General features: G+C 53.3%; 106 protein-coding genes and 2 rRNA genes (1 of these 108 cut by a window edge). 82 read left to right on the top strand and 26 right to left on the bottom strand.

All coding sequences use genetic code 11. The annotated features are described in order from the left end of the window. The 6 genes from ABNS49_RS07315 to kduI all read left to right on the top strand — a co-directional run. Positions 1–299 carry the final stretch of a M28 family peptidase gene (locus ABNS49_RS07315; protein ID WP_168353565.1) on the top strand. It extends 442 nt beyond the left edge of the window, so the window shows 299 of its 741 coding nt (coding positions 443–741); the start codon falls outside the window, past its left edge; its stop codon occupies positions 297–299. 120 nt (positions 300–419) lie between these two features. Further along, positions 420–1,778 (top strand): hypothetical protein, encoded by a 1,359-nt coding sequence (locus ABNS49_RS07310; RefSeq protein WP_288342731.1) that lies wholly within the window; start codon positions 420–422, stop codon positions 1,776–1,778. A gap of 257 nt (positions 1,779–2,035) precedes the next feature. Next, the gene (locus ABNS49_RS07305; RefSeq protein WP_168353566.1) at positions 2,036–3,064 is read left to right on the top strand and encodes a LacI family DNA-binding transcriptional regulator; all 1,029 of its coding nucleotides are present in this window, start codon (positions 2,036–2,038) and stop codon (positions 3,062–3,064) included. A gap of 32 nt (positions 3,065–3,096) precedes the next feature. Continuing rightward, positions 3,097–3,906, top strand: a complete 810-nt coding sequence (locus tag ABNS49_RS07300; RefSeq protein WP_135980055.1) for a gluconate 5-dehydrogenase — start codon at positions 3,097–3,099, stop codon at positions 3,904–3,906. A 10-nt stretch (positions 3,907–3,916) separates the two neighbouring features. Then, positions 3,917–4,582 (top strand): RpiB/LacA/LacB family sugar-phosphate isomerase, encoded by a 666-nt coding sequence (locus ABNS49_RS07295; protein WP_135980056.1) that lies wholly within the window; start codon positions 3,917–3,919, stop codon positions 4,580–4,582. Continuing rightward, a complete protein-coding gene (kduI, locus tag ABNS49_RS07290; protein WP_135980057.1) occupies positions 4,573–5,439 on the top strand; it encodes a 5-dehydro-4-deoxy-D-glucuronate isomerase in 867 nt (288 codons plus the stop codon). The genes ABNS49_RS07295 and kduI overlap by 10 nt, the downstream gene beginning before the upstream one ends. A 69-nt stretch (positions 5,440–5,508) precedes the next feature. On the opposite strand, the gene ABNS49_RS07285 is transcribed toward kduI, so the two are convergent. Next, positions 5,509–6,738, bottom strand: coding sequence for a peptidoglycan bridge formation glycyltransferase FemA/FemB family protein (locus ABNS49_RS07285; RefSeq protein WP_135980058.1), 1,230 nt, complete (start codon positions 6,736–6,738; stop codon positions 5,509–5,511). Positions 6,739–6,791: 53 nt separating this feature from the next. Between ABNS49_RS07285 and ABNS49_RS07280 the strand changes: the two genes are divergently transcribed. Continuing rightward, the gene (locus tag ABNS49_RS07280) at positions 6,792–7,073 is read left to right on the top strand and encodes a hypothetical protein (protein WP_135980059.1); all 282 of its coding nucleotides are present in this window, start codon (positions 6,792–6,794) and stop codon (positions 7,071–7,073) included. Positions 7,074–7,083: 10 nt separating this feature from the next. Here the strand turns inward: ABNS49_RS07280 and ABNS49_RS07275 are convergent, their stop codons facing one another. After that, entirely contained in the window at positions 7,084–7,809 is a 726-nt protein-coding gene (locus ABNS49_RS07275) for an SDR family NAD(P)-dependent oxidoreductase (protein ID WP_135980060.1), read from the bottom strand. An 89-nt stretch (positions 7,810–7,898) separates the two neighbouring features. Between ABNS49_RS07275 and ABNS49_RS07270 the strand changes: the two genes are divergently transcribed. The 5 genes from ABNS49_RS07270 (at position 7,899) to ABNS49_RS07250 (ending at position 13,459) form a co-directional block, all read left to right on the top strand. Continuing rightward, entirely contained in the window at positions 7,899–10,217 is a 2,319-nt protein-coding gene (locus tag ABNS49_RS07270; RefSeq protein WP_135980061.1) for a glycoside hydrolase family 3 C-terminal domain-containing protein, read from the top strand. Between the two features lie 14 nt (positions 10,218–10,231). Next, positions 10,232–11,050 carry a glutamate 5-kinase gene (proB, locus tag ABNS49_RS07265; RefSeq protein ID WP_135980062.1) on the top strand — a complete coding sequence of 273 codons (819 nt, stop codon included), beginning with the start codon at positions 10,232–10,234 and terminating at the stop codon, positions 11,048–11,050. Further along, positions 11,047–12,297 (top strand): glutamate-5-semialdehyde dehydrogenase, encoded by a 1,251-nt coding sequence (locus ABNS49_RS07260; RefSeq protein ID WP_135980063.1) that lies wholly within the window; start codon positions 11,047–11,049, stop codon positions 12,295–12,297. Before proB ends, ABNS49_RS07260 begins: the two co-directional genes overlap by 4 nt. Positions 12,298–12,385: 88 nt before the next feature. Continuing rightward, the gene (locus tag ABNS49_RS07255; protein WP_135980064.1) at positions 12,386–12,688 is read left to right on the top strand and encodes a hypothetical protein; all 303 of its coding nucleotides are present in this window, start codon (positions 12,386–12,388) and stop codon (positions 12,686–12,688) included. A gap of 153 nt (positions 12,689–12,841) precedes the next feature. Beyond that, positions 12,842–13,459, top strand: coding sequence for a cytidylate kinase-like family protein (locus tag ABNS49_RS07250; protein ID WP_289183300.1), 618 nt, complete (start codon positions 12,842–12,844; stop codon positions 13,457–13,459). Between the two features lie 18 nt (positions 13,460–13,477). Here the strand turns inward: ABNS49_RS07250 and rho are convergent, their stop codons facing one another. The 5 genes from rho to deoD form a co-directional block, all read right to left on the bottom strand. Beyond that, on the bottom strand, positions 13,478–14,890 hold the full coding sequence (gene rho, locus ABNS49_RS07245) for a transcription termination factor Rho (protein WP_277820793.1): 1,413 nt from the start codon (positions 14,888–14,890) through the stop codon (positions 13,478–13,480). A gap of 83 nt (positions 14,891–14,973) precedes the next feature. Continuing rightward, complete coding sequence (locus ABNS49_RS07240) at positions 14,974–16,308, bottom strand: NCS2 family permease (protein WP_135980066.1); 1,335 nt, start codon at positions 16,306–16,308, stop codon at positions 14,974–14,976. A 59-nt stretch (positions 16,309–16,367) separates the two neighbouring features. Beyond that, positions 16,368–19,526 carry a UvrD-helicase domain-containing protein gene (locus ABNS49_RS07235; RefSeq protein WP_348688137.1) on the bottom strand — a complete coding sequence of 1,053 codons (3,159 nt, stop codon included), beginning with the start codon at positions 19,524–19,526 and terminating at the stop codon, positions 16,368–16,370. Further along, positions 19,523–21,985: a PD-(D/E)XK nuclease family protein gene (locus ABNS49_RS07230; protein ID WP_135980068.1), complete on the bottom strand. Its 2,463-nt coding sequence runs from the start codon at positions 21,983–21,985 to the stop codon at positions 19,523–19,525. The genes ABNS49_RS07235 and ABNS49_RS07230 overlap by 4 nt, the downstream gene beginning before the upstream one ends. Positions 21,986–22,091: 106 nt before the next feature. Beyond that, positions 22,092–22,805: a purine-nucleoside phosphorylase gene (deoD, locus tag ABNS49_RS07225; RefSeq protein ID WP_135980069.1), complete on the bottom strand. Its 714-nt coding sequence runs from the start codon at positions 22,803–22,805 to the stop codon at positions 22,092–22,094. Between the two features lie 108 nt (positions 22,806–22,913). On the opposite strand from deoD, the gene ABNS49_RS07220 reads away from it, so the two are divergent. Genes ABNS49_RS07220 through ABNS49_RS07190 form a run of 7 tightly spaced genes read left to right on the top strand, consistent with a single transcriptional unit; the run spans position 22,914 to position 28,219 of the window. Next, positions 22,914–23,783 carry a YitT family protein gene (locus ABNS49_RS07220; RefSeq protein WP_135980070.1) on the top strand — a complete coding sequence of 290 codons (870 nt, stop codon included), beginning with the start codon at positions 22,914–22,916 and terminating at the stop codon, positions 23,781–23,783. Further along, positions 23,780–24,313 carry a ribonuclease M5 gene (gene rnmV, locus ABNS49_RS07215; RefSeq protein WP_135980071.1) on the top strand — a complete coding sequence of 178 codons (534 nt, stop codon included), beginning with the start codon at positions 23,780–23,782 and terminating at the stop codon, positions 24,311–24,313. The genes ABNS49_RS07220 and rnmV overlap by 4 nt, the downstream gene beginning before the upstream one ends. Further along, positions 24,310–25,191 (top strand): 16S rRNA (adenine(1518)-N(6)/adenine(1519)-N(6))-dimethyltransferase RsmA, encoded by an 882-nt coding sequence (gene rsmA, locus ABNS49_RS07210; protein ID WP_135980072.1) that lies wholly within the window; start codon positions 24,310–24,312, stop codon positions 25,189–25,191. The genes rnmV and rsmA overlap by 4 nt, the downstream gene beginning before the upstream one ends. Continuing rightward, positions 25,151–25,981 (top strand): 4-(cytidine 5'-diphospho)-2-C-methyl-D-erythritol kinase, encoded by an 831-nt coding sequence (gene ispE / locus ABNS49_RS07205; RefSeq protein WP_168353567.1) that lies wholly within the window; start codon positions 25,151–25,153, stop codon positions 25,979–25,981. The genes rsmA and ispE overlap by 41 nt, the downstream gene beginning before the upstream one ends. Before the next feature lie 12 nt (positions 25,982–25,993). Beyond that, on the top strand, positions 25,994–26,203 hold the full coding sequence (locus ABNS49_RS07200) for a DUF1146 family protein (RefSeq protein WP_135980074.1): 210 nt from the start codon (positions 25,994–25,996) through the stop codon (positions 26,201–26,203). A gap of 1 nt (position 26,204) precedes the next feature. Further along, positions 26,205–27,134 carry a rod shape-determining protein gene (locus ABNS49_RS07195; RefSeq protein ID WP_135980075.1) on the top strand — a complete coding sequence of 310 codons (930 nt, stop codon included), beginning with the start codon at positions 26,205–26,207 and terminating at the stop codon, positions 27,132–27,134. Then, positions 27,134–28,219 carry an MraY family glycosyltransferase gene (locus ABNS49_RS07190; RefSeq protein WP_135980076.1) on the top strand — a complete coding sequence of 362 codons (1,086 nt, stop codon included), beginning with the start codon at positions 27,134–27,136 and terminating at the stop codon, positions 28,217–28,219. Before ABNS49_RS07195 ends, ABNS49_RS07190 begins: the two co-directional genes overlap by 1 nt. Before the next feature lie 48 nt (positions 28,220–28,267). Here the strand turns inward: ABNS49_RS07190 and ABNS49_RS07185 are convergent, their stop codons facing one another. Further along, a complete protein-coding gene (locus ABNS49_RS07185; protein ID WP_168353568.1) occupies positions 28,268–29,299 on the bottom strand; it encodes an Rpn family recombination-promoting nuclease/putative transposase in 1,032 nt (343 codons plus the stop codon). A gap of 468 nt (positions 29,300–29,767) precedes the next feature. On the opposite strand from ABNS49_RS07185, the gene lepB reads away from it, so the two are divergent. The 9 genes from lepB to ABNS49_RS07140 all read left to right on the top strand — a co-directional run bounded on the left by lepB (position 29,768) and on the right by ABNS49_RS07140 (position 40,865). Further along, positions 29,768–30,364: a signal peptidase I gene (gene lepB / locus ABNS49_RS07180; RefSeq protein ID WP_277820794.1), complete on the top strand. Its 597-nt coding sequence runs from the start codon at positions 29,768–29,770 to the stop codon at positions 30,362–30,364. A 19-nt stretch (positions 30,365–30,383) separates the two neighbouring features. Beyond that, positions 30,384–34,208: a hypothetical protein gene (locus ABNS49_RS07175; protein WP_348688132.1), complete on the top strand. Its 3,825-nt coding sequence runs from the start codon at positions 30,384–30,386 to the stop codon at positions 34,206–34,208. 11 nt (positions 34,209–34,219) lie between these two features. Further along, positions 34,220–35,887, top strand: coding sequence for an isopeptide-forming domain-containing fimbrial protein (locus tag ABNS49_RS07170; protein ID WP_135980080.1), 1,668 nt, complete (start codon positions 34,220–34,222; stop codon positions 35,885–35,887). 96 nt (positions 35,888–35,983) lie between these two features. Then, a complete protein-coding gene (locus ABNS49_RS07165; RefSeq protein WP_135980081.1) occupies positions 35,984–36,811 on the top strand; it encodes a class C sortase in 828 nt (275 codons plus the stop codon). A gap of 21 nt (positions 36,812–36,832) precedes the next feature. Further along, entirely contained in the window at positions 36,833–37,885 is a 1,053-nt protein-coding gene (locus tag ABNS49_RS07160) for a hypothetical protein (RefSeq protein WP_289113892.1), read from the top strand. Position 37,886: 1 nt separating this feature from the next. Then, positions 37,887–38,381 (top strand): hypothetical protein, encoded by a 495-nt coding sequence (locus tag ABNS49_RS07155; protein WP_135980083.1) that lies wholly within the window; start codon positions 37,887–37,889, stop codon positions 38,379–38,381. A gap of 3 nt (positions 38,382–38,384) precedes the next feature. Then, a complete protein-coding gene (locus ABNS49_RS07150; protein WP_290155157.1) occupies positions 38,385–39,146 on the top strand; it encodes a hypothetical protein in 762 nt (253 codons plus the stop codon). A gap of 14 nt (positions 39,147–39,160) precedes the next feature. Continuing rightward, positions 39,161–39,940 carry a hypothetical protein gene (locus ABNS49_RS07145; protein ID WP_135980085.1) on the top strand — a complete coding sequence of 260 codons (780 nt, stop codon included), beginning with the start codon at positions 39,161–39,163 and terminating at the stop codon, positions 39,938–39,940. Then, entirely contained in the window at positions 39,933–40,865 is a 933-nt protein-coding gene (locus ABNS49_RS07140; protein ID WP_135980086.1) for a MucBP domain-containing protein, read from the top strand. Before ABNS49_RS07145 ends, ABNS49_RS07140 begins: the two co-directional genes overlap by 8 nt. 9 nt (positions 40,866–40,874) lie before the next feature. Here the strand turns inward: ABNS49_RS07140 and ABNS49_RS07135 are convergent, their stop codons facing one another. Together ABNS49_RS07135 and ABNS49_RS07130 are read right to left on the bottom strand one after the other, a co-directional pair. Then, positions 40,875–41,330, bottom strand: coding sequence for a MarR family transcriptional regulator (locus ABNS49_RS07135; protein ID WP_277820795.1), 456 nt, complete (start codon positions 41,328–41,330; stop codon positions 40,875–40,877). Between the two features lie 93 nt (positions 41,331–41,423). Then, positions 41,424–42,416, bottom strand: a complete 993-nt coding sequence (locus ABNS49_RS07130; protein ID WP_135980087.1) for a LacI family DNA-binding transcriptional regulator — start codon at positions 42,414–42,416, stop codon at positions 41,424–41,426. Between the two features lie 266 nt (positions 42,417–42,682). On the opposite strand from ABNS49_RS07130, the gene uxaC reads away from it, so the two are divergent. Both uxaC and eda read left to right on the top strand, forming a co-directional pair. Next, positions 42,683–44,098 (top strand): glucuronate isomerase, encoded by a 1,416-nt coding sequence (gene uxaC, locus ABNS49_RS07125; RefSeq protein WP_135980088.1) that lies wholly within the window; start codon positions 42,683–42,685, stop codon positions 44,096–44,098. Beyond that, positions 44,095–44,727 (top strand): bifunctional 4-hydroxy-2-oxoglutarate aldolase/2-dehydro-3-deoxy-phosphogluconate aldolase, encoded by a 633-nt coding sequence (eda, locus tag ABNS49_RS07120; protein ID WP_288341436.1) that lies wholly within the window; start codon positions 44,095–44,097, stop codon positions 44,725–44,727. Before uxaC ends, eda begins: the two co-directional genes overlap by 4 nt. A 19-nt stretch (positions 44,728–44,746) precedes the next feature. Here eda and ABNS49_RS07115 read toward each other — a convergent pair whose 3' ends face one another. Then, on the bottom strand, positions 44,747–45,367 hold the full coding sequence (locus ABNS49_RS07115) for a flavin reductase (protein WP_135980090.1): 621 nt from the start codon (positions 45,365–45,367) through the stop codon (positions 44,747–44,749). A 447-nt stretch (positions 45,368–45,814) separates the two neighbouring features. Here ABNS49_RS07115 and ABNS49_RS07110 point away from each other — a divergent pair, with 447 nt between their 5' ends. The 7 genes from ABNS49_RS07110 to trpA are packed head-to-tail and all read left to right on the top strand — an operon-like array spanning position 45,815 to position 52,150. After that, positions 45,815–47,263 (top strand): chorismate-binding protein, encoded by a 1,449-nt coding sequence (locus tag ABNS49_RS07110; RefSeq protein ID WP_288341433.1) that lies wholly within the window; start codon positions 45,815–45,817, stop codon positions 47,261–47,263. Next, a complete protein-coding gene (locus tag ABNS49_RS07105; RefSeq protein WP_348688129.1) occupies positions 47,247–47,807 on the top strand; it encodes an aminodeoxychorismate/anthranilate synthase component II in 561 nt (186 codons plus the stop codon). Before ABNS49_RS07110 ends, ABNS49_RS07105 begins: the two co-directional genes overlap by 17 nt. Further along, the gene (gene trpD, locus ABNS49_RS07100) at positions 47,804–48,814 is read left to right on the top strand and encodes an anthranilate phosphoribosyltransferase (RefSeq protein ID WP_135980093.1); all 1,011 of its coding nucleotides are present in this window, start codon (positions 47,804–47,806) and stop codon (positions 48,812–48,814) included. Before ABNS49_RS07105 ends, trpD begins: the two co-directional genes overlap by 4 nt. Then, a complete protein-coding gene (gene trpC, locus ABNS49_RS07095; RefSeq protein ID WP_135980094.1) occupies positions 48,807–49,595 on the top strand; it encodes an indole-3-glycerol phosphate synthase TrpC in 789 nt (262 codons plus the stop codon). Before trpD ends, trpC begins: the two co-directional genes overlap by 8 nt. After that, entirely contained in the window at positions 49,586–50,188 is a 603-nt protein-coding gene (locus ABNS49_RS07090; RefSeq protein WP_289197064.1) for a phosphoribosylanthranilate isomerase, read from the top strand. Before trpC ends, ABNS49_RS07090 begins: the two co-directional genes overlap by 10 nt. Then, complete coding sequence (gene trpB / locus ABNS49_RS07085; protein ID WP_135980096.1) at positions 50,185–51,369, top strand: tryptophan synthase subunit beta; 1,185 nt, start codon at positions 50,185–50,187, stop codon at positions 51,367–51,369. The genes ABNS49_RS07090 and trpB overlap by 4 nt, the downstream gene beginning before the upstream one ends. Continuing rightward, complete coding sequence (trpA, locus tag ABNS49_RS07080) at positions 51,362–52,150, top strand: tryptophan synthase subunit alpha (protein ID WP_135980097.1); 789 nt, start codon at positions 51,362–51,364, stop codon at positions 52,148–52,150. Before trpB ends, trpA begins: the two co-directional genes overlap by 8 nt. Here trpA and ABNS49_RS07075 read toward each other — a convergent pair. Then, a complete protein-coding gene (locus ABNS49_RS07075) occupies positions 52,084–52,611 on the bottom strand; it encodes a TetR/AcrR family transcriptional regulator (protein WP_135980098.1) in 528 nt (175 codons plus the stop codon). The two genes, trpA and ABNS49_RS07075, sit on opposite strands and share 67 nt — an antisense overlap. Before the next feature lie 85 nt (positions 52,612–52,696). Here ABNS49_RS07075 and ABNS49_RS07070 point away from each other — a divergent pair, with 85 nt between their 5' ends. Further along, entirely contained in the window at positions 52,697–53,200 is a 504-nt protein-coding gene (locus ABNS49_RS07070) for a flavodoxin domain-containing protein (RefSeq protein WP_168353570.1), read from the top strand. A gap of 24 nt (positions 53,201–53,224) precedes the next feature. Here ABNS49_RS07070 and ABNS49_RS07065 read toward each other — a convergent pair whose 3' ends face one another. Genes ABNS49_RS07065 through ABNS49_RS07045 form a run of 5 tightly spaced genes read right to left on the bottom strand, consistent with a single transcriptional unit; the run spans position 53,225 to position 58,017 of the window. Next, positions 53,225–53,923 (bottom strand): L-ribulose-5-phosphate 4-epimerase, encoded by a 699-nt coding sequence (locus tag ABNS49_RS07065; RefSeq protein WP_135980131.1) that lies wholly within the window; start codon positions 53,921–53,923, stop codon positions 53,225–53,227. Next, complete coding sequence (locus ABNS49_RS07060; protein WP_135980100.1) at positions 53,916–55,406, bottom strand: PTS transporter subunit IIC; 1,491 nt, start codon at positions 55,404–55,406, stop codon at positions 53,916–53,918. The genes ABNS49_RS07065 and ABNS49_RS07060 overlap by 8 nt, the downstream gene beginning before the upstream one ends. Then, on the bottom strand, positions 55,394–55,858 hold the full coding sequence (locus ABNS49_RS07055) for a PTS sugar transporter subunit IIA (RefSeq protein WP_135980101.1): 465 nt from the start codon (positions 55,856–55,858) through the stop codon (positions 55,394–55,396). Before ABNS49_RS07055 ends, ABNS49_RS07060 begins: the two co-directional genes overlap by 13 nt. Positions 55,859–55,861: 3 nt before the next feature. After that, positions 55,862–56,149 carry a PTS sugar transporter subunit IIB gene (locus tag ABNS49_RS07050; RefSeq protein ID WP_016318293.1) on the bottom strand — a complete coding sequence of 96 codons (288 nt, stop codon included), beginning with the start codon at positions 56,147–56,149 and terminating at the stop codon, positions 55,862–55,864. After that, entirely contained in the window at positions 56,146–58,017 is a 1,872-nt protein-coding gene (locus ABNS49_RS07045) for a BglG family transcription antiterminator (protein ID WP_168353571.1), read from the bottom strand. The genes ABNS49_RS07050 and ABNS49_RS07045 overlap by 4 nt, the downstream gene beginning before the upstream one ends. 178 nt (positions 58,018–58,195) lie before the next feature. On the opposite strand from ABNS49_RS07045, the gene ABNS49_RS07040 reads away from it, so the two are divergent. The 3 genes from ABNS49_RS07040 to ABNS49_RS07030 all read left to right on the top strand — a co-directional run bounded on the left by ABNS49_RS07040 (position 58,196) and on the right by ABNS49_RS07030 (position 60,865). Beyond that, positions 58,196–58,954 (top strand): DeoR/GlpR family DNA-binding transcription regulator, encoded by a 759-nt coding sequence (locus tag ABNS49_RS07040; RefSeq protein WP_135980103.1) that lies wholly within the window; start codon positions 58,196–58,198, stop codon positions 58,952–58,954. 113 nt (positions 58,955–59,067) lie between these two features. Then, positions 59,068–59,889: a transketolase gene (locus ABNS49_RS07035; protein WP_277820800.1), complete on the top strand. Its 822-nt coding sequence runs from the start codon at positions 59,068–59,070 to the stop codon at positions 59,887–59,889. A gap of 1 nt (position 59,890) precedes the next feature. Beyond that, complete coding sequence (locus ABNS49_RS07030) at positions 59,891–60,865, top strand: transketolase C-terminal domain-containing protein (RefSeq protein WP_135980105.1); 975 nt, start codon at positions 59,891–59,893, stop codon at positions 60,863–60,865. 619 nt (positions 60,866–61,484) lie between these two features. Here the strand turns inward: ABNS49_RS07030 and ftsH are convergent. After that, entirely contained in the window at positions 61,485–63,374 is a 1,890-nt protein-coding gene (ftsH, locus tag ABNS49_RS07025) for an ATP-dependent zinc metalloprotease FtsH (protein ID WP_135980106.1), read from the bottom strand. 277 nt (positions 63,375–63,651) lie between these two features. On the opposite strand from ftsH, the gene ABNS49_RS07020 reads away from it, so the two are divergent. The 5 genes from ABNS49_RS07020 (at position 63,652) to rrf (ABNS49_RS07000) (ending at position 70,247) form a co-directional block, all read left to right on the top strand. Next, complete coding sequence (locus ABNS49_RS07020) at positions 63,652–64,395, top strand: alpha/beta hydrolase-fold protein (RefSeq protein ID WP_135980107.1); 744 nt, start codon at positions 63,652–63,654, stop codon at positions 64,393–64,395. 39 nt (positions 64,396–64,434) lie between these two features. Then, entirely contained in the window at positions 64,435–66,192 is a 1,758-nt protein-coding gene (gene ilvD / locus ABNS49_RS07015) for a dihydroxy-acid dehydratase (protein ID WP_135980108.1), read from the top strand. A gap of 95 nt (positions 66,193–66,287) precedes the next feature. Continuing rightward, positions 66,288–66,401, top strand: a 5S ribosomal RNA gene (rrf, locus tag ABNS49_RS07010). A 482-nt stretch (positions 66,402–66,883) separates the two neighbouring features. Beyond that, positions 66,884–69,946 (top strand): right-handed parallel beta-helix repeat-containing protein, encoded by a 3,063-nt coding sequence (locus ABNS49_RS07005; protein WP_348688122.1) that lies wholly within the window; start codon positions 66,884–66,886, stop codon positions 69,944–69,946. Between the two features lie 187 nt (positions 69,947–70,133). Continuing rightward, a 5S ribosomal RNA gene (gene rrf, locus ABNS49_RS07000) occupies positions 70,134–70,247 on the top strand. A gap of 51 nt (positions 70,248–70,298) precedes the next feature. Here rrf (ABNS49_RS07000) and ABNS49_RS06995 read toward each other — a convergent pair. Continuing rightward, complete coding sequence (locus ABNS49_RS06995; protein ID WP_289108471.1) at positions 70,299–70,445, bottom strand: hypothetical protein; 147 nt, start codon at positions 70,443–70,445, stop codon at positions 70,299–70,301. Positions 70,446–71,035: 590 nt separating this feature from the next. Between ABNS49_RS06995 and ABNS49_RS06990 the strand changes: the two genes are divergently transcribed. Beyond that, on the top strand, positions 71,036–71,833 hold the full coding sequence (locus ABNS49_RS06990) for a hypothetical protein (RefSeq protein ID WP_289108470.1): 798 nt from the start codon (positions 71,036–71,038) through the stop codon (positions 71,831–71,833). 335 nt (positions 71,834–72,168) lie between these two features. On the opposite strand, the gene ABNS49_RS06985 is transcribed toward ABNS49_RS06990, so the two are convergent. Then, positions 72,169–73,059 carry a YitT family protein gene (locus tag ABNS49_RS06985; RefSeq protein WP_277820797.1) on the bottom strand — a complete coding sequence of 297 codons (891 nt, stop codon included), beginning with the start codon at positions 73,057–73,059 and terminating at the stop codon, positions 72,169–72,171. A 123-nt stretch (positions 73,060–73,182) separates the two neighbouring features. Here ABNS49_RS06985 and ABNS49_RS06980 point away from each other — a divergent pair, with 123 nt between their 5' ends. From ABNS49_RS06980 to yhfZ, 17 genes are all read left to right on the top strand, one after another. Next, positions 73,183–75,105 carry a PRD domain-containing protein gene (locus tag ABNS49_RS06980; RefSeq protein ID WP_135980112.1) on the top strand — a complete coding sequence of 641 codons (1,923 nt, stop codon included), beginning with the start codon at positions 73,183–73,185 and terminating at the stop codon, positions 75,103–75,105. Then, positions 75,102–75,713: an RDD family protein gene (locus ABNS49_RS06975; protein WP_135980113.1), complete on the top strand. Its 612-nt coding sequence runs from the start codon at positions 75,102–75,104 to the stop codon at positions 75,711–75,713. Before ABNS49_RS06980 ends, ABNS49_RS06975 begins: the two co-directional genes overlap by 4 nt. A gap of 23 nt (positions 75,714–75,736) precedes the next feature. Then, a complete protein-coding gene (locus tag ABNS49_RS06970) occupies positions 75,737–76,063 on the top strand; it encodes a PTS lactose/cellobiose transporter subunit IIA (protein WP_135980114.1) in 327 nt (108 codons plus the stop codon). 73 nt (positions 76,064–76,136) lie between these two features. Continuing rightward, positions 76,137–76,463, top strand: coding sequence for a PTS sugar transporter subunit IIB (locus ABNS49_RS06965; protein WP_135980115.1), 327 nt, complete (start codon positions 76,137–76,139; stop codon positions 76,461–76,463). Positions 76,464–76,497: 34 nt separating this feature from the next. Then, positions 76,498–77,901 carry a PTS sugar transporter subunit IIC gene (locus tag ABNS49_RS06960; RefSeq protein WP_135980116.1) on the top strand — a complete coding sequence of 468 codons (1,404 nt, stop codon included), beginning with the start codon at positions 76,498–76,500 and terminating at the stop codon, positions 77,899–77,901. Between the two features lie 37 nt (positions 77,902–77,938). Continuing rightward, positions 77,939–78,454 carry a GrdB-related putative oxidoreductase gene (locus ABNS49_RS06955; RefSeq protein WP_135980117.1) on the top strand — a complete coding sequence of 172 codons (516 nt, stop codon included), beginning with the start codon at positions 77,939–77,941 and terminating at the stop codon, positions 78,452–78,454. Between the two features lie 45 nt (positions 78,455–78,499). Then, entirely contained in the window at positions 78,500–79,459 is a 960-nt protein-coding gene (locus ABNS49_RS06950; RefSeq protein WP_135980118.1) for a N(4)-(beta-N-acetylglucosaminyl)-L-asparaginase, read from the top strand. A gap of 19 nt (positions 79,460–79,478) precedes the next feature. Further along, the gene (locus tag ABNS49_RS06945; RefSeq protein ID WP_135980133.1) at positions 79,479–80,531 is read left to right on the top strand and encodes a Sapep family Mn(2+)-dependent dipeptidase; all 1,053 of its coding nucleotides are present in this window, start codon (positions 79,479–79,481) and stop codon (positions 80,529–80,531) included. Beyond that, the gene (locus tag ABNS49_RS06940; protein ID WP_135980119.1) at positions 80,528–81,283 is read left to right on the top strand and encodes a copper homeostasis protein CutC; all 756 of its coding nucleotides are present in this window, start codon (positions 80,528–80,530) and stop codon (positions 81,281–81,283) included. Before ABNS49_RS06945 ends, ABNS49_RS06940 begins: the two co-directional genes overlap by 4 nt. Before the next feature lie 577 nt (positions 81,284–81,860). Then, complete coding sequence (locus ABNS49_RS06935) at positions 81,861–82,559, top strand: polyphosphate polymerase domain-containing protein (protein ID WP_135980120.1); 699 nt, start codon at positions 81,861–81,863, stop codon at positions 82,557–82,559. A gap of 16 nt (positions 82,560–82,575) precedes the next feature. Beyond that, the gene (locus ABNS49_RS06930; protein ID WP_348688117.1) at positions 82,576–83,253 is read left to right on the top strand and encodes a DUF4956 domain-containing protein; all 678 of its coding nucleotides are present in this window, start codon (positions 82,576–82,578) and stop codon (positions 83,251–83,253) included. Positions 83,254–83,256: 3 nt separating this feature from the next. Beyond that, positions 83,257–84,759, top strand: a complete 1,503-nt coding sequence (locus tag ABNS49_RS06925; protein WP_135980122.1) for a CotH kinase family protein — start codon at positions 83,257–83,259, stop codon at positions 84,757–84,759. Positions 84,760–84,762: 3 nt separating this feature from the next. After that, positions 84,763–86,847 (top strand): hypothetical protein, encoded by a 2,085-nt coding sequence (locus ABNS49_RS06920; protein ID WP_135980123.1) that lies wholly within the window; start codon positions 84,763–84,765, stop codon positions 86,845–86,847. A gap of 1 nt (position 86,848) precedes the next feature. After that, positions 86,849–87,853 (top strand): hypothetical protein, encoded by a 1,005-nt coding sequence (locus ABNS49_RS06915; protein ID WP_135980124.1) that lies wholly within the window; start codon positions 86,849–86,851, stop codon positions 87,851–87,853. Then, entirely contained in the window at positions 87,853–89,256 is a 1,404-nt protein-coding gene (locus ABNS49_RS06910) for a glycosyltransferase (RefSeq protein ID WP_135980125.1), read from the top strand. The genes ABNS49_RS06915 and ABNS49_RS06910 overlap by 1 nt, the downstream gene beginning before the upstream one ends. A gap of 1 nt (position 89,257) precedes the next feature. After that, positions 89,258–90,094 carry a hypothetical protein gene (locus tag ABNS49_RS06905; protein WP_135980126.1) on the top strand — a complete coding sequence of 279 codons (837 nt, stop codon included), beginning with the start codon at positions 89,258–89,260 and terminating at the stop codon, positions 90,092–90,094. 104 nt (positions 90,095–90,198) lie between these two features. Next, positions 90,199–91,122: a GntR family transcriptional regulator YhfZ gene (gene yhfZ, locus ABNS49_RS06900; protein WP_135980127.1), complete on the top strand. Its 924-nt coding sequence runs from the start codon at positions 90,199–90,201 to the stop codon at positions 91,120–91,122. Positions 91,123–91,174: 52 nt separating this feature from the next. Here yhfZ and ABNS49_RS06895 read toward each other — a convergent pair whose 3' ends face one another. Both ABNS49_RS06895 and ABNS49_RS06890 read right to left on the bottom strand, forming a co-directional pair. Further along, entirely contained in the window at positions 91,175–91,444 is a 270-nt protein-coding gene (locus tag ABNS49_RS06895; RefSeq protein ID WP_289116221.1) for a hypothetical protein, read from the bottom strand. A gap of 70 nt (positions 91,445–91,514) precedes the next feature. Continuing rightward, on the bottom strand, positions 91,515–92,357 hold the full coding sequence (locus tag ABNS49_RS06890) for a hypothetical protein (RefSeq protein WP_289116529.1): 843 nt from the start codon (positions 92,355–92,357) through the stop codon (positions 91,515–91,517). A 350-nt stretch (positions 92,358–92,707) separates the two neighbouring features. On the opposite strand from ABNS49_RS06890, the gene ABNS49_RS06885 reads away from it, so the two are divergent. The 15 genes from ABNS49_RS06885 to ABNS49_RS06815 all read left to right on the top strand — a co-directional run bounded on the left by ABNS49_RS06885 (position 92,708) and on the right by ABNS49_RS06815 (position 106,712). Continuing rightward, positions 92,708–93,055, top strand: coding sequence for a hypothetical protein (locus tag ABNS49_RS06885; RefSeq protein ID WP_135981158.1), 348 nt, complete (start codon positions 92,708–92,710; stop codon positions 93,053–93,055). Positions 93,056–93,064: 9 nt separating this feature from the next. Beyond that, positions 93,065–94,387, top strand: a complete 1,323-nt coding sequence (locus ABNS49_RS06880; RefSeq protein WP_348688113.1) for a YhfT family protein — start codon at positions 93,065–93,067, stop codon at positions 94,385–94,387. Between the two features lie 41 nt (positions 94,388–94,428). Next, positions 94,429–94,788 (top strand): DUF2620 domain-containing protein, encoded by a 360-nt coding sequence (locus ABNS49_RS06875; RefSeq protein WP_135981160.1) that lies wholly within the window; start codon positions 94,429–94,431, stop codon positions 94,786–94,788. Continuing rightward, entirely contained in the window at positions 94,785–95,828 is a 1,044-nt protein-coding gene (locus ABNS49_RS06870; RefSeq protein WP_135981161.1) for an amidase family protein, read from the top strand. Before ABNS49_RS06875 ends, ABNS49_RS06870 begins: the two co-directional genes overlap by 4 nt. Beyond that, a complete protein-coding gene (locus ABNS49_RS06865; protein WP_135981162.1) occupies positions 95,816–96,682 on the top strand; it encodes a phosphotriesterase-related protein in 867 nt (288 codons plus the stop codon). Before ABNS49_RS06870 ends, ABNS49_RS06865 begins: the two co-directional genes overlap by 13 nt. Beyond that, positions 96,679–97,776, top strand: coding sequence for an aminotransferase class V-fold PLP-dependent enzyme (locus ABNS49_RS06860; protein ID WP_135981163.1), 1,098 nt, complete (start codon positions 96,679–96,681; stop codon positions 97,774–97,776). The genes ABNS49_RS06865 and ABNS49_RS06860 overlap by 4 nt, the downstream gene beginning before the upstream one ends. Next, a complete protein-coding gene (locus ABNS49_RS06855; RefSeq protein WP_135981164.1) occupies positions 97,767–98,942 on the top strand; it encodes a YhfX family PLP-dependent enzyme in 1,176 nt (391 codons plus the stop codon). The genes ABNS49_RS06860 and ABNS49_RS06855 overlap by 10 nt, the downstream gene beginning before the upstream one ends. Then, positions 98,924–100,129: a phosphopentomutase gene (locus tag ABNS49_RS06850; RefSeq protein ID WP_135981165.1), complete on the top strand. Its 1,206-nt coding sequence runs from the start codon at positions 98,924–98,926 to the stop codon at positions 100,127–100,129. Before ABNS49_RS06855 ends, ABNS49_RS06850 begins: the two co-directional genes overlap by 19 nt. Continuing rightward, entirely contained in the window at positions 100,126–100,860 is a 735-nt protein-coding gene (locus ABNS49_RS06845) for a threonine/serine exporter family protein (protein ID WP_135981166.1), read from the top strand. The genes ABNS49_RS06850 and ABNS49_RS06845 overlap by 4 nt, the downstream gene beginning before the upstream one ends. After that, a complete protein-coding gene (locus tag ABNS49_RS06840) occupies positions 100,857–101,297 on the top strand; it encodes a threonine/serine exporter family protein (RefSeq protein ID WP_135981167.1) in 441 nt (146 codons plus the stop codon). The genes ABNS49_RS06845 and ABNS49_RS06840 overlap by 4 nt, the downstream gene beginning before the upstream one ends. After that, on the top strand, positions 101,264–101,638 hold the full coding sequence (locus tag ABNS49_RS06835) for a hypothetical protein (protein WP_290092268.1): 375 nt from the start codon (positions 101,264–101,266) through the stop codon (positions 101,636–101,638). Before ABNS49_RS06840 ends, ABNS49_RS06835 begins: the two co-directional genes overlap by 34 nt. Positions 101,639–101,914: 276 nt before the next feature. Continuing rightward, positions 101,915–102,628, top strand: coding sequence for a deoxyribose-phosphate aldolase (deoC, locus tag ABNS49_RS06830; RefSeq protein ID WP_135981169.1), 714 nt, complete (start codon positions 101,915–101,917; stop codon positions 102,626–102,628). Positions 102,629–102,714: 86 nt separating this feature from the next. After that, positions 102,715–103,494, top strand: coding sequence for a DeoR/GlpR family DNA-binding transcription regulator (locus ABNS49_RS06825; RefSeq protein ID WP_168353657.1), 780 nt, complete (start codon positions 102,715–102,717; stop codon positions 103,492–103,494). Positions 103,495–103,507: 13 nt separating this feature from the next. Continuing rightward, on the top strand, positions 103,508–105,922 hold the full coding sequence (locus tag ABNS49_RS06820; RefSeq protein ID WP_135981171.1) for a formate C-acetyltransferase/glycerol dehydratase family glycyl radical enzyme: 2,415 nt from the start codon (positions 103,508–103,510) through the stop codon (positions 105,920–105,922). A 46-nt stretch (positions 105,923–105,968) separates the two neighbouring features. After that, entirely contained in the window at positions 105,969–106,712 is a 744-nt protein-coding gene (locus ABNS49_RS06815) for an N-acetylmuramoyl-L-alanine amidase (RefSeq protein ID WP_168353658.1), read from the top strand. Between the two features lie 63 nt (positions 106,713–106,775). Here the strand turns inward: ABNS49_RS06815 and ABNS49_RS06810 are convergent, their stop codons facing one another. Then, positions 106,776–107,039, bottom strand: coding sequence for a DUF2500 family protein (locus tag ABNS49_RS06810; RefSeq protein ID WP_135981173.1), 264 nt, complete (start codon positions 107,037–107,039; stop codon positions 106,776–106,778). Positions 107,040–107,203: 164 nt separating this feature from the next. Between ABNS49_RS06810 and ABNS49_RS06805 the strand changes: the two genes are divergently transcribed. Next, on the top strand, positions 107,204–108,001 hold the full coding sequence (locus ABNS49_RS06805) for a hypothetical protein (protein WP_135981174.1): 798 nt from the start codon (positions 107,204–107,206) through the stop codon (positions 107,999–108,001). Between the two features lie 158 nt (positions 108,002–108,159). Here ABNS49_RS06805 and ABNS49_RS06800 read toward each other — a convergent pair whose 3' ends face one another. Continuing rightward, positions 108,160–109,659 carry an RNA-binding domain-containing protein gene (locus ABNS49_RS06800; RefSeq protein ID WP_135981175.1) on the bottom strand — a complete coding sequence of 500 codons (1,500 nt, stop codon included), beginning with the start codon at positions 109,657–109,659 and terminating at the stop codon, positions 108,160–108,162. A 486-nt stretch (positions 109,660–110,145) separates the two neighbouring features. On the opposite strand from ABNS49_RS06800, the gene ABNS49_RS06795 reads away from it, so the two are divergent. Next, a complete protein-coding gene (locus ABNS49_RS06795; RefSeq protein ID WP_277820859.1) occupies positions 110,146–110,748 on the top strand; it encodes a hypothetical protein in 603 nt (200 codons plus the stop codon). 195 nt (positions 110,749–110,943) lie between these two features. Continuing rightward, complete coding sequence (locus ABNS49_RS06790) at positions 110,944–111,858, top strand: calcium/sodium antiporter (protein WP_135981176.1); 915 nt, start codon at positions 110,944–110,946, stop codon at positions 111,856–111,858. 91 nt (positions 111,859–111,949) lie between these two features. Here ABNS49_RS06790 and ABNS49_RS06785 read toward each other — a convergent pair whose 3' ends face one another. After that, entirely contained in the window at positions 111,950–113,389 is a 1,440-nt protein-coding gene (locus tag ABNS49_RS06785; protein ID WP_135981177.1) for a hypothetical protein, read from the bottom strand. 4 nt (positions 113,390–113,393) lie between these two features. Next, positions 113,394–114,104 carry a hypothetical protein gene (locus ABNS49_RS06780; RefSeq protein ID WP_135981178.1) on the bottom strand — a complete coding sequence of 237 codons (711 nt, stop codon included), beginning with the start codon at positions 114,102–114,104 and terminating at the stop codon, positions 113,394–113,396. Positions 114,105–114,187: the final 83 nt, after the last annotated feature.

The following is a 114,187-nucleotide window of genomic DNA, read 5'->3' as shown; positions in this document are numbered from 1 at the left end:
TGACCGCGGGGCAGCCGCGAAAAAAATACCATCCGCTTTCTTTGGCGAACTTGCCGGAAAGCGACGATGGCGCACTCGTTTCGATGGGTGTGCCGGTCATGCTGGTGAGCATGATGCCTGCAAGCGACGCCCAATCGCTGCAAGCCACGCAACGCGGCTTCCCTTCCTTGGGCCAGACGATGGAAGCGCTGGAAGTCGTCCAGACGATCCACGGCGGTTCGCTCGACGATCCCGAACACGTGTCGGAGGCGAGCATGAACCACGTGCTCTGTCATCTGCTGGAAGGATTGATTCAATAGCAGCGCCAGAAACTGTCCAAAATCCGGGAGACAGTCGCTGGTTCGATGTTATAAAGAGGCGCACGAAGAAATTGCGATTCGCGCCGTTCGTAGTAATGATTACAGGAGGATACAAAAACTATGAGTAGCATCATTATTGGTATCTTGCTTCTGCTTTCCTTGATCGGATTAATTTACTATGCCGTAAAGGGAAAGAACTTGATGGTAGGATTCCTTATTATCACGACACTTTGGCTTGTTTTAGTGCTGGTCGGTAACGCCCTTTCGCCCAATCCGCAAATGGCGGACATGTCCGTTATTGATATCATCGGCAATGTCTATCAAGCCGGGCCGGAAGGCTATGCGAAATCCATTCTCGTCAATATCTTCTTCGGCGCTTTCTTTGGCCGGGTGCTGATCGAGACGGGCATCGCTTCCACGCTTATTCGCAAAGTCGTCGAACTAGGTGGCGACAAGCCAAAAATTACGATGGGCCTTCTGTGCTTCGTGGTTCTTCTGTGCTTCACGTCCATGACGGGAATCGGGCCGGTCATCGCCATCGCCGTCATCGCGCTGCCAATCATGCAGGCGCTAGGCATTCCGTCCAGCATCGCCCTCTTTAGCTTCATGGGCTCGATCATGTGCGGTATTTTGGCCAACGTGACAAACTTTAAACAATATCAAGGCATTTTGGATGGCATGGAGCCAGGCAAGTTCGCGGACGCGGCGTACACGTTCCAGGACTACTTCCACTTTGGCGCCATCGCGGCCGTCGTCGCGTTCGCCATCGTCATGATCGTATCGTGCGTGGCGCTGTCCAAACACGCCAAATCCCACGCCTGGGCGGCGGTGACGCCAAACAGTCAGCCGCAAGGTGACGCGCCGGCGATTTCCTGGATTTCCGTGATTTTGCCGATCCTGCTCGTCGTGATCTGCAAGCTGCAAGTCATTCCGGCTTTCTTCGTTTCCGCTTTGTTCGCGTTGCTGACGTGCGGAAAGCTGAAAAACGGCTACGACAAAATCGCGCAGCTGATTTCCAAGCTCTTTACCGATGGATCGGTTGACGTGGCCCCAATGATTGGCTTCCTGCTGACCCTGGCGATGTTCAACAACGTCGCCGTCTACGCCGGACCATATTTTGAAGCCATTATCGGCGACATCTTCCCGCACAGCGTGCTGGGCCTGACGCTTTTGATGGCCGTGCTCATCCCGGCCGGCTTCTTCCGCGGGCCGACCAACCTGGTTGGATGCGGTACGGCGGTCGCTGTCGTGATTCTTGGCGCGACATCGAATTTGCCGGTCACGTTCCTGTACCCGCTGTTCGCGATCACGACGATCGTTCCACAGCATTTGGACATCACGCAGTCGTGGGTCGCCTGGGGACTTGGCTATACGAAAGTCAGCTCGAAGGGATTCATGAAATACACCATCCCGGTTGGATGGGCGATTGGCGCTTTGCTGCTGCTCATGAACTACTTTATGAACGGAATGGGCATTTAATCCAGTTTTATTGATTCCGCGAGCGGATTGCGGGCCAAAGGATGATGTATCCCGGAACACCATCCTTTTCCTGCATTGTGCGCGAATCAAAAAAAGCGGTCAATTTGCCGGAAAAGGTGTAAAATTAGAACAAATAAAAATTTCTGTTTTGTTTGAATACAAACGGAAAACGGAACGGGCCGGACAGCCAGGCCAACGGGAAACTGCTTTACATCCCCATGGATTCCGATCACAAACGAAAGAGGATAAAGGTAGTTATGCGAAAAAAAAATTCGATCACAATCGCGGATATCGCGAAAAAAGCGGGCGTGTCCAGGACGACGGTTTCGTTTTATTTGAACCGGAAATTCGAGAAAATGTCCAGCAAGACCCGGGACAAAATCGAATCGGTCATTGAAGAAACCGAATTTGTTCCCAATGTTTTGGCTCGTTCTCTCAACAACAAGCAGTCGTATTTGATTGGCGTCCTGCTTCATTCTCTGGATTCCAAGGAAAAAGCGGGATTTTTGGAAGGCGTCGAGGACTGCCTGAAAGAAAACAACTACCAAATGATCGTGGCGCTGTCCGGCTGGGATCTGGACGAGGAACGCCGCCAAATCGAAAAGATGAAGGCGCTTGGCGTCGACGGGTTTATCGTCAGCCCAAGCGACAGCTTCGACTTGTTGTGGAACACGCTCAAAAGTCCAAGCCCTCTGGTCGTCTACAACCCTTCGCATGTGTCGCCTTACCGCTACTGGGTGCGCACCAACGACTACGAGGCCGTGTACGACGCCCTCGACCAGGCCGTCGACGCTGGCTACAAGCGGTTCATTCTCGTCAGCGAAGAGCCGGGAAAGCACGGCACCATCGCGCAGCGCTGCCGGGCCTTCGACAGCGTCACCCGGCTGCGCCATCGCGCGGCCACGGCGCTGTATGTCGCCGATCCGGACGACACGACCTCGCTGGAGTACCGGCTCGTGCAGCAAATTCGAATCGACGAGCCGACGTGTTTTTTCGTCACGACGCCGGCGCTTTTGCGGGCGGTGTACCTCGTGTTGCGCCGGTACCGCGAGCTGATGCCCGAGTCCATCGGCTTGATTGGAATCAACGCGCTCGAATGGGCGGAAATGGTCGATCCGCCCGTGACGACGATCGTGCAGCCCGCCTACGAGGCCGGGTTCCACGCCGCGCGGCTGCTTTTGGACGGGATCCTGGAACAAAACAAGGAGCTGCCTTGCCGGATTTTCCCGTGCCGGCTCCACGCGCTGGGCTCGACGCGAAACGTCAAAAACAAGAAAGAGGAATAAAATCATGAACACAATCCTGGAGGAAAACCAATATGAACACATACATTGACCAGCTATTCGGGCTGGAAGGAAAAGTTGCGCTTGTAACCGGCGCCACGCATGGCATCGGATTTGGCATCGCGGTCGCGCTTGGCAAAGCGGGCGCCACCATTTGTTTCAACGGCCGGAGCGAGGAAAAAAACGCCCAGGCACTCGCGGCGTATGCCGAACAAGGCCTGCATGCCCATGGCTATGTTTGCGATGTCACGAAGGAAGACGACGTGGCGGCGATGATCAGGCAAATCGAATCCGAAGTCGGAACGGTGGATATCCTCGTCAACAACGCGGGCATTATTCAGCGCACGAGCATGCTGGAGATGAGCGTGGCGGATTTTCGCAAAGTCGTCGACGTCGATTTGACCGGTCCGTTTATTATGGCGAAAGCCGTTTTGCCGGGCATGATTCAAAAAAACGCAGGCAAGATCATCAACATTTGCTCGCTGATGTCCGAACTGGGCCGGGAAACGGTGGCCGGATACGCCGCGGCCAAAGGCGGACTGAAAATGCTGACAAGAAACATTTGCGCTGAATTTGGCGAACACAACATTCAATGCAACGGAATCGGTCCGGGCTATATCGCAACCAGTCAAACCGCGCCGCTGCGCCAGCCGCAAGCCGACGGGTCCGCCAATCCGTTTGACGCCTTTATTTTGGCGAAAACGCCCGCGCACCGCTGGGGGACGCCGGAAGACTTGGAAGGCCCTGCCATCTTTTTGGCGTCGAAGGCTTCGGATTTTGTGAACGGACACATTCTTTACGTGGATGGCGGCATTCTGGCCAGTCTTGGCCGGACGCCGCAGTAAAGGAGGCCGTATGCGAATCGCGTTGATCAATGAAAACTCGCAAGCTTCCAAAAACGCGGCCGTCGAGCGCGCGCTCAAAAAGGCGGTCGCGCCGTATGGCTACGAAGTCGTCAACTATGGCATGTTCGACGAGCAGGACGAGGCGCTGACGTATGTGCAAAACGGCATTTTGGCGGCCATCCTGCTGAATTCAGGCGCGGCCGACTATGTCGTGACGGGCTGTGGAACCGGCCAGGGCGCGATGCTGGCGTGCAACGCGTTTCCGGGGGTTTTATGCGGACACATCGAAGATCCGCTTGACGCGTACACGTTCGCCCAAATCAACGACGGCAACGCTATCGCCTTGCCGTTTGCGAAAGGCTTTGGCTGGGGCGGCGATTTAAACCTCGAATATATTTTTGAAAAGCTTTTTTGCGAACCGGCCGGACAAGGCTATCCAAGAGAGCGCGCCATTCCCGAACAGCGCAACAAGCAAATTCTCGATCAAGTCAAAGCGGTGACGTGTCAGGACTTGAAGGCGATTTTGCCGCAGCTCGACGCGCAGCTTGTGCAAGGCGTCATCGGGCGGCCGTCGTTTCAGGCGCGGTTTTTCCAGGATTGCGCCAGCGAAGAGTACGCGGCTTTGATTCGGGATCTAATTCAGAAAAATGGAAAGGACAATTCGCAATGGAAGTAAGAACGGCTTGCTCACCGCAAGATGAAAAACATTACGACACGAAACGGCTTCGCGAGGAATTTTTAGTGGAAAAGCTTTTTTTCGAAAATGAAATCAAGCTTGTGTACAGCCACATCGACCGCATTATTTTTGGCGGGGCGATGCCGGTTGGCCGCGCCCTGAAGTTGGAAGCGGGCGACGAGCTACGCGCGAACTATTTTTTGGAACGGCGGGAGCTGGGCCTCATCAACATTGGCGGCCCGGGCGTCGTGACGGCGGATGGCGTCGCGTACGAAATCGGCTCACGTGACGGGTTGTACCTTGGCCAGGGAACCAAAGACATCGTCTTTGAAAGCGAGAGCGAGGAAAATCCGGCCAAGTTTTACTTGTGTTCTGGTCCGGCGCATCGCTCGTATCCGGCGAAGCGGATCTTGAAGGATAAAAAAGCGGAGCAGCCTTACGACGTAGAAATTTTGCCGGAAAACAAAAAGGAGCTGGGCACGCTCGAGGATTCGAACCACCGCACCATCAATAAATATATTTTGCCCGGCCAAGTCGAATCGTGCCAGCTCGAAATGGGAATGACGCATTTGGAGCCGGGCAGCGTATGGAACACGATGCCTTGCCACACGCACGACCGGCGCATGGAAGTGTACTTGTATTTCGACTTGCCGGAAGACGCGTTCGTCATGCATTATATGGGCGAGCCGCAGGAAACCCGCCATTTGGTCGTGCGCAACGAGCAGGCGGTCATCAGCCCGTCCTGGTCGATTCACGCGGGCAGCGGATCGCGCAACTATACGTTTATTTGGGGCATGGTTGGCGAGAACCAGGATTTTGACGACATGGACGAAGTGTTGATGAAAGACCTTCGCTAGACATTTTCGATCCCTTACCGTTTAGGCAAGGGATCTTTTTTGCATGAAAAAAGAACAGCAGTCGCTGTTCTAGTCTTGGCCGCCTTTGCGGCGGTTGTAGGCCCATTTGCTTGGCTTGTACAAAAGCGCGTTGACTGGCAAGTCGAATTCGCCAATGTACTCGTGGATCAAAGGGGCGAAATTGTCTTTAAAGTGCGTGAGCCCGTCGTCGAGGGTGCCCTCGACGCCACCCATGCTGAATTCCTCGCAGCCGTGGTCGAACGCCCACTGGAAATTTTCGATGTACGTCTTGTATTGGGGCATAAAGCGGCGGAACCGGTCGTCCATGCCTGCGTACAGCATTTCGGCGCATTTGCCGTACTTGATCGTCAAGACGCCGGCAATCGGGGTCGGATCCAGCGTGCCAAGCTCTTTTCCGAATTGTTCCAAATTGGCGATGTCTTTTTCCAGTCCGGCTTTTTGTTCCTCCAGCGTGAAGCGCTTTTTCTTTTGGTTTTCCGGCAGGCTGGTTAAGTCGGCTTCGATTTTGGCGAGCTTCTTTTGGTTTTCGGACAAAATCAAGCCAAGGTCCGCGATCGCCAGCATGATGATGCTGTTGTCGCCATAGCAGTCGAGCAAGTGTTTGAAGTATTCCTTGCTGCGCAGGGCGACGTGCTTGCGATCTTCAGTCTTTGCCACCAGACTGGCGAAATCCTCCAGCAGCGCATGGCGGCCCTGCACGATTTTCAAATGGCGCTTTTCGGCTTCCTTGATGAGCTTTTTCGTTTTCTTCGGCAGCGAGGCGAGCAAGTCCTCGGGACGATCCACGATCGAGTGGAAGCGCGGCTGGATGCTTTCGGAAATCATCGTCGTGAATCCCTGGTGGATGCATCCGGCGTTTTCAAAGTTTTTGACGAGCGCCTCCTGACCGTTTTTCGGCCGGCTGGTATCGGAAGACGGATACTTGCCGATGATGATGGCGGGATCCATTTTGATAAACAGCGCGCGGCGTTTTTTCCCTTCCTGCTTGAGATGGCGCAAAAACGCCGTCAGCAGCGGTTGGTTGGTGTAGTCGAGAATCGGCCCGCGAGGAATGTACATCATGGAAAAACCGCCGGGAAGCGGCTTGATCAAAACAAGCGCGGTCGCGATCAATTTTCCTTCCTCGTTTTTCATGCCTGTATAAAGATGGTCCCAGTTGCTTTTGACACGGGCCCAGTCATAGCTTTGCAATAAGTTTGAATTGGGATGGCTGGCGACGAACGCGTCGTATTCCTCCCTTGAAAGATTGGTCGTAAACTGCATGTCCTTTACCTCCATCGGTATATTATCATACTATACAAAAGAGATTTCAAATAAAAAAGGAGGAAAGGATGAAAAACATGACGACAAGCGAGTTTTCACGCGTCCGTACCGGGTACGAGCGCGCGCTCGCCCTTTACGAGGCCGGCCGGTTCAAGCCGGCGATCACCGCGCTCAAGCGGCCGATCCGCACTCTGGAATACGGCGGCGAGAAAACGTTGTTTTTAGCCAAGTGCTATCGGCTGCTCGCCGCGTGCCACCAGGCGCTGGACGCTGCCGGGCTTGCGGCCCACTACGAGCGGGAAGCCGGGAAAATCGAAATCCAAATCAAAAGCGATCCAGAGGATCGCTAAAAACGCGCGCTTATTGAACTTGGCCGCCATCGACTGGCAGGATCGCGCCGGTAATGTACGACGCCTTGTCGCTTGCCAAAAACAAAAACGCCTCGGCAATGTCTTGCGGGGTGCCGACCCGGTGCAGCGGAATCATTTGGATGAGCGGGTCGATCACTTGTTTTGGAAGGGCTTTGACCATGTCCGTTTCCGTGATGCCCGGCGCCACGGCGTTGACGCGGATGCCGTATTTTCCCAGTTCGCGCGCCAGCGATTTCGTCATGCCGTTGATGGCGAACTTGCTGGTTGGATAGGCGACGCCGCTAGGCTGCCCGAACGTGCTGACCATCGAGCTGGTGTTTAAAATCACGCCGGCTCCTTGTTTTTTCATCCATTCGACGGCAGCTTTCGTGCAGACGAACGGCGCTTTCACGTTCAAGTCCATGACGCGGTCGAAATTTTCGATGGTGTACTTTTCCAGCGGGGTGGCGTCCGAGACACCCGCGTTATTGACGAGCACGTCGATCGAGCCAAGCCGGGTGGCGATGTCATCGAAATCCGCTTTGATTTTCTCGTAATCGGTCAACGGGGTCCAGCGGCCTTCCACGTTTTCACCGGAAAGGGCGGCCAGCGCCTTTTGGACGGTTTCCTCGCGCGACCCATACAAAACCACGTGGTAGCCGGCGTTTAAAAACGTCTTGACGGTTTCCAGACCGATGCCGCGGGTGCCGCCGGTCACGATGCATACTTTGTTCATTGTTGTTGCCTCCTTCGTTTTCTTTTCTTTATTATGCGATTGTTTGGCCTTTCCGGCAACCACTTCGCGATTCATGGTATACTAAATTTATGAGTTTTATCACGGATGAGGAAAAAAAGAAAGCGCGGGCGCTACTTTCGCGGCTGTCGCGCCAGGAAAAATGCGAAATGCTTTCGGGCCTCGATTACTGGCGGATGCGCGGAATCGAGCGGCTCGGTTTGCCGGACTACTGGATCAGCGACGGGCCCAGCGGCTTGCGCAAGCAAGTCAAGGAGGCGGACTATTTCGGGGTGCATGAAAGCGTGCCCGCCATTTGCTATCCGGCACCCGTCACGTGCGCGTCCACCTTTGATCCGGCATTGATCGAGCGAGTCGGCCAGGCGCTGGCTTCCGATTGTATCGAGGAGGATGTAGCCATGGTGCTGGCGCCAGGTGTCAACCACAAGCGGTTCGCGTTGGGCGGGCGCAATTTCGAGTATTACAGCGAAGACCCGCTCGTGTCGACGAAAATGGGCGCGGCGATGATCGCCGGCATTCAAAGCCTGGGCGTCGCGGCGTGTGTGAAGCATTTTGTGTGCAACAACCAGGAAACCGGCCGCATGGTGTGCGACGCCATCGTGGACGACAAAGCGCTGGCGGAAATTTATTTGCGGCCGTTTCGCGCCATCGGAAAGGAAACGGATGTCGCGGCGATGATGACGGCGTACAACCGGCTCAACGGCGTGTACTGTACCGAAAACAAGGCGCTGCTCGACCTTGGCCGTTCGGCGGGCTTTGGCGGGGCGTACATAAGCGACTGGGGCGCGGTCAACGACGTGTTGAAAAGCTTTCAGGCGGGATTGAATTTGGAAATGCCCGGTGTTAGCGACGAAACGACGACATTGCTGGAGCGGGCGCTTGACGAAGGGCGCTGGACAGAGGGCGGGCTGGACGCTTGCGTCCTGCCGCTGCTGGAACTGCTCGTGCACCAGGCCGGACAAAGCCCTCGCGCCGCGCTTTCCCGGAGCGAGCGGAAACAAATCGCCCGCGCCGCGGCGGAAAGCGGCATCGTGCTGCTCAAAAACGAAAACGGCGCGCTGCCAATCCGTACCCGTTCAGTGACGCTGGTGGGCGCATTCGCGAAGCATCCCCGCATTCAAGGGACGGGAAGCTCGAAAGTCAACCCGCTCGAAGTCGAACGACTAGTCGACGTGTTCGATCACGCGTATTACGCTAAAGGATTCGACGAGGAAGGAAAAACCAACGAGGCGTGGTGCGCCCAGGCCGTCTCGCTGGCGCGCAAAAGCGAAGTCGTCCTCGTTTGCGCGGCGTTGCCCGCCCAGGCGGAATCCGAAGGGTTCGACCGCAAGACGCTGGCGCTCCCCGAGGGAATCAACGAGGTCATTCGCCGCATCGCGCAAGTGCATGAACGCGTCGTGGTGGCGCTGGCTTGCGGCGGTCCGGTCGCGATGCCGTGGCTGGAACAGGTGCAGGGCGTCGCGCTGTCGTATTTGGGCGGCAGCTATGGGCAAAGCGCGCTGGCGCGGGTTTTGCAGGGACAAGCCGAGGCCGGGGGTCGGCTGGCGGAAACGTGGCCGCGTCCCGGACTGGAAATCCCGGTGCGGACAGGCTGGAAGGCGAGCGCGTACGTGGAAAGCGTGTACACGGGGTACAAATACTACAACGGCGCCCAGGTCGACGTGTTGTTTCCGTTTGGCTACGGCTTGTCGTATACGACGTTTGCGTATTCGGAATTTGAGCGGACAGGCCGCCGTATCGGCTTTCGGGTGCGCAACACCGGCAAGCGGCGCGGGTCGGAAGTCGTGCAAATTTATCGCAACGACGCGCTGCCGTTTTCCACGCAGAAGCTTCTTTATTTCGAGAAGCTGGATTTGGCGCCAAACGAGGAGGCATTCGTTTCCTATCTTGTGCAAGACGAGGACTTGATGGAGTATTTCGACGGCTGGGTGCTGCGAAAAGGCGTTCATCAAATCGAGGTGGGGTCCAGTTCCCGAGCGATTCACCATCGGTTCCTGCTGGAAACGGATGGCGTTTCGGTTTCGGTCGTGCCGGCGTACGCGAGCGCGAAAAACGTGGGGCGCCTCACCCGATCCGATTTCGCCAGTCTTTGCGGACGGGAGATTTTCATGGCGGAAAGCGCGCGCAAGCCTTACGATCAAAACGTGTGCCTGAATGATTTGATGGAGGGCGGCTGGATGGAGCGTACGGTGGCGCGCTGGCTGCTGAAACAAGTGCCGGCACGCCAGGGCGAGCTGCTGCAAACGGCGCCGCTGCGGATCTTGAAGATGAACGCCATCGACGCCGCGACGCGCCAGGGGTTGCTGGATTTGCTCAACGGCCACGTCGTTCGTGGCGCCCGGCACGTCGACTGGCGCGCGCTGCTGGCGTTTTTAAAAGAAAACACGTAAAGGAGAGAACATGGATGGGAAATGAAACCGCAAGACAGGAACTAAAAAGGAAGCAGCGAATCGTGATCAAAATCGGCTCGTCCTCGCTGATGCATCCGCAAACCGGGCATTTGGATTTGATTAAAATCGAGGTGCTTGTGCGGGAGCTGAGCGACTTGCTCAACCAGGGCAAGGAAGTTATTCTGGTGTCGTCGGGGGCGATCATGGTGGGGTCGCGGCTGCTGGGCTTCCAAAGCAAGCCGCAGGATCTCGCCCTCAAGCAGGCGTGCGCTTCGATCGGGCAGGCGAAGCTGATGATGATTTACCAAAAGCTGTTCAACGAATACAACCAGACGGCGGCCCAGGTGCTGCTCACCAACTACACGACGTCGCACGCCCGTTCGCGGCGCAATGCGCGCAACACGCTCAACGAGCTGCTAAAGCTCAACGTCATTCCAATCGTTAACGAGAACGACACGGTCGCGACGGAGGAAATCGAGTTTGGCGACAACGACACGCTAAGCGCCACGGTGGCGGCGCTGGTGGACGCGGATTTGCTGATTTTGCTTTCGGATATCGACGGCCTGTTCACGAACGATCCAAACCAGGATCCCGACGCGACGTTGATCCGGGTCGTCGAGGAGCTCGATCGCGAGTATTTCGAAATGGCGAAAGGCTCAAGCGGCTCGAACGTAGGCACGGGAGGCATGGCGACAAAACTGGAAGCCGCCCGGATTTGCTTTGAAAACGGATGCGATATGATTATCGCCAATGGCCGCGATTTTCATATTATCCACGAATTGATGGACGGGCAGGACAAAGGAACGTTATTTAGAGGGGGACAAACACGATGACAACAACGATCGAGGCTTTGGGCCAGAGGGCCTGCCAGGCGAAAAAAGTGGTGGCGAAGCTGCCAACGAATTTGAAAAACGAGACGTTGTGCCGCGTCGCCAACGATCTGGTCGCCAACAAGGCGGAGATTTTGGCGGCCAACGCGCAGGATATGGCCAACGGCCGGGCCAACGGGATGCCAGATGGCTTGCTGGACCGGCTGTATTTGGATGCGGGACGAATCGAGGCCATGGCGGAGGGGTTGACGCAAATCGCGAAGCTCGACGATCCGATTGGCGAGGTGACCGGCATGAAGAAGCGGCCTAATGGCTTGCTCATTGGCCAAACGCGGGTGCCGCTCGGGGTCGTGGGCATCATTTACGAGGCGCGGCCCAACGTGACGGCCGACGCGTTTGGCTTGTGCTTTAAAACGGGCAACGCGGTGATTTTGAAAGGCGGCCGGGACGCGATCCATTCGATTCAGGCGATCGTGGCGTCGATTCGCGCTTCGCTGGAGGCGTGCGGGATCGAGCCGGACTGCTTGCTGCTTGTGGAAGATTTGTCGCGCGAGGCGACGATCGAGCTCATGAAGCAAAACCGGTATTTGGATGTGCTTATTCCGCGAGGCGGGGCGGGGCTGATTCGCTCGGTCGTGGAAAACAGCACGGTGCCGGTCATTGAAACGGGCACGGGCAACTGCCATATTTTTGTGGATGAAAGCGCCGATCTCGAGCAGGCGGTCGCCATTATTTTGAATGCGAAAACGCAGCGGGTCGGGGTGTGCAACGCGGTGGAATCGCTCGTCGTGCATCGAAACATCGTGGACGCCTTGCTGCCGGATTTGGCGTTGGCGCTGCGAAACAAGCAAGTCGAGATGGTCGGGGACGACACGATCGTCGCGGCGGATCCTTCGATCGCCTTGGCCAGCGAGGCGGACTGGGGGACGGAATACCTGGCGCTGAAGTTGTCCATCAAGACCGTGGGCAGCGTGGACGAGGCCATCGAGCATATCAACACGTACAATACCGGGCATTCGGAAGCCATTTTGACCAACGACTACGCCCATGCGCAGCAGTTTTTAAAGGAAGTCGACGCGGCGTGCGTCTATGTCAACGCGTCGACGCGGTTTACGGATGGATTCGAGTTCGGATATGGGGCAGAGATCGGGATCAGCACGCAAAAGCTGCATGCCCGCGGCCCGATGGGACTGCTCGCTTTGACGACGACGAAATTCATCATATTGGGCAGCGGACAAGTGCGTCCGTGACGAAACCGGTTCCAAACGCGTAGGTTTCGGGCAGATTTGCCAAATGGAAAAAAACTTTGTATGATAAACCGGAAAGGGAGGAAGCACCATGGAAAAATGGACACAGGAGCAATACGCGACCCGCATTTTAGAGCAGAAGCAGGAGGCGCATGACAAGATGTGGCTGTACATTGAGCTGAACGCCAAAGACTTTATGAACGAATGCGAGCCGGGGGTTAAAAACCTGAGCAGCTGCTGCAAGGCGATGGTGGCTGCCATGCTGGAAGGCGATGGATACATCGTGGAACCGAAGATCCGCACGAAGGTGGCGGGAGCGCTCACGATTCGCTATTATGTGGACAATTTGAGTCCGGAACGCCGCACGTACGCGCAGGCGATGGCTCAAGCGTAATTTGACAAAGAAAAACGGGGACGGGATCGCGGTCGCGTCCTTTTTTCGTGGAATAATTTGGAAAATTTGGAAAAAACCTTGATTTTCTCGAAAATTGCTATAGAAGATATGATAAAATTGGATTAATAATACAATGATTTTAGAGGAAAGATTATGGATAAAAAAATAGTAGTGACAATTTCTCGTGAATACGGCTCCTATGGAAGAGAAATCGGGCGCCGTCTGGCCCAGCGTCTGCACATCGCGTATTACGACAAGGAAATTCTGGAACAAACCGCGGAGCAGCTTGGGGTTTCGAAGATGTTTTTTACCGATGAGAATTTGAACGACGCGGGACAGTTTTCCTTGAGCGGCCGGATGAACTACGGCGTCAAGTATTTGACGGAGCTGAGCCTTTCGACGAAGGCGTACGACACGGCGCGCGCCATTATGGAAGAGCTGGCGAAAAACGAAAGCATGGTTTTGGTCGGCCGCTGCGCGAATTATATTTTGCGCCACGAGCCGGGAATCATTTCGGTGTACTGCTATGGAGATTTGGAGGACCGGGTGCGGCGCGTCATTGAAGAATACCACGTTCCGGCGGGGCGGGCCCGCAAAGAGGTGCTGGACACGGATCGCAAACGGGCGCGGTTTTATGAGTATTTTACCCATCGCAAATGGGGCGACCTGGCGGATTTCGACGTCTTGATCAACACATCGAAAAAAACGCCCGAGGAAGCCGTCGACTTGCTTGTGGGCGTGTTTGAGGAAAAAGCGAAAGCGCAGGGATGAGGACTCTGCGCTTTTTTTCTAGGCTTTCTTTTTGGATTCGAGCAGCGCTTTGCACAAAACGCTGTTCGAACGGGTCGTGCTCATCGCTTTTAAGACCGTGAGCGTGTCTTCGATGGTGTTGTTGGAACCAAACCATTCCCGGCGGATCAGCTCTTCGATGTCGTACGCCTCCTTGCTCAGCAGCAAATCGTCGTGACGGGTGGAGGAGCGCTGGATGTTGATGGCCGGATACACGCGGCGCTCGGCCAGCGTCCGGTCCAAATACAGCTCCATGTTGCCAGTTCCTTTGAATTCCTCGAAAATCATCTCATCCATACGGCTGCCCGTTTCGACCAGCGCGCTGGCAATCACGGTCAGCGAGCCGCCTTCCCGCAAGTTGCGGGCGGCGCCAAACAGACGTTTGGGACCGTACAAGGCGTTGGGATCCAAACCGCCGGAAAGCACTTTGCCGGTGGATGGGACAATCAAGTTGTAGGCGCGCGATAGACGCGTGATGGAATCAAGCAGGATGACGACGTCTTCGCCAAACTCCACGAGCGACTTGGCGCGGGCGAGCGCCATTTCCGCGACGCGTTTGTGGTGCATGGGCTGCTCGTCGAAAGTCGAGTAGACGACTTCGACGTGGTCTTTGTTTTCACCGGCCGCCTCGATAACCATTTCCTTGAAGGCGGTGACTTCCTCGGGGCGCTCGTCGATGAGCAGCACGATCAAGTACACGTCTTTGTGGTTTTTCAGAATCGACTGCGCGAACATTTCCAGCAGCGTCGTCTTTCCGGCTTTGGGCGGCGCGACGATCATGCCGCGCTGGCCGCAGCCAATGGGCGCGAACAAATCCACGATACGTCCGGCGTAGTTGGCTTTGACGGTTTCCATTTTCAGCTTGCGGTTTGGAAAAATCGGCGTGAGCTGGTCGAACCGTTTGCGGCTCAGGCATTCTTTGATGGTGTGGCCGTTGACTTTGTCCACGCTTTCGAGCGCCCGCGCGCTTTGCCCGTGCTTGGGCGAGGCGACCCCTTCGATGGAGTCCCCGGTGCGCAGCTTGAGCGCTTTGATTTTTGATTCCGATACATACACGTCGTCATCGCCGGACAAGTAGTTTTCCTGTCTTAAAAAGCCGAAGCCTTTTTCCATGACTTCCAAAATGCCGCTCGCGCCCGCCCGTTCGCGGTTTTTCTTTTCCTGAAGCTCGCGCTGCACTTTGGCGATGTCGATTTCCTCGACATGGATCCGGTTGACGGATGTGATCTTTTTTAAAATAAATTCGGAGCGTCCCTCGCGGTCTTTTTCGGCTTCTCCGATAATGAAATCATTATTTTTTAAATCGTAAGCGCTGATAAACGCGCTGTCTACGAAAACATCCCCGTCCCGCTCGGTTCGGATAAAACCGAAACCCTGGTGGAATGTTTCCAAAATTCCTTCTATTTGAATCAAGGATAGATCCTCCTTTTACTGTCTTTTATTATAACGAAAAAAAGGCGGTTTAGAAAACCCTAGACCGCCAAAGTTGTGATTTATTACATAAAATACGGCGTCGCGAAATACAAAACGAAGATGACGAGCAAAACCCACACCGTCGGATGCACTTTTTTCGCTTTACCAGCCGCCAGCATCGAGATCGCGTACGCGATGAAGCCAAACGCGATACCGTTGGAAATCGAGTACGTCAGGATCATCGAGATCACCGTGATGAACGTCGAAATCGCGTAAATCATGTTTTCCCATTCGATGCCCCGAAGCTGCTGCGCCATCATGACGCCCACGACGATCAGCGCTGGCGCCGTAACGGCGTTCGTGATCGCGGAAAGCAAAATTGGAGAAATGAAAATCGACAACGCGAACAACACGCCCGTCGTGATCGCCGTCAAGCCTGTCCGGCCGCCGACACCGACACCGGAAGTCGATTCCACGAAGCTTGTTACAGTCGAAGTACCGATCGCCGCGCCAAAAACCGTCGCGATCGAGTCCGCGAGCAGCGCCTGTTCCGCGCCTTCCAGCTCGCCTTTCGAGTTCACCAGGCCGATTTCGTTTCCAATCGCCACCAACGTACCCGCCGTATCGAAGAAATCGACAAACAGGAACGAGAAGATGATCATGACCGCGTTCATCGGATTGGCGAACAATTCGCCAAAGCCACCCACGAAGGCACCCGCGGCGTCCATCTCAAAGTTTAAGCTCCAGTCCGTAGGCAAAGCCGGCATGCCGTCGATGCCAAACGCGCCGCAGATGATGCCCACGATCGCCGTGATGACCATGCCCACGAACACCGCGGCCGGCACTTTTTTCACGACGAGCGCGATCGTGACGAGAATGCCAAGGATCGCCAGCAAAACTGTTGGATCCGTGAAATTTCCCATGCCGACGAAAGTCGATTCGTTGGCTACGATGATGCCCGAGTTTTTAAAACCGACAAAAGCGATAAAGAAACCGATTCCCGCGCCGATCGCCAGCTTCAGCTGGACAGGGATCGAGTCGATGATCAGCTTGCGGATGCCCGTCACCGAGATCACGACAAAGATCAAACCGCTCAGGAAGACAGCCGCCAAAGCCGCCTGCCAGCTCATTCCCATCTGGCCGCAAATCGTATATGCAAACAACGCGTTGACGCCCATACCGGCCGCCAAAGCAACCGGATAGTTGGCTAACAGCCCCATGAGGATCGAACCAAACGCCGCCGAAAGCGCCGTGGCCATGAACACGGAAGGCACGTTCATGCCTGCGTCGCCCAGAACACTCGGGTTGACGCCCAGAATGTACGCCATCGCCAGGAACGTCGTCAGACCGGCGAGAAGCTCGGTCTTCACATTCGTGTGTTTTTCTTCAAGCTTGAAAAATTTGTTTAAGCTATTCATAAAATCTCCTTTTCACTATGTGGTTTATTGTAATATAGAAAGACAGATTATTCAAATGTTTACTCACATAATTCACACATATTTTTTAAGTAGAACGAATAAATAAACGTGCGGACCGGGCGGTCGGCGTCAATGAGCCGCATCGCGTGCTTGTACACGCCAAGCTGCGGGGTGTATTGTTTTTTTAACTCGTTGGCCGAAGCGACGTAGTCGCTCTTGAAATCGACAATAATCGTTTCGGTTTCGGCGAACACGACAAGATCCATGAACCCGTGCGTGATCCGGCCCTGCTCCATCACCGAGTAGGCGCACTCAAACTCGTGGCGGCACGCCATCCAGCGGGCGTAGTCGGCGTTTTCGTTAAGCGCCAGGATTTGTTCGACATCCAGCGGCGAAAGGGTTTCCCCGCGCTCTTTGGCCAGACGCTCCATCGCTTCTCGCTCGTACGGATACGGCAAGGTGGCGACGACGGCGTGCAGCAGCGTACCGCGCACGGTCCGGGTGTTTTCCTTGAGCGACACAGGCTTCCATCGCCGTTCCTGCTTGGCCCGCGAGGCGGTTTGCGACTCGATTTTTTCACGCGGTCCTTCATAGTAGTGGAAAGCGGGTTTGTACCGCTTCTTTTTTTTGACGGCCTGGCGGGTGTACAGCTCTTTGACCTCGTCCAGCACGAACAAGGCGCTTGGCTCGTTTAAGTACGTGTGAAGCAGCCAGCTTGTATAGCTGCGTTTTTGCAGCAGAGCTCTGGCGTTGAGCGGATAGCGGTACATGTCCAGCGACTTGATCGCGTCCACGATCACAAGCTCCTGCTCGGCGCGGGTTGTGGCGACATAAAGCACCCGCATTTCCTCGGCGAGCTCGTCGTGGAACTTTTTGGTTTTGAAGGCGATCGTCGCCCGCGACGGGCGGCTGAGCCGGCCGTTTTCGCTTAATGAACGCATCGCGATGCCGAGCTGCTCGTCAAAAAGCATAGGCGAAGAGGCGTCCATGTCGCGGCTTTCCTCCTGGGAGAGGATGTAGACGATCGGAAACTGAAGCCCTTTGGAGTGGTGCATCGTCTTGATTTTGACGACATCCTCCTCCTTGCCGTACGGATACGCCTCGCTTGTCCGGTCCAGATCGGCTTCCTCGCGGATTTCCGCCAAAAACGCCGTGAGGTTGCGCGGGTCGCGGAACTGAACCGCCTTTTCCAGCAGCAAGTCGAGATTGGTCTTGTCTTGCGCGTTGGTGTACTGGTAGTAAAACTGGTTGCGGTTGTATACGTGCCGGAGCAGCGCGGGCACCGGCAATCCCAACAAGGTTTGAAGCTCGTGGAACGCGCCCATAAACGATTTGTCCTTGATGACCGAATACAGCGACGCGTCCGGATCCCGGCTGGCGCCATACGCCGCGATTTGCGACTGGCTCACGCCGCACAACGGAGAGCAAAGCGCCCCAGTCAGCGCGATGTCCTGGTCGGGATCGAGCATTGCCTCCAGGCAAGCCATGATGATTTGGACGGCGTGGTTGGTGTAAAAACCGTGGTTGATTTCCGCCAGAACCGGAATGCCGTACGCCTCGAGGCTTTCTTTTAAAAACTCGTGGGTGCCATGGGTGCGTGTCAAGACGCACATGGAGCGAAACGGAATGCCTTTGGCGTGGTGCTTGAGAATGTCGTTGGCGATCAAATCCGCCCGGTGCAGCCGGTGCGTTTTTTTAGCTTCGATTTTGGACACGCCCTGGTCGATCGCCCAGTCTTCGTACTGGGTGAATAAAAAGCGAACCGGATGCTGCGCGATTTGTTTTTGGCGGTCGGTCCCGACTTTGGCGACGTCCTCGGCGAAAAACTGCGGCGTCAGAAACGACGTGTTCATGATGCGTTCGTAAAAGTCGTTGTTAAAGGCGACAATCGAAGCGGACGAACGGTAGTTTTCCCCCAGGATCAGCGTCTCGTGGCGCTCGTCCTGTTTTTTCATATGGCCGAGCATGATGGAAGGCTTCGCCTGCCGGAACCCGTAAATCGACTGTTTCATGTCGCCAACCCGGAACACGTTGTCGCCTCGCTCGATGCAGGCGATGATGCTTTCCTGCAACTCGTTGGTGTCTTGAAACTCGTCCACGAGGATGACGGCGTATTTGTTGCGAACTTCCTCCTGAATAAGAGGATCCTGCAGCAGGGCGTAGGCGAAATGCTCCATGTCGTTGAAGTCCAAAATTTCCAGCGCTTTTTTTTCCTCCTGGAAATTGGCGTGCACCCGCACGCAAAGCTCGACGAACAAAGCGGCCGTTTCAGCTTGGCGCGCCTCGTCGCTGGCAAAGCGCTCCAGGCTGAACAAGTGGTCGACGATTTCGGTTTCCATTTGCTTGTACTCGTCCGCGATGTCTTTGAAACTGTGCTTGTTGACCGACTTTGGAAAACGCTTCGTGTTTTCGATGGCGTCGATCATATGGACGCGGAACGCCGGGTAGTCCATGTTGTCCAGATCCTGGAGGCAGCGGCGAAGCAGACGCGCTTTGGAGGCGAACAGCTCCTCGTTGTCGGCCTGGGTCTTGGCGCGGGAAAACTCCATGTCGCGCACGGTTTCCAGCATTTCCTCGGCCATGTCCGCCATCGCTTCGGCGCGTTCCTTGAAAAACTGAAAGAACCATGGCTCCAGCGCCTCGTTGGGCTTCAGACAGCCGCGCATCCAGGCGCCGGGATCGGGTTTGGCGTTAGCGAACGCCAAAAAGCGGCGGACAGCGTCCATCCAAACGTCGTCGTCGCTGTGGAACGCGTGAAAGTACAGCCGCAGCTTCGCCATCGCGACAGGATCGGTGTCGGCCATCGCGCGCCGCATGGCGGTTTCAAACGCTTGTTTTTGATACGTCCCGTTGTCGACGCGTTGCGACATCGTGTACGAGATTGGGATTTTGTAGTAGTAGGTTTGCACGATTTTATAGCAGAAACTGTCGATGGTGGAAATGTCGGCCTGCTCGAGCAGGGCGAGCTGGTCAAGCACATAAGGGCTTGGCTCCTGGGCCGACAGGCGGGATTTGAGCCGGGCTTTCATTTCTGCCGCCGCGTCCTCGGTAAAGGTCATCGCCAAAATCGTGTCGATCGAAATTCGGTCCTCGATGACGAGCCGGGAAAGCCGTTCGACAAGAACCGACGTTTTGCCCGAGCCCGCGCTGGCGGAAACGACAACGTTTTTTCCCCGGGAATCAATCGTTTTTTGCTGCTGGTCGGAAAATTGAATCATGCGCGTTCTCCTTTCTCCTTGGTCGAGGCGCCGTTGCGGCAAATGATTTTGTATGGACAATACACGCAGGCGCTTTTTTCATGCACCGGCAAGATGTCGCCTTGCGCCAGACGCTCGAGCGCCTGCTCGACTTTAGACTGCATCTTTTCTTCTTTTTCGGTGTATGTGGGCACCTTTTTGAGCACTTTTTCCAGCAGCGGGTCTTGCGCGGCGGGCGGCAGGTCCTGCACGGCCCATCCGTCCACGAACCGCTGCAAGGATACCTCGTCGTTTTTTTGCGTTTCGCTCATTTCAATGGCGTCGGGCTGGGTCGTGCGGTAGTTGACTTTGAACGCGCTTTGCGGCACGGCGTGCTGCTTGAGGGACAAGTCGAACACCCCCAGTCCGCCTTTGTCGTCGAAGATGCCGGCTTCCTCAAGCGCGGGATCGACGACAAGAAACGACACTTTCATCGGGTCGTACTTTTCGATCGGCCCTTTCATTTCCACGCTCACGTCTTTCCAGCCAAAGCCCTGATCCAGCTCGTATTCCTTGTTGAGCAAGGCAAGATGGAGCCGGTCCTCGAAAATTTCCAGCGTCGAAATCAAATCGTGAATGCGCGCGCCGTATTCGACGATCAAACTGTCGAAAGCCGCCGTCCGCGACGGAAAGATTTTTTTGGCGAACGCGAACTCCTCGGCGACTAGCGAACGGATCTGGTCGCGGGTCAGTTCGGCGAACGTCGCGTTGCGCAGTGTGCGGGCGCGCTGAAGCACGCGCGAAAGCAAGCTGCCGTCCACCCGGATGTCGTCCTGGGTTTTGGGCCGGTTCAACGCCAGACCGTAGCGCAAATAGTAGCGCAGCGGGCATTGCTCGAACGTGCTCACCTTGGAAAACGTCGTCGTGTGGCGGCCGTTTTTAAAAAACAAGGACTGGGCCTGCCCGGGATCGAGGTCAAAACCGGGAACCGTCGTCGCGAACACGTCCGGAATGTTGACGAAGGTTGGCCGTTTGGCGACCCAGGACTCCAGCTCGGCGCTCGCTTCCAGCGATTTGCCGGCGTAGTCGGACTGCGGGACGATGATCGTGAGCTCGGCGCAAGCCCCCAAAGTGGAAAAGATGGCTTGCCGCTGCTTGTTGAGGCGCTCTTTTAACGGCGGAAACGTCGTGTGGGCCAAAAAGCTTTCATCAAAGATGCCGCTATACATGGACAAAGCCGGAAACACCTTGGCGTGGGCGCCCAGAAAGAACGTCGTCGGCCGCAGCGGACTGATTTCCTGCCGGGTGCCGACTAGCACGCCCGAAAGCGACTGGGCGGTTTGGGCGAACGAGGCTCGCTCTAGAAACTGGATGAACAGGGAGAAATCGTCGCCGGTTTCGATTTGGCTGGCGATGGAAGCGTAGTTTTGCACGATTGTGTCAAACGCGTTCAAATCCTCCTCGGTTGGCTCGGGAATGGTGGCCTGGATCTCGGCGGCGAGCGCTTCCACGTCGTGTCGGGTCCACGCTTGCAGCGCCCGGTGGCTTTCCATCCACGCCTTGGCGTCCAGCTCTTCCTGCTGCCACGTCAAATAGCGCCGCTCGCTGATGAGCGCGTTGTCCTCGTATGGGATGGCGTCCAGCTCGATGCCGTCGAAATGGTTCAAATACCGGACGACAGGGGCGCTTTCCTCGGGATAGAGCGCCTGGATCAAGGCGAGGTACGTTTCCTTGTCCGGCTGGCGCAAATAGCGCAATCCGGCCAGAAACCGGTCGGGAACCGTCGTGGTTTGCGGCTGGCGCAGCAAGGTGTACGGAATGCGGTGGGCGTCGAAGATTTGCGCGAGCACCTCCTGGTCGCCGGGATCGGCGAGCGCCACGAACACGTCTGTCGCCGGCAGGCGGCGTTCGAGAATCCGGTCGGCCACGATTTCCATTTGCTTGCGGGCGTTGGCGCACGACAAGTAGACGGGCGGTTCGGATTTTGTTTCGTTTTCGAGCAGGCGGGCGCCATGCGCGAGCAGAAAGTCGATCCAGTAGGACTGTTCGAAAGTCCACTCGGTTGGCAAAATGAAGATTTTCGTGTACGGAACGTCGATGGCTTCCAGGTCGGCGCGGGTCGGCACGCCAAGAGGCACCGGGCCAAGAAGTGTAAGCACTTCGTTTAAGTCGCGCTCTTTCCGGGTCGTTTCGGGAAAGCGCTCGATGCCGTACAAGGCCGCCAGCTTTAAAAAGCGCAGGCACGCTTTGAGAAAGTCGAGGTCGGCGCGCGAGGCGGAAAACGAGTTCGTTTCCGGCAAGGCGCGTAAAGCCGCCTGGCAGGCGTAAAGCGTTTCGATTTCGCTTGGCCCGGCTTGCGGCAGCAAAGTGCGGATATACGTTTCGACGGAAAAGATCTGAATGTTTAGACAGTTTCCTTTTTGACGGTGCACCATGTCGTACAAGCTCAGGTGCAAGGCGCCGGGCGCGAGCAAGATCGACTCGTCAGGGATCTGGATCATCCAATCCCTCCTTTCTTTTTCTATTATTTCTGAACTTTTTGTTTATTTTACCATAATTTTATGGATGGAAAAACCAAAAAACAAGTCCGGATGGACTTGTTTGGCGTCAAAGCGCGATGGCGCTTTCCAGGGCGAGCCGCATCATGGCGTCGAAATTTTGCTCGCGCTGCTGCGGGGTGGCGATTTCGTCCTCGTACACAAACGAGTCGGAAACCGTGCACAGGCAGGCCGCTTTTTTGCCGCAGACGTTCGCGTTGTGAAACAAGCCGAAGCTTTCCATTTCGACGATTTGGCAGCCCAGAGCGATCGCGTCGGCTTTGGGCTGCTCGATGCCGTTGTAAAAAACGTCGCTGGAATGAAAGCGGATTGGATCGACGCGGATGCCCAGCGCCAGAGCCTGGTCCAAAATGCAGGCGTTGACGTCCATCGCGGGAAACTGGATCATGTTTTCGTCCCCGGACATCGTCAGGGCGTAGGTCGATTCGCTGTACGCGGAGTCGGCGAGTACGACATCGAAAACGTGGCGCTCGGGTGCGTAGGCCCCGCAGGAGCCGATGCGGATGATGACGTCCACGTCGTAGGTGGTGAAGAGCTCGTACGAATAAATGCCAATGCTTGGAATGCCCATGCCGCTGCCCATGACCGAGACTGGCACGCCTTTGTAGGTGCCGGTGAATCCGAGCATGCCGCGGATGGTGTTGAACGGCTGGATGTCCTGCAAATACGTTTGGGCGATGTGGCGGGCGCGCAATGGATCGCCGGGCATCAAAACGACGCGGGCGATTTCCCCTTTGGCGGCTTCATTGTGTGGTGTTCCCATAAAAACCTCCTTTTTCCTCTAGCATAATGGAAGCGCTGACGGAATGCAATTTTTCGTGACCCATGCCGGTTTGGTGTTATAATTTTGAGGTAAAGGAAGTCTTGCATCATGGAAAAAAAAGTCAGTCCCGTGAAACAGCTTATTTATATTGTAATCGGGAATATTATTCTCGCCGCCTCGGTGGCGTATCTTGTGCTGCCCAACAACATTTTGTCGGGCGGCGTGGCCGGTGTGGCCGTCGCGTTGCAGCCGGTGTTTCCGATCGACCCGGTTTGGGTCATTGACGGGTTGACGATCGGCTTGTTTGTCGTCGGCGCGATTTTTTTAGGAAAGCGGTTCGCGCTGAAAACGATTTTGTCTTCGATTATTTATCCGATGCTGATCACGTTGTTCTCCTGGACGGTGACACTGTTTCCGGCCGGTACGTTCGCGCTGGATCCCATCATCGCGTCGGGTTTCGCGGGCGTCGGCATGGGGGTCGGGCTCGGTTTGGTGTTCCGCGTGGACGCGAGCACGGGCGGTATGGATATTTTGGCGTTGCTCGTGCACAAGTATTTAAAGCTGAATGAAGGAAAGAGCGTCATGATCATCGACATTTTGACGGTTTTGCTTGGCTTGTACACGTACGGCTTGCAGGACGCGCTGGTCGGGGTGCTTTCGGTCGTCGTTTCGGGCGTGATGATCAACCGGATGATTATGCTTGGCTCGCAGGCGGCGATGAACGTCATGATCATTTCCGACCAGTGGTCCGCGATTCGTCACGAGTTGATGGAGGCGCTGGATCGCGGGGTGACGCTGCTGGAAGCCAAGGGCGGCTACAAAGAGGAGTTTCGGCCGGTGGTGATGTGCGTGATCATGCAGCAGCAGTATCCGGAGCTTGAGCGGCTCGTGAACGCGATCGACCCGCACGCGTTTATGATCGTCAACAACGTGCACTCGGTGCATGGCGAGGGATTCAGCCGGGGGCTCGTCCAATGACAAAACAAAAAATCAAGGAAATGATCGTTGTCGAAGGCAAGCACGATTCCAGCACGCTGCGGGCGTATTTCGACTGCGACACGATCGAGACGGGCGGCGACCAGCTGTCGGCGCAAACGCTGGAGCGAATCAAAAAAGCGCAGCAGGAGCGGGGCGTGATCGTGTTTACGGATCCGGACTCGCCTGGCGAGCACATCCGCCGGCAAATCAAGGCGGCTGTTCCGCAAGCCAAGCACGCGTTCATTCCAAAGGAGAAGGCGCGGACGACGAAAAAGGTGGGCGTGGAGCACGCGCGCAAGGAAGATCTGTGGCGGGCGCTTGAACAGCGGGTGACGTTTATCGAGCACAACGAGTCGCTGGCGTGGTCTGATTTTATCGACTTTGGCTTTGTGGGAAACAAAGCGCTTCGCCATGGCGTGTGCGAACGGCTCGGGATCGGGCCGTGCAACGCGAAGACGTGTTTCCGGCGGCTGAACGAGATGAACGTGACGAAAGAAGACCTTTTGGAAATTTTGGAGGAAAAACTATGAACGAGGCGATCGCGACGATCAAAAACACAAGACGGATCCAGGCGCAGTACGATGTTCATGCCAAAAAGGCGTTTGGGCAAAACTTTATTATCGAGCCGAAAGTCGTGGAAAAAATTGCGGACGCGGCTATCGCGTCGCCAAACGATCTGGTGATCGAGGTCGGACCGGGAATCGGGGCTTTGACGCAGTTTTTGTGCGAGAAAAGCGAGCATGTCGTGGCGTTTGAGATCGACGAGCGGCTGCCGGATATTTTGCGGGCGGAAATCGGAAGCGACCATTTGGAGATTTTGCTTCAGGATTTTCTGGAGGCGGATATCGACGCGGAAATCAGGGCGCGGCGCAAACCCGGACAGCGGGTGGATTTTGTTTCGAATTTGCCCTACTATATCACGACGCCGATTTTGTTTAAGCTGTTCGAGGCCAGGGAGCATCCGGACACGATCACGGTCATGCTCCAGAAGGAAGTGGGGGAGCGCTTTCTGGCGCGGCATTCGGACAAGGCGTACAACGCGCTAAGCGTCATCACGGCGTACCGGTGCCGGGTGAAAAAGGTGATGGATGTTTCGCGGCACGTGTTCATGCCAAAGCCGAACGTGGATTCGATGGTGATTCAGTTCACGTTCGTGGATCGCGAGCCGGTCGCGGACGAGGATTTGTTTTTCGAGATGGTAAAAGCGTGTTTCGCCCAGCGCAGAAAGACGCTTTACAATAATTTGCAAGCGTGGCTGGCCGACAAGGAAGCCGCGAAGTCGATGCTGGAAAAATCGGGGCTGGAGCCAAGCGTGCGCGCGCAGGAGCTCGAGCTGGAGGATTTTATCCGTTTGTATGAGGAGAATTATGAAACGATACGCGCCTGCAAAGGTAAACATTGCGCTTGACGTTTTGGGCGTCGACGCGCGGGGCTATCACGATTTGGATATGATCATGGCGCCGGTTTCCTTGTTTGACGAAGTGGAAATCGAGCCGGCCGCCCGGGACGTGGTGGAATTCGTGGGAATGGACGTTCCGGAAGCGAACACGGTGCGCAAGGCGATTGACGTGATGCGGGAACAGTTCGGATTTTCGACGCGTTTTTTTGTGCGGGTCGTCAAGCGGATTCCCGAACAGGCGGGACTGGCGGGGGGCAGCGCGGACGCGGCGGCCGTCATGAAGGCGATTGTCGAGCTGGAGGGGCTGGATGTGTCGCTGGAGCGGCTGATGGAGCTGGGCGCGAAGGTGGGGGCGGATGTGCCGTTTTGCCTGCTGAGCCGGTGGGCCCGCGTGCAAGGCATAGGCGAGCGGGTCGTCCCGATCGAGTCGGACTGGCGGTTTTTTATCGTGCTGGTGAAGCCGGCGCAAGGCGTTTCGACGCCGCAGGCGTTCGCGCGCTGGGACGAGGGCGTCCAGACGCGTATGGATGTGGATCGAACGCAGGCGGCGGTGGAGCGAAACGATTTGGACGCGCTGATGGCGTCGGTATGCAACGCGTTGGAGGCGCCTGCCATCGAGCTTGTGCCGGCGGTGGAGCAAGTCCGGCAGGATTTGCTGGCGCAGGGTGTCGCTTTGGCGCGCATGACGGGGTCCGGCTCGGCGGTGATGGGCTTTTCCAGGGACAAGTCCGTTTTGGAGCGGGCGGCCAAAAGCTTGCGGACGAAGTATCCGTTTGTGGAAATCGTCCAGGTTGGATAAGGGGGATGGAAGATGTCGTATTCGGTTTTGAAGTTCGTGATCTTTCTTGTGTGTTTTGGCGTGAGCTTTTACGCGTGTTCGGCGATTGAGTTTCAGAAGTTCATGAAGGTGCGCGAGCCGCGGAAAGTGGTGGTCCTGTTGTTTTTGTTGTCGTTGTCGCTGGCGTATGTGGCGTCGCAGGCGATTTTGGAGCTGACGATTTACAACGGGTTTGGTGGCTGACATGTTTGAGAGATGGTATGTGCTCGATGTGGGAGCGCACACGTTTCGGCTGTACGATGTGCGGGGCGACGAGCTCGTTCGTTTTCCGGCGTGCTATGGGGTTTGCGAAGGGCGCGTGGAGAAAGTGGGAAAAGAGGCGTTGTCGTTTGTGTATCGGGATCCGCGGCGCTGCCAGGTGCATTATCCGGTGGATGACGGGTATTTGCTTCATGACTTGCGGGTGCTGGTGCATGAGGGGCTGCAGCGCATTGGCGCCCATGAGCATTTGCTCAAGCCAAGCTTGCTGGTGTACGTTCCGTTTTCCTTGCCGGAAACGGAGCGGGAGAAGTGGCAGGAAATCCTGCAAAGCGAAGGGGTGAAAAAAGTGAGGTTCGTGACGCTGGTCGATGTGTACGAGTCGTTTGGGGACACCCGCTTTGTGATCCATGTCGGACACTCGGTTTGCGAGATGGCGATTTTTGTGGAGGGGCGCTGCGTCATTCGCAAGTCGATTCCATTCGCGGGCCGGCAGGTGGGCGAGGCGATTCAGACGCTGGTGGCAAAAAAGACGAATTGTCTCATTTCGAGCGAGGACGCCAACGCGATGATGCTGACGGCTTCGTCGTTGTTGCAGGAGCGCAAAAACGCGACGTTGAGCGCGGCGGCGTTTGACCGCTATCAAAACTATGTGAAGATTCAGGTGCGGGGTTCGGATTTGTGGCCGTGTTTTCTTGAGGTGGAAAATCAAATCGCCTGGTGGGCGAAGTCGTTGTTTGAAACGGTTTCTTTGCCGGCTCAAGAAAAGATTGCCAGCCGGGGCGTGGACCTGCATGGCGGACTGGCGGAGCTGTTTGGCCTTTCCAAATTGTTGTCGAAGGAGCTGCAATGTCCTGTGATTTGTTCGAAGGACCCGGAATATGATATGCTCAAGACAATAAAGGAGCTGGCGTAGTGAATGAATTGAAGGTAATGGTGCTGCCGTTTTTGATTTCCCTGGGGATCACCCCTTTGGTGAAATGGTATTCGGTGGCGGCCAAAACATATGCGAAGGAAAATAAGAGAACGGTCCATCATGGCAAGATCTCCCGCATTGGCGGCGTGGCGATTTATTTGGCGTTTATGATCACGATGGCGGTGTACATGAAGGCGGATCGGGCGATTACCGGCATTTTGGCTGGCGGTTCGATCATGTTTTTTACCGGCTTGGTGGATGATTTGATTGATATTAAGCCGGTCGTCAAGCTGTTTTTTGAGGTGGTCGCGGCGCTTGTGCTGATTTATTATGGCGTGCAGGTGGATGTGATTCGTCTGCCGTTTGGGATCCAAATCAATTTTGGCCTGATTTCGTTTTTGTTTACGATCCTTTGGATCGCGGGCATTACGAACGCGGTGAACCTGATTGACGGGCTGGATGGCCTGGCGGGCGGCATGAGCGTGATCATTTTTGTGGTGACCGGTTGTCTGGCGCTCATTGAACGGCGTCCCGATATCATCGCGCTGGCGTTTATTTTGGCGGGAAGCACTTTGGGGTTTCTGGTGTACAATTCGCATCCGGCGAGTATTTTCATGGGGGATTGCGGCTCGTTGTTTTTGGGGTTCATGATTTCCGCGATTTCGCTGATGGGGTTTAAATCGAGCACGATTTTGACGCTGGCGCTGCCGATCCTGCTACTGATGCTGCCGATCGTGGACACGTTGTCGGCGATTTTGCGGCGAACGTTGAAGGGAATGAAGTTTTCGCAGGCGGATAAGAGCCACTTGCATCATTTGCTGATGAATCAGTTCGGCCACCGCAACACGGTGATCATCATGTGCTCGATGACGGCGTTGTTTGGCTTGAGCGCCTATGTGTACATGATCAATCGCAATTTGGGATTTTTGACCATTTTGATTTTGCTGTTTTTCGTAGAGCTGTTTATCGAGAAGTCGGCGATGATTTCCGTGAAGTTCCACCCGATGCTTGGATTGTGGCATCGAATGGAGCGGATGATGGAGAGAATGAAAAGCAACCGCCATAAAAAGAAAATGGAAAAATAGAAAAAGGAGAATACCGATGAATCAGAAAAATCGGATCTCCTTTTTTTGTTAGCTTATAAGAAAGGGCAACACCTTTTTGCGGATGTTGGCGGAGTAGCCAAGCTGATCGCACGCTTGCCTGGCGGAAAGACCGTGGTTGAGCATGAGTTTTTGGGCGATGATCACAAACGTGGAGATCATTTCGCCATTTTCGGTTTTCAAAGCATTTCTTTCTTTGTTCAAAGCGATTTTTTCCTTGTTCAAAGCGTTTTTTTCTTTGTACCATTGTTTTTCGGCCTCTCGTCTGCCTTCGGCTTTACCTTTTTGAATGATATTGTTGATTACACTTGCCATGGTTTGTTCTCCTTTCGAATCGTCTGGTTGAAATTGTTCTAAATACTCGTAAAACGCCTTTTTCATCTCTTTGTCGTTTGACAAGGCGGCTAACGTCATCAAGGTTTCTTCGATGTATTCTATTTTCCAGTGGGTCGGTGGAATATATTGTTTCCCGTGAGACTGACGCATTTGCGCGCAATAATCCGCGATAATGCGGAAATCACTGGAAATGGACTCGATCTTTTCACGACTCCAGCACGAGATGTTTTCTATATTCATTTTATAATCGAACAGAAATGGTTTCAAGTCGGGATAGGCGTCAAAATGAAACAGCTGGGCGAAAGATTTTGGTTGCCAGGCGAAGCGGTCATAGTGGAATGTGAACAAAACGCAGGGAATGAGGTGCGTCAATGGAATGACAGGATCTTTTTTTCGCTTGGTCGCTTTGATTTGGCGCATTTGCCATAAGAAGACGGCGCCCATGTAGCAAAAACAGCGAATGGGCATCATCCGGTCCGCCTTTGTCTGGTTTTCGATACAAAAAATAAAAGGCCGGTTGTTTTTGGAACCCATTACGAGAACGCATACGTCGTGGTACAGGGGATGAAATCGCTTATCGAGCAAAAAGGGCTGGGAAATCGAAAGATAGCGGATTTGCGAAGGCTGAATGACGGGTTTGTTGTCGTAAAGCAGAAGGTTGATCAAGGAGGCCAGAACGGTCGGAACGCGCAGAAGGGCCTTTTGGGAAATATCCTTGTTTGACATAAATGAATGAAATTCCTTTCTTGGATAATGGTTGAGGATAAAGGAGAGAATCTCCATATCGCGAATAAAAAAATGTAAACCGGTCGAGCGACTGGTTTGAAATGTTTCTGCCCGATTATAACAATTTTCTTTGAAAACGCAAAGAAAAAAGGATAAAAATCCCATTTCTTTATTTTATCCAGTCGGTTTTTCAACAAATCTGTTTTGTTTTCTTCGTTCGACGTCTTTTTTACAAAAATAGGAACAGTCGTATAAAAAATCATATGATTGGTCACAAATGGGAAAAGAGGAGCTATGTATTACTGATATGTATTAACAAAATTAGAATCTTTCCGGCATGGATTGGTTGACTTTGACTTATTTATAAGCTATGTTTTGAGTACTTTTAACGAATGATTTAAAAAAATTAAAACAATTTGTGAAAGTTGGGAAAGGAATCGAAGGGAAACGATCAATGAGGGATGGAATGTGAAGAAAAATCCAAAGCAAGTCAGGGAGGTTCGTGAAATCCCTTCGCTGGAACTGCTCGAAAAAGAAAGGGACCGGGTCAAACACAATACAAAATACCGGTCCACTTTACAAAGTACGGTGGGCGTGCTCGTCGTGGTCGCGGCGATCGCGATTTTGGCCGCTACGCTCTGGCTGCCCGTGCTTCGAATTTATGGAACCAGTATGACGCCGACGTTGGAGGCTGGGGATATCGTGTTGTCGCTGAAAGGAAGCGACTTCAAAACAGGGGATGTTATTGCGTTCTACTATAACAACAAGATATTAGTAAAAAGGGTTATCGCCGGACCAGGCGACTGGGTATATATCGACGACGACGGCACCGTGTTCGTCAATGGCGAGGAAATCGTCGAGCCGTATTTGCAAGACAAAGCGCTCGGGGACACGGATTTGGAGTATCCGTATCAAGTGCCCGAGAAACGCTGGTTTGTGATGGGCGACCATCGCAGCGTGTCCATGGACTCAAGAACGCGGGCCATTGGACCGGTTGCCGAGGAGCAAATCGTAGGGAAGCTGAAAGCGAGAGTATGGCCGTTCAATAAGATCGGCGTGGTATAAGTAGAGGAAGGAATTGAATATGAAGGGAAACAAGATTGGGAAACGGATATGGCACCGTTGCGTCACGGCGTTAAGCTGTCTGGTGGTTTTTTGCACGACCTACGCGCTGATTTTACCGGCTGTGGCCTTGGAACACGACAAGACGACCTTTTATTGCGAAAAAGAGGAGCATCAACATACCGATGAATGCAACCACTCCAAAGATCCATTGTGCGGACAGGAAGAGGGTAAAACGCAGCCAGGACATACGCACGGGGAAGAATGTTATGAGATTCGTGTAGTGGAAAATCAAATTTGCGGACTGGAAGAAAACGAAAATCACCAGCACAATGAACAATGCTTTGAAACCATTGAAGAAAAAAATTTGATTTGCACGCAAGAGGAAGCACCGGAAGAAAAAGGGCATAGCCATTCGGCAAACTGCTATTTGAGCGTCGATCCAGTATGCGGCAAAGAGGAGCATACCCATGCACGAGAATGCGAGTCCAACAAAGCGTTGAAGGAAACAAAAGATGAGTGGGAAAACTCCATTCCGAAAAAACTCGATGAAGAGCTTTCGAAACGAATCGTTCAGGTGGCGGATTCGCAGCTGAAATACAAGGAAGTGCTCGAAAACTTTGAAATCGTGGATGGCGTGGAAAAAGGATATACCCGCTATGGCGAATGGTATGGCCGCCCATATGAAGACTGGAACATCATGTTCGTGTCGTTTGTTCTGAAATATGCGGGAGTCTCGAACGAGAAAATCCCATACGGACACGACTGGAATGAATGGATCGAAGATTTAACGAAAAGAGAACTGTTCGAACCGGAAGACTATGAAGCGCAAAACGGCGATCTCGTTTTCTTCCGGGATCAGGAAGACGAAAACGATCTAGATAAAAAAATTCAATCCTATGTTGGCATTGTGAAAGACCACAATAAGAACAAAGTGATTATCGGGGATTTTGAAGACGAAGTTCGGGAAGTGATCGTAAACGAAGAAGACTACAAAGTTCTCGCCTACGTCCATCCAAAAGAAGAGCAGGTGGATGTGGAAAAACCGGAGCAACAGCCTGTACAACCTGATGAAGAAAATCCAAATCCGGAAGAAGAACCAAAACCGGAAGAAGAACCAAAACCGGATGGAGAGGAACAGGAACCACAAGAAATCGAGTATCAGCTTCCGGAAGAGTTTACGGCGGAAACCGAGGACTTCACTCTCGTTCTAAAACCACGGAAAATCGCGGGTGTGGAAACTGAAGTCGACGAGACAACAGAGAAGGAAGAAAAGCCAGTCGATGAAAACGATGGGCTTGCCATGAAAAACTATGTTTTGCCAACCGAGGAAAACATGCAGGATAAACTGGATGAAGAACAAAACATGACCGTGGAAGAATTTGATCAAATCCAGGAAGACAACCTCCAGCAAAAAGAGGAAGAGGAAAATAAACCGGTTCCAACGCTTGTCGTGGAGAAAATGGATGAAACAAACATTCCACAAGAAGACCAGGAAGAGGTCACTCAATTAAAAGCGCAAAGTCTGGAAGAAGTCGATCCGGAACAACTGCTTGACCTGTCGCTTTACAAACTTCGCTTCTTTGTTGGCGAACAGGAAGTGAATCTGGAAGACCAGAAGTTTGATGCCGAGTTGACACCAACTGAACAGTTTGTGGAGAAGTATGACACTTCCAAAGAGTTGGAGGATGTGGCGCCAGAGGCGGAAATCGGAACAGAGTATACAATTCAAACGTTGTCTTCTATCGAAGTGGAAAATAATGAATTAAAAGAAGATACCAAAAAAGAGGAAAATTCTCAATTATTAAATGAGGAGAACAAAACTCTTGGATTTTCTTTGCGGGGAAAAATGTTCAGCGCGAAAGCTTCACAAACTCCCAACCCAACTTTTACAGTGCAGACCTATGGGAATGTGAAAAAAAATATATCGACAAATAAAGGTGATAATACAATTCCAGTTGTTGATATGACAAATGGTACACCCTCCTTAGGACAAAATGTCTCATTGCAGCATTATAAATTAACAACAAATGGGAAATTCGATAAAAAAACAGTTGTTTCAAAAATATATGAGGCCAAATCCTATCAGTATCATTCAGCACCAAATATTTCGTATTTTGATATTCTTATCCATAACGGAAATTATAAATTGAAAGAGATTTGGGTGCTAAAAGATGGAAAAAACGCGGAAAGTAATACTAGAACAGATTGGACTATAAAAAATCCATCCACAACCCACTTTACGAATCGGCAAGAAACTTATAATAGTGACCCTGATAAATACATATTGATTCAGCCAAACACGACAATTCGACTTGTCTATGACTTATCAAGTTCCAACTTTAGCTCGAATGCAACATTCTATGATTACGACATCACAGAAGATGGGGTAAATACTCGTGTTAATAGTAAAGCAAAAGGTATCAATAACCCTTCTAACTATACCGGGTCGGGAAGTAAATATGCTTTTGGAAATTCAAATACAGGTACTGGACTAGCCGATATAACTTGGAAGAAGAATCATAAAATCAACTCATATAACGGGAGCGCAGGGGATCCAAGTGGAAATGGCTTTGTATTTGATATGGTTACCGGAGTTGATACGAACGGAAATTTAAAATGGAATAGTGGAATCATAGCTCCAAAAATATTTGGATCAACATCTCAAATTGGAAAAAAAGTGTATCCAAAAGGGAATCAATTAACTTTTACCCGTCAAGGAGATACCTATACATTAAGCAGTGTTTCAGGGGCAAATGTTAAAACAATTAAGAATTTGGACACATTTAATCATCCAAAAACAGGAAGCACGACATATACGACTATTTGGACGAATAATTTTTGGCCATTAGATGGAGTGAAAAACACAGATCCGCATGCGGGAACTTACGATAAAAATTATAACAGTAGCCTTCGCGCCACAGAAACTTATAAAACAAATGGCACTTTGAAGCACTATCCACCTGGAGATGATGGCTTGCCGCATAACAATTTATTTGGAATGACGTATGATATTGATTTCACTCTTGATCAAGATTATGTGGGTCCATTGGAATATTTCTTCTATGGCGATGATGATTTATGGGTATTTTTAGGAGAGTATAACGAAGCAACCGGTCAATACGAAAATTATAGAAAGATTTGTGATTTGGGTGGAGTGAAACCTTCGCGTGGAGCCCATGTTGATTTAAGAACATCTATTCTTCCTGTGTCAGGCCAGAACACGACAAAAAAATACCGGTTGAAAATTTACTATACAGAGCGTGGACTTTCAGGTTCTACATGTTATATAGAATTTACCCTTCCATCAGTTTCTGGTGCAGAAACCGGACAAGCCACAGGCGGGTTGAATATTTATAAAGAAACAGAAGATTTGGATCAAACCACAGATTTTACGTTTAATGTGAAGTTTTCTAAAAACGGGCAGCAACTTCTTGATGATTATGCGTATACAAAATATGACGCAAATAACCATAAAATTGAAGATAATTTAATTATCGCAAGCAACAGTAATATTACTCTGAAAAAAGGAGAATATATTTCGATTAGTTATTTGCCTATTGGAACGACTTATACTGTATCAGAGTTAAATGTGGATTCTTCTACTGAAGTGTACACAGGAACGAGTAATGGAAACTATGTTTTATCGCCGGATAAAACCTTAACGGGAACAATTACTCAAGGTGGTAACACGGCTACAGTATATTTCAAAAACGTTCGGTTCTTTAAACTTCCGGAAACAGGAGGTTTTGGAATAAATCCTCCACTGATTGCAAGTGGAGCTGGATTGATGACAACATCCGTGTATGTCATTGGAATCCAGAAGAAAAAGAGAAGGAAGAAATAAGGAGTTTCTTCATGATCTTTAACAAAGGGAAAGGGAAAATCAAAATGAGAAAAATCAGAAAACTATTGACTGTTTTCGCGGCATTCTTTCTTGTGCTTGGCTTAACAACAAATGTACAAGCAGAAGCAGATCAAAATCAGGGTACATCCGCTAAAACAAGAGGAAGTATCACAATTCAAAACACTTTAGAAGGAAAAACGTATACGATTTATAGAATGTTGGATTTGGAAAGTTATAAAAAGCCGGCAGATCAAACAGATAAGGGAGCATACTCGTATAAAGTTCTTCCAGCTTGGAAAGGATTTCTTGAATCCGGGGTTGGTGCACAATTTTTTGAATTGAAAGAGCAAGACTATGTAGTAGTACATCCAAATGCGCAAGTAACAGCGGAGGGACAATTTGTAAATGGAAAGATTTTAACGGATGCGGCTTTGCAATATGCAAAAGAACACAATATCCATGCTACTCAACATGCTACAGCGCAGGGGAATACATTAACATTTAGTGACTTAGATTTAGGATATTACTTAGTGGATTCGGATGCAGGTGCCTTATGCGCGTTAGGAACAACTGACAACAATAATGTCACCATTAAAGAAAAGAATGGGATTCCAACGTTAGAGAAACAAGTTCAGGAAAAACCAGATAATTCATGGGGAAATAAAAACGATGCGAATATTGGCGATACGGTAAATTTTAAAGCGACAATCACGACCGCTGCCGGAGCTATGAATTATAAATTGATTGATAAGATGGAGGCAGGTTTAACCTTAAAATCCGACAGCATTGCTGTGAAGATTGATGAAACAATACACCAAGCTGGAGCTAATCGTTTTACGATAACAAGTACAACGGATCGAGGATTTGAGATTAAATTCGCCGATACCTGGATTCAGAGTCTTCCAGTTGGGACAACGATCGTGGTGGAGTACCAGGCGACGTTAAATGAAAATGCTGTTATCGCTGGGAACGGAAATAAAAATAGTGCTAACTTACAATATGGAGATAAAACGGAGTCTTTCTTTGAAACAGGCGAAAAAGAGACTCATACATACACTTGGCCAATCGGAATTTATAAATATACCCAAAATGGCGAGGAACCAGAAGCAACTGAAACGGCCCTGGCTGATGCAGAATTTTATTTGAGTACAAACAAAACCTCGGCGGGAACAACAGAAGAAGAGGTTCAGAACGGTGCAGATGTTATTAAATTTAAACCAACGACTGCTTCTGAAGGAACGATTCCAACGTATCAAAAAGCAAGCGGAGAAGGCACTGTTTCAATTATTAAAACAGATGCAACTGGTAAGTTTATACTTCAAGGATTGGATGCAGGAACATATTATCTTCACGAGTTTGCCGCGCCAGATGGATTTAATAAATTGGCAGGACCGATCAAGGTTGTAATCACACATGAAGCGCTTACTACTCCAGGTTCAAATTTGGGATATACTGTGGAATCCACAGTAGATGTTGATGCTACGGATAATTTTGAGAACGCTACAGACGATATTAAACATGAAAATACAAATATTGCAGTCAAGGTTTTAAATACAACCGGCGCTCTCCTCCCATCCACAGGTGGTATGGGTACGACTCTGCTCTACACCATTGGTGCGGGCCTGATCGTGATTTCAGGAATCCTTCTGATTACCAAGAAAAGAATGTCACACGAATAAACAGTACACAAACAATTAAAAAGAATTAAATATAGAAACGAAACAAACAATACCATGAATCCGGGAAACCGGATTCAATGGTAGGGAGAACCTTATATGAAAAAATTTATTACAAAGAATTGGTCGACGATTCTATTGGTAGGTGTCTTCATTGTAGGGTTGTCCCTACTGTTGTATCCTACGATTTCCGAATGGTGGAACGCCTCGCGTGCTTCACGCGTGATTGGAGGCTATAACTCGGTCGTTGATCAAATGGACTCGGCGGAAGCGGAAAAAATGCTTGAAGAGGCGAGACAGTACAACGCGGATCTTTTAAAGGAACAAAATCGGTATTTTCCTTCCGAAGAGCTGCATGCGCGCTATGAAAGTTTATTGTCGCTCGATGGAAACGGTTTGATGGGATCCATTGAGATTCCTTCCGTAAAAATCAAGCTGCCGTTGTATCACGGACTGGAAGAGGAAATCCTCCAACAAAACATCGGGCATATTGAAGGCACCTCGCTGCCGGTAGGAGGCGAAAGCACTCATGCGGTGGTTTCCGGACATCGAGGGCTGCCATCCGCAAAACTATTTACCGATCTGGACCAGCTGGAAACAGGAGACGTGTTTCTATTTCGTATTTTAGGGAAAACATACACGTATGAAATTGACCAGATTCGCACCGTTCTTCCCGAAGAAGTCCAGGATCTGGAAATCGAGGAAGGGAAAGATCTCGCGACCTTGGTGACTTGCACGCCATATGGAATCAATTCGCACCGTCTTCTGTTCCGGGGACATCGGGTGGAAAACAGGCCGGAAGATTTCGTAAACTTCGGAGCGGAAGTGCGGCTCGTCGATAAACATATCGTAGCCATCAGCATCGGCGTTATCCTCTTGATTGGAATCGCGATTTGGATGGGCGTGAAAAGAAAGATAGGAAAGTAAAAAGAGAAAGAAGGGAAAAGTATGGAGAAAAGAAGCAATAAATATAGGAAATTTTGGATGGTTCTTGGTGTCTTTGGACTCGTCGGCGCCTTCTTTATTTCACAAACACAAGTCAAAGCGGTTTCTTTGCCAAGAAAATGCTCGGTTCAATTCGAAATTGACGGATACAAGGATACAGCCAACGCGGACATTGTGATTGATCTATATAAAGTGGCGGATGCCATTGAAGATCCGGTATACGACACGTATTCCTATGAAACCATTGGAGCGTTCCAAACGCTCAAAGACAAGTTGGTCGACTTAAGTACGATCACAAATCAAGATTATCAAGCCATCGCGCAGGAAGCGGCGAAACTTGTGCAGGAACAAAAAGCCGGAACGCCCGCAATCACCACGTCTTTGGATGCGCGCGCGCCAATCGAATCGGGATTGTATCTCGCTCTTCCACACAGCCAAAATATGGAAGACTATTTTCGAACAATAAAAACACCGCAAGGAGAAACATTGGTTACATACGCCAACTCGGTGTTGCACACGTACAATTTCCAACCGATGCTCATTTCGCTTCCAGGCAAGGACGCGATGAACGGAGAAATCTCTTCCGCCAATCCGGGCACCTGGAACGACGATTTGACAATCACACTCAAAGTGGAAGAAAGTTCGCGCCTGGGATCGCTGGAAATCGTGAAATCCCTGAATCAATTTGATGGCAATGGAAACGCGACGTTTGTCTTCTCCATTGCGGCGTACAAAGACGAGACGCGACAGGAGCTAGTGTACTCCAACGTGGAATCCATCGTGTTTGATGGAACAGGAACCAATTCGGTTCAGCTGCTCAACTGTATTCCGGTAGGATCGTATGTTGTGATCGAAGAGGTGTACTCGGGCGCCTCCTATGAAATCGTAGGCGCAAGCACGCAGGACACGACGATCGTGTCAGCCGAGGAAATCGCTTCGGTTTCTTTTGAAAACACATCGAACAACACCGATCATCATGGCAGTTCCGTAACCAATCGCTTCACGTATAACGATATGGGCATGAACAAGCCGGAGCAGGATTTTGGAGGGCAGTAAGATGAAAAAAATGACAATGTATTTATCCATCGCCTCCCTTTGCCTGATCGCGATGGTTGGGGTCCAGGAAACTTTCGCTTATTTTACAACGTACGCGGAAGCGAGCGGTCAAAAACGAATCGACTTGTATTCCGATACGACCATCGAGGAGGAATTTCCGGAAGGAAGCTGGACAAAAAGAATTTCAGTCAAGGCGGAACAAAACTCCATTCCGGTATGGGTGCGCGTGCGAGCGTTTAGCGGGACGGAATATCCGCTCCAATTTACCAGTGTCAGCGGAAAATGGGTGGAAAAAGGCGAGTATTGGTATTATCAGGACATTGTAACGCCACAACAGCCAACCGACGAGCTATTGATCACGATTGACGCCGAACAGCCCGAAGAGCACGATTTCAATGTGATCGTGGTGTCCGAATCCGTGCCGGTCCAATACGATGAATCCGGCAATCCGCTGGAAGCAAACTGGAACGAGCAAATCGAAATAGAAAGGCCATAAAAGATGATGAAGAAAATAAAACACTTTTTAGCAAAGCCGATTGTCACCGTCTTGCTTCTTGTGATGGCCGTTGGTTTGCTGCTTGGATCCGGCGTGCAGGGAACACGGGCCGCGCTCAACTATTATTCCGACACGTATCAGTCGCGGCTTTCGTTAACGCAAATCGGCGTCTCGTTAGTCGAAAACGATCGCGTCGTCGCTTCCCGCGACTACAAGGAAAACGGGGAGTGGACAGGCGATGAATCCGGTTCCTTGTTAAAGTCGATTGTGGAAATGAAAGATTTTAAAATAGGTCAGCGGTACCCGGAAGTGCTTGCGGTAAAAAACACAGGCCAAATCAACGAATTTGTCCGCGTAACCCTTGTGAAGTACTGGATTGACGAAGATGGAAATAAAATTCAAGACATTTCGCCTGATCTCATTGATTTTTCGATCGTGGAAAACGGGCAATGGATCAAAGATGAAACCGCGTCGACTAACGAAAGAAATGTCTATTATTATAAAAATCTGTTAGAGGCTGGAGAAACAAGCGCGCCTTTGACGGACGGATTTAAAATTGACCGGAAGCTGCACGAACATAAAAAAGTGGAAGTGACGGAAGAAGACGGCAAAGTCATCACGACCACCTCCTACACGTATGATGGAATCGAATTTTGTGTCGAAGCCAAAGTCGACGCCATTCAGGAACACAACGCCGATGAGGCCATCAAAAGCGCGTGGGGAAAAGACGTCCACGTCCGCGGGACCACGCTCTCGCTTCAATAGAAAGGGGAAAAAAGATGAACAAACTCACTACGATCCAACGCGTTTCTCTTAGTCTTTGCGCCCTTTCGGTATGGATGGGAAACGGAACGCCCATCCAGGCGAAGTCGTTTCAAAACGAAACGGAATGGGCCGTCGTGTTCTCGAAACAAAACACGATGGAAAACAACTTCACGACCGGGCAAGTCGACGATTTGCTTTATGGAATGCAGCCCGGAGATGACGCGACCATTGAAATCACGATAAAAAACGAAAACAAGGACGCCACCGACTGGTATTTAAGCAACGCCGTTCTCCGCTCGCTGGAAGATGGCTCCGCCGCCAGTGGCGGGGCGTACGCCTACGCGCTCGTCTACACCGACCCGCAAGGAAGAACGGACACGATTTACCAGTCAGAAACGCTTGGAGGAGAAGCCGGACAAGGCACGGGACTCAAAGACGCCACCGATTCGCTCGACGAGTTTTTCCTTGTCGACACGCTAAAACAAGGGCAGGCAGGCACCGTTTCCCTCCAAGTCGTTCTCGATGGCGAAACGCAAGGCAACAGCTATCAGTCGACGCTGGCCGATCTGCAAATGGAATTCGCGGTGGAAAAAAACATCCCCGCGCAAAATCAAGTCACGCAAGGAAAACCAACGACGACCATCCTGACCGGGCAAACAACCAAAAGTCCAAACACGGCGACATGGACAAGCCGGCTGCCGTGGCTGCTGGTCAGCGCGCTGAGCGGCGCCATTCTGTTTGGCCTCGCGCTTGTTGGAATCAAAGAAAACAAGGAGGAAAAACGGCATGAATAAAAAAGGCAAATGGCTCTCCATGGCGTTCGCCCTCGCGCTTGGTATGCAAACAACCGGCCTGTCAATCCAGGCCGAGGACTACACGTATACCGTCCGTATTCACGCCGGCAACCATGGCAGCATCGACGGCCGGGATGAAATTCTCGTTAAAAACCTGCCGTACAACACTCAGTTCACGTTCCATGCGCAAGACGTCCAGCTTGATCCCGACAGCAAATACTACGTCAAAGGAATCAAAGAAAGCGGCAAAGACAACGACACCGCGCAAATGCGCGCGTCGTTTCCTGTCAAAGAAGACATGGATCTTGTCGTGTCGTACGGCATGCGCTCCAACACCACGCAATACATGATTCACTACGTGGACGAAGACGGAAACACGCTGGCGCCAAGCGTCACATACACCGGCAACGTCGGCGACCGTCCCGTTGTGGCGTATTTGTACATTGAAGGCTACCAGCCGCAAGCCTACAACATCACAGGGACGTTAAAGGAAGAAGGAAACGACTGGCGATTCGTGTACCAGCCCGTTCCAGCCGGAACGACAACGGTGCTGCCAGGGGAAACGACCATCATCGACCAGACGACGACGATCACCTCGCCGGCAACGACGACCCCGGCGACCCCGGGAACCACAACGCCGCCCGCCGCAACTCCGCCCGCGGCGGAGGAAGGAACGACGCCGGCTCCAGCGCCGGGACCTGGCGAAGCGGAAGAGGGAACGGACAATCCGAACACGCCGCAGGAAATCATTGACATCGACGATCCGGATGTGCCACTGGCCGGGCCGGAAGGCGAGAAAAACGAGCAAGCCAGCTCGAATTGGTTTTCGTGGCCAGTCATAGCCGGCTTTGGCGCGCTCGCCCTCGTCATTGCGGGAGGCATCGCGTATTTCCTCGTCCGAAAACGACGCGAAGAAGAGAAGTAAAAAAAAGATTCAGGCGCCTGATTCCTGAATCTTTTTGTTTTTTTTGTCAAGATTGTCCACAATCGTCTTGAACACCCGCACAAACGTTTCCTGATCCTGCGGGTCGATCCCCGCAAAGATCCGATCGAAAAAAAGAGATTGAAGCGCCTGGCCTTTTTCAAGAATCGGCCGCGCTTTTTGCGTTAAATGAATTTCCTTTTGCCGCCGGTCGCGCGCGCTCGTTTGAATCGTCACGTAGCCTTCTTTTTCCATCGTTTCCAAATTCATGGAAACAAGATTGGCCCGGATGCCCCGGATCTCGACGATGTCGCGGGCGAGCGTGTACGCCGGATTGTTCCCCAAAAACAAAATGATATCGACCGCGGTGGATGAGCAGCCGCAAGCCTTCGCAAGCGGCTTCATCGTCTGCGTGTAGTCACGCAGCACCTTTTGGGCGAAACCAATACTCGTCGTGTCGCTGCTCATAAAAGTCCCCTCTCTTAACACTTCAAATTTGAAATAGTATGACACATTCTTTTTCGCTTCGCAACAAAAAGGAAAGATCCCGGCCGATCTTTCCTATTTTCTGGTCGAATCCCGCTCGACGAGTTTGCCGTTGTACGTCGTTTTGAGCGGATAGTCTTCATGGTGAAGCGCCAGCATGATCGCGTTCATGCCCGCCTCGCACATAAACGCGAGCCGGTTGTCGTAGCTTGTCAGCTCCGGCGAGCAAGCCCGGGAAAGGACAGACGCGTTGAAGCCGGTCACCTGCATCTCGTCCGGAACCGAAATCCCCGCCTTTTGGCAGCTTTTGAGCGCCGCGACCGCGATCTCGTCGTCGCAAGCCACCAGGGCGTCGTACGCGCCTTCTTCCTGAAGCAAGTCCAAAAGGGCGCGGCCGATCTCCTCAAAGTCGCCGCCAACCCGCTTTTCTATCCCCGTCACGCCATGGCGGGCGCACGCGTCCAAAAAGCCTTGTCGTTTTCTTTGCGTGGAGCCCGAATCGTGGCGGAATAAAAAAACAGGCGCGCGCGAGCCGCGCTCCAGCACCAGGTCGGTCAGCTTGCGGGCGGCCTCCTCGTCGTCATGCAGCACGCAAAAGACGTTTTCGGCATCCAGAAACCCGTTCAAAAGACAAACCGGGATCCGCTGGGCCGCCTTGACGATATACTCGTTTTTCTTCGGATTTTCGCTAATAAAATGGGAACCAATCAAAATCAAGGCGTCGACGTTGCGCTCCAAAAGCAGCTGCAAGTCGTTTTCCTGATTTTTCTCGTCGTAGCCTGTACAGCTGACGATGGCGGCAAACTCTTTCTTTTTCAGCAGCGGCTCCAAAAAGTGGATGCATTGCGCCTGGTACAAGTCGCCGGCGTCCGAGCATAAAATGCCAATCGTGGACATGGTCGAGTTGGCCATGCCGCGCGCGAACGCGTTGGGCGAATAGTTGTTTTGCTCGATGACCTTCAGCACCTTCGCCCGGGTCTTTTCCGACACGTACCCCGAATTGTTAAGGACGCGCGAAACCGTGGCGATGCTGACGCCGGACTGCTTGGAAATGTCGTAAATGTTCATAGTGGAATACTCCTTGTTCCTATGATAACCCACTTGCCGGCAAAGTCCATCTTTTTGGTCAAGTTTTTTCGATCGAATGTAAAGGCTTACACCTGAACCGGTTCAAAAACACAAAAAAGAAGCGAAAAAAGACGGTTTTGAAAGTATTTCGCTTGCGATATCCGGCGAATCCTCTTAAATTTGTGATGTAAAGGCTTTCATATAATTTGTGGGCGTAAAGAAGATCCCTCGCGGAATCGAAACCGCTCGCGCAGGAGGTTCAAAACATGAAATCATTTATGGACAACGATTTTCTACTGGAAAACGACACGGCGAAACATTTATACCACGACTACGCCGAGTCGATGCCAATCTTAGACTACCATTGCCATCTTTCGCCAAAAGAAATCGCGGAAGACCGCCAGTTTGAAAACATTACCCAAATCTGGCTGGGTGGCGACCACTACAAATGGCGTCTTATGCGCTCCAACGGCGTCGACGAGGCGTACATCACCGGCGACGCGTCCGACCGCGAAAAGTTTCAAAAATTCGCCGAAACGCTCGAAAACGCGATCGGCAATCCGATGGTGCACTGGTCGCATCTGGAACTCAAAAAATATTTTGGCTACGAAGGCGTGCTCAACGGCGAAACCGCCGAAGACGTATGGAATCTGGCCAACGAGGTGCTCGCGAAAAAAAGCGCCCGGGATTTCATTCGCGAATCCAACGTGCGGCTCGTCTGCACGACCGACGATCCCGCCGACTCGCTCGAATACCACGCGCAAATCGCCCAGGATCCGGCATTCGACGTGCAAATCATCCCGGCCTGGCGTCCGGACGCGGTATACAAAATCGAAAAACAAGGCTGGAACGACTACGTGAAGCGCCTGGCCGACAGCGCCGGAATGCCCATCGAAAGCTTCGCCGATTTGCTTCAAGCACTCGACCGGCGCCTCGACTTCTTCGTGTCCATGGGCACCAAATCCACCGACCACGGCATCGACTACATGGTATTCGAGCCGGCATCCGACGCCGAACTGGAAGCCATCTTCCAAAAAGCGCGCCGCAACGAAAGCTTGAGCCGGAAAGAGCAGGAACAATACAAGACCGCCCTGCTGCTGCATTTGGCCAAACAATACGCCAAACGCGATTTAGTGATGGAAATCCATTATGGCGCCATCCGCGACAACAACACGAAAATGTTCGAAACCCTCGGACCGGACACCGGCTACGACTCGATTGGATCATACACCCCGATCGAACCCGTTTCCCGTTTTCTGGACGCGCTCGAAAAAGAAGACGCCCTGCCAAAAACCATTTTGTATTCGCTCAATCCAAACGACGACGCGCCAATCGGCACGCTGCTGGGCGCCTTCCAAAACAGCGACGCTCAAGGCAAGATCCAGCAAGGCTCGGCCTGGTGGTTCAACGACAACAAGCAAGGCATGATCGACCAGATGACCCGGCTGGCCAACTTGTCCGTGCTCGGCAATTTTGTCGGCATGCTCACCGATTCGCGCAGCTTCCTGTCGTACACGCGACATGAGTACTTCCGCCGCATTTTAGCCAATCTGCTTGGCGGCTGGGTGGAAAACGGCGAGTATCCAAACGACGAAAAAGCGTTGAAGAAGCTGATGGAAAACATCTCCTACAACAACGCGGTACGCTACTTTGGATTCGATTTGGAGGAAGCCCACGTATGAGCCTGGAACAAATTCTCGCCAAGCACAAAATCGTGCCCGTCGTCGTGATCGACGACGTGGCTGACGCCGTGCCGCTTGCCCGGGCGCTCGTTTCCGGCGGCTTGCCAATCGCCGAGGTGACGTTTCGGACGCCCGCCGCGAAAGCGTCGATCCAGGCGATGAAAGCCGCCTTTCCGACAATGCTTGTCGGCGCCGGTACGATTTTAACGGAAACGATGGCGGACGAGGCGCTGGACGCCGGCGCGGATTTTCTCGTCATGCCCGCCACCGACGAGGCATTGATTCGCCACGCCCTCGATCGCCACGCGCCGGTTTGCCCTGGCGTCATGACCCCAAGCGACGTGCAGACATGCGACCGGCTCGGCCTTCGCCTTGTGAAGTTTTTCCCGGCCGAGCCAGCCGGCGGACTCGCCAGGATCCAGGCCATGAGCGCCCCGTATCCTTTCATGCGATTCATGCCAACCGGCGGCATCGGTCTGAAAAACATGAACGCCTATTTGCGATCCGGTTCTGTCGTTTGTGTGGGCGGCAGCTGGATGGTGAAAAAAGAGTGGATCGCGGCCGGCCAGTTTGAAAAAATCGAAGAAAAAACGCGCGAAGCGGTTCGCGCGCTGGAAGAAGAGGTTTAAACGCCTCTTTTTTCGCTTTTTATAAGTCGATCTCCTCAAAATCGGAAGCGGGATGCTTGCACCAAGGACAAATGTAGTCCGCAGGCAGATCCGGCTGGTCGTAAATGTAGCCGCAAATGACGCAGCGCCATCCCTTTTTGCCTGTTGTCGTTTTTTTGTCTTCGAACTTCGGCTTGATGTGGGCGTGATAGTACGAATAGCTGGCGCTTGGCACGTCGGAAATCGTCTTCGCCTCCGTCACGTAGGCGACAAACATCACGTGGGAGCCCAGGTCGATTTCCTGGTCGACCTCGCAGCTGATGAACGCGTTCGTGCCTTCGGTGACATAATACAATCCGTTTTCCGAAACGGCCTTATGCTCGTAGCTTCCAAATTTATCGAACGTGCGCCCCGACTGGAAGCCAAAATGCTTGAACAAATCGAACGGCGCCTTTTCATCGAGAATGGAAATGTTGAATTTTCTCGATTGCTGAATGAGTTCGCGGGTATAACTGTCCTTGCTTACGCTGACGGTAATGATATCCGGGTTTTCCGAAGCCTGAATCGCCGTGTTGATGATGCAGCCGGAGTTTTTTCCGTCGTGCCCCCCAGTCAGGACAAAGAGTCCGTAAACAAAATCTCTCATGACTTGTGCGTCCATAAAATTACCTCGTTTTCTAATAGCTTTATTATCGGCGATTTTAAAAAAGAATGCGAAAAAAATGCCCATAGGAAAAAACGGATGCGATGAAAACAGATGAAAAAAGATGAAACTATTTGACATTTCTTTCATTGTTCTGTATTGTGAACCCAACAAACCGATGAAGCGGAGATCAAAGTCGTTACGCGCCCATAGAGAGTCCGGGAGGGTGGAAGCCGGATGGAAAGGCGGACGGCCAAATGGACCGCCGAGGGCATGGTCAAAGGCGAACGCCGAGTACTCCATGACGTACGATCTGCGTCAAAGATCAGGAATGTGACAGCATTCTCCAAGCGCTTCTTTTGAAGAATCAAGGTGGCACCGCGGGCCGTATACAGACACAGCTCGTCCTTGACGAAAGCGAAAAGCTTCGTCAAGGACGAGCTTTTTGCATCAAAGGAGAAACGTATGCAAACACGCAAACAAATTCACGATCTGTTTTCCGGCACCGGCGCCAGGCGGCTGCCCCTGACGGAAATTTTGCCAATGAAAAACACCCCTCAGGAGGTTTTTCAAAAATTCCACGCATTCGGCACGCCCGGTTTTGCGCTCGAAAGCGACGAGCCCGACGCCTTCACCTACGTCGGCGTCCGGTTCGAGAAACGCATCACGCTCAAAGGAAACGTCCTCACGATCGAGGACGCCACGCACGTCCAAACGACATCGACAGTCGTTTCCGATCCAAAAAACGCGCTCGAGCGGCTGCTTTTGGACTACAAGACGCCCGCGCTTTATCCGTATTTTTGCGGCGGGCTCGCCGGCTATTTCGCGTACGATTTCATTCAGTACACCGAACCAACGCTCGCGTTGCGAACCGGCGACACGAACGCCATGGAGCTCTTTCTCGTCAACGACCTGATCGTGTTCGACTTCCAAAACGAGCAAATGATCCTGATCGCCGGCATCGTGAAAGACGACCCAAACCGCGGCTATGACGAAGCCGTCTTGCGCATCGAGGCCATGTGCCAAACGCTGGACGGCCCCCAAACAAAGGCCCATCCGCTGCTGCGCCTGCGCCAGCCGCTGCGCCCCGCCTGTCCAACCACCCGCTACGAGGCGATGGTCAAGCAGGCGAAACGCTACATCGAGCAAGGCGAGATCTTTCAAGTCGTGCTCTCCAATCCTTGCACCGCTTTGGCCGATGGCTCGTTGTTTTCCGTATACGAAACGCTGCGCCAAACCAACCCGGGCCCGTACCTGTTTTACTTTGCCGGGCAGGACATCGAAATGGCGGGCTCGAGCCCGGAAACGCTTGTGCGCGTCGACCACGACCACGTCGCCACGTTTCCGCTGGCGGGCACGTGCAAGCGGGCAAAGGAGCCACACGAAGACGAGCGGCTCATGCGGGATTTGCTGCGCGATGAAAAGGAGCTCGCGGAACACCGTATGCTCGTTGATCTGGGCCGCAACGACCTCGGCAAGGTGTGCCGGTGCGGCAGCGTGGACGTGACCCGCACGCTCGACGTCGTAAAATGCGCGCAAGTCATGCACTTGTCGTCCACGATCACCGGCGTTCTCGCGCCCGGCAAAACCGCGCTCGACGCCCTGTTTTCCACGCTTCCGGCCGGCACGCTCTCGGGCGCGCCCAAGATCCGGGCGTGCGAGATCATCGACGAGCTCGAATCCGCGCCGCGCGGCGTGTATGGCGGGGCGTTCGGCTTCATGGATTTTAGCGGCCGCCTCGACTTCTGCATCGCGATCCGGTTCGCGACGCTGCAAAACGGTGTCGTCCGGGTGCAAAGCGGCGCCGGCATCGTATTCGATTCCGTTCCGGAACACGAAGTTTGTGAATGCCAAAACAAAGCGCGCGCCATCGTGCAGGCGCTGGAAGGAGAAAGCCATGCTTTTGCTCATTGACAACTACGACTCGTTCACGTACAACCTCGCGCAGCTCATGGGCGCGTTCGACACCGTCTATGTCGCGCGCAACGACGCGCTGACGCTTGAGCAGATCGAAGTGCTGGATCCGGCCGCCATCGTGCTATCGCCAGGCCCGGGCCGGCCCGAAAACGCCGGCATTTGCGTGGACGTCATCCGCCGTTTTTACAAGCACGTGCCGATTTTGGGCGTATGCCTTGGCCATCAGGCGATCGCGGCCGCGTTTGGCGCCACGATCCGTCCCGCCTCATCCATCGTCCATGGCAAGGCCGGGCGCGTCGACGTGTGTCATCCCTCGGTGTTGTTTGAAGGAATGAAACGATTCGAAGCCGGGCGCTACCACTCGCTCGTCGTCGACGACCTGCCCCCAGAGCTGATCGCCAGCGCCACAGGCGACGGGGAGATCATGGCCATCGAACACACCACGTATCCCGTGTTCGGTGGCCAGTTCCACCCCGAATCCGTACTGACGCCTTGCGGTTCGCAAATTTTCGCCAATTTTATGAAAGGAGTGCTCGCATGATTACCGAAGCCGTTCAAAAACTATCCACCTATGAAAATCTTTCCTGCGCCATGGCGCGTTCCGTCATGGAAGAGATGATGACAGGCCGGTGCACCGCCAGCCAGATCGCGTCGTACTTGGTGGCGCTCGCCATGAAAAAGCCAAGCGTCGACGAAATCGTCGGCTCCGCCCAGGGCATGCGCGCGCAAGCCATCGCCGTCCGGGACGCCAGCGACGCGCTGGAAATCGTCGGCACCGGCGGCGACCACGCCGGCACGTTCAACATATCCACGACGTCGGCGTTCGTCATCGCCAGCGCGGGCGTCAAAGTCGCCAAGCACGGCAACCGGGCCGTGACTTCCCAAAGCGGGGCGGCCGATTGTCTCGAAGCGCTCGGGGCCAATTTGGACGTCGACGCCAGCCGGTGCCGGCAGCTGCTTGAAACGACGAACTTTTGTTTTTTGTTCGCGCCCAACCATCACCGGGCGATGCGCTACGCCGCGCCCGTGCGCAAGGAGCTAGGCATGCCGACGATTTTCAATTTGCTCGGCCCGCTCACCAATCCGGCCGGTGCTTGTCGGCAGGTGCTTGGCGTGTACGAGCCCGGTCTAGTCGAGCCAATGGCGCAGGCGCTCGTCAAGCTTGGCGTCAAGCGGGGACTGGTCGTCTGCGGCATGGATGGTTTGGACGAGATTTCCGCCAGCGCGCCGACTCTCGTATGCGAAATCGACGGGAAAACGAGAAAGACGTACACGATCGCGCCCGCCGATTTTGGCTATCCGGTTTGCCAAAAAGAAGAGCTTGCCGGCCAAAACGCTATGGAAAACGCGAAAACGACTCGCGCGATCCTGGCCGGCGAAGAGCGCGGCCCGCGCCGCCATATCGTATGCATGAACGCCGGAGCGGCTTTGTACGTGGCCCAAAAAGCGGCGTCCATCGCGGAGGGAGTCCGTCTGGCCGAGCGCCTCATTGATTCGGGCACGGCGCTGCGAACGCTTGATACGTTCGTGGAGGAAAGCCATGGCTGATCTTTTGCAGACGATCGCGCAAAGCACAAGAGAGCGGATCGCCCGGGAAAAGGAACGGGTGCCGCTCGAACAGCTGAAAGCGCGCCCGATTCCGGCTCATCCGTCGTTGTACGAGGCGCTCAAAGCCGAACCGCTCGCGTTTCTTTGCGAGGTGAAAAAAGCCTCGCCATCCAAAGGCGTCATCGCCCCGGTGTTCGATCCGGTGCGCATCGCCAAAGCGTACGAAGAGGCAGGTGCCAGCGCGATTTCGTGTTTGACGGAGCCCGCGTATTTTCAAGGCAGCGACGCGGCGCTGGAAGCCATTTGCCAGGCGGTCGACGTGCCGGTGCTGCGCAAGGATTTCGTCGTCGACGAGTACATGATTGTGCAGGCGGCCGTCATGGGCGCGGCCGGCGTGTTGCTGATCGTGGAGCTGCTGACACCCGACGAATTGCGCCGCGCGATCGCGCTTGCCAACCAGCTGGGCATGGACCCGCTTGTCGAAGTGCGCACCGAAGCGCAGCTGCACATGGCGCTACAATGCGGAGCGCGCCTGCTTGGCGTGAACAACCGGGATCTGCGCGATTTCCACGTCGACCTCTCGCGGGCCCCTCGCTTGCGGACGCTTGTCAAAAACGAGGACATCGTGTTCGTGGCCGAGTCGGGCTATCGAACGCGCGAGCAAATCGAAATGCTTGAGAAAGCCGGCGTCGACGCCGTGCTCATTGGCGAAACCTTGATGCGCGCGCCAGACAAACGGGCGATGCTGACCGCGCTCAAAGGAGAAACGCGATGCGGGTGAAGATTTGCGGCATCCGCTCCGCGGTCGATGTGGATCTGGTCAACGCGTACCGTCCCGACTGGATCGGGCTGGTCATCGACGTGCCCTCTTCGTTTCGCTCGGTGACGATCGAGCAGGCCCGTGCGTTGTCGAAACGAGTGGACGAAGGCATCGGCGTCGTCGGCGTCTTTGTCGACTGTCCGCTGGACACGATCGCCTCGCTCCTGGAGGACGGCGTGATCGCGATGGCGCAGCTGCATGGCAGCCAATCGGAAGCGGACGTGGCGTGGCTGCGCGAGAAAACCGGCCGGCCTGTCCTGCGCGCGTTTGAAGTCAAAAGCGAACAGGACATCGCGATGGCGCAAAAAAGCGGCGCGGATTTCGTTTTGCTGGATGGAGGCAAAGGGCAGGGAAAGCCGTTTGACTGGACACTGCTGAAGGGCATGACGCGTCCATTTGGGCTGGCTGGCGGCGTGGATGTCGCGCTTGTGGAGGCGGCGCGCCAGGCGGGGGCGTCGTGGATCGACGTGTCCTCGGCGGTGGAGACGGACCAAAAAAAAGATGGAGAAAAAATGAAAGCGCTGATCGCGCGATGCAGGAGGGAAAGACAATGAGCAAAGGAAGATTTGGCCGGCATGGCGGCCAGTATGTGCCGGAAACGCTGATGGGCGCCCTGGAGGAGCTCGAGCAGGCGTACGAGCGCTATAAAAACGACCCGGCGTTTCAACAGGAGCTAGGCGAATTGCTGGCGCAGTACGCCAACCGGCCTTCACGGTTGTACTACGCGAAAAACATGACCGAGGATTTGGGTGGCGCGAAAATTTACATGAAGCGCGAGGATTTGAACCATACGGGCGCCCATAAAATCAACAACGTGCTTGGCCAGGCGCTGCTCGCTAAAAAGATGGGGAAGACCCGGCTGATCGCGGAAACGGGCGCCGGACAGCACGGCGTGGCGACGGCGACGGCCGCGGCGCTCTTTGGGATGGAATGTGTCGTGTACATGGGCAAGAAGGATACCGAACGGCAGGCGCTCAACGTGTACAAGATGAAGCTGCTTGGCGCCCGGGTCGTGCCGGTGACGTCGGGCACGGCGACATTGAAAGACGCGGTCAACGAGGCGATGCGCGAGTGGACCCGGCGTCTGGACGACACCCATTACTGCCTGGGCAGCGTCATGGGACCGCATCCGTTTCCGACGATGGTGCGCGATTTCCAGGCCGTCATTTCCAGGGAATCCAAAGCGCAAATGCTGGAGACAGAAGGGCGGTTGCCGGACATGGTGGTGGCGTGCGTGGGCGGCGGCTCCAACGCGATTGGCAGCTTTTACGACTACATCGGCGACGAGGCGGTGCGCCTGGTCGGATGCGAAGCGGCTGGGACCGGGGTGGACGCGCCTGAAAGCGCGGCGACGATCCACGTTGGCAAGCCGGGCATCTTCCACGGGATGAAGTCGTATTTTTGCCAGGACGAGCATGGACAGATCGCGCCGGTGACGTGCATCTCGGCCGGTCTGGACTATCCGGGTGTCGGTCCGGAACACGCCGATTTGCACGACCGGGGCCGGGCCGAATACGTGGCCATCACGGACGAGCAAGCCGTGCAGGCGTTCGAGTACGTGTCGAAGATGGAAGGCGTCATTCCGGCGATCGAGAGCGCCCACGCTTTGGCGTACGTGATGGAGGCGGCGCCAAACATGGGCAAGGACGAGACGATCGTCGTGACGGTTTCGGGCCGTGGCGACAAGGATTGCGCGATGATCGCGCGCTGGAAAGGAGAGCAAGTCGATGCGTAGGAAAGTATTCGCGCGCAAGGCGCTGATCGCGTATGTGATGTGCGGCGATCCCGATTTGCGAACGACGAAAGAAAACATTTTGGCGCTGGAACAGGCGGGCGCCGACTTGATCGAGCTAGGTATCCCGTTTTCCGATCCGGTCGCGGAAGGGGAAGTCATCGCCGCGGCCAGCGAGCGGGCATTGAAAAACCACATCGTGGCCGATGACGTGTTCGCGATGGTCAAGCAGGTACGCGAAAAGACGACGATTCCGTTGGTCGTCATGACGTACGCCAATGTCGTATTCGCCTACGGCGTGGAGGCGTTTATGAAACGATGCGGGGAAACCGGCATCGAGGGCGTCATTTTGCCGGATGTGCCGTACGAGGAAAAAGCGGAGTTCGAAACGGCGGCCCGGGCCCATGGCGTGGCGTGGATCCCGCTCGTGGCGCCGACGTCGGGAGCCCGGATCCCTTCGATCGTTAAAGACGCCGAAGGTTTCGTGTATTGCGTCTCCTCGTTAGGAACGACGGGGATGCGCTCCTCGTTTTCGAACGAACTGGAACACGTCGTGCGCCAGGTCAGGGCGCATACGGACTGTCCGTGCGCGATCGGCTTTGGCATTTCGACGCCAAAGCAGGCGGAGGCGATGGCGGATATGGCTGATAGCGTCATTGTCGGCAGCGCGTTTGTCGATCTTTGCGCCCGACACAAAGAGAAGGCGCCGCAGGCGGTTTACGAGCTGGCGAAGGCGTTGAAAGACGCGCTGCGCGCTTCCGAAACGAGGCGGGAAACGAGCTGATCGACGGGCGTTCGCATATCTTCCTCGATCCACTCGTTCAGCAGGGCGAGAAAGCCGCCGGCCGAATACGTCGAAAACAAGGCGAAGCGGTGGTTCGAGCGGGCCTGGACGAGCCGGATGCCACCCGAAAGCAAGCCATAGTGGAGCTTTTGCGCGTCGTAGCGGCGCAACAGCAAAAGCTCTTTTTTCTGCTGTTTCCAAAATGAGAAAAACTCGGTGGCGATTTGTTCGAGGTCGTACGTTTGCAGCGGGGAAACGGCGTCCTGGTAGCGAGTGAGCAGTTGTTCCAGGCAGTCGGCGAACACGCCGTCCAGCCCGTCGTAGTGGCGGTAAAAGGTGCGGCGGCCGACGCCGGCCTGGTCGCATAGGCGCGTGATGGTCAGCGGGGCGTCTTGGGCAAGGCATTCGTAAAACGCCTTGCGTAAATAAAAGCGGGTTTGGGATTTGGGATCGTCGAGCATGGCGCACTTCCTTCCTGTTTGTGCCGCGTGGTTGCGGGAAAAACGCATTGCCTTCATAATAACGGAAAACAGGAGGAATGGGAAGATGATCGTGTATGGCAGTCATTATGGAACGGCGAAGTGGTACGCCGAAAAGCTGGGGGAAAAGCTGGGCGAGGAGGTCGTGTCTGTCGAGTCGTTTCGTGGCGCGAAGGAGCCGGTCGTGTTTGTGAGCGGCTTATACGCGGGCGGCTTCAAGGGGGCGAAGACGTTTCAAAAGCGGATAGACGGCACCAAATTCACGCTCGTGTCGTGCGGTCTGGCCGATCCGAAGGAGGAGAAAACGCGGCGGGAAATCGAACGCAACGCGCGTGCCGCGTTCAAGGATTGGGATGGTCCGCTCTTTTGCGTGCGGGGCGCCATCGACTACAGGCGGCTTTCGGTTTTGCATCGGGTGATGATGTGGATGATGAAAACCATGATTGTCAAAAAGGGGCTGGAAGCGGAAAACGAGGCTTTTTTAGCGACGTATGGAAGTCGCATTTCGTTTTGTTCCGAGGACCAGCTTGATCCAATCGTCGCATACCGGCAAAAAAACGAGCGGTTTTAGGGAGACGCTCGTTTTGGTTAAGGTTTATCGGGATTGTCCGTAATACGCGTGCGGACCGTGTTTTCGGGTAAAGTGTTTTTCAATCAAATGGCGCGGGGCGGGCGCGGCGTTTGGGCACACCATCGTGGTGATGGCCGCCATTTTCGCGGTTTCCTCAAGCACTTTGGCGTGGTATACCGCTTCGCCGGCGTCTTTTCCCCAGGCAAAGGGGCCGTGGTTTTTCACGAGAACCGCCGGGGTGTCGGACATGGCGATGGTTCGGGTCTGGAACGTTTCGACAATGACGTTTCCGGTGTTTTTTTCGTATTCGGCTTTTGTTTCGTCCGGGCGCATGGCGCGGGTGCAGGGGATGCTGCCCCGGAAGTAGTCGGCGTGCGTCGTGCCGAATGCAGGCAGGTCTTTGCCGGCTTGCGCGAACGCGGTCGCCCATGTCGAATGCGTGTGGACGATGCCGCCAATGGAGGGATCGGCCCGGTACAATGCCAAATGGGTCGGCAAGTCGGAGCTGGGACGAAGGCTGCCTTCGACGACGTGTCCGTTTAAATCGACGACGACCATGTCTTCGGGACGCATCGTTTCGTAGGCGACGCCGCTTGGCTTGATGACGACCAGGCCGCTTTCGCGCTCGATCGCGGACACGTTGCCCCAGGTGAACAGCACGAGGTCAAGATCGCGAAGGCGAAGGTTTTGTTTCCATACTTCGCGTTTGAGCGCGTCAAGCATCTTGCAAACCTGTTTCCAGCTCGGTTTCCTCGAGCGCGGTTTGTTTGGCCGCGGCTTTGCGTGCAGCTCTTCTCGCTTCGCGTTGTTTTTGTTTTTCGGCATCCGCCGCCGCGTCGAGTTTTTCCTCTTCGAGAATTTTTTTGCGGTTCCACATCGCCAGGCCAAGGGTGGCCACGATGAGCAGTGCGATCCAGATCCAGCCGTTGTTTACGACATGGACAAGCAGCCATGGAATCGGGTTCGAGCCGTAGTCGATGCTAGAAATGAGCGTCGCGCCTTCCGGAATCGGGAAGTGGCTTGCGGCTGCCGCGCTCGTGAAGAGCGGTGCCAGACTCGTGCCGATCATCAGTCCGCCGCCCATGACGACGATGCCAATCAGGAACGTGCGGAAGAAGTCGCCTTTCGTGACGGCGACGATGAGCGGGAACTGGAAGCAGATGCCGCACAAGCCCACAAGCGGCAGGAACTCGTTGCCTGGCAAAACGATGGCCAGCAGCAGAGTGACGGGTACCATGAGCACGGACATCGCCAGCACGACCGGATGGCCGATACCGGCAGCGCAATCCAACCCGATGTACACTTTGCGTCCGGCGAATTTTTTCTGAATGATGGCCTGGATGCCTTCGGAAACCGGGATGATGCCTTCCATGAGGATGGCGGCCATCTTTGGCGTGATGACCAAAACGGCCGACACGGTGACGCCCATCACAAGGATTTGCGAAATCTTTTCCGAAACGGAGAGCTCTGGCATGAAGGCGAAGCCCGCGACGCCCAGCAGCACGCCGACGATCAGACCGAGGATGGCCGGGTCGCCAAACAGGCCCATTTTCTTGTTGATGGTTTTCTCGTCCAAATGAATCTTGTTCAAACCGGGCACTTTGTCGATCGCTTTATCCATGACCCAGGCGATGGGAACGAACGAGGCCGCCAGCCCGTGCGGGAACGTGATGCCCGGCAAGCCGAGCACTTCCTCGGTCGCCTTGGCCATGCGGTCGGCGATGACCATGATGACGACCATGTTCACGGAAGCGAGGATGAGCGATAAAAACATGTTGTGGGTCAAGGCGTAGACGATCGAGCCGGAAAAGGCGAAATGCCAGAAGTCCCAAATGTCGACGTCCACGGTTTTGGTGGATTTGGTCAAAAGCATGATGACGTTGATCAGGATGCCAAGGGGAATCATCGTGACGCCGACCGCCGTTCCGAAGGCGATGGCCGAGGCGCTTGGCCATCCAACGTCGATGACGGTCAAATTCAATCCAAACAGCTTGACCATGTTGTCGACCGCGGGCTGGACGACGTCCGTCAAAATCGTGACGGTGGCGTTCAATCCGATAAAGCCGATTCCGACTAGAAGGCCGCCTTTTAAGGCGCGCAGGAACGGAACGCGGATGCACACACCGATGAGCGTAATCAAGATCGGCATCATGACCGTTGGGCCAAGATCAATAATAAACTGAATCGCGTTTGTTATGACAGACATACTGCATCTCCTTTCACACAACTTTTGAGCAATTCGGCAATGACTTCCGGCTTTTTCTCGCTGGACAGGCGGTCCATGAGCGCCCGGTCGTTAAAGCGGGACATCAAACCGGAAAGCAACGGCATTTGGTCGCTTTTGTTTTTGACAAGAAGGATAAAAATCATTTCCGCGTCCACCGGGTCGCCCGAGCACATTTCCTGAAATGCGAGCGGTTTTCGCGGCCGGATGAACACCAGGCCGGGCCGCTCGATGCATTCGCTGTCCGTGTGCGGGATGGCCAGCTGGTGTCCCGGAATTTTCAATCCGGTTGGAAACTGCCGCTCGCGCCGGGCCAGAGCGCCTTGGTACGTGTCGTTGACGTAGCCGTGCTCGAGCAGCCAGCCGCTCATCGTTTCGAACAGCTCGTCCTTCGAGGCGAAATCGGCATCGAGGAAAATCAAACTGGTATCCATGATCTACAGCTCCAAAATGTCGAGAATTTCGTCGACGCAATCGTCCATGCCGATGGAAGTGATGAAGGGAAGGCCGAACACGACGGGCGTGCCATAGTCGCCTTCCACGCGGGACGTGGTGACGACGACATCATAGTTTTCGGCGTTCATCGGCAAGTCGGCCACGGAGCATTGTCCATAGGCGACTTGATCCGCCAGCCCTTCTTCCGCCATTTTCGCTTGTAGTTTTTGCAAAGCCACCGTGCTGGTGCATACGCCTGCGCCGCAGGCGACAAGAATTTTCTTTTTCATAAAATGTCCTCCTCATTGAACGCATCCATCAAAAGATCAAGATGCCGTGTATTGATAAATTCTTTTATTTTCATCGTTGTGTTGAGCCGCTGGTAAAGCCGGAGAAAAAATCCGTTTTCCTTTTTCAGGAATTCCTTGCTGACGGCGATCATGAGCACGACCTGGACCATGCCGTATTCCCAGACGATTGGTTTTTCCAGCACCGCGACCGCGATCGCCGGACGAACAACCGTCCCCGCCATGCAGTGCGGCACCGCCAGCAAATTGCCGATTTCCGTCGTGCCGAGTTGTTCGCGCTGCCAAAACGAGTCGCGCGCCGTTTCGTCCACGAAGCCTTCGCGCCACAACCGGTTCGACAAGACGTCCAAAACCTCCTGCCGGCTCATGGGCGGCAAATGGTCGAAAAACAAAGACGGTTGGAACAGCGCGCGAATCGGAACGGGTTCGCCATCCGTTTGGATGAACCGTTGAATGGAGCGAATGTCCTGTTCGGCAAGCAGCGGCGAGATGTGGATCCAGGGCAGGCTGACTTCCGAGGGAAGCTGCACCGTCGACAAAATCAAGTCGGCGTCCCGGGGACGAAGCGTCGTGGCCTGCCGCATCGTAAACGTGCCGGTCAAATCGAGCTGTTCGCGGAAGATGTCGTTGATTTTGGCGAGCAGCAGCAAGCTGGTTCCCATGCCGGTTGTGCAGACGAGCGCCACTTTTTTGCGCCGGTCCTTTCCGTAGCGGCCCCGGAAGAGGGAGCCGCCGATGTGCACGGCCAAATAGCCGACTTCCGTTAGCGGAAACATGCAGCCAAAAAGCGACTGAAGCCGGACGGACAAGATTTGCGCCAGTTCCATCGCGTACGGATACTGGCGGCGAATGTCGTCCAAAATCGGATTCTCGATGACCATGCCGCGCTTGAGCCGCACGAGGGCGACGCTTAAATGCGCGACGAGCCCGTCGATGAGTACGGAATCTTGACGAAGGCCGGTTCCATACAAATGGTCGACTTCCACGAGGCTTTTTTGTACCGCCTTGTCCAAAGACTGGCTCGTTTGGGCGTCGAACCGAAACGAGAGCGATCGTTTTTGGGCGGCCATGTGCCAGGCCAGGTTTTCGATTTCGCCATCGGGCAGCTCGATTTGCACCGCGTGTTTCAAATCATCGGCCAGCCGCGTGGCGGGCTGGAGAAACTGGCGGGGCGCCGCGTGGGCGCAGGAGAGCGCCATGCCTTTTTGCAGCCGGAACAGCGCGACTTGCACGTGCAGGAACAAGTTGGCGATTCCCGCCTCGCTGAGAGCGAGGTTTTCCGCGTCCAGCGCGTCTTCGACGAGTTCGTGGATGCGGCGCTGCTGCATGGCTTGCAGTCCGAAGTCGGGGCTGATTTTTCCGCTGCGGATCAAGTGGAGCAGACAGCTGCGGATTTGTTCCTCGCCGCCTTCGAGCCGAAGTCCTTGTCCGAACCGGACGAGGGAAAGGCCGAATCCGTCCAGATCCTCTTTTACAAGGTGGATGTCGTTTTTGATGGTCGACTCGCTGACGTACAACCGGGCCGCCAGATCGGGAACGCTGGCGGTTTCGTTCATTAAGAAGAAACCGGCCAGCCAGCATACGCGCTCGGACTGGGTTTCCGGAATGTCCAGCCGGGCCTCCAGCAGGGAGGCCAGTCGTTCGCGGGAGGGGCCTTGCAGCGAGCAAGCGCCTTTTTGCAGGACGATGGAGCATTCCGTATCCTTTAGAGCGTGATTGAGGCGCCTCAAATCTCTGCGGATCGTCTTTTCGGAAACGTTGAGCGAAGCCGCGACTGCGTCCAGCCGCAATGGCCGGTCTGCTTTGCCAAGCAGCCGGATCAATTCGATTTCCCGTTTTCCAGCATCCATATCCATTCCTCCTTTGACGCTTTCATTATTACAGGAAAACGCTTTCATGAACAGACATCCTTTGTCTTTTGCGAAGGACAACCTTTGTCTGTTTGCTTTCGTGCCTTTTCCTTTTGTTTCGAAAACGAAAAAGAGATACAATAAGACCGACAAGCCATCCGGAAGCGGGGGTGATGGAATGATGGCAGAAGAAAGGCTGAGCCGAATCGAGCAGATGACCAACGAAAAAGGGTACGTGTCTACGCGGGATCTGGCTGGCGCGCTGCAAGTGAGCGAGCCGACGATTCGTTCCGACTGCAAAGAGCTCGAAAAACAAGGGCGCGTCATCCGCGTGCATGGCGGGGCCAAGAGCCGGCGCACCCGGGGCATTTTGACGCAATCATCGGAAAAGGACATGGACGACCGGCAGGGCCACGAGCAGGCGGAAAAAGACGCGTTGTGCCGGTACGCGGCCAGCCTCGTCCAGGACGACGACTGTATCTTTATTGACGGGGGCACGACGTTCGCCACGATTTTGGATCATCTCAAAGGAAAACGGGTGCGGGTCGTGACGCACAGCCAAATTATTTTGAACAGCTTTACGAGCGAGAATGGCGAATTGTTCATGATTGGCGGCAACTACAGCCCGCAATATAAAATGAATCTCGGGCCCGCCGCGCTGGCGGATCTGGATTCGTTCAACTTTCAATACGCGTTTTTGAGCTGCGCCGGGGTGGATATCGACCGGCGGAAAGCGTACACTGCCGAGCTGGAAACGGCGGAAGTGAAAAAAAAGGCGATGAAGCTGGCGGAAAAATCGTTTTTGATTATCGACAGCTCGAAGCAAAAAATCAAAGGGTTTTACAGCTTCGCGGATCTGGACGAGTTTGACGGCATCATCACCGACCGCACCGACCAGGAGGTTCCCGACCATTTCATTATTCCGGAAGAAAATTGATTTCTTTCGGTTTTTTATTTTATTCCGCCATAAACGAAAATATTCGAAAATAATTGTTGCGAATTCGAAAATATTCTGCTATATTTCAAGCGTAAACGAAAATATTGAGAAAAATTCGAAAAGATTGGAGCGATAAACGTATGAACACCAGCATTCTTCTTTCGCACAGCCGCCAGGCGCGCCGCCACATTGTCGAGATGGTCGCCGCCGCTGGCTCGGGCCATCCGGGCGGATCGTTGTCGTGCACGGATGTGCTCACCTGGCTTTACGACGAGGAAATCGACTTGAACGACCCAATGCGGGACCGGCTCGTGCTTTCTAAAGGGCACGCCGCCCCGGCCCTGTACGCCCAGCTCGCGGTGCATGAGCGGATCGACCCTGAGGAACTGCTCACGCTGCGCAAGCTGGGATCCCGGCTGCAAGGCCATCCCAACATGGCGGACCTTCCCGATGTGGATATGAGCACCGGCTCGCTGGGGCAGGGGCTGTCGGTTGCTGTCGGTATGGCGTGGGCGGACCGGTACTTGGGGCGTGCGCGCCGGACGTGGTGCGTATGCGGCGATGGCGAGTTCGAGGAAGGACAGATTTGGGAAGCCGTCATGGCGGCCGCCAAATACAAACTGGCCAATTTGACGTTGTTTTTGGATGAAAACGGATTGCAGATCGACGGCAAGGTGCTCGACGTGGGCGGAATGGACGACTATGCCGGCGCGTTGAAGGCGTTTGGCTGGAACGTGCTGGAAATCGACGGCCACGATTTCGGGCAAATCGAAACGGCGGTCGCTTGCGCAAAAGGAAGCGGGATGCCAAGCGCGTTTGTTTGTCATACGGTAAAAGGAAAAGGCGTGTCGTATATGGAAAATGTCGCGGGCTGGCATGGCAAGGCGCCAAACGCCGAGCAGGCGCGGCAGGCGTACGAGGAGTTGGAGGCATAATATGAAAGAAGCAACAAGACAAGCGTTTGGCAAGGCGCTGGCGGAAGCGGCCGCGCGCGATCCGCGCATCATCGCGCTGGATGCGGATTTGGCGCCGGCCACGAAAACGGACGAAACGAAAAAAGCGGTTCCCGCGCAGTTTTTGCAGACGGGCATCGCGGAAGCGAACATGGTCGGCATCGCGGCGGGCCTGGCGGTTTCGGGATTGAAGCCGTTCGCTTCGAGTTTCGCGATGTTTCTGGCGGGGCGGGCGTACGAGCAGGTGCGCAATAGCATCGCCTACCCGGGTCTGGATGTGAAGTTGTGCGCGACGCACGCCGGGATCACGGTGGGCGAGGATGGAGGCAGCCATCAATGCGTGGAGGATATCGGCTTGATGCGCATGCTGCCGGGGATGATGGTGCTTCAGCCTGCCGACAGCGTGGAGGCGGCCGCCATGGTTCGATATTTGGCCGGCGTGCCGGGACCGGCTTATTTGCGGCTTTCCAGAGCGGCGGTCGAATCGGTGTTTGACGATGCATACGAGTTTGTGCCGGGGGAGTTGCGGCAAGTGCGGCCGGGGCGTTCGATCGCGTTTGTCGCCAGCGGCGTCATGGTGCGTGAGTGCGTCGATGCCGCCCAGCGGCTGGAAAGCGCGGGAATCGACGGCGCGGTGTACAACTTGTCGACGATTAAACCGCTCAACAAAGCGCGGCTGGACGAGATCGTGAACGCTTACGACCTCGTGTATGTGGCGGAGGAACACTTGAAGGCGGGCGGCATTTGGTCGGCTGTTATGGAAACGGTGGACGCGCCGCAAAAGGTGAAGTCGATCGCGATCGAGGATCGGTTTGGCCAAAGCGGCAGCGTGGCGGCGCTAATGGAGGAGTATGGCTTGAGCGCGGCTGCCATAGAAAACCGGGTGCTGGAGGATCAACGTGCGTCGCTGGCGATGGGAATCGAGCAAATCGCCATGGCGGGCATTCGTCGCGCGTAGAAGAAAAGCGGGAACGTGAAGTGGATCCAAGAATCACGTTCCCGCTTTTTTAGACAAAAACATCAGTATAACTATCGAATTTCGAAACAGAACTAAAAATAGCCTGCTTTTGAGCAAAAAACGGGGGAAAAAACATGGTTTTTTCGCTGAATTTCGAAATTTCAAAAATTGCTTCTCTACTGCGGGCCTTTTACAGGGGAAAAAGTATGGATAAAGGAAAGAGAAGAAGGAATAAGAACAGAAGATTTTTCTTTTACTGGCTTTGCTCAAAATATCCAGATTTCGAAATTGGATTGAAAAAGGCATGATTTTAAGCAAAAAACGGGCTGAATTTCAATGATTTGGAGTGAAATTTCGAAACAAAGCCATTGACACGAAAAATACGGATTGGAAAAGAGATAGGTCGATTTGAAGGCTTTTTTTGTCGCTGATGGAAAAACGTTACAAATAGCTCGAATTCTTGACAGAAAAACGTTACAACACTGAAATGAAAATAGGCGATGCCTGAATGGAAGCGCAAAATGTGCATGCGATCGAGGCTAAAAAAATCCATTGACGGAACAATCAAAAAGGAGATGTCGGCATTTTGACATCTCCCAATTTTTTTAAAATTTATATACTAGTTGTTTTGCCCGCCAGGCAGTTCGGCCGGCTTGTTCAGGATTTCCATGAACTGCTCGCCGGTAATCGTTTCCTGTTCGTACAGGTATTTGGCGAGTTCATGCAGTTTCATTTTGTTGTCGGAAAGAATCTGGTACGCGTCGTTGTACGCCTTTTTGATCAAGTCGATGACTTCCTGGTCGATTTGCGCCGCGGTTTCATTCGAGCAGGCGAGCGTCGTGTCGCCACCCAAATACGCGTTGTTGACCGTTTCCAGAGCGGTCATGCCGAAGTGATCCGACATGCCCAGCCGCGTGATCATGGCGCGGGCAAGCTTGGTCGCCTGCTCGATATCGTTGCTGGCGCCGCTTGTGATCGAGTTGAAGATAAGATCCTCGGCAGCGCGTCCGCCACAATACGTCATGATGCGCTGGTACGCCTCTTCTTTGGAAAGCAGATTCGTTTCCTCTTCCTCGACTTGCATCGTGTATCCAAGCGCGCCCTTCGTGCGCGGAATAATCGTGATCTTGTGCACCGGCGCCGTGTTTTTCGACTTGGCGGCGACCAGGGCGTGGCCAATCTCGTGATAGGAAACGATCATTCGTTCCTTTGGCGAGATGACGGCGCCTTTTTTCTGCTCGCCGGCGATAACGGTTTCAATCGCCTCTTCCAAATCGCGCTGCGTCACCTGCTTGCGTCCGTCGCGGACAGCGAGCAGCGCGCCCTCGTTAATAATATTGGCCAAATCGGCACCGCTCGATCCGGCAGCCGCTCGGGCAACCGCGTTGTAGTCGATTTCCGGCGACGCTTTCACATTGGCGGCGTGCAGCTTCAAGATGGCTTCGCGCCCTTGCAAGTCCGGCAGTTCCACCGGAATGCGGCGGTCGAAACGTCCAGGACGGGTCAGGGCCGCGTCCAGCGTGTCGGGCCGGTTGGTCGCCGCCAGCAGGACGACGCCTTTCGATCCGTCGAATCCATCCATTTCGGCCAGCAGCTGGTTGAGCGTCTGCTCGCGCTCGTCGTTGCCGGAAATACCGCCCGAGTCACGTTTTTTCCCGACGGTGTCGATCTCGTCGATGAAGACGATGCATGGCGCTTTTTCGCGCGCCTGCTTGAACAGGTCACGCACTTTGGCGGCGCCACGTCCGACAAACATTTCGACAAATTCCGAACCGGAAATCGAGAAGAACGGCACGCCCGCCTCGCCAGCAACCGCTTTGGCAAGCAAGGTTTTACCAGTTCCCGGAGGACCGACAAGCAGCGCACCTTTTGGCATCTTCGCGCCGATTTCCTGATACTTTTTCGGATTGTTCAAAAAGTCGACGATTTCTTTCAAGTTGTCTTTGGCTTCCTCCTGGCCGGCAACGTCCTTGAAGGTCGTTTTTGTCTTTTCGCCGACATACACCTTGGCGTTGCTTTTGCCCAGGTTGCCCATGCCAAAACCACTGCCGAATCCACCACCCTGGGTGAAGGACATCTGGTCTGGCATGTCGCCCATTTTCTTTTGCATGCGGCGAAAAAACCACGTGCCCAGTCCCCACAAAATGAGGAGCGGCAGGAAAAACGAGATCAGCGACATGAGAATTGGGTTCATTTGACTGGTCGGAACCTGGGTGAACGTGGCACCCGAGTCGCGCAGGCGGTTGACAAGGTCAGGATCGTTCATCGCCAGCGTTTCATAGCGCTGTTTTTCGTCGCCCTTGAGCGTGTACGTGATGGTGTTGTCCTGGATTTGGACTTTGTCGACTTTCTTTTCCTCCACCTGATCCAGGAACGTCGAATACGACTCGTCCTGAATGCTTTGGGAAGAGAGGAACGGCATCAGGACCCAGTTGAGGACCAGGATGACGAGCAGGATGATCATATAGTAGTTGTAAAGCGATTTTTTTGACTTTTTATTTCGATTCATTCGAGTCTCCTTCTTAAAGTTAAACCCATTATACATTCTTTTAGCAAAGTTTCAACAGGAGTGCTAACCAATGCATTATTTCACATAAATTTCATGGGAGGTTCCCATTGTAGCACAAGATGTTTAAAAGAAACCATACATTTTCTTCCGTTTGGACATTTCCGGGCACTTGTTCGAAAGCGCTTTAAAAATCGTGCGAAGCGGCGTTTTCATTTCCGTCCGGAGCCCGTATAATAAAGGCGAAAGTTTCACAGAAAGCATAGGAGGAGATTAGATTATGATTGTTAAAATTCCTTTCCGCGTCGATCCCCTCGAGCGGGAAACGACGCTCCACGTCTATGTTCCCGACGACTATGAGCAGCGGGACGAGCGCTATCCCGTCATGTACATGTACGATGGGCATAATTTATTCGACGACGGCGACGCCACATACGGGAAATCGTGGGGACTGGCCGCGTTTTTAGCGCGTTACGACAAACCTTTTCTCGTAGTCGGAATCGAATGCGACCACCGCGGCCGCAACCGGCTCGACGAGTATTGTCCTTACGAGGTTCGCTCCTCGATTTTAGGAGAAATCCATGGCAAGGGGGAATTGTTCATGGACTGGGTCGTCAACACGCTCAAGCCTTACATTGACGAAAACTTCCGGACGTATCCGGATCGGGAGGCGACCGGCATCGCGGGCAGCTCGATGGGCGGGCTGATGGCGTATTACTCGGTCATTCGCTACAACAAGGTGTTTTCCAAAGCGGCGTGCTTGTCGCCTTCGCTGATGGTTTGCCCGGAGCAGCTGAAACACGAGATCAAAGAAGACTGGATCCATCCCGATACCCGGGTGTATTTAAGTATGGGGACAAAAGAGTTTGGCTCAAGACACATTCAGCTCTTTCCGTATCTCGACCATTTCGCCCAGCTCGTCCAGCCGGCGATGACGAAGACGCATGTCGTGCGGGATGGCGAGCACAACGAAGCGAGCTGGGAACAGCTGAACGAGGAATATTTTGACTATTTGTGGAAATGACGAAAAGGACGAGGCACTGTCCTTTTTTAGGAGGAAGAAATGAACAAAAAACCACTGCCTTCCCAGGCGACACGGGCGATCGCGCCCGAATGGGATCCGCTGCGGCGGGGAACGGGATGGACGGACGCCGAATTGGCGAAACCGCAAATTTACATTCAAAGCACATTTGGCGACTCGCATCCGGGATCGGTCCATTTGGACCGGCTCGTGGAAGCGGCGCGTCTGGGCGTCGCGCAAGCGGGAGGCAAGGGCGCCCGCTATTTTACGACGGATATGTGCGATGGCGAAAGCCAGGGAACCGACGGAATCAACTATTCGCTGGCTTCCCGGGAAATGATGGCCAACCTCATCGAGATCCAGGCCGGCGCCACGCCCTTTGACGGCGGTCTTTTTATCGCCAGCTGCGATAAAGGGCTGCCCGCCTCGCTTATGGGGCTGGCGCGCGTCAACATTCCTTCGATCGTCGTGCCCGGTGGCGTGATGGCGGCCGGACCGGATTTGCTGACGCTCGAACAGCTGGGCATGTACTCGGCCCGGTACGAACGGGGCGAAATCGACAAGGAAACGCTGGATTGGGCGAAAGGAAACGCCTGTCCGGGATGCGGGGCGTGCTCCTTTATCGGGACGGCGTCGACGATGCAAATTCTGGCGGAAGCGCTCGGACTCGCGCTGCCGGGCAGCGCGTTGCTGCCCGCCGATTCCCGGGATTTGGAGCAATGCGCCCAGGAAGCGGGCCGGCGCATCGTGGACATGGCGCGCGAGCAGACGCTTTGTCCGCGCACCATCCTGACAAAGGAGGCGTTTGAAAACGCGATCCTTGTGCACGCGGCGATTTCGGGAAGCACGAACTCGCTGCTCCATTTGCCGGCGATCGCCCACGAGGCGGGAATTTCGATTGACGGGGACACGTTTGACAGACTGCATCGCGACGCCCGCTATTTGCTGGATTTGCGCCCGGCTGGGCGCTGGCCGGCGGCGTTTTTTAGCGGAGCGGGCGGCGTTCCGGCCATCATGGAGGAAATCAAGGACCATCTGCATTTGGACTGCATGACCGTCACAGGCAAAAGCGTGGGGGAAAACTTGCGGTTGCTGCAAGAAAACGGATATTACGAGCGGTGCGCCCGTCGGCTGGAGGCGATCAACAGGCAATACGGCTTGCGATTGAAAAAGGAAGACATCATTCGCCCTTATGAAAAGGCGCTGGGCAAGGATGGCTCGATCGCGGTGCTGAAAGGAAACCTGGCGCCGGAAGGCGCGGTGATCAAACATACTGCGTGTCCGCCGGTGATGTTTGAGGCGGTATTGCGGGCGCGTCCGTTTGACTCGGAAGAGGAAGCCATCCGGGCGGTTTTGAATCACGACATCAAGCCGGGGGACGCGGTGTTGATTCGCTACGAGGGGCCCAAAGGAAGCGGCATGCCGGAAATGTTTTACACGTCGGAGGCGATTTCCTCGGACCGGGAGCTGGGGAAAACGATCGCGTTGATTACGGATGGTCGATTTTCGGGCGCGTCGACCGGCCCGGTCGTCGGTCATGTGTCGCCGGAAGCGCAGGCCGGCGGCCCGATTGCGCTTGTCGAGGAAGGCGACCTCATCCATTTGGACGTGAAGGGCCGGGTTTTGGAAATCGTCGGGATCCACGGACAGAAAAAAACGCCATCCGAAGTCGAGGCGGTTCTCCAGCAGCGAAAAGCGCGGTGGCAGGCGCGGCCAAGCCGGTATTCGTCGGGGGCGCTGGCTATTTTTTCCAAATTCGCGGTTTCGCCAATGAAGGGCGCCTACATCGAAATCGAATAAAAAGACGATCCGGGAAAGAAGATCCATTTCTTTAAGAAAAAAAATCAATTTTTTTCTTGCGTTCGGGAGTGAAAAAGTGTATATTCTTTCTTGGATTTAGTGATGATAGCGAAGAGGAAATACCTGTTCTCGTACCGAACACAGAAGTCAAGCTCTTCTGCGCCGACGATAGTTGGCTTCGCGCCTGCGAAAATAGGACGTTGCTAAGTCTTTTTTTGTTGGCTGATCCCAAAAGGGGTCGGCCTTTTTTTGATGCAAGTCCCTGACGCGCGAAGGATGGTTTTCGCCTGATTTTCCGGCAAAATGAAACCGTTTTCCCTTTGGGCCTCCATAAATCAAAAAGGAACTGATTTTGATTTATTTAAAGGAAAAATGGGGATTTTATATTTTTTATCAAAATGTATCATAAAAAAGAGTACTTTAATTGATTTATTCATCGCAGGCCATTATGGTGAGAGGGAAGCTGGACCGTACAAAAAACCACAAAAACAAAAAATTGTAAACACGAGGGGTGACGTGTTCACGGGGGTCGATTCGTCCAAAAGGACGATTTTTTTTAGAATACGCAAGATTTTGCGAAAGAACACGTCACCGATCGGACCGAGGGGGAAACCGGTGATTTTTTTGTGCGTGATTGGATGGAAAAGCGGATCGAGCGCCATGGAATCGGGCGCTCTAGAAAGGCGATCAAATGGATAAATCAAGAAAAAGGCGCATAAGTCGCGGGACAGCGATGGCGGTTGCGCTTTCTTTATCGTGTACACCGGCGCTGGCCGCTTCGTTTGACGACGTGCAAAACGCCGTCGACGGGGACACGAGCGCGGGTGTTTGGATCGAGGATTCGGAAAAAGCGAATCATTACGGATACGGAGATAAAAACGAGGACACCGGGTATTATGGCGTGGAATCGTGGGGCGACGCAGCAAGCGTGGATGGTCGCACGGTGCAGCTTTACGAGGATGTCACGAAAGAAGACGGCACCCGCTCCGGTATCGAAGTGGGGGCGGAAGATGGCAACGTGTCGCTGGATTTGAACGGAAACGACATGGTATCCGACCACTATGACCCAGAGGAGGGGGCAAGCGATAACGGAACGCCGGCTTTGGGAAAAAGCTATGGCTCGGTTGTCAAAGTCGGCCAGGACGCCAGCTTGACGATCAAAGACACAAGCAGCGAGGAAACGGAAAAACAAGGAAATATTTCCGGTGGTTTCGGAGCGTGGGACGGCGACGGCGGAGTGCAAGTCGATGGCGGCACGGTCAATCTGGAAGGCGGGAATATTTCCAACAACGCCAGCTATGTGGATGGCGGCGGTATTGGCGTCAAAAATGGCGGGACCCTTCATATGAGCGGCGGAAGCGTGCATGACAACCAAAATGGCGGTATCCGGATTTCCGGCAGCGAAAGTGCCTTTCATATGACGGGTGGAACGATCACCGGCAACAATGGACAGGGCGTCCATGTGGCGAATGGTTCCCAAGTAACGCTCGATAACGGAGAAATCACGAAAAATAAAAACTCGGGTATCTATTTTGAAGACGGCGGCGATTTGACGATGAATGGCGGCCTCATCGCTGAAAACACGAGCAACAACGGCGCGGGCGTGTACTTGAACGACCATCCGGTTTGGAAGAACACCGCGTCCATGACAATGAATGGCGGTACGATTCGCGACAACAAGTCCACCGTGTATGGCGGCGGGATTTATTTGGAAGGGCGCTCGACGCTGACTCTTAACGACGGTTTGATTGCCGGCAACGAGGCGGGCTATTCGGGTGGCGGCATCGGCGGCGGAAGCGTTGTCATGGACGGGGGCACGATTACCCGAAACCGCGCGCACCATTTTGGCGGTGGAATCAACAGCAATCAAGTGACGATGGAAAATGGTTCGATCACGGGCAACATTGCCGAAGAACACGGCGGTGGCGGCGTGTCCGCGAAAGATTTCACGATGAACGATGGCTTGATTCAAGGCAACTCGGCCGATTATGGCGGCGGACTCAACGTGTCCCGACAAATGCGGCTGCATGGCGGCACGATTGCCGACAACATTGCGACCGGCAGCGAGGGTGGCGGAATCCATTTGGCGGGCAACGGCGTGATCGAGGCGCAAAACGGCAACGTGTCCATTCGCGGCAACAAGACGCTCACAAAAGACGACCTTGGCGGCGGCGGGATTTACGTCAACGCGTCCGGACGTCTGGAACTGATGAATGTCGTCATCACACAGAACACGGCGGGTACGATGGGTGGCGGTCTGGCCGCGTGCCATACGGGACGAAATTTCGTGTATGCCACGGATGGCGGCGCGATTTTTGACAACACGGCCAACGGCGTGGCGCTGGAAACGTATTTCAAAGTCAACAACGACGTCGATGGCGGCGACATTTGGAAATCGTGGACCCCGGCGCAGCGGAAGTTGTTTATGCGCGCGGCCAACGATATTTTCACGGCGGGTGTGAATGGCTATGGCGATTCGTACAACCGGGACTACAACGCCGGCGCGCTGTTTGGCAACGTCATGCTCGGCTATGGAAAGCAAATGGACGATTTGGAAAATATGACGACCGAGCAAATGCAGGATGTGGCGAAGCACTTAAGCAACTACACCGGCTATCGAGTATCGGTGGCCGAGCCCGATAAGCTCAACGAAGTTGACGCCGGCAACAACGGAACGATTTATAGCGACCGCTTCCTCGTTTTGACGGCCCATCCATCCGAAGAGGGAAAGCGGGCCGCGATGGAAAACGGAAACGTGTTCATTACGGACAATGAAGCGGTATACAACGATGGGGGCGGGATCGCCAATAACGGGATTTTGATCATTGGCAAGGAAACCCAGGGAATCAGCACGATGCCGGATGTCTTTCTCGCCAAAACGTGGCTGAATACCGAAGGCCAACAAAACGAGTTGAAAGGCGACGACTTCTCTTTCGAGCTGAAAGGCGGCCAGGTCGCCGATGAAAACGGCCAGGCGATCGAAAACGCCGAGCGGAAAACACTGAAAGTCAAAAACGACGCGGAGGGTAACGCGGCATTTGAAATGTTCAACAACGGTTTTTTGACGAAGCCGGGCACCTATCAGTTTACCTTGTATGAAAACCGGGATGAAAGCCTGGAAAAAGCCAGATTGCGTTTCGACCAGTCCGAATACCGCATCACGTTGAACACCCGCATCGAGGAGAAAACCGGAACGATCGCGCACAAACCGTATAAAGTGAAAACGCTTGTTTTGGATTCCTGCAAAGTCGAACGGACAAAAGACGCGGAGGGCAGGACGCTGGAAGCGCCGGAAACGCTTGACTTCAAGACGGGCGACCGCGTTCGATTTGAAAACACGACTCGTCCGGAAGAGCCGGAAAAACCAGTCGACCCAGTTGATCCGGTCGATCCGATTGACCCGTTTGAACCGGAATTTCCGGTGGAACCCGTGGATCTGGTCAATCCGGATGATTTAAAGAAAACGGTGCAGCCGGAAGAACCATCAAAAAAAGATCAAAAGATGCCGGAAAACCCGACGGAACAAAACGACAAGGAACCACATCGCGAGTCATCGAAAAAATCGGCAAGCCTGGTTTCGACTTCGACAACGCGACAAAAAACGAAGGCTTCCGGCATCGCGCGTGCTTCCACGACAAAGAAATCGCCAAACACAGGCGTGTCTTTGATGACAAAATTGCATGAAAATCTCATCGCGCTTTCCGGGCTTGGTATTGCGGGATTGTGGTTTGGACGAAAAAAGAAACAAAAATAGAAAGAGAGTGGAAAGGGACGGGACCCCGTGGTTTTGGAGAAAATCCAAAAAATTCCCCGATCTGAAGAAGATATTGATACGATTCGACATCTTCTTTTCATTTGAAAAGAGAAATTTTAAAGAAAAAATAAAAAAAGTGAAATTTCCTCTTGCGTTTAACGTGGAAAAAGCGTATATTAATCAAGGATTTAGTGATGATAGCGAAGAGGAAATACCTGTTCTCGTACCGAACACAGAAGTCAAGCTCTTCTGCGCCGACGATAGTTGGCTTCGCGCCTGCGAAAATAGGACGTTGCTAAGTCTTTTTTTTATGTTAGAAAGCCGGTCAATCGAAGGATGGCCGGCTTTCTAATCAGTCGTCTTTTTTAGAATGGTCGAATTTTTCCTGGTACTCATCCAATGAGTACATTTTCTGGTCCTCGTTTTCCGGTTTCTGGCATGCCGAAAGCGCGCCCATCAAAATGGCACCAGCAACCCATATCCAACTTCTTTTTTTCATGTGTGTATTTTCCTTTCTATGATATAAAAGATATTTTATTGTGTTGCGAAAGAAAAGAGGAATGGGGAAAACGGTTATAAATATGGAAAGGTTGTCTAGGTCTTCCGGATTTCATTTGGTGGAAAAGAAACAAATAACGTTTAAATAATAGAACAAAAAGAGCGAAAATGTTTTGTTATATAAACATTCGAGGGGATTCAATGTCGAAAAAAACAGGAGGCTCATGCTCCAATCGCTTGATATACTCAAACTGTTGGGCGAACAAATTTGCTGGTTGAGGGATGAAAAATACTCCGGTAATTGTTAAAGACACCAATCTATAGAATATCTGGTTCTTCCGCTTTTCCTGTTGACGTCCGCATTTTTTTTCATGCTATAGTTTGTCCACATCCGTCTTCCGACGGATTCTAATTCTAAATATCGAACGAATCCATCTTTTTCCCGGTTCTTTCATCTTTTTCTTTTTTATGGTTTTCTTTGACTTTTTTCCTTGGCACTTTTTTCCTTGGCACTTTTTTCCGATCAAAGCACCGCATGAAAACAGAAATGGATCTTTTTTGATCTTAGAATGATTTTTTGGAGGTATATATTTGATCAACAATCAATACTACGAGATGATCCTGCGATTCACGCTGTTCAGCGACTTTTTCATGTACCCCGTCTTTTCCCGCAGCAAACCGGCCATCACATTGCTGGCGCGCATCCTGACCGGAAAGCCAGACCTCGTCGTCAAACGATGGGGGATGGAGGTAAAGAAGGGACTGCCTTTTTTTCGGCATGTCCGCTACGATTTGTTTGTCGAGGATATGGAAGGCAACTTGTACAACTTTGAGATAGAAAACGACAGGAGGGCTCTTGGACAGCGGGCGTTGTTCAACTTGAGCGTGCTCGTTTCCCATATGCTGAAGCCAAACGAACCGTTTCGCGCGTTAAACGAATCGTGGGTCGTCTTTCTGACGAGAAAAGACTTTCTCAAACAAAACGAGCCATTTTACACGTATGAATGGTTCGATCGGAAATGGAAGCGGATCCTGCACACGAAAGCGCACATCCGTTTTGTGAATGGAGAATACCGGGGCGATGACGCGATTGGAAAGCTGATGCATGATTTCCACTGTACAAACCCGGATGACATGTTTTATGATGAGCTTAGAGAAGCCGTATCGTATTTTAAAAAGGAACCGGAAGGAGTGAATGCCATGTGCGAGATCATGAGAGAATTTGAAAGAAAGTCCAAGAACGAAGGACGCGCGCAAGAGCGTGAAGCCATCATGCGCAAATTGTACGCCAAAGGCATGGATTGTCCTACGATTGCTGAAGTAACGGGACAAACCGTTTCCAAAGTCGAAACGTTTTTCAAAAAACAATCATTGAATTATAAAGGATAAAATCATTTTCCAGCTTCGACCGACGAAAGTATCGCGCATATTACCGGTCAATCGTTATCGAAGGGGAAATCGCTTTTGAGGTGCGGCAAACCGCGTAACATCAAAGACGAAAATGTGACCCAATAAAAGGGCAGTGTAGGATTGCCTGAATAGATGTTTGTAACACATAAGAGAAGCTATTGATCGGAGGTATCAAAAATGGTGCCTCCTTTTTTTCCCTGCTTGTGTACTTAAGCAACTAGATCACGCCCCCATATCAAAGAAAAAGGAAGGACAATCATTTTCCTTCCTTTCAATAGATCCTATAACAGTCTTTGGCAAGACTTTGCGTTTTTTTATTCAATCGGCTTTTGATAAAAGCGTCCGTAAAAGTTGTCGATCTTATGCGTATACACGATCGCGTCCGGGTCGACTTGATGCAAACAGTCGATGATCGGTTTTTCCTCGTAGCTGCTTACGATCGTCTTGCACAGCGAGAACGGCTTGCCGCTGTACCCGCCCTGGCCGTTCACGATACTCATACCGTGCCGGAAATTCGTCTTAAACGCCTCGGATACCGCTTTCGGCTTCGAAGTCGTCACCTCCACCATGATCTGGGCGTACCGGTGGTAGAAGTAGGAAATTGTCTTCGTGGAAATAAACTGGAACACAATCGAATAGCCCGCGTATTCCCAGCCGAAGAAAAATCCGAAAATGACGATAATGCACACGTTGAAAATAAAGACCTGGTCCCAAATGCTTTTGTGCAGCTTATCGGAAATATACAAAGCGATAAAGTCTGTGCCGCCCGTCGAGCCTTCGGTACGCAGCGCGATGACGACGACAAGGCCATACAGGAAGCCGCCGAAAATCACGTTGAGAAACAAGTCGTCGAAGATGGGCTGGAAATGGCACACATCCAGTAAAACCGACGTCAGGGAAAACTGGATGTAGCTTAGCAGCGTGAAGCGCTTGGAAATGTGCTTGCAGCAAAGCAGAGCCGCCGGAATATTTAAACACAGGATACCAAGCGACACCGAGAACGGAACGCCAAAGAGCGTCGTGATCTTGTTGATGAGAATCGCCAGACCGGTGAAGCCGCTCGACAGCAGGTTGCTTGGATCCATGAAGCTTTGAATCGTGAAGGTTTGCAGCAGCGAGCTGACACCGATCCAGAAAATCGAGAAAGCCAGCCGCGTTTGTTTGTTTTTAATCGTCGTTGTGTCAAATATATTTATCATAATCATCACCTGCCTCCTAGTATAAGAAGCGCGCAAGGAAAAAAGAAGCAACCATTTCCTAGCGCTAGGAAATGATTCGGGGTAAGCTAGGAAATACATTGCCATACAATTACAGGCGTAGGAGGAAACATGCTCACGCAAAGACAAAAAAAGATATGCGAGATCCTGCATGAGGAAAACTGGATAAAAGGGAAGGAGCTGGCCGCGATGCTTGGCGTCACCGACCGGACGATTCGCAACGACATCGAGGCGATCAACACCGAAGGCGGCCAGGTAACGATCGAGGGAAATCCCCAAAAAGGCTACCACCTCGTCGCGAAAGAGGAAAGCGGCGCGCCAACCGGCATCATTTCGTCGATTCCGCAAACACCAAAGGAACGCCAGGAGTTTATCGTGAAGATCCTGCTGTTCGAAAAAAGGGAGCTGAACATTTACGATTTGCCCGAGCTGCTTTGTGCCAGCTCGTACACCATCGACGCCGACGTGAAAACGATCCGGAAAAAGCTCACCCAGTACGGCAACGTCCGGCTCGTCAAGCAGAAAAACTGGATCTGGCTCGAAGGAAGCGAAACCAACAAACGCAAGCTGTGCAAGGACATGCTCAACAAAGAGCTGGAAGACAACTTTTCCAACCTCAACGAGATGATCGACCTGTACCAGAAATTCGACTTGCGGCGGGTCAAGGAAATCCTCGAAAGCACGCTCGAGCGCTACGACTACAAAGTCCGGCCATCGAGCCTGCCCATGCTGCTCATGCACATCGGCATCGCGCTCGAACGCATGCTCGACTTCCACTATTTGGAAAACGTCGAAATGGAAAACGGCCTGACCGACACCATCGAATACAAAATCGCGTCCGCGTTTTTCACGAAAGTCTCCCACCGGATCCCGATCGAAGTCAACGAGGCCGAGATCCGGCTGCTGACGCTGCTCCTTCTTGGAAAACGCAGCAAAGCGTACACCGTCGAGGAAGTGGCCGCCGGCAACGCGACCGTCCACGTGCCCGAACTCGTCCGGGCGATGCTCGACGACGTTTGGCAGCGGTTCGATGTGGACTTGCGCGACGACAAGGAACTGCAAAACGGCATGGAGCTGCACGTGCGCTCGCTACTCATGCGCCACGAGCAGCACGTCAGCGTCGACAACGTCTATTTGCATGAAATCAAGATCAAGTTTCCGCTCATCTTCGAGATGGGCGTGCAAGCGGCCCGGCGCCTCGAGCAAACGGTGAACTTTGCGATCAGCGAAAGCGAAATCAGCTTTCTGGCCCTACATCTGGGCAACGCGTTCAACCGGCTCCAGTCCGCCGGCAAGTATCAGGTCGTCATGATCTTTCCGGACGACCAGTCGCTGGCCAGACGATGCAAGGAAAAAATCGAGTCTCGGTTTGGCGACCGCATCGAGATTGCGGCTCAGATGAACGTGTTCGAACGCGAAAGCATCGAGCGGCTCGAACCCGATCTCATCGTTTCTTCCGTCTATTTAAAGCACGATTTGCCGGTCCCGACGTTGACGATCTCGATGTTCATGAACTACGAGGACGAAAGCGAGATTTTCCAGGCCCTCAACCGGCTGGATAAAAGGCGGACCAGCGGCCAGTTCAAGGCGATGGTCAAAAACCTCATCGTGCCCGACTTCTTCTATCCGCATCTTGTCGCGGACAACGAGGAGGAAGTCATTCGGACGATGTGCCAAAACCTGGAAGCCAAAGGCTACGTCCGCGACGATTTCGCCCAGCGCGTGCTCGAGCGGGAACGCACCGCGTCCACGTCGTTTTATACGGGGTTCGCGCTGCCGCACACGTTCGAAGGCACCGTCGTCAAGCCGTCGATCTCGATCGCGATTCTCGACAAGCCGCTGCGCTGGGGCGAATACGACGTCGAACTCGTCATTTTGCTCGCCATCCGCGACATCGACCAAAATTTGCTGCGCATCTTTTTTGACTGGCTTTCTCATTTCGTGTCGGATCAAAAACAATTTCAAAATCTCATTACGAAACGGGACTATCGTCTGTTTATTGAAACCATCACAAAGGAGGAAGACGGAATATGATGACAAAAACACGCAAAACGAGCCGCGTGCTGGACACGCGCGAAACCGACGTCGAAGACGGACGCCGGTTTGCCGCCTATTTGATCGACTGGTTTTTAAGCGCGCTGTGCATGATGCTGCCCATGTGCCTGGCGTGGCTGTTCGTCACCAAGGACGTGGAAACGATGCGCCAGGTCAACGTGTGGACGCTTTCCGCGCTCATCGAGCAAGGACCCGCGCTGGCCGTCGTCGCACTTGCGCTTTGCGGCGCGCTGTTTTACGAAGTCGTCGTTCCGTGGAAAATCTATCCGGGACAGACGATCGGAAAGAGGACGCTTGGCTACAAAATGGAAACCGAAGACGGGAAAACGCCTGGATTTTGGCGGCTGCTGCTTCGGCAGGGCGTCGGGCTATTTTTGCTCGAAGGCTGCCTGTACAACGCCAGCGCCTTGATTTCCAGCACCATCTCGATGGTGTCCGGACTCAATGTGACCGGTATCTTTTTATGGGCCTCGATCGCGATCACGACGATTTCGCTAGTCGCGGCCCTCGCGTCGCCAAGCCGGCGCATGCTGCACGACTATATCGCGAAAACGCGGCTCGTCCGCGTGGAAGACACGACAAAATAAACTCAAAGGAAGGTAGGAAGAATATGGAAAATATGGAACTGGTTTGTTTTCAAATCATCTCGAATGTAGGAATGGCGAAAAGCGCGTACGTGGAAGCCATCCAGCTCGCCGAAAAAGGAGAGCACGAAAAGGCGCAGGCGAAAATGAAAGAAGGAAAAGAGTTCTTCGTCAAAGGCCACGAAGCCCACGCTTCGCTCATCCAGAAGGAGGCGGCCGGCGAAAAAACGAACGTCAGTCTGCTTCTGATGCATGCCGAAGACCAGCTCATGAGCGCGGAAACGATCGAGCTCATGGCCAACACGACGATGAGAAGTCTGCGCCGCATCGAGGAACTGGAAAAAAATTCCTAAAACTAGGAAGAAGCGTTCCAAAAACAATGAGAGCGCTTTCGATACAATACAGTCAACAGGAGGAATACAAACAATGAAAAAGATCTATTTATTTTGCAGCGCGGGCATGTCCACGAGCATGCTGGCGTCCATGATGCAGGATTGTGCCAACAACCACAAGCTGCCACTGGAAATCAAGGCGTTCTCCCACAACAAGTTGGAAGAAATCATCGCCAACGACCGGCCGGACTGCATTTTGCTTGGCCCGCAAGTCAAGTACATGTATGAGGAAACCGTTTCGAAATTCGGCCACGAAGGCATTCCGATCGCGGTCATCGACGCGGGCGACTACGGCATGATGAACGGGGAAAAAGTGCTCAAGACAACGCTGGGCATCATGAAAAAAGCGAAACAAAAATAAATTACGAAAACGAATTGGATACGAGGTTTTGGAAATGGATAAACTAGAAAAACTGCTGATGCCGCTGGCGTCGGCGATTGGTAAAAACAAATATTTAATGGCGATCCGCGACGGCTTCCTGATTTCGACGCCGCTGCTGATCGTTGGATCGGTGTTCCTGCTTTTGGCGAACTTCCCGATCAGCGCGTGGACGGATTTTGTGGAAAACTGCATGATTGGCGACATGTCTTTGGCCGCACTGCTTTCCAAACAGTCCGACGCGACGTTCACGATCATGGCGATCTTCGCCACGATGGGAATTGGTTATTACTTTGCACGGGAAATGAAAACGACGCCAATCTTTGGTGCGGCGGTTGCCTTGATGTCGTGGTTCATTCTCATGCCATACAACTTTAGCGCGAAAATCGCCGGCCTGGCGGACGCGACTGGCGTGGCCGTCAACGTGCCGGAAGGCGCGACGAGCATGGTGCGCGGACTTGATCTGGGATGGCTTGGCGCGAAGGGAATCTTCGTCGGCATCCTGTGCGCGATCATCAGCGTCCACTTGTACGCGTGGGTCGAGAAAAAGGGCTGGGTCATCAAAATGCCAGCCGGCGTGCCGCCAACGGTTGTTGCTTCTTTCGCCGCGCTCATTCCAGCCGGCATCGTGATGGTTGTCTTCTTCTTGATCAACACGCTGTTCACGGCATGCGGAACGAACGCGTTCCAGTTTATTTTCGAGTTCCTGCAAACACCGCTGCTCGGTCTGGGAGACACGCTGGGGGCTATGATCGTCGCCTACATCTTCCTGCACCTGTTCTGGTTCTTCGGAATCAACGGCGGCTCGGTTGTGGGCGCGGTCTTCAACCCGGTTTTGCAGACGCTCGCGCTTGAAAACCTGAACTTGTATCGTGAAGTGGGCGCGGCCGGCTACACGATCGAAAACGGCGCGCACATCATTTCGCAGCAGTTCCAGGACTTGTTCGCCACCTTTGGCGGCGCCGGATCGACGCTTTCGTTGCTCATTGCGATGCTGCTGTTCTGCCGTTCGAAACGCATCAAGGACCTTGGCAAGCTGTCGCTCGTTCCGGGCATCTTCGGCATCAACGAGCCAATCATCTTCGGTTTGCCAATCGTGCTCAACCCGGTTATGCTCATTCCGTTCGTGCTTGTACCGACAGTCAACATCATCCTGTCGTATTTCGCGATGAACATGGGCTTGTTCCCTCCATGCAACGGAATCAACATTCCATGGACGATGCCAGTCATCATTTCGGGCTTTTTGGCAACGAACTGGATGGGCGCCGTATTCCAGGGCGGCTTGCTGATTTTAGGGGTGTTCCTCTACCTGCCGTTCATCAAGGCGATGGATAAACAATATTTGGAAGACGAGCAAAAGGCGATGGAAAGCCAGGAAGAGGAAATCGACCTCGACGATTTCTCGTTTGACGATCTTTAATGGGAAGAAAAAATAAATAGAAACGAGGGCGAATCGAATGAAAGTCATTATGATATACGATCAGATCCAGGCGGGCGCCGGGACAAAAGACGATAAAATGATTGGTTTGAAGGCGACGAAGGAAGTCGTCGGACCAGCCGTGATGATGGAACGCTACTTGAAAGCCAACGACGAGCGCGTCATCGCGACGCTGTATTGCGGCAACGGCTACTTCATGGAACATCAGGACGAAGTCGTGCACAAGCTGTGCGCGATGGTGAAAAAACTGAACGCGGACGGCGTCATGTGCGGCCCGGCGTTCAACTACGCCGAATTTGCCCGGATGTGCGCCATGGTGGCGAACCGGCTCGAAGAGGAAAACATTCCAGTCGTGGCCGCCATGTCCGCGGAAAACGAGGAAACGATTGCCGAATACAAAGACCGGATCCACATTGTCAAATGTCCGAAAAAAGGCGGAACCGGCTTGAACGAAACATTGTCGAATATGTGCGAGGCACTGGCGGCCAAGGCGCAAGGCAAAGCCATCGCACACGAATCCGAGATTTGTTTTTAAGAGAGTGCGCCACTCTCTTTTTTTAGAAAACGAGGTAGAAGAAAGATGTACGGAATTATCGCAACATGGAGAATGGCATTGGAAGGCGTGACGCGCGCCGATCAAATGCTCAAAGACCACGCCGACGCGGGCGACGCCATCGAAGCCGCCATTCGCGACGTGGAGGATTTTGAATACTACAAAAGCGTCGGCTACGGCGGACTGCCAAACGAGGAAATGCAAGTGGAACTGGACGCCGCCTACATGGACGGCGACACGTTCGATATCGGCTGCGTGGCGGCGATCAAAGACTTCGCCAACCCGGTATCCATCGCTCGGAAGCTGTCCAAGGAACCGGTCAACAACTTCCTTGTTGGCGCCGGCGCCGAAAAATACGCCCATAAAATGGGATTCGAGCGCAAAAACATGCTCACGGAGCGGGCGCGCATCCACTACCACAACCGGCTTAAGGAAGTGCAGGAGCTCGAGCTCAAGCCGTATTCCGGTCACGACACGGTCGGCATGGTGTGTCTGGATGACAACCATCACATGGTGGCGGCGACCTCGACAAGCGGCTTGTTCATGAAGCGGGCCGGCCGGGTTGGCGACTCGCCGATTTCCGGATCCGGATTTTACGTGGATTCCGAAGTGGGTGGCGCAAGCGCGACCGGACTTGGCGAGGACTTGATGAAAGGGTGCATCTCGTACGAGATCGTCCGGCTCATGAAGGAAGGCCTCCATCCGCAGCAGGCGTGCGAGCAAGCCGTTTCCCGGCTCGACGAGCAGCTCAAACGCCGTCGTCAAAAAGCGGGCGACCTTTCGTTGATTGCCATGAACAACAAAGGCGAATGGGGCGTGGCCACCAACATCGAAGGCTTCTCGTTCGCGGTCGCGACCGAAACCGAGGCGCCGGAAGTGTATCTGGTCAAATTCGACGAAAACCGCAAACAGTACATTGAAAAAGCGAGCGAGGAATGGATGGACAACTACATGAGGACCCGGACCGCGCCGCTGGAGCGCAAATAATATGCAACGCGATGGCGGACTGGAACGAAAAATCGTCGAACAAGTCAAGCGCAACCAAGACGCCATGCTGGACGGGATCTTGAAAATCGTGTCCATCGACAGCACGCGAAGCGAAGCCCAAGAAAATATGCCGTTTGGTTCCGGTGTCGACAAGGCTCTGACCGAAACGCTCGCGCTCGCCAAAGCGATGGGGTTTGTCGTGGAAAACGTCGACCACTACGCGGGCATCGTGAAATACGGCACGAAGCCGGGCTGGAAAACCGATCCGCGCTATATCGGGATCTTTGGACATCTTGACGTCGTGGAGGCGAAAGGCGAATGGACGAATCCGCCGTTTTCACCGGCGATCCGCGACGGCCGTATATACGCCAGAGGCATTCTCGACAACAAAGGGCCAATCCTGTCGTGCCTGTACGCGTTGTACGCTATCAAGCAGCTTGGCATCGAGTTGGCGCATCCGATCTGGATCGTGTTTGGTACGAACGAGGAAACCGGCATGGCGGACATGGACCATTATTTGAATGTGAAAAATCCGCCGATCGCGGGATGGACGCCCGACTGCAAGTATCCGGTCGTGTACGCCGAGCGGGGCCGGGCCGTGTTCGAAACGGAAGCCGACGTGTCCCACTTTACGCCCGAGCAGTTCGATCTGGATTTGTACGATCCCGAGTTTGGCAAGCTGGAGTTCCGTCTCGACGAGGAACACAAGCTGAAAGTCAGCTATCCGGCCAGCGTGACGGTGGAGGAAATCGCGCGCAAGGTGACGGCGAAAATCGACGCCGCGCTCATGGACAACATGATGCCTGTCTTTTTTCCAAAGGACGGAACGCTTTGCCGCGTCCTGCAGGAAACGTACGAGCAAGTAACCGGACTCGATGGCACGCCGGTGACGACGACCGGGGGCACGTACGCGAAAAAGGTGCCGAACATCGTGCCGTTCGGACCAAGCTTCCCCGGCCAGAAAGGCATCGCCCATTTGCCGGATGAATGGATGGATATCGACGATTTGATGGCGAACGCGAAAATTTACGCGCTTAGCTTGTATCGTCTGGGAATCGAGGAGCAATTATGAAACCAATCGTTGTGGAAGTGTGCGCGGGCAGCTACGAAGACGCGCTGGCGGCAAGCCGGGGCGGCGCGAAACGAATCGAGCTGAACAGCGCGTTGAGCGTGGGCGGCCTGTCGCCTAGTGTGATGGCACTCATCCAAACAAAAAAGAATACCGACCTGGAAGTAGTGTGCATGGTGCGTCCAAGAGCGGCGGGCTTCGCCTACACGGATGTCGAAAAACAAATCATGCTCGACGAGGCGAAACTGTTTTTGGAGTCCGGAGCCGACGGCATCGCGTTCGGTTTTTTGACGGAGGAAAAAGCCGTCGACACCAAATGGACGAAATGCATGGTCGATTTGATCCACTCGTTTGAAAAGACGGCCGTGTTCCATCGGGCGGTCGATGTCGTCACCGACTATGAAGGCGCCATCGAAACGCTCGTCGGACTGGGTGTGGACCGGGTGCTGACGAGCGGAACGAAAGCGAAAGCGATGGAGGGCATCGAGGAAATCGGCGCCATCCAAAACAAGTTTGGAAGCCGTATCGAGATCCTGCCGGGCTCGGGCGTGAACGCGGGCAACGCGGTCGAGCTGATGGAAAAAACCGGCGTCTGGCAAGTGCACTCCTCGTGCAAGGCGTATCGAACGGATCAAACGACGAGCGGGCGCGACGTCACGTACGCTTATTTGAGCGGGGAACATGCCGACGACTACGATGTCGTGGATGCCGGCCTTGTCCGGGAGCTTGTGGAAGCGGTAAAAAAAGAAAAGTAAACAGAAAAAAAGCGATCAGACCGGATCGCTTTTTTTGTGGGGAAGGTTGACGTATTCATGGCGTGAAAACCGATGGGTATTCTCGCGAATTTCCTTCGCAGAGTTCCCTACTCTGCGAAAAAGGTGGTTCTTTCGCTTTAGGCAAAGGAAAAACGGGAGGTTTGACGGCGATTTTGACGGAAAACGAGGAAAGAAAAAAACGACAGCTCCTGGGATCGAAGCAAAAAAAGCGCGATAGATATCGGCTTAATCCACTCTTTTCACGCCGTGATCCTGACGGGAAAACTGACGGCTTATTTTTGTTTTTTAATCCAGAAACTATAAGTTATCATTATATTCAACCCCTATACAAATCACATATTTTTATAAAAGATATGGATTATATCACTCGATTCAAAAGGGATAGAGTGCTATAATCAATTCGCAGAGTAGGGAACTCTACGAAATTTCGAACCCTGGACGGATCGGTTTGGCTTTTTTTTTGGCGGCTTTTGAAACGGTGGCTGGACTGCGGGCATCCCAATCGAGAAAGCGCGGTTTGTTTTTTACAATAAATGAAGAGAAAGGAACATCCGATATGAACATTGTCTCGCGACAAGAGAAAAAATATTTGATCAATTTGGTGAAAAGTGCGCAGCTTCAAAGCTACTTTTCCCATTTTTTGACGCTCGATTCCAACAACGCCAAAGGGGCCTATACGGTTCGCAGTTTATATTTCGACTCGATCGACGACCGGGATTTCCACGAAAAGGAGGAAGGCGTCGAGCTGCGGCGCAAAATCCGTTTGCGCGTCTACGATCCCGACAGCCCGTACGCGATGCTGGAAATGAAGAAAAAGCAAGGAAGTGACCAGCTCAAGCGGTCGCTCCCGATCCCGAGAAACGACGCGCAGCGGCTGATCGAGGGGCGCTACGACGTGCTGCTGCATTACGACTTGCCATTTGCCAAGGAGCTGTACGCGATCATGAGCATGTACTTGTACCGGCCCAAGGCGATCGTGGAATACGACCGGATCGCGTATTGCGCCCGCAGCAACAACATTCGAATTACGTTTGACGCGAATATCCGCGCCACGGAATCCGACTTTGACTTGTTTTCGAAAACGTTGAATTTGTATCCGGTTTTCGTGAACGACCGGGTCGTCTTGGAAGTGAAATACGATGGCTATTTGCTAAGCCCGGTCAAGCTCGCGCTGGAGCGATGCGATCAAAGCGAGATTTCCGTGGGCAAGTATAGTTTGAGCCGCTCGGTCGGCTTGCGTTATGTGTATGGATAAAAAGAGGAGGTAAACGATGAGAGATATTTTAGAAGGCATGCTGGCGGAGTCGGGCACCCTGACGACGGAAGAAATTTTTATGCACATTTTGACAGCCGTCATTTTGGGGCTGTTCATTTATATATCGTACTATATCAGTCATTCGGGCACGGCGTATTCGCGAAAGTTCAACATTTCGCTCGTTTGCCTGACGGTGCTGACCGCGACGGTCATGACGGTCATCGGCAACAACTTGTCTTTGTCCTTGGGGATGGTCGGCGCGCTTTCCATCGTGCGCTTTCGAACGGCCGTTAAGGACACGCGCGACACGATTTATATTTTCTGGACGATCGTGGTCGGCATTTGCTGCGGGGTGGCGGATTATCTCGTCGCCTGCATGGGCAGCGCCGTCATTTTTGTGATTTTGCTCATCATGGGCCATGTGAAAAACGAGAACCGCGTGCTTTTGATTGTCAAAGGCAGCCGGATGCACGCCGACGAGATCGAAAAGGTGATTTTCTCGTATTTCGATCAAAAAGCGACACTTCGCACGAAAAACACGACCCCGACGTCGGTGGAATTCATTTACGAGCTTTCCCGTAAGATCCTGACGCAAAGCAGTAAAAACGGAAAGTCCATCACCACGTGTCTGTATGAGATCCCGGATACGCAATATGTCGGCATCGTGGTGCAAAGCGATGAAATCAACGGATAATTTATGAAATACAAAATTATGAGCGGGATCGCGATTGTGGCGCTGCTTGTTCTTCCGCTCGTGCTCGGGCTGTTCAAGCCGGACACGGCAAAAGATACGAACCGCTACATGCAGCACCGGCAGGCGCCCGGGGAGCAGACAGCCTCCTTGTCCATAGATCCCGGCACGTTTCGCACGCATTTGCCAATCGTCTCGATCGACACGGATGGCGCGCCGGTGCCCGGCAGCTGGCTGCAAGATGAGAACGGAACTCGAACCGGCGTTCAAACCACGGATGGCCAGGAGGAAATTCCGGCCCGCATTCGCTGGATCGACAACGATACTGCCGTCAAGACGCTTCAAGACGAGGGCGTGGACACGAACGCCACGATCCGCATCCGCGGCAACTCGTCGCGCTCCTTCGATAAAAAAAGCTATCAAATCAAACTCGTCGATGGGCAAGGACAGGACGAGGACGTGTCCTTGTTTGGCATGGGTGCCCATGACAACTGGGCGTTGTACGGACCGTTTCTGGACAAGACGCTCATCCGCAACTACGTGCTGATGAACATTTCGGGTCAAATCATGGGATACGCGCCCAACGTCCGCTTTTGCGAAGTGTTTTTAAACGGGCGGTACCAGGGATTGTACGTGCTGATGGAAACGATTCGCAAAGGAAAGAGCCGGGTCGATCTCGACACGTACGAGCCGGGCAAGGCGGAGCTGGACTACATTGTGCGGATCGACCGCTTTGACGCCGATAGCGTGGTCGTGGACTCCTTTTCGATGTACACGTTCCGGCAGGAAACGCTTGGAAGCGGCGCCGGCATTGAAGTCGTGTATCCGCCCGCCTCCAAGCTTGACGCCCAGGCGCTTTCGTACATCGAAGACAGCTTGAGCGCGTTTGAAAAAGCGCTGTACTCGTCCGACTACAAAAGCCCGTCCAGAGGGTACCGCAAGTACATCGACGTCGACTCGTTCGTGGACTACTACGTGCTTCAGGAGTTTCTGGCCGTCAGCGACGCGGGCATGCGTTCGACGTATTTGTACAAAGACCGGTCGCAGAAAATCAAGATCGGTCCGGTTTGGGACTACAACAACGCGCTCAACAACTATTTTGCTCCGTTCGACGCGGAAGGAAGCGAGTTTTTGCTCGTGGACCGCGTCTGGTACGACCGGCTGCTGAGCGATCCGTATTTCAATGAAAAAGTCATCGCCCGCTACAAGGAACTGCGAAAGACGCTTTTAAGCGACGAAAACCTGCTGCGCACAATCGACGAGACAATCGCCTACTTAGGTAGCGCCGTCGAGCGCAACAACGAGGTGTGGGGATACGCGTTCGATCCCAGCCAGCTTGACGCGTATCAAAAGCTGACACCCGAAGAGCGCAATCCGGGCAGCACGCAGGAGGCGCTGGCGCAAATGAAAGACTACATCCAAAAGCGGGGCGCCTGGATGGACAGCCACATCGACGCGCTGGCCCAGTACGCCCATCCGTCCCAGACGAAAAAATATGAAACGAGGTAGAAGATGAAACGGTATTTGATTTGGATCGCCTGCTTGTTTTTGGGCGCGGTGGCCGTTTACTTCGCATGGAACCAGGCGTATTTGCCTAAAGGCAAGGCGAGCGCGGTCACGTCCAACTTTTATACGGAAAAGGCGGACATCGTGCGCGCCGGCAGCCAGGAGCGCTTCGTCGTCAAAGGCGTGGAAGTCGACAGCTTCCTGCCGGGATACTACGATACCGACTACGCGGTCGACAAGGCGACATACAAGACGTGGTTCGAGCAAATCGCGGCGATGAACGCCAACACGATTCGCGCCAACAACATTTACGATCCCGACTTTTACAACGCGTTGTACGAATTCAACACCACACGCGCCGCCAGCGGCCAGGCGCCGTTGTATTTGATTCAAGTCGTGCCGGTGACGGATTACGCCCAAAACAGCGCCGACAACGCGTGGTCCAACGACTTTTACAACGCCTTGCTGCGCAACGCCAAGCGATGCGTCGACGTCGTTCACGGCCGGGAGTTTTTGCCGTACGCCAAAACGTCAGGGCATGGCGTGTACACGAGCGACGTGTCGCCCTGGGTGCTCGCGTTTGAAATCGGCAGCCGCTGGGAACCGGACACGATCGCGTACACGGACCACCACAGCAAGCTCCCGGGCCCGTATGCGGGAAAATACGTGCGCACGAGCGAGGACGCGAGTCCGTTTGAGTGGCTTCTAGCCAAAGTGATGGACCGGCTTTGCCAATACGAGTCGGACAAATACGGCCAGCAGCATTTGATCGCGCCAACCACGCAGCTCAATACCGACCCGTTCGACTTCGAAACTTTGTACAAGGCGCAAATCCAGAAAAGCGCGACAATCGACTTTCAGCACTTCGAGGCGGGTCCGAAGCTTAAAGGCGGAATGCTGGTGGCGTACAACTATGCGGATTACGGGCATGATTTTACAAACGATTTGACGGCTGGCGAAAAAGAACGACTGGCGCCGCTGCTCGCGCTCGTGGACGAGCGTCCGCGCGCCGACCGGTACTTGGCGCTGCTGGAAGCGTACTATCAAAAGCCGGTCGTGCTGGTGAATTGCGGCGATTCCAGCGCCCGGGGAACGACGAAGGGCGGTGCGTCCCATAGCGAGGCCGAGCAAGGCGAGGCGATTGTCCGGCTGTATACGAATGCGCTGGATTCCGGCCTTTCCGGCATCGTGCTTTCCGCGTGGCAGGACAACTGGTCGCGTACGGACTGGAACACGAGCCCGTATACGAAGGACGAACAGCAGCCGTTTTGGCACGACATCCAAACCGAGGCTCAGGGGTTTGGGCTTATGGCGTTCAAGCCGCTCGGGGTAAACGGGCCGGTTTGGATTGACGGACAGGAAACCGAATGGACAGCCAGCGAGAAAGTGTTCGAAAACAAGATCGGGACGCTGTTTGCGCAATTCGACGCCGAAGGGGTGTACTTTAAAATCAACTGGAATCCCGACGTGCAGTTTCCGGTGACGATTCCGCTGGACGTGACGCCCAACAGCGGCGCCAGCCAAACCGAGGATGGGGCGCTTTCGTTCGCGCGCGACGCGGATTTTTTGCTCGTGTTTGAAAGCCCGACCGAGGCAAGACTGCTCGTGCACTCGTATTATGACAGCGCCCGGGCGGCGTGGAACCAGAACATTCGCGGACAGGACGCGTACTCGATTCAGGTGCCGGAAGCCCACGAGCCGAAATTCGGGCCAATCGAGGCGATTTTGGCGGATCCCATCGTCGACGACGCGAACGCTTTGCGAAATTTTTCGCTGACCGAGGAAGCCGGAAAGCTGGTCGAAGGCCGGGATCTCGCGACGGCAAACGGGTGTACGGAAATTCGTCTGCCGTGGCAGCTGCTCAACTTTTCGGCGCCAAACCAGGCGGTCGTGCATGACGACTATTATTTGCGTTATGGTATCGAAAGCCTGCCGGTTGGCAAATTGTATGTGGGAATGGGCAACGCGGCGCACCCGGACATCCATTTGTACGCGATCAAGCTGCCGCGATGGACACGCAACTTCGCGTACGAGGAAAGGCTGAAGGCGTCGTACGCCATCGTGCAGGAAGCGTGGAAGGAAGGCGAATGACATGGGATACGGATTGTTGAATTTGCTGTTTGTGTACATGGTGTTCAGCCTGATGCTGGCGGTGTTCAATTTGGTGTATTTGCGGCAGCTGAAACGGGAGCGCCGGCACCGTGAAAACGCCAGGCGGCTTCTTCAGGCGGGGCGGGCGCGCTTGCGCAAGGCGCTGACGGAGAAAGGCACGCGCGCCGAGCGAAGACGGATCCGGCGGTTTTCCATGGTCCGGTATTTGGGACGGTTCGAGGAGGAGCTCAAGGAAGTCGCAGCGTACGATCCGGCGCTTGTGCGCGCCTACTTTCAAAAGTACGAGGCGGAATACATGATGCTCATTGTACCGATTCAAAAGATGGGCGTCACGGAAAAGACGATGTATGCCCGGCTCGTGATGAAATACGGCATCAACGCGGACCAAAAGTCGGCCGCTTTCGCGGCGGCGATGATCCGGCTGATGGATCGCTCCTCCATGTTTTTAATGTACAACGTGCTAGGGGCTTTGGCGGTCATGGGCATGCCGGAGGCGTTGAGCGACGCGCTGAAAGTCATGACCGAACAAGGTTTTTACTGCTACAGCAAAGTGACCACGAACGCGCTGATGTGGTATGCCGGCTCGCGAAACGAGCTGCTTTTGCTTCTTTTGAAAAACCAAAACGAGTACAATCCGGAAATCCGCTGCGCGCTGCTGGAATACGCGCGGAAGGAAAAAGGGCCGTACAAGCGGGATATTTTGCGGATTTTGGAAAATGGAAGCGAAAATCTTGAAGTCCGGCTCGAGGCGCTGCGGTATTTTATCAAGTATCCGTCCATCGAGGCGGAAGAAGTCGTCCGCAAGCTGCTTCTGGAGCGGAAAACGATGGATTGGCGGTACGCGGCGCTTGGCGTCAAGGTGCTCGCGGCGTTTCCAAGCGCCGAAAACCGCGCGCTTGTGCGGACGCTGACACACGATCCGATTTGGTATGTCCATCAAAACGCGACCGAGGCGTGGAAGCAAATGGAAAGGGGGCATGCGTAATGGACGTGCAGGAAATCCTGTATGCAGTGGAATGGTTTTTTATCGCGTATCTGGCCGTGTATTCGACCTTTCTTTTCGCGTCGATCGTTTCCGGCTCGCTCGCTTTGTACGAGATGCATCAGCGAAAGTGGTATAAAGTCGACGATCTTGGCCCGATTGATATTCCGGTTTCCGTTCTCGTTCCCGCGCACAACGAGGAGCTTTCCATTTTAAAAACGGTGGAGTCGCTCGTCGCGCTGGAATACGCGACGTATGAAATTATCGTGGTGGACGATGGCTCCAGCGATCAAACGGCCGCGAAACTCATTAAGGAATACGGTCTGGAAATCACGCGGATGCAAATGCAGGAAACTTTGCCCTGCCAGCCCATCCGCTTTGTGTACACCGGAACGGTCAGGGGCGTCGAAGTGACGTTGATCATGAAGGAAAACGGCGGCAAGGCCGACAGCTTGAACGCGGGTATCAACGCGTCCCGGTATCCGTATTTTTTGTGCATGGACGCGGACTCGGTGCTACAAACCGACTCGCTGACGGAAATCGTCAAGCCCGTGATGGCGCATGAAAACGTGGTGGCGTGCGGCGGATTGATCCGGATCATCAATGGCGCGCTGATGCGCGATGGCAAAATCGTGGAGTACAGGATCCCGTACCATCTTTTGGTGGGAACGCAAATGCTCGAGTACGATCGTTCGTTTTTAGGCTCGCGGCTCTTTTTGAACCGGTTCAATGGCAACTTGATCATTTCGGGGGCCTTTGGCTTGTTTCAGAAAAAGGCGGTGCTGCAAGTGGGCGGCTACGCGACCGATTCTTTGGGCGAGGATATGGAGCTGGTCATGAAGCTGCATTCGTATTTTCGCCAAAACAAAAAGCCATACACGATTGAATACGTACCGCAGGCGGTGTGCTGGACACAGGCGCCAACGACGGTGAAAGACATTTTCGGGCAGCGCCGGCGCTGGCACATCGGCTTGATCCAGTGTTTGAATAAATACTGGAAAATGTGGATGTCCTTCGATTATGGCGTGCTGGGATGGTTTTCGTATCCGTATTATTTGTTTTACGAGTATTTAGCGCCAATAATCGAAGTGGCCGGCGTGTTCGTCACGTTGTTCGCGCTCGTTTTGAACGTCATCAACATGACGTATATGGTGTGGTTCTTTTTGATTTACTTCTTTTTTGGCATTTTCATGAGCATCAGCGCGTTTTTGGCGCGGGTGTATTCGCAAAACGTGTACGTGAGCCGCCGGGACATCGTTCGGGTTTGCGTGATGGCGGTCGTCGAAGTGTTTTTTACGCGCTTTATCGTGCTGGCGGCCCGGATCAGCGCCCTTTTCCGGTTCCGGAAAAAGAAGTTCGAGTGGGGTTCGATTGCCCGGATGCAGACGCCGGGCGAGGAGGAATGAGATGGACAGGAAGTGGGTGCGAAACGGCTTCCTGTTTTTTCTTTGCGGATGGCTGGCGCTGGCGGGCTGCGCCGCTTCGCCAAAGGAACAGGCGTCGCTCTTTTCGTGGAATCCGGGCGAGGTCGATCCTTCGGCGTGGCCGGAATTGGAAGTCGTGCTGGAAGAGCGCGGCATTTCGGCGGTGTATCAGCAAATGGAGTTCAACGACTTCGCCGCCGTGGAGCGGTTCGTGGCGTTTTTATCGGCGCGCGACGTGCAGACGTACGCTTTGATGGGGGAAGTGGACTGGTCGTTTGCCGAATACGAGCAGCCGATGCGGGCGTCGATTCAGGCGGCGGCAACCTACAACAAAGACCAAAAGGAAAAGCTGGCAGGTGTCGTTTTGGATGTGGAACCGTATTTGAGCACGGCGTGGAAGACGGATCCGCGCGGCGTGTTCGCCCAGTATTTGAAAAACATGGAAAGCGCGTACCGGCTTTGCGAGGAAAACGGGCTGGAGCTGCTTTTGTGCATTCCATACCATTTCGACCAGACGGTGGGAACGACGCTTTTGGACTCGCTGATCCAAAACGCGTGCGACGGGATCATCGTGATGAACTACAACCGGCGCGACGAAATCGGACAAATCCAAACGGAAGTGGAACTGGCGCGCAAGGATCGAAAAAGCGTGACGAACGCCTACGAGTTTTTGCCGGCGGGCGAGCATGGCTTGACAAAGAACAACACGTACGCCCAGGAAGACGCAAGCGTTCTTGAGGCGTCGCGCCAAAAGCTAAAGGAAGCGTATCCGACGATTCGGTTCGCCTATCATTGTCTGGAGGCGCTAAAAGAGCGTTGACGATCGGAAAGCTCGCGGGTTTACAAAATATACATAAATATGTATAATTAGACCGGTACAATGGTCGCGGAAGGGGAGGACAACCGCAAAAAGGGGTGAACAAAATGGATATTCAAAATCTTTTATACAGTAAAAACGGGCTTTCCACAAAAACGCTGGCCAAGCGGATGCTTTGTTTTGAGGAAGGCGAGCGGATCCCGACCGTCACGGAGCTCAACAACGAGATCCATTTGGCGCGGGGCACTGTGCAAAACGCGATCAAGCTGCTTCAAAAAAGCGGCGCGGTCACATTGGAAGCGCATGGACAGTCGGGAACGATTTTGAAGAAAAAAGACGTGCGCAAGCTGCTGGAAATCGCGGGGATCTCCCACATTTTGGGCGTGATGCCCCTGCCGTATTCGAAACGGTACGAAGGACTGGCGACCGGTTTGGTGGCGGATTTGGAAAACCGGTACGACATTCCGGTTTCGCTGGCGTTTATGCGCGGTTCGAAAAACCGGATGTCGATGGTGCTGTGCGACCGGTATGATTTCGCAATCGTTTCCCGGTACGCGGCGGAGCAAATGATCGAGGCCGGCATGGATATCGAAATCGTGAAAAGCTTTGGCCCGTATTCGTATTTGTCGCAACACATTTTGGCGTTTCACGATCCGGATGTCAAGGAAGTGGTCGATGGAATGAAAATTGGTGTCGACCAGTCGTCGGTCGATCAAAAGAAAATGACGGAAATCGCCTGCGTCGGGAAAAACGTGCGGTTCGTGAACGTGGAATATACCCAGATTTTGCAAAAAGTCATGTCCGGCGAAATCGACGCCGCGGTATGGAACATGGACGAGATCCAGGAAAAGCTGTATGACATGAACTATCTCGGGCTGTCCATTGATGACGACAAAGACACCGAGGCCGTCATTGTCGTAAACCGGGCCCGGCGGGAAATGGTGGCGATCATTGACGATTTGATTCATACAAACACCGTGCGCCGCAACCAGCAGCTCGTGATGGAGGGCAAGCTGATTCCAAGCTATTGACAGACATAAAAACAAGCCAGACAAAGCGTTTCCGTCTGGCTTTTTATTCAAGCTATCGCGCTTTGAAAAAGGCTTCAACCTGGGCGCTGGTTTGTCCCGTGACTTCGGCGATCGTGGGGCAATCCATGCCTTTGGCATATAAATTGCGCGTAATGGCTTCCGTGCGCTTCTTTGCCTTCTGACGTACCTGAGCCCGTCCTTCAGCGCGGCCTTCGTTCTTGGACTTTCTCTCAAATTCTCTCATGATCTCACACATGGCATTCACTCCTTCCGGTTCTTTTTTAAAATACGATACGGCTTCTCTAAGCTCATCATAAAACATGTCATCCGGGTTTGTACACTAGAAGATTTTCATCAAAAAGCATCATGACGTATGCCATGATGCCTGCTTGTTACGCGGTTTGTTGCGTCTTAAAAAACAATTTTACTTTTGATAGCGATTGATTGGTGATTCGCGCAATCCTTTCGTAGGACATGCCTTCTTCGCGCAAATTGCGCATAATGGCTTCGGTGCACTTCTTTGCCTTTTGACGTTCCTGGGCCCGTCCTTCTGCACGTCCTTCTCTGCGTCCTTCGTTCTTGGATTTTCTTTCAAATTCTCTCATGATCTCACACATGGTATTCACTCCTTCCGGTTCCTTTTTAAAATACGATACGGCTTCTCTAAGCTCATCATAAAACATGTCATCCGGGTTTGTACAGTGGAAATCATGCATCAGCTTTCCCAATGCGTCCTTTCCCTGATACTGCCCGTTGACGATGCGGATGTGACCACCCGTCTTCAGCTTTTGCCTGCTCCTGTCCTCACGCCACTGATAGTTGTAAAATGGCTCGTTTTGCTTGAGAAAGTCTTTCCTTGTCAAAAAGACGACCCAGTTCTCTTGCAGTTTTTTGTGTTTTTGTCCCGGCTTCAAGCCCTGGGCGACGAGCACGCTCAAATTGTGAAACGCGCGCTTGCCAATGGATTGAAGCGTGTTCTCTATTTCGATGTTGTAGACATTACCATACTGGTCGATGATGAACAAATCATAGCGGTCGTTTCGAAAAAACGGAAATCCCTTTTTGACTTCCAGACCCCATTCAACGACGATCAAATCTTTTTTCCCGGTCACGATGCGCGCAAGAAGCTGCACGGCTTTTCGACTATGCGAAAAGACGGCGTGCATGAAAAAGTCGCTAAACAAGGTGAAGCGCTCAAGCATGGACAAATACTGGATGTTGGTTGTGTTTGTCAAATTTATACCTCCTGCCTTTTATATACGTAGAAATTCAAAAAAAAGTGCCTCTGACTTTTTAAAAGATACAATTTCACAAAATACTTCCGAAAAAAAGCAATAAACTGCTTGAACTGTGGCTCATTTGTGGAAAATGGGTGCCGGCAAAGCGTTTGGATAGACTTTTTCTTTTTTTAGAGTGCCAAGCTTGACAAGAAAAGGGGGCGTGGATATGATAGGTCTGTAAATATAAATTATTTTGTATATTCGTGAAAGGAGAGAAATACTGGAGAGAGAAGCGAATAAAATTTTTTTAAACCAAATATACAAAATATTATATATTTCTCGTTTTTGATACAAAGGAGGTACCTATGGATCGTTTAGAACTTCTGCTATCCTCGGGTTTGATTGCGCAGGATACATGCGAAAAAGCGCGTAAAGTCGACGCGTGTTTAACGGAGCGGTTTGGTTGGAGCGAAAAAATCGAGATGTTCGTGACCCATTACGCGATGGCGCTCGAACGCCGCCAAAACGAGGAAGTCATCGAAGGACTGCACGAGGAAGCCGTTGCTGAAATTTATAAAAATCCGGACTTTGAAATTTGTCGTCTGCTTCTGGAAGAGCTGGAGTCATTGACCGCTTCCGGACTGTCCGCCACAGAAGAACAGTTTATTCTGATTCATCTGCTTAACATTGTGAACGAAAATAAAAACAAATAGGGAGTGCTTATGTTCAACTACATCATTGCTGCATTAATCGGCGCGATGTCCGCCGTTTTGGCGAATCGCAACATCGCCGTGTACAACGACGGGTTCCGCCCGGTGTATACGGAATATCTCAACGGAAACATGGATCGCAAGACGCTGGCGACGACGTCGTTCGCTGTCAGTATCGGCTTGGTCATCGGGTTCGCGTTCACGAACTCGATCGCGATGGGAATCGTCATCATCCACACGTATTTGCTGATGGGCGACATCATCGGTACGTGGTTCCCGGACAATAAAAAAGGATTTATTTTATCGGCCGTCGTCGGCGCGCTGTGGGGCATTCTCGTCGTCACGTTCATGTCCTCGATCCAGGCGTTCTTCTCGATGTTCCCGGTCAACTTCCTGCCGCAGCTGGCCGGCGTGGCCGACTACGTCGTAGCGACCTTCGCGGTGTTCCCGGCACTTGTCGTGGCATACCAGAACGGCATCAAAAAAGGAATTATCACCGCCGTCATCACGTTGGTTGGCTATTTGCTCGTCGCGCGCTTTGGCGTGTTCCAAATCGGTGAGTTCACGCTGGCATTGAACGCGCCAGGGATGGCGATGCTTGTCGGCACAATCGTCATGATCGTCTTCGCCGTCAAAACGAAGACCGACGCCGAAAGCGCCAACCTGACCAATATCTTCAGCGCCAACATCGACGTTATTAAGAAAAACTGGTTGCTGTTCGCCATCATGGGCGGCCTGTTCGCCTGCGCGGCGTCCCAGTGCTTCCTGACCACCGACGTCATCTCGGGTCCGCTGGCTCAAAACGGCTCGTTCGCAGAAGCGGCGCTTGTCGCGATGGTACGCGCCATCGGCTACATTCCACTCGTGTACACGACCGCGATCGTAACCGGCGTGTTCTCGCCAGCCGGCTCGTACTTCAGCATCGCCGGCGGTCTCTTCGTCGCCGCGATGGGTCTGACGATGCCGATGGAACCGCTCTTGGCTTTCGTGGTCGGCGCGATCATCATGTGTCTGGAAATCGTTTTGCTCGGTACGATCGGCAGCCTGCTCGACCGGTTCCCGGCACTTCGCGAACTGGGCGACCACATCCGCGACGCGATGTCGAAAATCCTGGAGCTCGCGCTGCTCGTCGGTGGTTTCACGTCGTCGTTCGCCATCATGAACGAAGTCGGACTCGGCTCGGTCGGCCCGATGGCAGTCATGATCATCTGGATGCTCAACAAAACCGCGAAAAAGCCGATGCTCATCCCGCTAGCGGTCGGTCCGATCGTCGCCATTCTCATGGGTATCGTCGCCAACCTTATCAAGATCCTTGGTTTGGCGGTCATTGTTTAGCGAATACATAATATAAAAAGAAATCAAAAGGAGGAAATATCATGTTGAAAATCGTCGTAGGCGGAGCCGTGAACAAAAATGAAAACGCGGAATTGATCGAAAAATACGGAAACGGACAAGTGGAAGTGAAAGTTATGGGCGACTTGCAAGCCGCCATGGCCCTCAAAAACGGCCAGGCCGATTACTATTTCGGCTCGTGCCAGACCGGCGCGGGCGGCGCGCTCTCGATGGCCATCGCGCTCAACGGCATGAGCAAATGCGTGCCGGTCGCCATGGTCGGCAAAGTGCTCAGCGACGAGGAAATCGCGCAAGCCATCGCCGACGGCAAGACGGCGTTTGGCTTCGTGCCGGAAGCGGCCGCCTCCGTCATCCCTGTCATCATGGGTGTGCTGCTGAAATGAGCCGGATCAAAGCGTACGCCAAAAAGACGCTGCTGGCGCAAAAGGACCCGGGCCGCGCGGTCGAACACGTGTTTTGCGGCGCGCTCGACGCCATCGAGGACGACAACGACACCCGGTATCTCGGTGTGAAAAACGTCCGGCAGATCCCGGCCTCGTTCGTTCATGAACTCGAAAACGCCGGCTTCGTCTTGCACACGCTCGACAAGCACAGCCACAACGGCCGGGCCGTCGACTACGCGTTGGCCAACCCAATCACCGGAAAGCCAATGACCGGATCCTCGAGCGGCACCGCGCTCAACGTGTTTTACGGTATTAACGATCTGGGCGTCGGCACCGACGGCGGCGGCTCCGTGCTCGCCCCGGCCATGGCCGTCAACTGCTTTGGCTTCATCAGCCCGCTGCTCGCTTGCGAGCACATGAAACAATACACGAAGAAATCGACCGACAACATTGAATTTTACCCGTCGCTCGGTTTTATCACCCGCGACTTGCCGACGATGGAAAAGGCGATTCGCGCCACGCTGGAACTGCCCCAACCCAAAGAGCCGATCGTCATCCACGCGCCGCAAGGCTTGGTCGACTCGCTGCCTGAAGCAAGCCGGCGCACGTTGGTTGACGCCGGTCTTGCCATCGAGGCGGTGGCGATGCCCGAATTTGGCAACGAACGCCAGCCGATGATCGAGTTTTTAACGAAGGAGATCGCCGCCTGCGACGTGTTCCTCGGCTTCGACGCCAAAGTCGACTTTTACGGACTGGGCGACACAGTGCTTGGCCACTTTGACGCCGAAATGGAGGCGTTGCAAAACAAGAGCGGCAAGACGCTGCTTCGCGTGGCCAACATGGTCAAGGCGAGCGCCCTGACCGTGCCCGGGCCGGAACTCTCGAGCGGCTTCACGCTGTTTTGCGCCTCGAATCCGGAAAAGATCGCGGACATGCTCGCCGTCGCCAAGCGGCTTGCCTGCGCTCCGGATCCGTTGCTTGAACGTTATTTCCGCGACCCCGACGCGTATTTTGAAAAAGGCTTCGTATGGAACCATTGAGTGGCTTCACGATGATGCACGAGCACATGCATCTCGACTTGTCGGTCGTCAAAGGCGATCCGGACACGTGTCTGGACTGCTTTGAGCAAACGCTGGCCGAGCTCAAGGACTTGCGCGCCAAAGGCGTGACGAGGATTTTGGAAGTGACCAACGTCGGCATGGGCCGCGATCTGGACTGGATCGCCCGCCTCGAACAGGCGTCCGGCGTTCGCATCGTGCGCTCGACCGGTTTCTACAAAGAGCCGTTCATTCCCGCGATCGAGGCGACGCAAAGCGTCGAGGCGATGGCCGCGATGATGATCGACGATTTGCGAAGCGGCCGCGCGGAGGTCATTGGCGAGATCGGGACGTCCAAAAACGAGTGGCGTCCAAGCGAGCGCCATGTGTTCGAGGCCGCCGTGCTCGCCCACAAGGCGACGGGCGCCCCCATCACGACGCATACCACGTTGTCCACGCTCGCCCTCGAGCAGGCGGGGTTTCTCGTGGAGCGCGGCGTCGAGCCCGACCGCGTCATTATCGGACACATGGACCTGGGCGGTGATCTGGACGCGGTTTTGGATGTGCTCGCCCTTGGCGTGAACGTGGGCTTCGACACGATTGGCAAGACGAACTATTTGCCCGACGAGCGCCGCGTGGCGATGCTGCTCGAGCTCGAGCGAAAAGGGCTGATCGACCACGTCGTCCTGTCGCAGGACATCACCCGCAAGTCGCAGCTGAAGGAATTTGGAGGAAAGGGATACGCCTATTTGGTGGACACGTTCGTGCCCATGCTCAGACAGGCGCATATGAAGGAAGCATCCATCCAACAGATGCTTGAAAAAACACCAAACCGCATTTTAGGAGGTAAGCCATGAAAACGTATCCACTCGAAAGCATCACGCTGGACCAGGCCCGGGACTTTCAATTCCGGATGGTCGACGCCATCACCAAAACCTTCACCGGAACGGAAAGCCTGACGCGCGGCGATTTGGGCGTCGTGCCCGGATTGAACAAGCCGAGAACGACGCTGAAAGCCGAGCAGGCCATCGCCCGCTTCTTCGACGCCGAAGCTGCGATTCTCGTACGCGGATCGGGCACCGGCGCCATTCGCTACGCCTTGTTTTCGACGGTAAAGCCGGGCGGCAAGCTGCTCGTGCACACCGCCCCGATCTACAGCACGACGGAGACGTCCGTGCGCATGCTCGGCCTCGTGCCAATCGCGGCCGACTTCAACGATCCAAAGGAAATCGAGCGCGTCATGCAGGAAAATCCCGACATCGAGGCGGCCCTTGTCCAGTACACGCGCCAGGTGCCGGAAGATTGCTACGACATGAAGGAAGTCGTGGATACGATCAAGCGCCAGAAGGACATTCCGATCGTGACCGACGACAACTACGCGGTCATGAAGGTGGAGCGCATCGGCACCCAGTGCGGGGCGGATCTTTCGTGCTTCTCGACGTTCAAGCTGCAAGGACCGGAAGGCATCGGCTGCATCGTCGGCAAAAAGAAATACATCGACGCCCTGATCCGCGAGCATTATTCCGGCGGCAGCCAGACGCAGGGCTGGGAGGCGATGGAAGTGCTGCGCGGCCTTGTCAACGCGCCGGTCGCCCTGGCCATCCAGGCCCAGGTCATCGAGTCGCTGCTGGCCAAAGTGCAGGAACTGCCGCAAGTCAAGGACGCGTTTATCGCCAACGCCCAATCCAAGGTGCTGATCGTGGAATTTCACGAACCGGTCGCCGAGCAGGTGCTTGCGCGCGCCGAAAAGCTGGGCGCGCTGCCAAACCCGGTCGGCGCGGAATCCAAGTACGAGATCGCGCCGATGTTTTACCGGGTGTCGGGAACGTTCCGCAAGGAGGATCCGACGCGCGAACAGCGTATGATCCGCATTAATCCGAACCGCACCGGACCGGATACGATCATTGAAATTTTGAAATCGGCGCTGGAAAGCGAGGATGTATGTTTCTAGAGAAAATGGTGGAACGAAATCCCGAACTCGTGGAAACAGGGTTGCGGCTTCTGGGTGAGGGAGCGATCCTGCCCGATACGTATGTTGTCGACGTGGATCGGTTTCTCGCCAACGCGAAAGCGATTTTGGACGAAGCCGACGAGCAGGGCATCGCGCTGTACTTCATGCTCAAGCAAGTCGGACGCAATCCGTGGCTGGCCAAAAAGCTCGTCGAACTGGGCTATCCGGGCGCGGTGGCGGTTGATTTCCGCGAAGCGAAGATTTTGATGGACCATGGCGTTCCGATCTGCAACGTCGGACACCTCGTGCAAATCCCGCGCGGCTTTTTAAAGGATATCGTCGCCTACGAGCCAACGTACATGACGGTGTTCACGATGGAAAAGATCCGCGAGATCGACGCCGAAGCCGCCAGACAGGGCAAGACGCAAAAGCTGCTGCTCAAAGTTGTCGGTCCGGACGACATGCTGTATAGCGGGCAGCACGCCGGGTTCGAGCTCGACGCGCTCGATGAAGTCGTCGAGCAGATCCAGACGCTCGATCACGTGCGCATCGGCGGCGTCACGTCGTTTCCGTGCTTTCTTGTCGACGAGCAAACGGGCGAGGCGAATCCGACGCCCAACCTCGACACCTTGCTGGCGGCCCGGGTCATTTTGGAACGGCACGGGGTGGAAACCATCAATGTGAACGCCCCGTCGGCGACGTGCGTAGGCACGCTGAAGGCGATGGGCGCCTATCCGGACATCACGAGCGCGGAGCCGGGGCACGGCTTGTCGGGGACTACGCCGCTGCACGCCAGACGAAACGAGCCGGAAGTGCCATGTGTCGTTTACATGTCGGAAGTGTCCCACAACTTCCGGGGCCACGCGTATTGTTTTGGGGGCGGGCACTACCGGCGCTCGCACGTGAAGCACGCGCTGGTCGGTACCAATCTGGCCAACGCGGTCGTGGCGGATGTCATCGCGCCGGAGCTGCCTTGCATCGACTATTATTTCGAGCTGGGACAGGAATTTCCGGTTTCGGCGCCGGTGTGCATGGCGTTCCGGTTCCAGATTTTCGTGACCCGCAGCCATGTGGCGCTGGTGGAAGGACTGGCTGGCGGAACGCCGCGGCTGGCCGGGCTGTTTGACAGCCAGGGAAGGAGCCAAACATGGGAAGATTTATCGTAATCGTATTGGATGGATTTGGGATGCAGGCGATGCGGGACGCCACGATCGCCCGTCCGGGCGACGAGACGAGCAGCACGCTGGGCAGTATTTTGCATGACTTTCCGGATTTAAAGCTGCCCAATCTCGAGGCGCTCGGGCTGATGAACGCGTTTGGCAGAGAGAGCGCCTGCATGAAGTTTTCGCCGGACGCGACGTTTGGCAAAAGCGAGCTCATGCACTTTGGCGCCGACACGTTCCAGGGCCATCAGGAAATCATGGGCACGAAGCCGCGCAAGCCGGAAGTCCACGACTTCCAGCAAAAGATCGACGCGATCGAGAAAACGCTGAAGGAGCACGGGCACATGGTCGAGCGGCTGGGCAAGCCGGGGCTGGAATATTTGCTGGTGGATCGCTATTGCACGGTGGCCGACAACATCGACTCCGATTTGGGCATGGCGTACAACTGCACCGCGCCGCTTGATTTCCTGCCGTTTGAACAGGAGATGGACATCGCCCGGCTTGTGAGAAACGTGGCGGTCGTCAACCGGGTCATCGCTTTTGGCGGTACCGGCAACACGATCGACGATATATTAAAGGCCGAGGAAGTGCGGGAGGGCCGGTATATCGGCTTGCTCGCTTCGGCGACGAAGTCGTACGACCAGGGCTATGAATGTCGCCATCTGGGCTATGGCGTCGATCCGAGCGTCCAGGCGCCGTCGATTTTGGGGCGGGCCGGGATCCCGGTTTCGCTGTTTGGCAAAGTGGCGGACATCGTCCACAACGAGCAGGGCAAGTCGGTGTCGTGGGTGGACACGGCCGAGGTGCTCGACTTGACGATCGAGGAAATGAAGACGATGGATCATGGCTTCATTTGCACGAACGTGCAGGAAACCGATCTGGCCGGCCATTCGCAGGACGCGGCGCGCTACAAGCGTATTTTGGAGATCGCGGACGGGAAGATCGGGCAAATCGTGGACATGCTCAAAGCGGACGACGTTCTGGTTGTCATGGCGGACCATGGCAACGATCCGGATATCGGCCACAACAAGCATACGCGTGAAAACGTGCCGCTGCTCGTCCACAGTCCGAAGCGCGGCGTCGATTTGGGCTTGCGTAAGACGCTGTCGGATGTTGGTGCGAGCGTTTGCGACTACTTTGGCGTCGAGGCGCCGGAAAACGGCACGTCGTTTTTATCCTTGATCCGATGAAGACGCGGTTGGCGAAAACTGTCGTGCTGGCCGGCCGGATCCTTTTGGAAAACGGCGCGGAAACGCACCGGGTGGAGGACACGATGCGGCGTATGTGCGAAGCGTATGGCGCGCAGGTGACGGATTCCTACGTCACGCCGGGGATGTTGATGATTTCGTTTTCGTACGACGGGGAAATGGTGCACAACATGAAACGCACCGGCGTGAAGACGACGGATTTGGGCAAAATCGACGCGGTGAACACGTTGTCGCGAAACGTTTCCTCGCTTGCTTTGGAAGAGCTTTACGAACAGCTTCAAAAGGTGGAAACGAGTCCGGGTCCCTCGACGGGCCGGTACAGTGTGGGGGCGTTCGTGGCGGCGGCCGGTTTCGCGGCGCTGTTTGGATCGACCGGAGTTGAGGCGCTGGCGGCCGGCTGGATTGGCGGTTGCTGCGCCTTTTTGTTAAGGACATGGGGTTCGCGGTTTTCAAGCGCGTTTCAAAACATGGCGGGCAGCGCGTTCATGACCGCGTGCGCGCTGGTCTGTCCCGGGCTTGGCTTGGGCGCCCAACCCGTTTTGCTCGGGGCGCTCATGATCCTCGTGCCGGGCATGCTGCTGACCAACGCGATCCGGGACATCGTCAACGGCGATTCGATTTCGGGCACGTCGCGGCTGGCGGAAGCCATCGTCACGGCCGCGGCGATCGCGTTGGGCAATCTGGCGGTTCTCGCCCTGCGAGGTGGCGTATGACGGGAATCATTGGCGCGTTTTTTGGCGCGCTCGGCTTTGGCATGATGTATCATCTGGAAGGAAAAAAGCTGCTGTGCACGGCGCTTTGCGGGGCGCTGGGACAACTTGTGTGCGTGTGGATGCGTTTGTACACGAGCAGCCCGATGGCGCCGATGCTGGCGGCCGCGTTTTGCGTGACGGTGCTGGCGCAAACGCTGGCGCGCACCCTCAAGGCGCCGGTGACGGTATTTCTCGTATGCGCCCTCATTCCGCTTGTGCCGGGCAAGGGCATTTACCAAACGCTGCTGTGCGGCCTTTGCGAGGATGGAAATACGCTGCATCTGGCGTCGGTGACGTTGCTGGAAGCGGGCGGGATCGTCGCGGGCTGCGCGCTGGGCTCGGGCGTGGTGTCCCATGTCGACGCGTGGCGGAAGCGGAAAAGAGGCTTGAATGTGTAAATTCGAGTCTCTTTTTTTCTTTTTTGTCGTTTGTGTTCGAAAGAGAAAGTATGCATGATTTCCACTGTACAAACCCGGATGACATGTTTTATGATGAGCTTAGAGAAGCCGTATCGTATTTTAAAAAAGAACCGGAAGGAGTGAATGCCATGTGTGAGATCATGAGAGAATTTGAAAGAAAATCCGAGAACAAGGGACGTAGAGAAGGACGTGCGGAAGAGCGTGAAGCGATTATGCGCAATTTGCGCGAAGAAGGCATGTCCTACGAAAGAATCGCGCGCATCACCAATCAATCGTTATCAAAAGTAAAATCGTTTTTTAAGGCGAAACAAACCGCGTGAAGCCATCATGCGCAAATTGTACACCAAAGGCATGGATTTGAAAACGATCGCTGAAGTCACGGGGCTAACCATTGCCAAAGTCGAAATGTTTTTCAAGAAACAAGCATTGAACCAGGAAGACAAACACTGTTTTTCGCCTTCGATCCATTGGGTTGAAGGTTTTTATTTTTGCTCTTTTTGTTCGAAAAAGAAAATAAAATGCTTGAAATCATACATTATTTGGCGTATATTCAAAGCGGGAGGAAAGATAAACGAACATGTTTATCGAAAAAGAACATGAGACAAACAAACAAACCGGCATCGGAAATGAATACGAAGGAGTTGGCGTCGTATATCGACTACTCGGTGCTGAAACCGGAATTTACAGAAGAGGAAATCGTGGATTTGACAAAGGATGGCGTTCGTCTTGGCTGCGCGACGATTTGTATCAATCCGGCGTATATGGAATTGTGCGAACCGTATGTCAAAGGGTCGGAAACGATGCTTTGCCCGGTCACGGATTTTCCGTTTGGCACCAGCTCGACGAAGAGTCGTGTGGAGCAAATCGAGGATGTGGCGAAATACGATACCGTCAAGGAAGTGGATATCGTGGCCAATTTTGGCTTGATTCGCTCGGGACAGTACGACAAGGTGCTGGAGGATTTGAAGGCGTGCGCCGCGGCGGCCCACAAGCACGGCCGGGAAATCAAAGTCATTTTCGAGACGGACGCGCTCAACGAGGAGCAAATCAAAAAGATGGTGCACGTGTGCATCGAGGCGGGCGTCGATTTCGTGAAGACGAGCACGGGCTTTTTGACGGGGCATGAATCGCATGGCGCGACGCCGGAAGTCATCGCTTTGATGCAAAAGGAAGCGGATGGCAAAGTCAAGGTGAAAGGCTCGGGCTGCATCCGGACCCGGGAGCATTTCCTGAAGCTGATTGACATGGGAATCGACCGCATGGGCGTCGGCTATCGCTCGGTACCGGTCGTTCTTGGACTGGACGACTAATCATCATCGGCTGAAAAAAGGGAAACGTCTGCTTTTTTCAGCCGGTTTTTCGTATAATGAAGAAAAAAAGACAAAGGAGACACGATATGGCGGCAAACGAGCGACTGGAAAAAATAGTAAAACGGGTGGAGCGGGAAGGCTTCCTTTCGACCCGGGAGCTGGCCGAAACGATGAATGTGACCGAAACGACGATCCGGCGCGACAGCGAGGAGCTGGAACGGCAAGGCAAGGTCATCAAGGTGCACGGCGGCATCAAGAGCCTGCCGCAAAACGTGATCTTGTCCAGCCGCGACGAGAAAACGATGCGCGAGCGTCTGGGCCCGGCCCCGGACAAAGAGGCGGCGGCCGAAAAGGCGGCCAGTTACATCCGCGAGGGGGACTGCGTGTTCCTGGACGGAGGCACGAGCCTCGTTCCGGTGTTCGAGCGGATCAAGGACCGCAAGGTGAAGATCGTGACGCACTCCCAGCTGCTCGCCCGTCTGGCTACATCGTGCGAGGCCGAGCTGACGTTGCTTGGCGGGAAGTACATTCCGGACTACGAGATGAGCGTGGGGCCGATCACGCTGGAAAATCTGGGCCTGTTCCGGTTCGACTACGCGATCATCGGCTGCGCGGGCATTGATTTGGAGTCGCACGCGGTGTACACGGCGGAACTGGAAACAGCGGCCGTCAAAAAGGCGGCGATGGCGCTTTCGGTGCGCAAGATCCTGCTGGCCGACGAGGCGAAGCTGCACGTGAAAGGATTTTGCAGCGTGCTGGACACGGACATGTTCGACGCCATCGTGCTAGGCGTGAAGGAAAAGCCGGATCCGGAACAGCTTCCGCTCAACGCGGTCGTCGTTTTGGAAGAAGAACAAAAGAAATAAGGGAGGGGAAGAGATGAGCGCATTTTTACAGTTTCAGCCGCGAACCGATGACATCGACCTGGGGCGTATTGAACGGCTGCGCAAGAAGATGGCGGAACGGCAGGCGAGCTTGTGCGCCCAGCGCGCGCTCTTGTATACGGAAAGCTTTCGGCAAACCGAAGGCGAGCCGTACATCGTGCGCAAGGCGAAGGCGTTCGCCCACACGCTGGCGAACATGACGATCTATGTCGAAGACGACGCGCTGATTTTCGGCAACCAGGCGTCGCGCAATTTCGCCGCGCCGGTTTTTCCGGAGTTTTCGGTCGACTGGGTCATCGACGAGCTCGATGGCACAAACGAGGTCGTGGCGTTCGAAAAACGGGAAGGCGACGTGTTTTTGTGCGACGAGGCGACGAAGGAAAGCTTGCGCTCGATCCAGCCGTACTGGCACGGCCATACGCACGAGGACGAGGTGAAGCGGCATTTGACTGAACCGATCTGGCTGGCGCAAAAGCAGGGCGCGCTGCATTTGGGCGGCATCTCGATGTCGGGGGACGGCCATATCGTGCCCGACCATCCGATGCTGCTGGGACGCGGATTCCGGTCCTTGATCGAGGAAGCCGACGCGAAAAAAAGCCGGATGGATTTGACGAAGGAACAGCGGGCGTACTATGAGGCGGTGTCGATCGCCTTGAACGGGGCGCTGGTGTTTTTCAAGCGGTACGGGCCGCTGTTGCGGGATATGGAAAAGGACGCCTCGCCAAAGCGCCAGGCGGAACTGGAAGCGATGGCGGCGATGGCCGACACGCTGCTGGAAGGACCGGTCCAATCGTTTTGGGAAGGTTGCGAGGCGGTGTACATGGTGCATTTGCTGCAAATGATCGAGTCGAACGGCCACTCGTTTTGCTACGGAAGGTTCGACCAGTACATGCTCGACTTGTATGAAAAGGACCGGGCCCAAGGCTTGTCGAAGGAGCGGGCGCTCGAGCTGATCACGCATTTGTTTTTGATGAACTCCTCTCACAACAAGGTGCGGCCGTACGGGCATACGCGCTTTTCCCAGGGCTATCCGTTGTACTCCAATTTGGTGGTGGGGGGCTTGCGTCCCGATGGTGTGGATGGCACGAACGACTTGTCGTATTTGTGCATCGAGGCGATGCATTTGACGGCGCTGGCGGAGCCGAACTTTTCGCTGCGCTACAACGGACAGACACCGGACGACTTGCTCGCTCTGGCGGCCCGGCTCATCCGGACGGGGTGCGGCATGCCGTCGCTGTTCAACGACGACACGGCGATACAAGGTCTGGTCGATTTGGGCATTCCGCTGGCGGACGCGCGCGACTATTGTCCGATTGGCTGCGTCGAGACGGGCGTGCCGGGCAAATACGGACACCGGGCGACGGGGATGACGTATGTGAACTGGGGCAAGGTGCTGGAAGTCGTGCTGTACCATGGCACGGACCCGAAGACGGGGATCCGGCTGCTTGATTTGGCGGATCCGTATGAAAGCTATGCCGACGTGTGGCGGGCGTGGAAGGAGGCGCTGGCGTTTTATTCCGATTTGGCGGTGGAGTCGGACGCGGTGTGCGACGCGTCACTGGCGGTGTACGACGCCGATCCGTTCGCCTCGTGTTTGATCGACAACAGCATGGCGCAGGGAAAGACGCTGAAGGAAGGCGGCTGCCGATACGATGTCGTGTCGCAGTCGAACATCGGGCCAAGCGTCGTGGGCAATTCGCTGATGGTCATTAAAAAGCTTGTGTTTGACGAGAAAAGAGTGTCATGGGACGAACTGATGACGGCTTTGGCGGACAACTGGCAGTCGGAGTCTTCCAAAAGGGTGCGCAAGCTGGCGCTGGCGGTGCCGAAATTTGGTAACGACGAGGACGAGGTCGATCAAATCGTCAAGGATGTGTTCAACTCGTATTTGGAACGGCTGCCGGCCTATCGAACGCTGCGGGAGGGCCACGGACCGGAGGTGTCGTGCTACACGATGTCGACGAGCAACATCACGTCGTATGTCCCGAATGGACTTGATGTGCTGGCGACGCCGGACGGACGTTTCGCGTACGAGCCGCTAAACGAGGGCTGCTCGCCGACGCAGGGGACCGACCACGCGGGACCGACGGCGGTCATCAACTCGGTGTCGAAGCTACCCAATGAAAAGGTGGCGGCGGGACAGCTTTTGAATATGCGCTTTTCCCCGGACGCGCTGGCGGGCGACGAAGGGCTGGCGCGGTTCGTTTCCTTTTTAAAGGTGAGTCAGAAAAAAGGCATTTACCACAACCAGTTCAACGTGCTTTCCAAGGCGCAGCTGCGAGAAGCGCAGGCCGATCCGATGGCGCATCGGGATTTGATCGTGCGGGTGGCGGGCTATTGCGCGCAGTTTGTCTCGCTCATGCCGCAGGCGCAGGAGGCGATCATCGCCCGGACGGAAAACCGGTGGTAGAGAGCTTCGCTGGCGTTTGACGGGTTTTCAATGGTATAGTATGCGCATGACTACACATACAAAAAAACGAACATGGATTCGATGGACATCTTTTCTGATTTTATGCGGTCTGGTCGTGCTTGGTTTTGGCGGCATGCCGGTGCGCGCGTTTGACGACGGGACGCAAACGGTGTGGGACGGCTATGCGCCGACGACGGTCATGATCGACGCGGGTCATGGCGGCATGGATAGCGGCGCGATTGCGTTCAATGGCCAGTACGAAAAGGATTTGAGCCTGGAGTACGCGTTGAAGATTGGCGCCTATATCCAGATGATGGATCCGTCGATCGCGGTGCTGTATACGCGCACGGGCGACGAGGTCGCTTGGGTCGACGAGGAAACGACGATGGATTTTGAGGTGGACGATCTTGTTGGCCGCTCGACGGTGGTGAACACGTACGCGCCCGACTACTTGTTGTGCGTGCATTTCAACTCGGCGGAGGATCCGACAGCGTATGGTTACGAGGCGTTTGTCCGGCCGGAAGATGTGGCGAGTCAGCAGGTGTACTCGCTGTTGAGCCAGAAGCTGGCGAATGCGGGGTTCTCGGCGGATCTTGGCTTGTTGAGCACGGCGGACGCCCCGCTGCATATGGTGGATTTGACAAACTCCGCTTCGATGCTGCTGGAGCTTGGCTTTTTGACCAACGAGGGCGACGTGTACGCGATCAACGACCCGGTCATGAAGGAGAACATTTGCCGTTCGATTGCCGAGGCGTATGTGGAAACGATTCATGGCGCGCCGATGAACTAGAAAAAAAGACAATGAACAATAAAAAAGCTTTCAGAAATTAATTGGCTGAAAGCTTTTTTGTGTTTACTTCGCATGGATCCATGGTTCGAAGGAAACGATTTCGGGACCCTGGTAGACGAGCTCGCCTTCCATCCCAACTTCAAAAAGCGGGTAGGCGTACCGGTCGACTTCAAAGACGAGCGGGCCGTTTGCCGTCTCGAACGCGACTTCGAACAAAGGACTGGATGGTTCATAGCCGGGCACCGGCGTATAAGGCTGTTCGGATTTCGCAGCGACTTTGGCGTGAATCGTTAGAACGGGATGTTTGTTGGTGGTGTAGCGCTTCATTGGGTTTCTCCTTCCTGTATCGTTTTTATTTTATCATAATAAATCATAAGCTGACATATTGAAAATATTTAATTTTATAAATAAATTGTGAAGTGGTGTGATTTCAGGACGTTGTGGGCACTTTTTTTGAATTTCTACGTATATAAAAGGCAGGAGGTAAAAATTTGACAATAAACAATCCGAATGAAACATACTATTTTTTGATTCAGCAGTTCACCTTGTTCAGTGATTTTTTCATGCATGCCGTCTTTTCGCATAGCCGAAAAGCCGTGCAGCTTCTTGCGCGCATCGTGACCGGTAAAAAGGATTTGATCGTCGTCGAATGGGGACTGGAAGTCAAAAAGGGATTCCCGTTTTTTCGAAACGACCGCTACGATTTGTTCATCATCGACCAGTATGGCAATGTTTACAACATTGAGATCGAGAACACGCTTCGATCCCTTGGCAAACGGGCTTTTCACAACATGTGCCTGCTGGGCTCTCAAAGCTTGAAACCGGGTGAAGAACACAAAGCGCTGCGAGAAAACTGGGTCGTCTTTTTGACGAAGAAGGATTTTCTTAACCAAAACGAGCCGTTCTACTCGTATGAATGGTTCAACCGGAAATGGAAGCGGATCCTGCACACGAAAGCGCACATCTGTTTTGTGAATGGAGAATACCGGGGCGATGACGCGATTGGAAGGCTGATGCATGATTTCCGCTGTACAAACCTGGATGACATGTTTTATGATGAGCTTAGAGAAGCCGTATCGTATTTTAAAAAGGAACCGGAAGGAGTGAATGCCATGTGTGAGATCATGAAAGAATTTGAAAGAAAGTCCAAGAACGAAGGGCGCGTTGAAGAGCGTGAAACCATCATGCGCAAATTATATGCCAAAGGAATGGATTGCCCTACGATTGCCGAAGTCACAGGACAAACCAGCGCCCAGGTTGAAGCCTTTTTAAAGCGCAATAGTTTGTAAAGACGATGTTTGACGCTCGATCGCCGAGGTGGATATGAAAACGATCCGGCGTTTCGATGAACTAGAAAAAAAGACAATAAACAAGAAAAAAGCTTTCAGAAATCAATCAGCTGAAAGCTTTTTTGTGTTTTTGTCGAGTGACTAGACAAATTGATTGTCTAGTTTGTCGAGTCGTTTTTCATAGTCAGTTTGATATTTTTTCCTTGAACGACGTAGGCAAGGCGACCTTGAGCGATAAGCTGTTGAACCGTCTTGCGTAGTTTGGCGCTAATTCCTTTGTATCCCATCGACTTGGCCAGTTCTGTTAAGGTGAGCGGGTCTTTTTGAACGAGAGAAAGAATCTGTTCGATGTAGGCTTGTTCCTTTTCTATCTTTCCGTTTTGTCTCATAAATTCAGGATGGATCGGTAATCGAATGGAAAGAAACGAGCGTTCCGGTTCCGAATGGATCGTAAAAAGCGGCGATCCATTTTTTCGAAGCGCGTTTATCGCGTTTGGAAATCCTGTATTTCGTCCTTCAATCAAATGGAGTTCCTTTAAAAAGTCTCCGATTCTTCGATTTCGATAAACCCGGGATCGAATCTCATATTTTTCAATGTCCTTATCCTGAATGCTCGTATCAAATCCGGGATGACTTGTGATTTCAATTTCGGTTGGCGTGATACGAACTGTGATTGGCTCATGGATTTGATAGGAACGGTGGTATACGGCGTTGGCTAAGATTTCCTCCAATGCCTGAAACGGGTAGTTAAATACTCTCGTGGCCTTTGCTTGACTGGCTGATTTGATGATTTTCTCTTTGATTGCGTAGTTTTTTAAATATAAGAGAGCGTCTTTTAGCTGAGTCTGAATTGGGCCTTCAAAGATTTTTTCTACCATATTGGTGCCGGTAGGGTCGGGAATATCCACGATTTCAATACGCGCGTATCGAAAATAATCATGGATATGACGCGAAAACATGAGCAAACCAACATTTAAAGGGTGCTCGTCTTCCGACGGGCCACTGACAAGCTGTAAATCGCGGGCAAGTTCCGTAACCGTTTTTTCATCGGCGAGTTCATAAAGCCGACTGTTGATTTCCTTGAGGTGAGCACGCATCAAATCCTTGTCTAAATCATCCACGCTCGCAAAGAAATTGGGCCGGTCGTCAAACGGAATCGTTTCAGAAACACAATAGAGTTGTTTGAGCTGGCTCTGCTCCGCCTTGATCGTGCTCGAGAATTTTCGAATATAGTAATTCAAAACGGAGTGTTTGGAGGTGACATTGTCCGGACAACGATAAGGACGTCCGGGGCCGCCTTTGACTTGAATTAACACTAAGTTTTTTCCTTCATAAACGACAGGCTCCGCGACAGGAAAATAATGCGGCTCGATTTGATGGCAAAGATTGAGGATCTTTTTCAAAATGGAGTCGATTTGCTGTGGATCGAGTCCTTCGGGAGGCAATACGGGTGTTCCGTTTTTTTCTTTGACTCCAATCACAATATATCCGCCGCCAATATTGTCAATATCATTCGCAAAACCACAAATGGTTTTGATGATTGGAACAGGATTAAAATTTTCTTTAAATTCGATTCGATTGGATTCGACGACATGATCTTGAAGTAAAGTTTGAATCGAAACGGGAATCGTCATGGCTTTTTCCTCCTTTTTATCCATTATATTCAAAAATTTGTCGAGTGACTAGACAAAATGGTTGTCTAGTTTGTCGAGTCGTCCATCTTTTGGAAAAAAGATAGAGCCTGTCATGGTAATATAAGTATGAACAAGGAAAGAGGAAAGGTGGAAGAGACATGAAAAAAATAGTGAAGATCGAGCCGTACTATGAGCCAAGAATGTGGGGCGGAGGACGCCGGTTGATTGACGAGTTTCATTATGTCACGGATGTCAAACCGCTTGGCGAGGTGTACAACGTCGTGGCGCTGCCGGGTCATGCGGATTGTTTTGTGCCGGAAATGGACCGGACGCTTTCCGAGCTGTATGTTTCGTGCCCGGAATGGTTCGAATGCGAGACGAAGGAACTGCCGATCCGGGTCAACATTTTGGATCCGATGGCCGACCTTTCGATTCAGATCCATCCGGACGACACGTTCGCCCGTTCGTACAACGGCGGACGGGGAAAGCCGGAAGCGTGGGTCATTTTGGATGCCCCCCAAGGATGGTTATATCGAGTTTGGCCACCACGCCAAAACCCGAAAGCAATTCACGGAGTGGAGCGAAAGCGGAAAATGGGATGCGCTGCTTCGCTACTTGCATACGCCAGTGGATGGGTTTATCGACATTCCGGCCGGGACGCTGCACGCCATTGGCAAAGGCGTTTTGACGTACAACATTTCCCGCAACGCGGATTGCACGCTGCGATTGTACGACTATGACCGTGTCGATCCGGCGACTGGAAGAAAGCGGCCGATCCAGGTGGAGGAAGTGCTGAAAAACGTCAACGTGCCCGACAGGCTTATCGAGTTTCAAATGTATCCGGCCGCGATCGAGCATGGCTGTCTTGTGACGCGCTACTGGGACGAGCCGGGACTGTACACGCTCATACGGATCCAAACAAAAGACGGGGGCCGGTTTTTGCATGATGGCTTCGCGTTTTACACGTGCGTCAAAGGCGAGGGAACGATCAACGGCGTGCCGATCCGGCAGGGCGAAACCGTGCTGGTGCCATGTCATATGGGCTGGATAACATTGGAAGGAAACATGGATTTGTTTTTGGCGGGCTATCGAAATGAAAACGGGGATTTTTGAAAAACTTTTCATTTTTTCTTGACGGATCGCTTTGTCCGGGCGTTTAATAAAACCAACAAAAGGGAGTAATTGGCGCGTACGCGTGCAAGGGATCGTCATCACGTCCGTCTGGACCGGTCATTGCTGAAACAATGAGACTTTTGCCATGAGGATGGCAGGAGTCTTTTTTCTTATCCTGCCGGGAAGGAGAATGTTATGGAGATTATCGGTTTGTTGTTTGGATTCGTCTGTTTGATCAAGGGGGCGGATTTTTTTGTGGATGGCGCGAGCTCGCTGGCGAAAAAGCTTGGCGTGCCCGCGGTGCTGGTTGGCTTGACGATCGCGGCGATCGGCACATCGCTGCCGGAAGCGAGCGTGTCCGTCATTTCGGCGCTGCATCAAAATCCGGAAATCGCGATTTCAAATGTGCTCGGTTCCAACTTGTTCAACACGCTCATGGTCATTGGCTGCTGCGCGATCATCTTTCCAATTCATGTCGGGCCGGAGCTGAAAAAACGGGACATTCCGTTTAACGTGCTTATTTCCGCCGTGTTGTGCCTGATCGCGGTTTGTTTCCACCGATTGAGCCGGCTGGCCGGCGCGGGCCTACTTGCGGCGCTGGTTGTGTATTTGGTGTATCTTTGCACGCATACGAAAATCGAAAAGGAGGAGCAGCCCGGGGACATGCTGCCGCCTGGAAAGATTGTCTTGTATATCCTTGGTGGATTGATTGCCATCGTCGCGGGCGGACAGCTGGTTGTGAACAACGCCACGGCGATCGCGACGGCGCTTGGCTGGTCGCAGACGTTGATTGGCGTCACGATCGTGGCGATTGGCACCTCCCTGCCTGAATTGGTGACTTCGCTGGTTGCTTGCAAGAAGGGCGAGAGCGGATTGGGACTGGGCAACGCGGTCGGGTCGAACATCTTCAACATTTTGTTTATTTTGGGAGCTTCGAGCGCGATCGCCCCGTACGCGATCAACGCGCAGTCGGTGGTGGATTGTGTGCTTGTCCTGCTGGTGGCGGTGCTCTTGTTTGTCTTGTCGCGCAACGAGAAAATTTCCAAAAAGGAAGGCGTGTTGTTCGTCTTGCTTTATGTGGCGTATTCGGTGTATGTGTTTTTACGGTAAACTTGAGAAATAGTTTGGAAAATTTTTGAAATGTTAAAGCCCAGTAATTTGATGATTTAATACGAATCGTCTAATGACTGGGCTTCATTCTTTATTTAGAGTCAATATATTGGTTGGCAAACAAGCCGATTACTTGTGTTAATTGATTTTCAAATTGACGGGAAACATCAGAAAAACCTGTTTTGGCATGTATAAATTCATGATATAAAGTACCAAGAAATTTTTCTCTCGATATAAGCTGGTCTTTCAATATGTAGATTGTTTTTTCTTCAGGATTCCACAGTCCCACAGTGCCATACAATTCTTCCTTAGTATAGAGTTGCTTTGCTATTTTAATGGATTGGACTTCTTTTGGGGTTGGAAAAACTTGTTCTAATTTTTTATAAGAATCAAATATATCTTTTTCTTCTTCTGTTAACGAAGAATACGCAATTATTTCTGGCACAAAGGATTTTGAGCGAGTGGTTACAAAATTGCTCAATGTCATGATTTTGGCATTTTCTTGTACACAGGACTCGTTATAGGCTTCTATTCTTTTATAGGCTTTATCTGAAATCTCAATAGTTTCGATCCCATCTTGTTCTTTCATATCTAAAATTTCACGTGCTGAATCACTATTATGGAGTTGTTCGCTAGTTACGTAGATGTTTTTTTCTTTTGAGGTATTAAGATTTTCATGATTAATAATCACATTTGCCTCTACCTTTGTGTAGTTCAATTCATTTTTTCTTGTATTATGTTTTTTTACTTGCTCGTACAGTATGGAGAGAACAGAAGGCTGTTTGCATTGTTCGAGAATATCTTCAATCTTTTTGGCAAAAGCCGTTTTTCCAACATTTTTACGCTCGCGATTAAGTGCTTTTTTTAGGTGGGCATTCGCATTGGTAATATTATAAGAAAAAAGGAAATCTTCCGCTTCAGCTATTTCCACGCCATTAAAATAGATTTTCGAAATTCCATTTTTATTCTTAAGAATTTGGCCATGTTTATTACGATCCATCATCTCATAATTACCAAATGCACAGAATTTTGATTTTGCTTTTTCTATATCGGTATCAGTACATTTTATAACAATATCTGTTCCGATTTCATTTGGTTCTGAATAGTTTTTGATAAATATATGTAGTGTTTCTTCTCTCGAATCACCAGCTTTGACTTTTTTTCCGGGAAAAAATAGGCGTCCGTTAGAAATAATATAAAATTCTATATTATTTCTATATAATACGGCAACTGCATCGTTTAGACCGACACCAAATTTTCCTATCACATCATCTCGAGCACTTTTTTCTTTATTTTCATTTTGAGCAAAGTTTTCGATTTTTAAACCTCTACCATAATCGTGAATATGCCACCATCCTTCCGTGTCTTTTGTGATTTCTGGATTAATTCCAGCACCGGAAATTGTAGTCTCATCCAGGGCGTTTGCAATAAATTCTCTGATTGCGTCTGCCGGTTCCCAGTCCTCCAAAACCTTTTTTATATTCAAATCATAAAAGTCATCATAATTTTTGGTGTTGATTTTTGAAAACATATCTCTACTCCTTTTCTTTTTGAAAGGGATCAAATGGAGTTGTGTTTACAGATACGAAGTTAATTTCTCCAGCGGGATATTCGGAGATATATCCAGTTAGTCCAAATTTTTGGTGACAATTTGGACAGGAAAACTCATCTTCACGAGTTATCGTTTCATAAACTATTTCTGAACCCATTTCACGTGGATCACTGGAGATTTCTGCATTCTCGTAGTTTGCTAAGTGGACGTATTGAGGATAACCACATCTGGGACAATAAGCAATCTGTACCAAGGGATTATTAGAATCTAATGGTTGCAAAGGTTGTAATGGTAGACCAGGATATGGCACTTTTTTGGCGATTTGATTACTAGAAAATTTATAATATTTTTCTATAATTCCAGGGTTAAAAGGATTCTCTTCTTTTATAATTTTAGAGGCTAAATATTTGGCGGATCTATATTTTTCTATTTGCTGTTTCAAAAGGTTACTTATTGAATCTTTACCTTGAATGCATTTACTAATGCTTTTCGAGCTCAATCCGGTTCTATTAAATAAAATAATTGTTTTTAAAAATAAAAGATCTTTCTCAGTATATGAATTTTTTTTGTTATTTTCTTTTTCAAATGTTCCATTTTCTTTTAAATATTTAATTCGAGCCATTAATTTTTCTTTATCTACACCTAATTCATCAGCTAATTCCTTGAGAGCATAGATTTTTTCTTGTTTCTTCATATTTTAATTTCTCCTGGTATATATGAATTAGCCCATTTAACTGAGCCATTCTATATACCTTTTCCTTTCTACCTGATTTTGTA

The sequence above is a fragment of the uncultured Dubosiella sp. genome (assembly GCF_964018005.1).
In the GTDB taxonomy this organism is placed as follows: domain Bacteria; phylum Bacillota_I; class Bacilli_A; order Erysipelotrichales; family Erysipelotrichaceae; genus Dubosiella; species Dubosiella muris.
This window is presented reverse-complemented; position numbering and strand designations above follow the sequence as displayed.

What these genes read in the sequence shown, in the direction of transcription:
- ABNS49_RS07310 (WP_288342731.1), top strand. Translation starts at nt 420, where the DNA reads ATGAGTAGCATCATTATTGGTATCTTGCTTCTGCTTTCCTTGATCGGA.
- ABNS49_RS07305 (WP_168353566.1), top strand. Translation starts at nt 2,036, where the DNA reads ATGCGAAAAAAAAATTCGATCACAATCGCGGATATCGCGAAAAAAGCG.
- ABNS49_RS07300 (WP_135980055.1), top strand. Translation starts at nt 3,097, where the DNA reads ATGAACACATACATTGACCAGCTATTCGGGCTGGAAGGAAAAGTTGCG.
- ABNS49_RS07295 (WP_135980056.1), top strand. Translation starts at nt 3,917, where the DNA reads ATGCGAATCGCGTTGATCAATGAAAACTCGCAAGCTTCCAAAAACGCG.
- kduI (WP_135980057.1), top strand. Translation starts at nt 4,573, where the DNA reads ATGGAAGTAAGAACGGCTTGCTCACCGCAAGATGAAAAACATTACGAC.
- ABNS49_RS07285 (WP_135980058.1), bottom strand. Translation starts at nt 6,738, where the DNA reads ATGGAGGTAAAGGACATGCAGTTTACGACCAATCTTTCAAGGGAGGAA.
- ABNS49_RS07280 (WP_135980059.1), top strand. Translation starts at nt 6,792, where the DNA reads ATGAAAAACATGACGACAAGCGAGTTTTCACGCGTCCGTACCGGGTAC.
- ABNS49_RS07275 (WP_135980060.1), bottom strand. Translation starts at nt 7,809, where the DNA reads ATGAACAAAGTATGCATCGTGACCGGCGGCACCCGCGGCATCGGTCTG.
- ABNS49_RS07270 (WP_135980061.1), top strand. Translation starts at nt 7,899, where the DNA reads ATGAGTTTTATCACGGATGAGGAAAAAAAGAAAGCGCGGGCGCTACTT.
- proB (WP_135980062.1), top strand. Translation starts at nt 10,232, where the DNA reads ATGGGAAATGAAACCGCAAGACAGGAACTAAAAAGGAAGCAGCGAATC.
- ABNS49_RS07260 (WP_135980063.1), top strand. Translation starts at nt 11,047, where the DNA reads ATGACAACAACGATCGAGGCTTTGGGCCAGAGGGCCTGCCAGGCGAAA.
- ABNS49_RS07255 (WP_135980064.1), top strand. Translation starts at nt 12,386, where the DNA reads ATGGAAAAATGGACACAGGAGCAATACGCGACCCGCATTTTAGAGCAG.
- ABNS49_RS07250 (WP_289183300.1), top strand. Translation starts at nt 12,842, where the DNA reads ATGGATAAAAAAATAGTAGTGACAATTTCTCGTGAATACGGCTCCTAT.
- ABNS49_RS07240 (WP_135980066.1), bottom strand. Translation starts at nt 16,308, where the DNA reads ATGAATAGCTTAAACAAATTTTTCAAGCTTGAAGAAAAACACACGAAT.
- ABNS49_RS07235 (WP_348688137.1), bottom strand. Translation starts at nt 19,526, where the DNA reads ATGATTCAATTTTCCGACCAGCAGCAAAAAACGATTGATTCCCGGGGA.
- ABNS49_RS07230 (WP_135980068.1), bottom strand. Translation starts at nt 21,985, where the DNA reads ATGATCCAGATCCCTGACGAGTCGATCTTGCTCGCGCCCGGCGCCTTG.
- deoD (WP_135980069.1), bottom strand. Translation starts at nt 22,805, where the DNA reads ATGGGAACACCACACAATGAAGCCGCCAAAGGGGAAATCGCCCGCGTC.
- ABNS49_RS07220 (WP_135980070.1), top strand. Translation starts at nt 22,914, where the DNA reads ATGGAAAAAAAAGTCAGTCCCGTGAAACAGCTTATTTATATTGTAATC.
- rnmV (WP_135980071.1), top strand. Translation starts at nt 23,780, where the DNA reads ATGACAAAACAAAAAATCAAGGAAATGATCGTTGTCGAAGGCAAGCAC.
- rsmA (WP_135980072.1), top strand. Translation starts at nt 24,310, where the DNA reads ATGAACGAGGCGATCGCGACGATCAAAAACACAAGACGGATCCAGGCG.
- ispE (WP_168353567.1), top strand. Translation starts at nt 25,151, where the DNA reads ATGAAACGATACGCGCCTGCAAAGGTAAACATTGCGCTTGACGTTTTG.
- ABNS49_RS07200 (WP_135980074.1), top strand. Translation starts at nt 25,994, where the DNA reads ATGTCGTATTCGGTTTTGAAGTTCGTGATCTTTCTTGTGTGTTTTGGC.
- ABNS49_RS07195 (WP_135980075.1), top strand. Translation starts at nt 26,205, where the DNA reads ATGTTTGAGAGATGGTATGTGCTCGATGTGGGAGCGCACACGTTTCGG.
- ABNS49_RS07185 (WP_168353568.1), bottom strand. Translation starts at nt 29,299, where the DNA reads ATGTCAAACAAGGATATTTCCCAAAAGGCCCTTCTGCGCGTTCCGACC.
- ABNS49_RS07175 (WP_348688132.1), top strand. Translation starts at nt 30,384, where the DNA reads ATGAAGGGAAACAAGATTGGGAAACGGATATGGCACCGTTGCGTCACG.
- ABNS49_RS07170 (WP_135980080.1), top strand. Translation starts at nt 34,220, where the DNA reads ATGATCTTTAACAAAGGGAAAGGGAAAATCAAAATGAGAAAAATCAGA.
- ABNS49_RS07165 (WP_135980081.1), top strand. Translation starts at nt 35,984, where the DNA reads ATGAAAAAATTTATTACAAAGAATTGGTCGACGATTCTATTGGTAGGT.
- ABNS49_RS07160 (WP_289113892.1), top strand. Translation starts at nt 36,833, where the DNA reads ATGGAGAAAAGAAGCAATAAATATAGGAAATTTTGGATGGTTCTTGGT.
- ABNS49_RS07155 (WP_135980083.1), top strand. Translation starts at nt 37,887, where the DNA reads ATGAAAAAAATGACAATGTATTTATCCATCGCCTCCCTTTGCCTGATC.
- ABNS49_RS07150 (WP_290155157.1), top strand. Translation starts at nt 38,385, where the DNA reads ATGATGAAGAAAATAAAACACTTTTTAGCAAAGCCGATTGTCACCGTC.
- ABNS49_RS07145 (WP_135980085.1), top strand. Translation starts at nt 39,161, where the DNA reads ATGAACAAACTCACTACGATCCAACGCGTTTCTCTTAGTCTTTGCGCC.
- ABNS49_RS07140 (WP_135980086.1), top strand. Translation starts at nt 39,933, where the DNA reads ATGAATAAAAAAGGCAAATGGCTCTCCATGGCGTTCGCCCTCGCGCTT.
- ABNS49_RS07135 (WP_277820795.1), bottom strand. Translation starts at nt 41,330, where the DNA reads ATGAGCAGCGACACGACGAGTATTGGTTTCGCCCAAAAGGTGCTGCGT.
- ABNS49_RS07130 (WP_135980087.1), bottom strand. Translation starts at nt 42,416, where the DNA reads ATGAACATTTACGACATTTCCAAGCAGTCCGGCGTCAGCATCGCCACG.
- uxaC (WP_135980088.1), top strand. Translation starts at nt 42,683, where the DNA reads ATGAAATCATTTATGGACAACGATTTTCTACTGGAAAACGACACGGCG.
- eda (WP_288341436.1), top strand. Translation starts at nt 44,095, where the DNA reads ATGAGCCTGGAACAAATTCTCGCCAAGCACAAAATCGTGCCCGTCGTC.
- ABNS49_RS07115 (WP_135980090.1), bottom strand. Translation starts at nt 45,367, where the DNA reads ATGGACGCACAAGTCATGAGAGATTTTGTTTACGGACTCTTTGTCCTG.
- ABNS49_RS07110 (WP_288341433.1), top strand. Translation starts at nt 45,815, where the DNA reads ATGCAAACACGCAAACAAATTCACGATCTGTTTTCCGGCACCGGCGCC.
- ABNS49_RS07105 (WP_348688129.1), top strand. Translation starts at nt 47,247, where the DNA reads ATGCTTTTGCTCATTGACAACTACGACTCGTTCACGTACAACCTCGCG.
- trpD (WP_135980093.1), top strand. Translation starts at nt 47,804, where the DNA reads ATGATTACCGAAGCCGTTCAAAAACTATCCACCTATGAAAATCTTTCC.
- trpC (WP_135980094.1), top strand. Translation starts at nt 48,807, where the DNA reads ATGGCTGATCTTTTGCAGACGATCGCGCAAAGCACAAGAGAGCGGATC.
- ABNS49_RS07090 (WP_289197064.1), top strand. Translation starts at nt 49,586, where the DNA reads ATGCGGGTGAAGATTTGCGGCATCCGCTCCGCGGTCGATGTGGATCTG.
- trpB (WP_135980096.1), top strand. Translation starts at nt 50,185, where the DNA reads ATGAGCAAAGGAAGATTTGGCCGGCATGGCGGCCAGTATGTGCCGGAA.
- trpA (WP_135980097.1), top strand. Translation starts at nt 51,362, where the DNA reads ATGCGTAGGAAAGTATTCGCGCGCAAGGCGCTGATCGCGTATGTGATG.
- ABNS49_RS07075 (WP_135980098.1), bottom strand. Translation starts at nt 52,611, where the DNA reads ATGCTCGACGATCCCAAATCCCAAACCCGCTTTTATTTACGCAAGGCG.
- ABNS49_RS07070 (WP_168353570.1), top strand. Translation starts at nt 52,697, where the DNA reads ATGATCGTGTATGGCAGTCATTATGGAACGGCGAAGTGGTACGCCGAA.
- ABNS49_RS07065 (WP_135980131.1), bottom strand. Translation starts at nt 53,923, where the DNA reads ATGCTTGACGCGCTCAAACGCGAAGTATGGAAACAAAACCTTCGCCTT.
- ABNS49_RS07060 (WP_135980100.1), bottom strand. Translation starts at nt 55,406, where the DNA reads ATGTCTGTCATAACAAACGCGATTCAGTTTATTATTGATCTTGGCCCA.
- ABNS49_RS07055 (WP_135980101.1), bottom strand. Translation starts at nt 55,858, where the DNA reads ATGGATACCAGTTTGATTTTCCTCGATGCCGATTTCGCCTCGAAGGAC.
- ABNS49_RS07050 (WP_016318293.1), bottom strand. Translation starts at nt 56,149, where the DNA reads ATGAAAAAGAAAATTCTTGTCGCCTGCGGCGCAGGCGTATGCACCAGC.
- ABNS49_RS07045 (WP_168353571.1), bottom strand. Translation starts at nt 58,017, where the DNA reads ATGGATGCTGGAAAACGGGAAATCGAATTGATCCGGCTGCTTGGCAAA.
- ABNS49_RS07040 (WP_135980103.1), top strand. Translation starts at nt 58,196, where the DNA reads ATGATGGCAGAAGAAAGGCTGAGCCGAATCGAGCAGATGACCAACGAA.
- ABNS49_RS07030 (WP_135980105.1), top strand. Translation starts at nt 59,891, where the DNA reads ATGAAAGAAGCAACAAGACAAGCGTTTGGCAAGGCGCTGGCGGAAGCG.
- ftsH (WP_135980106.1), bottom strand. Translation starts at nt 63,374, where the DNA reads ATGAATCGAAATAAAAAGTCAAAAAAATCGCTTTACAACTACTATATG.
- ABNS49_RS07020 (WP_135980107.1), top strand. Translation starts at nt 63,652, where the DNA reads ATGATTGTTAAAATTCCTTTCCGCGTCGATCCCCTCGAGCGGGAAACG.
- ilvD (WP_135980108.1), top strand. Translation starts at nt 64,435, where the DNA reads ATGAACAAAAAACCACTGCCTTCCCAGGCGACACGGGCGATCGCGCCC.
- ABNS49_RS07005 (WP_348688122.1), top strand. Translation starts at nt 66,884, where the DNA reads ATGGATAAATCAAGAAAAAGGCGCATAAGTCGCGGGACAGCGATGGCG.
- ABNS49_RS06995 (WP_289108471.1), bottom strand. Translation starts at nt 70,445, where the DNA reads ATGAAAAAAAGAAGTTGGATATGGGTTGCTGGTGCCATTTTGATGGGC.
- ABNS49_RS06985 (WP_277820797.1), bottom strand. Translation starts at nt 73,059, where the DNA reads ATGATTATGATAAATATATTTGACACAACGACGATTAAAAACAAACAA.
- ABNS49_RS06980 (WP_135980112.1), top strand. Translation starts at nt 73,183, where the DNA reads ATGCTCACGCAAAGACAAAAAAAGATATGCGAGATCCTGCATGAGGAA.
- ABNS49_RS06975 (WP_135980113.1), top strand. Translation starts at nt 75,102, where the DNA reads ATGATGACAAAAACACGCAAAACGAGCCGCGTGCTGGACACGCGCGAA.
- ABNS49_RS06970 (WP_135980114.1), top strand. Translation starts at nt 75,737, where the DNA reads ATGGAAAATATGGAACTGGTTTGTTTTCAAATCATCTCGAATGTAGGA.
- ABNS49_RS06965 (WP_135980115.1), top strand. Translation starts at nt 76,137, where the DNA reads ATGAAAAAGATCTATTTATTTTGCAGCGCGGGCATGTCCACGAGCATG.
- ABNS49_RS06960 (WP_135980116.1), top strand. Translation starts at nt 76,498, where the DNA reads ATGGATAAACTAGAAAAACTGCTGATGCCGCTGGCGTCGGCGATTGGT.
- ABNS49_RS06955 (WP_135980117.1), top strand. Translation starts at nt 77,939, where the DNA reads ATGAAAGTCATTATGATATACGATCAGATCCAGGCGGGCGCCGGGACA.
- ABNS49_RS06950 (WP_135980118.1), top strand. Translation starts at nt 78,500, where the DNA reads ATGTACGGAATTATCGCAACATGGAGAATGGCATTGGAAGGCGTGACG.
- ABNS49_RS06940 (WP_135980119.1), top strand. Translation starts at nt 80,528, where the DNA reads ATGAAACCAATCGTTGTGGAAGTGTGCGCGGGCAGCTACGAAGACGCG.
- ABNS49_RS06935 (WP_135980120.1), top strand. Translation starts at nt 81,861, where the DNA reads ATGAACATTGTCTCGCGACAAGAGAAAAAATATTTGATCAATTTGGTG.
- ABNS49_RS06930 (WP_348688117.1), top strand. Translation starts at nt 82,576, where the DNA reads ATGAGAGATATTTTAGAAGGCATGCTGGCGGAGTCGGGCACCCTGACG.
- ABNS49_RS06925 (WP_135980122.1), top strand. Translation starts at nt 83,257, where the DNA reads ATGAAATACAAAATTATGAGCGGGATCGCGATTGTGGCGCTGCTTGTT.
- ABNS49_RS06920 (WP_135980123.1), top strand. Translation starts at nt 84,763, where the DNA reads ATGAAACGGTATTTGATTTGGATCGCCTGCTTGTTTTTGGGCGCGGTG.
- ABNS49_RS06915 (WP_135980124.1), top strand. Translation starts at nt 86,849, where the DNA reads ATGGGATACGGATTGTTGAATTTGCTGTTTGTGTACATGGTGTTCAGC.
- ABNS49_RS06910 (WP_135980125.1), top strand. Translation starts at nt 87,853, where the DNA reads ATGGACGTGCAGGAAATCCTGTATGCAGTGGAATGGTTTTTTATCGCG.
- ABNS49_RS06905 (WP_135980126.1), top strand. Translation starts at nt 89,258, where the DNA reads ATGGACAGGAAGTGGGTGCGAAACGGCTTCCTGTTTTTTCTTTGCGGA.
- yhfZ (WP_135980127.1), top strand. Translation starts at nt 90,199, where the DNA reads ATGGATATTCAAAATCTTTTATACAGTAAAAACGGGCTTTCCACAAAA.
- ABNS49_RS06895 (WP_289116221.1), bottom strand. Translation starts at nt 91,444, where the DNA reads ATGTTTTATGATGAGCTTAGAGAAGCCGTATCGTATTTTAAAAAAGAA.
- ABNS49_RS06885 (WP_135981158.1), top strand. Translation starts at nt 92,708, where the DNA reads ATGGATCGTTTAGAACTTCTGCTATCCTCGGGTTTGATTGCGCAGGAT.
- ABNS49_RS06880 (WP_348688113.1), top strand. Translation starts at nt 93,065, where the DNA reads ATGTTCAACTACATCATTGCTGCATTAATCGGCGCGATGTCCGCCGTT.
- ABNS49_RS06875 (WP_135981160.1), top strand. Translation starts at nt 94,429, where the DNA reads ATGTTGAAAATCGTCGTAGGCGGAGCCGTGAACAAAAATGAAAACGCG.
- ABNS49_RS06870 (WP_135981161.1), top strand. Translation starts at nt 94,785, where the DNA reads ATGAGCCGGATCAAAGCGTACGCCAAAAAGACGCTGCTGGCGCAAAAG.
- ABNS49_RS06865 (WP_135981162.1), top strand. Translation starts at nt 95,816, where the DNA reads ATGGAACCATTGAGTGGCTTCACGATGATGCACGAGCACATGCATCTC.
- ABNS49_RS06860 (WP_135981163.1), top strand. Translation starts at nt 96,679, where the DNA reads ATGAAAACGTATCCACTCGAAAGCATCACGCTGGACCAGGCCCGGGAC.
- ABNS49_RS06855 (WP_135981164.1), top strand. Translation starts at nt 97,767, where the DNA reads ATGTTTCTAGAGAAAATGGTGGAACGAAATCCCGAACTCGTGGAAACA.
- ABNS49_RS06850 (WP_135981165.1), top strand. Translation starts at nt 98,924, where the DNA reads ATGGGAAGATTTATCGTAATCGTATTGGATGGATTTGGGATGCAGGCG.
- ABNS49_RS06845 (WP_135981166.1), top strand. Translation starts at nt 100,126, where the DNA reads ATGAAGACGCGGTTGGCGAAAACTGTCGTGCTGGCCGGCCGGATCCTT.
- ABNS49_RS06840 (WP_135981167.1), top strand. Translation starts at nt 100,857, where the DNA reads ATGACGGGAATCATTGGCGCGTTTTTTGGCGCGCTCGGCTTTGGCATG.
- deoC (WP_135981169.1), top strand. Translation starts at nt 101,915, where the DNA reads ATGAGACAAACAAACAAACCGGCATCGGAAATGAATACGAAGGAGTTG.
- ABNS49_RS06825 (WP_168353657.1), top strand. Translation starts at nt 102,715, where the DNA reads ATGGCGGCAAACGAGCGACTGGAAAAAATAGTAAAACGGGTGGAGCGG.
- ABNS49_RS06820 (WP_135981171.1), top strand. Translation starts at nt 103,508, where the DNA reads ATGAGCGCATTTTTACAGTTTCAGCCGCGAACCGATGACATCGACCTG.
- ABNS49_RS06815 (WP_168353658.1), top strand. Translation starts at nt 105,969, where the DNA reads ATGACTACACATACAAAAAAACGAACATGGATTCGATGGACATCTTTT.
- ABNS49_RS06810 (WP_135981173.1), bottom strand. Translation starts at nt 107,039, where the DNA reads ATGAAGCGCTACACCACCAACAAACATCCCGTTCTAACGATTCACGCC.
- ABNS49_RS06800 (WP_135981175.1), bottom strand. Translation starts at nt 109,659, where the DNA reads ATGGATAAAAAGGAGGAAAAAGCCATGACGATTCCCGTTTCGATTCAA.
- ABNS49_RS06795 (WP_277820859.1), top strand. Translation starts at nt 110,146, where the DNA reads ATGCCCCCCAAGGATGGTTATATCGAGTTTGGCCACCACGCCAAAACC.
- ABNS49_RS06790 (WP_135981176.1), top strand. Translation starts at nt 110,944, where the DNA reads ATGGAGATTATCGGTTTGTTGTTTGGATTCGTCTGTTTGATCAAGGGG.
- ABNS49_RS06785 (WP_135981177.1), bottom strand. Translation starts at nt 113,389, where the DNA reads ATGTTTTCAAAAATCAACACCAAAAATTATGATGACTTTTATGATTTG.
- ABNS49_RS06780 (WP_135981178.1), bottom strand. Translation starts at nt 114,104, where the DNA reads ATGAAGAAACAAGAAAAAATCTATGCTCTCAAGGAATTAGCTGATGAA.